General features: G+C 52.0%; 64 protein-coding genes and 3 tRNA genes. 46 read left to right on the forward strand and 21 right to left on the reverse strand.

The window, feature by feature from the left end; translation table 11 throughout:
* Both KJA68_RS07910 and KJA68_RS07915 read right to left on the reverse strand, forming a co-directional pair.
* A partial coding sequence (locus KJA68_RS07910; protein ID WP_213036400.1) for a hypothetical protein occupies positions 1 to 971 on the reverse strand: 971 nt, incomplete at its 3' end.
* A 27-nt stretch (positions 972 to 998) separates the two neighbouring features.
* Complete coding sequence (locus KJA68_RS07915) at positions 999 to 1,520, reverse strand: hypothetical protein (RefSeq protein ID WP_213036401.1); 522 nt, start codon at positions 1,518 to 1,520, stop codon at positions 999 to 1,001.
* Positions 1,521 to 1,692: 172 nt separating this feature from the next.
* Here KJA68_RS07915 and gloA point away from each other — a divergent pair, with 172 nt between their 5' ends.
* Both gloA and KJA68_RS07925 read left to right on the forward strand, forming a co-directional pair.
* Positions 1,693 to 2,079, forward strand: coding sequence for a lactoylglutathione lyase (gene gloA, locus KJA68_RS07920; RefSeq protein WP_213036402.1), 387 nt, complete (start codon positions 1,693 to 1,695; stop codon positions 2,077 to 2,079).
* A gap of 75 nt (positions 2,080 to 2,154) precedes the next feature.
* The gene (locus KJA68_RS07925; protein WP_213036403.1) at positions 2,155 to 4,512 is read left to right on the forward strand and encodes a Tex family protein; all 2,358 of its coding nucleotides are present in this window, start codon (positions 2,155 to 2,157) and stop codon (positions 4,510 to 4,512) included.
* Between the two features lie 91 nt (positions 4,513 to 4,603).
* Here KJA68_RS07925 and KJA68_RS07930 read toward each other — a convergent pair whose 3' ends face one another.
* Complete coding sequence (locus tag KJA68_RS07930) at positions 4,604 to 4,849, reverse strand: hypothetical protein (protein WP_213036404.1); 246 nt, start codon at positions 4,847 to 4,849, stop codon at positions 4,604 to 4,606.
* A 59-nt stretch (positions 4,850 to 4,908) separates the two neighbouring features.
* Between KJA68_RS07930 and KJA68_RS07935 the strand changes: the two genes are divergently transcribed.
* The 10 genes from KJA68_RS07935 (at position 4,909) to KJA68_RS07980 (ending at position 20,038) form a co-directional block, all read left to right on the forward strand.
* Positions 4,909 to 7,395, forward strand: a complete 2,487-nt coding sequence (locus tag KJA68_RS07935) for an acyl-CoA dehydrogenase (RefSeq protein WP_213036405.1) — start codon at positions 4,909 to 4,911, stop codon at positions 7,393 to 7,395.
* A complete protein-coding gene (locus KJA68_RS07940; RefSeq protein ID WP_213036406.1) occupies positions 7,371 to 9,176 on the forward strand; it encodes an AMP-dependent synthetase/ligase in 1,806 nt (601 codons plus the stop codon). The genes KJA68_RS07935 and KJA68_RS07940 overlap by 25 nt, the downstream gene beginning before the upstream one ends.
* Positions 9,177 to 9,263: 87 nt before the next feature.
* Entirely contained in the window at positions 9,264 to 11,750 is a 2,487-nt protein-coding gene (locus tag KJA68_RS07945) for a 3-hydroxyacyl-CoA dehydrogenase/enoyl-CoA hydratase family protein (RefSeq protein ID WP_213036407.1), read from the forward strand.
* Positions 11,751 to 11,830: 80 nt separating this feature from the next.
* The gene (locus tag KJA68_RS07950) at positions 11,831 to 13,030 is read left to right on the forward strand and encodes an acetyl-CoA C-acyltransferase (RefSeq protein WP_213036408.1); all 1,200 of its coding nucleotides are present in this window, start codon (positions 11,831 to 11,833) and stop codon (positions 13,028 to 13,030) included.
* A gap of 117 nt (positions 13,031 to 13,147) precedes the next feature.
* Positions 13,148 to 14,389, forward strand: a complete 1,242-nt coding sequence (locus tag KJA68_RS07955) for an ATP-grasp domain-containing protein (RefSeq protein ID WP_213036409.1) — start codon at positions 13,148 to 13,150, stop codon at positions 14,387 to 14,389.
* A gap of 9 nt (positions 14,390 to 14,398) precedes the next feature.
* Positions 14,399 to 14,785, forward strand: a complete 387-nt coding sequence (gene crcB, locus KJA68_RS07960) for a fluoride efflux transporter CrcB (RefSeq protein ID WP_213036410.1) — start codon at positions 14,399 to 14,401, stop codon at positions 14,783 to 14,785.
* Between the two features lie 286 nt (positions 14,786 to 15,071).
* Positions 15,072 to 16,490 (forward strand): FAD-linked oxidase C-terminal domain-containing protein, encoded by a 1,419-nt coding sequence (locus tag KJA68_RS07965; protein WP_420887642.1) that lies wholly within the window; start codon positions 15,072 to 15,074, stop codon positions 16,488 to 16,490.
* Positions 16,490 to 17,554, forward strand: coding sequence for a glycolate oxidase subunit GlcE (gene glcE / locus KJA68_RS07970; RefSeq protein ID WP_213036412.1), 1,065 nt, complete (start codon positions 16,490 to 16,492; stop codon positions 17,552 to 17,554). Before KJA68_RS07965 ends, glcE begins: the two co-directional genes overlap by 1 nt.
* Before the next feature lie 9 nt (positions 17,555 to 17,563).
* On the forward strand, positions 17,564 to 18,781 hold the full coding sequence (gene glcF / locus KJA68_RS07975) for a glycolate oxidase subunit GlcF (RefSeq protein WP_213036413.1): 1,218 nt from the start codon (positions 17,564 to 17,566) through the stop codon (positions 18,779 to 18,781).
* Between the two features lie 75 nt (positions 18,782 to 18,856).
* On the forward strand, positions 18,857 to 20,038 hold the full coding sequence (locus tag KJA68_RS07980) for a pyridoxal-phosphate-dependent aminotransferase family protein (protein ID WP_213036414.1): 1,182 nt from the start codon (positions 18,857 to 18,859) through the stop codon (positions 20,036 to 20,038).
* A 394-nt stretch (positions 20,039 to 20,432) separates the two neighbouring features.
* On the opposite strand, the gene KJA68_RS07985 is transcribed toward KJA68_RS07980, so the two are convergent.
* Positions 20,433 to 20,879, reverse strand: a complete 447-nt coding sequence (locus KJA68_RS07985) for an Mth938-like domain-containing protein (protein WP_246487111.1) — start codon at positions 20,877 to 20,879, stop codon at positions 20,433 to 20,435.
* A 124-nt stretch (positions 20,880 to 21,003) separates the two neighbouring features.
* On the opposite strand from KJA68_RS07985, the gene KJA68_RS07990 reads away from it, so the two are divergent.
* The 21 genes from KJA68_RS07990 (at position 21,004) to KJA68_RS08090 (ending at position 45,745) form a co-directional block, all read left to right on the forward strand.
* Positions 21,004 to 22,233, forward strand: coding sequence for a pyridoxal phosphate-dependent aminotransferase (locus KJA68_RS07990; RefSeq protein WP_213036454.1), 1,230 nt, complete (start codon positions 21,004 to 21,006; stop codon positions 22,231 to 22,233).
* 189 nt (positions 22,234 to 22,422) lie between these two features.
* Positions 22,423 to 23,736: a homoserine dehydrogenase gene (locus tag KJA68_RS07995; protein ID WP_213036415.1), complete on the forward strand. Its 1,314-nt coding sequence runs from the start codon at positions 22,423 to 22,425 to the stop codon at positions 23,734 to 23,736.
* Between the two features lie 93 nt (positions 23,737 to 23,829).
* The gene (gene thrC / locus KJA68_RS08000; protein ID WP_213036416.1) at positions 23,830 to 25,266 is read left to right on the forward strand and encodes a threonine synthase; all 1,437 of its coding nucleotides are present in this window, start codon (positions 23,830 to 23,832) and stop codon (positions 25,264 to 25,266) included.
* A 248-nt stretch (positions 25,267 to 25,514) separates the two neighbouring features.
* On the forward strand, positions 25,515 to 25,889 hold the full coding sequence (gene sdhC / locus KJA68_RS08005) for a succinate dehydrogenase, cytochrome b556 subunit (protein WP_213036417.1): 375 nt from the start codon (positions 25,515 to 25,517) through the stop codon (positions 25,887 to 25,889).
* Positions 25,877 to 26,257: a succinate dehydrogenase, hydrophobic membrane anchor protein gene (sdhD, locus tag KJA68_RS08010; protein ID WP_246487112.1), complete on the forward strand. Its 381-nt coding sequence runs from the start codon at positions 25,877 to 25,879 to the stop codon at positions 26,255 to 26,257. The genes sdhC and sdhD overlap by 13 nt, the downstream gene beginning before the upstream one ends.
* Positions 26,257 to 28,020 (forward strand): succinate dehydrogenase flavoprotein subunit, encoded by a 1,764-nt coding sequence (gene sdhA / locus KJA68_RS08015; RefSeq protein ID WP_213036419.1) that lies wholly within the window; start codon positions 26,257 to 26,259, stop codon positions 28,018 to 28,020. The genes sdhD and sdhA overlap by 1 nt, the downstream gene beginning before the upstream one ends.
* 357 nt (positions 28,021 to 28,377) lie before the next feature.
* Positions 28,378 to 29,073 (forward strand): succinate dehydrogenase iron-sulfur subunit, encoded by a 696-nt coding sequence (locus KJA68_RS08020; RefSeq protein WP_213036420.1) that lies wholly within the window; start codon positions 28,378 to 28,380, stop codon positions 29,071 to 29,073.
* Positions 29,070 to 29,306 carry an FAD assembly factor SdhE gene (locus KJA68_RS08025; protein ID WP_213036421.1) on the forward strand — a complete coding sequence of 79 codons (237 nt, stop codon included), beginning with the start codon at positions 29,070 to 29,072 and terminating at the stop codon, positions 29,304 to 29,306. Before KJA68_RS08020 ends, KJA68_RS08025 begins: the two co-directional genes overlap by 4 nt.
* Positions 29,307 to 29,363: 57 nt before the next feature.
* Positions 29,364 to 30,653, forward strand: a complete 1,290-nt coding sequence (gene gltA, locus KJA68_RS08030; protein WP_213036455.1) for a citrate synthase — start codon at positions 29,364 to 29,366, stop codon at positions 30,651 to 30,653.
* A gap of 157 nt (positions 30,654 to 30,810) precedes the next feature.
* Complete coding sequence (locus KJA68_RS08035; protein ID WP_420887643.1) at positions 30,811 to 33,675, forward strand: 2-oxoglutarate dehydrogenase E1 component; 2,865 nt, start codon at positions 30,811 to 30,813, stop codon at positions 33,673 to 33,675.
* 17 nt (positions 33,676 to 33,692) lie between these two features.
* Positions 33,693 to 34,853, forward strand: a complete 1,161-nt coding sequence (gene odhB, locus KJA68_RS08040) for a 2-oxoglutarate dehydrogenase complex dihydrolipoyllysine-residue succinyltransferase (protein WP_213036422.1) — start codon at positions 33,693 to 33,695, stop codon at positions 34,851 to 34,853.
* A gap of 131 nt (positions 34,854 to 34,984) precedes the next feature.
* Positions 34,985 to 36,406, forward strand: a complete 1,422-nt coding sequence (gene lpdA, locus KJA68_RS08045) for a dihydrolipoyl dehydrogenase (RefSeq protein ID WP_213036457.1) — start codon at positions 34,985 to 34,987, stop codon at positions 36,404 to 36,406.
* A 414-nt stretch (positions 36,407 to 36,820) separates the two neighbouring features.
* Positions 36,821 to 36,905: transfer RNA gene (locus KJA68_RS08050), tRNA-Leu, on the forward strand.
* A 36-nt stretch (positions 36,906 to 36,941) separates the two neighbouring features.
* Positions 36,942 to 38,252, forward strand: coding sequence for a trigger factor (gene tig / locus KJA68_RS08055; protein ID WP_213036423.1), 1,311 nt, complete (start codon positions 36,942 to 36,944; stop codon positions 38,250 to 38,252).
* Entirely contained in the window at positions 38,252 to 38,878 is a 627-nt protein-coding gene (clpP, locus tag KJA68_RS08060; protein ID WP_213036424.1) for an ATP-dependent Clp endopeptidase proteolytic subunit ClpP, read from the forward strand. The genes tig and clpP overlap by 1 nt, the downstream gene beginning before the upstream one ends.
* Before the next feature lie 62 nt (positions 38,879 to 38,940).
* Entirely contained in the window at positions 38,941 to 40,197 is a 1,257-nt protein-coding gene (gene clpX / locus KJA68_RS08065) for an ATP-dependent Clp protease ATP-binding subunit ClpX (protein WP_213036425.1), read from the forward strand.
* A gap of 113 nt (positions 40,198 to 40,310) precedes the next feature.
* Entirely contained in the window at positions 40,311 to 42,722 is a 2,412-nt protein-coding gene (gene lon, locus KJA68_RS08070) for an endopeptidase La (protein ID WP_213036426.1), read from the forward strand.
* 291 nt (positions 42,723 to 43,013) lie between these two features.
* Positions 43,014 to 43,089: transfer RNA gene (locus KJA68_RS08075), tRNA-Val, on the forward strand.
* A gap of 11 nt (positions 43,090 to 43,100) precedes the next feature.
* Positions 43,101 to 43,177, forward strand: a tRNA-Asp gene (locus KJA68_RS08080).
* 71 nt (positions 43,178 to 43,248) lie between these two features.
* Positions 43,249 to 45,135, forward strand: a complete 1,887-nt coding sequence (locus tag KJA68_RS08085; RefSeq protein WP_213036427.1) for a SurA N-terminal domain-containing protein — start codon at positions 43,249 to 43,251, stop codon at positions 45,133 to 45,135.
* 148 nt (positions 45,136 to 45,283) lie between these two features.
* Positions 45,284 to 45,745 carry a pilin gene (locus KJA68_RS08090; RefSeq protein WP_213036428.1) on the forward strand — a complete coding sequence of 154 codons (462 nt, stop codon included), beginning with the start codon at positions 45,284 to 45,286 and terminating at the stop codon, positions 45,743 to 45,745.
* A 111-nt stretch (positions 45,746 to 45,856) separates the two neighbouring features.
* Here the strand turns inward: KJA68_RS08090 and KJA68_RS08095 are convergent, their stop codons facing one another.
* Positions 45,857 to 47,281, reverse strand: a complete 1,425-nt coding sequence (locus tag KJA68_RS08095; protein ID WP_213036429.1) for a beta-barrel assembly-enhancing protease — start codon at positions 47,279 to 47,281, stop codon at positions 45,857 to 45,859.
* 355 nt (positions 47,282 to 47,636) lie between these two features.
* Here KJA68_RS08095 and KJA68_RS08100 point away from each other — a divergent pair, with 355 nt between their 5' ends.
* Positions 47,637 to 47,870: a sulfurtransferase TusA family protein gene (locus tag KJA68_RS08100; RefSeq protein ID WP_213036458.1), complete on the forward strand. Its 234-nt coding sequence runs from the start codon at positions 47,637 to 47,639 to the stop codon at positions 47,868 to 47,870.
* Here KJA68_RS08100 and KJA68_RS08105 read toward each other — a convergent pair.
* The 3 genes from KJA68_RS08105 to KJA68_RS08115 all read right to left on the reverse strand — a co-directional run bounded on the left by KJA68_RS08105 (position 47,867) and on the right by KJA68_RS08115 (position 53,203).
* Entirely contained in the window at positions 47,867 to 50,635 is a 2,769-nt protein-coding gene (locus KJA68_RS08105) for a valine--tRNA ligase (RefSeq protein ID WP_213036459.1), read from the reverse strand. The two genes, KJA68_RS08100 and KJA68_RS08105, sit on opposite strands and share 4 nt — an antisense overlap.
* A gap of 469 nt (positions 50,636 to 51,104) precedes the next feature.
* The gene (locus KJA68_RS08110) at positions 51,105 to 51,623 is read right to left on the reverse strand and encodes a DNA polymerase III subunit chi (RefSeq protein WP_246487113.1); all 519 of its coding nucleotides are present in this window, start codon (positions 51,621 to 51,623) and stop codon (positions 51,105 to 51,107) included.
* 71 nt (positions 51,624 to 51,694) lie between these two features.
* Positions 51,695 to 53,203 carry a leucyl aminopeptidase gene (locus tag KJA68_RS08115; RefSeq protein ID WP_213036430.1) on the reverse strand — a complete coding sequence of 503 codons (1,509 nt, stop codon included), beginning with the start codon at positions 53,201 to 53,203 and terminating at the stop codon, positions 51,695 to 51,697.
* Between KJA68_RS08115 and lptF the strand changes: the two genes are divergently transcribed.
* The 4 genes from lptF to KJA68_RS08135 all read left to right on the forward strand — a co-directional run bounded on the left by lptF (position 53,190) and on the right by KJA68_RS08135 (position 58,016).
* On the forward strand, positions 53,190 to 54,386 hold the full coding sequence (lptF, locus tag KJA68_RS08120) for an LPS export ABC transporter permease LptF (protein ID WP_246487114.1): 1,197 nt from the start codon (positions 53,190 to 53,192) through the stop codon (positions 54,384 to 54,386). The genes KJA68_RS08115 and lptF overlap by 14 nt on opposite strands.
* A complete protein-coding gene (gene lptG, locus KJA68_RS08125; protein ID WP_213036431.1) occupies positions 54,383 to 55,456 on the forward strand; it encodes an LPS export ABC transporter permease LptG in 1,074 nt (357 codons plus the stop codon). The genes lptF and lptG overlap by 4 nt, the downstream gene beginning before the upstream one ends.
* Before the next feature lie 468 nt (positions 55,457 to 55,924).
* Positions 55,925 to 57,661, forward strand: a complete 1,737-nt coding sequence (locus tag KJA68_RS08130) for a P-loop NTPase fold protein (protein ID WP_213036432.1) — start codon at positions 55,925 to 55,927, stop codon at positions 57,659 to 57,661.
* A 61-nt stretch (positions 57,662 to 57,722) separates the two neighbouring features.
* Positions 57,723 to 58,016, forward strand: coding sequence for a hypothetical protein (locus tag KJA68_RS08135; protein ID WP_213036433.1), 294 nt, complete (start codon positions 57,723 to 57,725; stop codon positions 58,014 to 58,016).
* A 100-nt stretch (positions 58,017 to 58,116) separates the two neighbouring features.
* Here the strand turns inward: KJA68_RS08135 and KJA68_RS08140 are convergent, their stop codons facing one another.
* The 9 genes from KJA68_RS08140 to KJA68_RS08180 form a co-directional block, all read right to left on the reverse strand.
* Complete coding sequence (locus KJA68_RS08140) at positions 58,117 to 60,429, reverse strand: hypothetical protein (protein ID WP_213036434.1); 2,313 nt, start codon at positions 60,427 to 60,429, stop codon at positions 58,117 to 58,119.
* A 284-nt stretch (positions 60,430 to 60,713) separates the two neighbouring features.
* Positions 60,714 to 61,640, reverse strand: coding sequence for a hypothetical protein (locus KJA68_RS08145; RefSeq protein WP_213036435.1), 927 nt, complete (start codon positions 61,638 to 61,640; stop codon positions 60,714 to 60,716).
* Positions 61,613 to 62,548 carry a hypothetical protein gene (locus KJA68_RS08150; protein WP_213036436.1) on the reverse strand — a complete coding sequence of 312 codons (936 nt, stop codon included), beginning with the start codon at positions 62,546 to 62,548 and terminating at the stop codon, positions 61,613 to 61,615. Before KJA68_RS08150 ends, KJA68_RS08145 begins: the two co-directional genes overlap by 28 nt.
* Positions 62,549 to 62,553: 5 nt before the next feature.
* Complete coding sequence (locus KJA68_RS08155) at positions 62,554 to 65,607, reverse strand: hypothetical protein (protein ID WP_213036437.1); 3,054 nt, start codon at positions 65,605 to 65,607, stop codon at positions 62,554 to 62,556.
* 35 nt (positions 65,608 to 65,642) lie between these two features.
* Positions 65,643 to 67,925 carry a hypothetical protein gene (locus KJA68_RS08160; RefSeq protein WP_213036438.1) on the reverse strand — a complete coding sequence of 761 codons (2,283 nt, stop codon included), beginning with the start codon at positions 67,923 to 67,925 and terminating at the stop codon, positions 65,643 to 65,645.
* Between the two features lie 24 nt (positions 67,926 to 67,949).
* Entirely contained in the window at positions 67,950 to 70,136 is a 2,187-nt protein-coding gene (locus KJA68_RS08165) for a hypothetical protein (protein ID WP_213036439.1), read from the reverse strand.
* Between the two features lie 38 nt (positions 70,137 to 70,174).
* Entirely contained in the window at positions 70,175 to 70,828 is a 654-nt protein-coding gene (locus KJA68_RS08170) for a hypothetical protein (RefSeq protein ID WP_213036440.1), read from the reverse strand.
* Positions 70,825 to 72,636, reverse strand: coding sequence for a hypothetical protein (locus KJA68_RS08175; RefSeq protein WP_213036441.1), 1,812 nt, complete (start codon positions 72,634 to 72,636; stop codon positions 70,825 to 70,827). The genes KJA68_RS08170 and KJA68_RS08175 overlap by 4 nt, the downstream gene beginning before the upstream one ends.
* A 7-nt stretch (positions 72,637 to 72,643) precedes the next feature.
* Entirely contained in the window at positions 72,644 to 74,641 is a 1,998-nt protein-coding gene (locus tag KJA68_RS08180; RefSeq protein WP_213036442.1) for a hypothetical protein, read from the reverse strand.
* Between KJA68_RS08180 and KJA68_RS08185 the strand changes: the two genes are divergently transcribed.
* The gene (locus KJA68_RS08185; protein WP_213036443.1) at positions 74,622 to 74,930 is read left to right on the forward strand and encodes a hypothetical protein; all 309 of its coding nucleotides are present in this window, start codon (positions 74,622 to 74,624) and stop codon (positions 74,928 to 74,930) included. The genes KJA68_RS08180 and KJA68_RS08185 overlap by 20 nt on opposite strands.
* A 441-nt stretch (positions 74,931 to 75,371) precedes the next feature.
* Here KJA68_RS08185 and KJA68_RS08190 read toward each other — a convergent pair whose 3' ends face one another.
* Positions 75,372 to 77,243, reverse strand: coding sequence for a hypothetical protein (locus tag KJA68_RS08190; protein WP_213036444.1), 1,872 nt, complete (start codon positions 77,241 to 77,243; stop codon positions 75,372 to 75,374).
* A gap of 916 nt (positions 77,244 to 78,159) precedes the next feature.
* Here KJA68_RS08190 and KJA68_RS10905 point away from each other — a divergent pair.
* The 3 genes from KJA68_RS10905 (at position 78,160) to KJA68_RS08200 (ending at position 79,434) form a co-directional block, all read left to right on the forward strand.
* Complete coding sequence (locus KJA68_RS10905; protein ID WP_246487115.1) at positions 78,160 to 78,384, forward strand: hypothetical protein; 225 nt, start codon at positions 78,160 to 78,162, stop codon at positions 78,382 to 78,384.
* 40 nt (positions 78,385 to 78,424) lie between these two features.
* Entirely contained in the window at positions 78,425 to 78,571 is a 147-nt protein-coding gene (locus KJA68_RS10915; RefSeq protein WP_246487120.1) for a hypothetical protein, read from the forward strand.
* 197 nt (positions 78,572 to 78,768) lie between these two features.
* A complete protein-coding gene (locus tag KJA68_RS08200; protein ID WP_213036445.1) occupies positions 78,769 to 79,434 on the forward strand; it encodes an MBL fold metallo-hydrolase in 666 nt (221 codons plus the stop codon).
* A gap of 309 nt (positions 79,435 to 79,743) precedes the next feature.
* On the opposite strand, the gene KJA68_RS08205 is transcribed toward KJA68_RS08200, so the two are convergent.
* Positions 79,744 to 80,682, reverse strand: coding sequence for a helix-turn-helix transcriptional regulator (locus KJA68_RS08205; protein ID WP_246487116.1), 939 nt, complete (start codon positions 80,680 to 80,682; stop codon positions 79,744 to 79,746).
* A 450-nt stretch (positions 80,683 to 81,132) separates the two neighbouring features.
* On the opposite strand from KJA68_RS08205, the gene KJA68_RS08210 reads away from it, so the two are divergent.
* The 4 genes from KJA68_RS08210 to recX all read left to right on the forward strand — a co-directional run bounded on the left by KJA68_RS08210 (position 81,133) and on the right by recX (position 84,599).
* Positions 81,133 to 82,326, forward strand: a complete 1,194-nt coding sequence (locus KJA68_RS08210; RefSeq protein ID WP_213036447.1) for an O-succinylhomoserine sulfhydrylase — start codon at positions 81,133 to 81,135, stop codon at positions 82,324 to 82,326.
* Positions 82,327 to 82,433: 107 nt separating this feature from the next.
* Positions 82,434 to 82,943 (forward strand): nicotinamide-nucleotide amidase, encoded by a 510-nt coding sequence (gene pncC, locus KJA68_RS08215; RefSeq protein WP_213036448.1) that lies wholly within the window; start codon positions 82,434 to 82,436, stop codon positions 82,941 to 82,943.
* A 197-nt stretch (positions 82,944 to 83,140) separates the two neighbouring features.
* Positions 83,141 to 84,172 (forward strand): recombinase RecA, encoded by a 1,032-nt coding sequence (recA, locus tag KJA68_RS08220; RefSeq protein WP_213036449.1) that lies wholly within the window; start codon positions 83,141 to 83,143, stop codon positions 84,170 to 84,172.
* Positions 84,156 to 84,599, forward strand: a complete 444-nt coding sequence (recX, locus tag KJA68_RS08225) for a recombination regulator RecX (protein ID WP_213036450.1) — start codon at positions 84,156 to 84,158, stop codon at positions 84,597 to 84,599. The genes recA and recX overlap by 17 nt, the downstream gene beginning before the upstream one ends.
* Positions 84,600 to 84,764: 165 nt before the next feature.
* Here the strand turns inward: recX and KJA68_RS08230 are convergent, their stop codons facing one another.
* Positions 84,765 to 85,355, reverse strand: coding sequence for an SCO family protein (locus tag KJA68_RS08230; protein WP_213036451.1), 591 nt, complete (start codon positions 85,353 to 85,355; stop codon positions 84,765 to 84,767).
* A 200-nt stretch (positions 85,356 to 85,555) separates the two neighbouring features.
* The gene (fnr, locus tag KJA68_RS08235; RefSeq protein WP_213036452.1) at positions 85,556 to 86,284 is read right to left on the reverse strand and encodes a fumarate/nitrate reduction transcriptional regulator Fnr; all 729 of its coding nucleotides are present in this window, start codon (positions 86,282 to 86,284) and stop codon (positions 85,556 to 85,558) included.
* Between the last annotated feature and the right edge of the window lie 435 nt (positions 86,285 to 86,719).

Below are 86,719 nucleotides of genomic sequence, written 5' to 3' on the forward strand. Positions count from 1 at the left end.
CAGATGAGGACCTCGTCAGCGAATTCCATCAGGGCCAGCAGGCTGTCCGTCTGCACAAACAGGCCGGATATAAGACTGCGACCATACCCGAAACCAACATGTAAAATCACTTGATCTCCGGGAGGCGTCCATATAAGAATTTCCCTATGCCAGGCAGCCTCGGGTGTCGGGATCAGCGGGGCCCAGCTGTTTGCCTGCTGCAAGTCCACGAACGGCAGGATGACGTCCAGCGAATAGGCCAGCGGGCTGAATCCGGAATATTCCTCAGGCAGTTTTCCGCATATATACCAGTTGCCGCCGGGCGGCTGGCAGTCCGCATAGGCCGGATTCTGGAACACCAGCGGGCTGGATGGCCCGAATACGCCTTCCAGCGCTGCGCACCAGAAAAAAAGAGCACAGACCAGCCACATTCCCAACATCCAGGCCAAAAGCCGCAATGGGCGGTAGCCGTAGCCGGTGAGCAACCCGAACAGGTAGTGTCCTGCCCGGCAGATTTTCTGGTAGATTCCGGTGCGTAGCGTGTCCCAGGATGCAGGAGCCTTGCCGATCCATCCGGCTTGGCGCAGACGGTGCTCGAAGGCGATGGACACCTGTCGCGCATCTTCTGCATGGCCCATTTCGCGCAGCACTTTGGCCAGCTGCTTCCATGGTTGGGGCTTGAAGTCGGCGCCCTCCCCACTGCGCCCGGCATGCTCCGGTGACTGCTTGTTTAGCCAGGCAAGGCGGGTGGTTGCGTCCGTGGGTGCATCGCCGGTTATGCCGCCATAGGTCAATCCGTCCAGGATAATGCAATTAGCCCAGCTGTTGGCATCGTCCAGCAACCTGCCAACATGCACCCCGGCGAGCGAGATTCTGCCGGAACTCGATGTATTTCTGAAAAAAAATGCATTGTTTATGGTCATTCCATCTGCCAACAGGGCATTGCCCACCTTGTAGTCGAATGTCGTGTCAATACATGCGAGGTCACCCAAGATCTTGGCACCCGGTAGACGCACTGTTCAGGTGGCACGGGTATTTTTCAGGAATACGGTTCCCTTGATTATCGCGCGATCCGCAGCCAAGGCTATGCCCTTTTTGCCGTAGAAAGTCGCGCCAGTGCAAACTAGGTTACCGCTCACAGTCATTCCCATCCCTGTAAAGCTCGGAAATCGGGAGCCGGTGAAGTCGAGTGTCCCGGCGATGTCTGTGCCGGTAAAAAGAGGCGTTTCGCTGAACTGGCAATGTACCATGCTCAAACCGGAAGGAACGCTCGCGGAGGTCAGGTCCAGCGTTCCTTTGATCCATGCGCCCTGAAGCTGTACGCCCCGTTCATGCACCGGAGCCTGTTCGTCCCCGCCCAGCGCCAGAAAGCGTAGGAAGGCGGCGCGCACGGTGTTATTCTCATGCGCCGCTTCGGGGCGGGAATCGGCAAAGCACGCAGTTGCCCCCTTCCAGCAGGCATCCAGCAGCAATTTTTCTGCGGGCTGGAGCTGTTCGAATTCGGCGAGGGTGCGGCCTTTGGGTTTTCGGGCTGGGGTCATGGCAGGGGAGAAGGTCAGGGCGGGTTGCAGGATTTTCGCTGTCCGGGTCGAATGGTGAATGGATTGGAAATATAATACCGGAATCCGGCTTTTTGCCGCAGGCTGTTTGATTCCGATCGCGGCGACGTGTCCGGCATCGTTATTTTGTGATTATTCTAGCGGGAGATCCCTGATGCGAATTCTTCATACCATGCTCCGGGTTGGCAACCTGGAGCGTTCGATTGCGTTCTATACCGAGGTGCTGGGGATGAAGTTGCTGCGTCGGACGGATTATCCGGACGGGAAGTTTACCCTGGCGTTCGTCGGCTACCAGGACGAGCAGGACGGGGCGGTGATCGAGCTGACCCACAACTGGGGCGTGGAGCAATACGACCTGGGAACCGGTTTTGGCCATATCGCGGTGGAAGTGGATCACGCTGCCGAAGCCTGCGAGTTAGTGAGGCAGAAGGGCGGCAGCGTGATCCGCGAGGCCGGGCCGATGAAGCACGGCACCACGGTGATCGCCTTCGTGTCCGACCCGGATGGGTACAAGATCGAGTTTATTCAAAAGAAGCATTGAACCGCCGCTTTTCAGCCAGGACCGCGCACGTTGCGCGCGCCGCCATGGCTCTCATTCATTACGGTACATTGACTTATGCTTCCTTCCATTGAACAACGGCTTGCGACCGAGATTGCCGCCAGGCCTGCACAGATCGCCGCCGCCATCCGCCTGCTGGATGAGGGGGCCACGGTTCCCTTTATTTCCCGTTACCGCAAGGAGGCGACCGGCGGGCTGGATGATGCCCAGTTGCGCCTGCTGGAAGAGCGCCTGCGCTACCTGCGCGAACTGGAAGAACGTCGCGGCACGATCATCGCTTCGATCACCGAACAGGGCAGGATGACGCCGGAACTGCTGGAAACCATTACCCATGCCGCAGACAAGACGCATCTGGAAGATTTGTATTTGCCCTATAAACCCAAACGGCGCACCAGGGCACAAATTGCGATCGAGGCCGGGCTGGGCGAGCTGGCCGATGCGCTGCTGGCTGCCCCGACGCGGCATCCGGAGCAGGAGGCTGCCCGGTATCTGAAGGCTCCTTTTACCGGCACGCAAGGCGAAAACCCAGGCGTACCGGACGCGAAGGCGGCTCTGGACGGGGCAAGGCAGATCCTGATGGAACGCTTTGCCGAAGATGCCGCCCTGCTGCAATCGCTGCGCGACTATGTGCAGGAACACGGCATGCTGGAATCCAGGGTGGTTGAAGGCAAAGAGGAGCTGGCGGCAAAATATGCCGATTATTTCGATTACAGCGAGTCTGTGCGCAGCATTCCCTCGCATCGCACGCTGGCCATACTGCGTGGCAGCCGCGAGGAAATGCTGCAAGTGCGGCTGCGGCTGGACAGCGAGCCGGACCGCCCGGCCTGGAGCGCGCCGCATAATCCCTGTGAGATGCGCATCGCCACCCGGTTCGGCATTTCGCAGCAGAGCCGGCCCGCCGACGGCTGGTTGCTGGATACCGTGCGCTGGACCTGGCGCGTGAAATGCTTCCTGCACCTGGAAACGGAGATGCTGAGCATGTTGCGGATGCGTGCGGAACAACAGGCCATCGGAGTGTTCGCGCGCAACCTGAAGGATCTGCTGCTGGCAGCTCCGGCCGGCCCGCGCGCGACAATGGGGCTGGACCCGGGAATCCGCACCGGGGTGAAGGTGGCGGTCGTGGACGAGACCGGAAAAGTGGTCGATACCGCCGTGATCTATCCGCATGCGCCCCGGAATGACTGGGAAGGCTCCCTGCATGTGCTGGCCAAGCTGGCAGAAAAGCATCGCGTGGCGATGATTGCGATTGGCAATGGCACGGCCTCGCGCGAGACCGACCGGCTGGCCGGCGAGCTGGTGCAGCGCCACCCTGAGCTGAAGCTGACCCGTGTCGTGGTTTCCGAAGCGGGGGCATCGGTCTATTCGGCTTCCGAAATTGCCTCGCGCGAACTGCCGGGGCTGGATGTTTCCCTGCGCGGTGCGGTGTCGATCGCACGGCGTCTGCAGGACCCGCTGGCGGAGCTGGTGAAAATCGATCCGAAGTCGATCGGAGTGGGGCAATACCAGCACGATGTCGGGCAGATCCGGCTGGCGCGCTCGCTCGACGCGGTGGTGGAGGATTGCGTCAATGCCGTGGGCGTGGATGTGAACACCGCGTCGGTTCCGCTGCTGGCGCGGGTATCCGGGCTGAGTGGCGGCGTGGCCCAGGGCATCGTGAGTTACCGCGAGCAGAAGGGGAAATTCGCGTCCCGGGCGCAGTTGCGCGAGGTTCCGCGTCTCGGTGAAAAAACCTTCGAGCAGGCTGCGGGTTTCCTGCGCATCATGGATGGCGAGAACCCGCTGGATGCCTCCGCCGTCCATCCGGAATCCTATCCGCTGGTGCAGCGCATCCTGGCCGGGGTCGGGCAGGACATCCGCTCGGTCATCGGCAATGGCACGCTCCTGCAGTCGATCCAGCCAGGCCGTTTCGCTGACGAGAAATTCGGGCTGCCGACGATACGCGACATCCTGAAAGAACTGGAGAAACCGGGCCGGGATCCGCGTCCCGAGTTCAGCACCGCCAGTTTTCGGGAAGGCATCGAGCAGTTGTCCGACCTGAAGCCGGGGATGATACTGGAAGGGGTGGTGACCAATGTCGCAGCGTTTGGCGCCTTCGTGGATATCGGGGTTCACCAGGACGGGCTGGTGCATGTTTCGGCGCTCTCCGACCAGTTTGTGAAAGATCCGCATGCGGTTGTCCGGGCCGGACAGGTGGTCAGGGTAAAAGTACTGGGCGTGGATGAGAAGCGCAGGCGCATCGCGCTTACCCTGCGCCTGGAAGATTCCGTCCTGCCGGCAGGCGGCGATTTACGGGAACGGGATCCGGCGGGGCAGCAGAAGGGTCTGCGCCGTCCCGGAAACGCCGGCAGGCCGCGCGAGCCTGCGCCGACAGCATCCGGCGCGATGGCAGCCGCGTTTTCAAAAATCCGAACCTGACCGCCCGGGAGCGGGTTTCCGGCGGAGGTTGTGCCAGTTCTGTGCAGTGAAAAAATGACCCTGCCTGACCAGAGCAACAGAGAGGAAGGATTTACTGGAATTCGGACGGTTTGCACCGGTGTTGCATTTTTGTTGAAAAAACCAATTGCGGAAGATTGCCGACGGCCAGCTCCGGCTCCTGTCCAAACCGGCAGGGTGTTCTTTTATCGGCTTTTTCCATGGCAGGCACGATGGCATCCACCGCGGCGCCTGTGGAACAGGTCGTTGTCAGCAGGGTGCACTGGCGGTACAGTTCGTCACGTGCAGTCTTGAAGGGACTTTCATGCAGGCCGGTCACCCCGTTTCCGGAGAGGGCCGGGCAGCCGGGGATATCCCGGGGAAAGGGAAAGGACGGTAATGCTGATAGTGACTTTACTGGGGATGCTGGCGTGCATGGTTCTGCTGGCGCTCTTCCGGTCTTCCATATGGGGATGGCTGCTGGCGATAGGGGTGTTTGTTTTCATCCTGGCCATCCAGAGCAAGCTTTCTGCCGATCTGTTCCAGGTGCTGGCTGTTTTTCTGGCCGCTGTGGTTGCGGTGACCGGCATCCCTTTCCTGCGGCGCCGCCTGCTGAGCCGCCCCATCCTGAATGCCTTCCGCAAGGTGCTGCCCCATGTTTCGGAAACGGAGCAGGTGGCGCTGGATGCCGGCACGGTCTGGTGGGATGGCGAGCTTTTCAGCGGGCACCCGGACTGGAAGAAGCTGCTGCATTACCCCAGGCCGGCGCTGAACGCCGAAGAGCAATCTTTCCTCGATCACGAAACAGAGACCCTGTGCGCGATGCTCGATGACTGGGAGATTACCCATGTCCGCCAGGATTTACCCCCGCAGGCTTGGCAGTTTATCCGCGACAAGGGGTTTTTCGGCATGATCATTCCGAAGGAATACGGCGGGCTGGGATTTTCCGCTCTGGCACATTCCGCTGTGGTGGCCAAGCTTGCTTCGCGCAGCATTACTGCCGCAGTCAGCGTGATGGTTCCCAATTCGCTGGGGCCGGCAGAATTATTGATTCGCTACGGCACCGCGGAACAAAAGGAGCAATACCTGCGCAGGCTGGCGCAGGGCAAGGAAGTCCCCTGCTTTGCACTGACCGGCCCATCCGCCGGATCGGACGCCAGTTCGATTCCGGACCGCGGCATCGTCTGCTACGGCGAGCATGACGGGCAGAGTGGAGTGCTGGGGATACGGGTTACCTGGGAGAAGAGGTACATCACCCTGGCGCCGGTCGCGACGCTGATCGGGCTTGCGTTCAAGCTGTACGATCCGGACCGGCTGCTTGGGGAACCGGCCAGGTCTGGGATTACGATTGCGCTGATTCCTGCCGCGACTCCCGGCGTGCAGCTGGGGCGCCGCCATTTCCCGCTGAATTCCGCGTTCCAGAATGGCCCGACTTCGGGCCAGGATGTGTTCATCCCGATGGAGTATGTGATAGGCGGGAAGGATTATGTCGGCCAGGGCTGGCGCATGCTGATGGAGTGTCTGGCAGCGGGGCGGGCGATTTCCCTGCCAGCCTGTGCTACCGGCGGGATCAAGCTGGCGGTGCGAACCTGTGGCGCCTACTGCCGGGTGCGCAAACAGTTCAACCTGCCCGTGGGGAAATTTGAAGGCGTGGAAGAAGCGCTGGCAAGGATCGGCGGGAATGCCTATCTGGTCGACGCGGCACGCGTGCTGACCGCAGCAGCGGTGGACATGGGAGAAAAACCTTCGGTGATTTCCGCCATCGTCAAATATCATTGCACCGAGCGCTCGCGCATGGTGGTGAACGACGCGATGGATCTGCACGGTGGCAAGGGAATCTGCCTCGGGCCGAGCAATTATCTGGGGCGCGCCCATCAGCAGAATCCGATAGCCATTACCGTGGAAGGTGCGAATATCCTGACGCGCAGCCTGCTGATCTTCGGGCAGGGGGCGATCCGTTCACATCCTTACGTGCTCAGGGAAATCCGGGCTGCGCAGGAAAGTGACGCCAAAAAGGCGATTCATGATTTTGATGCAGCCCTGTGCGGTCACTTCAGCCTGGCGCTGAGCAATGCCGTGCGTTCCTTCCTGTTCGGCCTGACAGGCGGGCGTGGCATTCCGGTCCCCGGATGCAGCAAGACCCGGCGCTATTACCAGCAATTGACGCGCTATTCCTCAGCATTTGCGCTGGCAACGGATGTGTCCATGCTGGTTCTGGGCGGCAATCTGAAGCGGTCCGAGAGAATTTCGGCGCGGCTGGGTGATGTCCTGAGCCAGCTGTACCTGTGCTCGGCCACGCTCAAGCGCTTCGAGGACGATGGCCGGCCTTCCGGAGACGGGTCATTGCTGGACTGGGCGATACAGGATGCCCTGTACCGGATGCAGGAGGCTCTGGACGGGTTGTTGCATAATTTTCCCAGCCGCCCTGCAGCCTTGCTGATGCGCTGGCTGATCTTTCCGAAGGGGAAGCACATGGCTCCTCCTTCGGATGCGCTGGGCCATCAGGTTGCCGCGCTGCTGATGAAACCTGGCGCTGTACGTGACCGCCTGACGGCAGGCATGTATCTGCCCGGTGACGAGAAGGATGCGGTGGGCGCGCTGGATGCTGCGCTGCTCAGCATGCTCCAGTGCGAGCCGCTGCAGGCGAAAGTGGATGTGGCGCGCAGGGACGGCTGGGTCACCGCCACGGGGGAGCAGGCTTCCCTGATGGAGGCCTGCCAGAAGGGATTCATTGACGCCGGGGAGGCACAGTTGCTGGAGAAGGATCATGCGCTTCGGCGCAGGGTGATCATGGTGGATGATTTTGCACCGGAACAGCTGGCGCAGGCCAGTAGCCATAATGAAAAAGATGGGGAACCAACATGCCGGACCGCCATGACCACCTGATCCGGCAGGATCAGGCGGTAACGCTGCACGGATTGTTTATCGAGCGCGTGAAGCGCACACCGGAGGCAACAGCCTACCGCTATTTTGATGCGGATGCGAATGCCTGGCTTTCGATGAGCTGGGCGCAGGCGCGCGACCAGGTGGCGCGCTGGCAGGCAGCGCTGATGCGTGAAGGGCTGGCTGCGGGAGACCGCGTCGGCATCATGTTGCGCAATTGTCCGCAGTGGGTGTTGTTCGACCAGGCGGCACTGTCACTCGGCCTGGTCGTGGTTCCGCTGTATGCGGAGGACCGGCAGGATAATCTTGCCTATGTCATTCTGGATGCAGGCATCAAGGTATTGCTGTTCGAGAATGCGCAGCAGTGGGCCGGGTTGCGTGGCGTGTGCCTACAGCTTGTCTGTGTGCAGCGCATGATCAGTCTTGACCGGATAGCAGGGCAGGCGGAAAACCGGCTGCTGAGCGTGGATGACTGGCTTCCCGCAGCGGGAGAGCTGGCTGGGGAGGGAGTGCGCGATTCCGGTGCGCTGGCCACGATCATGTATACCTCGGGTACGCGCGGCCGCCCCAAGGGGGTCATGCTGTCCCACCGCAACATTCTGTTTGATGCCGATGCAGCCCTGCAGACCTGTCCGGTGTTCGGGACGGACACCATGCTGTCATTCCTGCCCCTGTCCCATGCTTTTGAGCGCACGGTGGGATATTACGTCAGCATGATGGCCGGAAGCGCAGTCGCTTTTGCGCGCTCCGTGCCCCAGTTGTCGGAGGACTTGCAGGCCATTCGTCCGACCATCCTGGTTTCGGTGCCGCGCATTTACGAGCGCATATACGCAGCGATCGGCTCCAGGCTGGAAGAGGCGCCCCCGTTGCGTCGCAGGCTGTTTGCGCTGGCTGTGAATGCTGGCTGGCGCCGTTTCGAACATGCGCAGGGCCGTGCCGGCTGGCATCCGGCTATATTGCTGTGGCCGCTGCTCCGGCGTCTGGTGGCCGACAAGGTCATGGCGCGTCTCGGCGGCCGGCTGCGCATGACGATATGCGGCGGGGCGCCCTTGCAGCCAAGAATATCGCGGCTGTTTGTCGCACTGGGTCTGCCGATCCTTCAGGGGTATGGCCTGACCGAGACCAGTCCGATCGTTTGCGCCAATCGTCTGGACAATAATTTTCCGGCCAGCGTCGGACTCCCCCTGCCGGGGGTGCAGGTACGCATCAGCAAGGAGGGCGTGCTGCAGGTGAAAGGGCAGAATGTGATGCTGGGGTACTGGAATAATGAAGGGGCGACCCGCGCCATGATCGACGCGGATGGCTGGCTGGATACCGGTGATCTGGCCATGATCGATCCGACAGGGCATATCACGATAACCGGGCACCAGAAGGAAATTATCGTGCTGTCCAATGGCGAAAAGGTTCCCCCGGCAGATATGGAGCAGGCGATCCTGCGCGATAATCTGTTTGACATGGCGATGGTGCATGGTGAAGGACGGCCCTATCTGGTGGCGCTGGTAGTCATGAATCCTGGTGGCTGGGAAAATCTTGCCCGGGAGGCAGGGGTGCAGCCGGACGCACCGGAGTCGTTGCTGGACCCGCGCATCCAGCGCCAGGTATTGCAGCGCATTGCAGAGCAGACCAGGGAGTTTCCGGGTTATGCGCGGGTGCGCCGGGTATTGCCGCTGCTCGAGCCATGGAGTTTTGCGAACGGGCTGCTGACTTCCACCCTGAAGGTCAGGCGCGGACCGGTGGTGGAACGCTTTGCCGTGGAAATCGGGCGGTTGTACCAGGGACACTGAAGGATGGACAAAAGCAAGGTTTCTTGCCGTCACGTTGAGCTTGCGGGGAGAGCGAGGGATTTTTCTGTCGGCTCGCGGAGAGAGAATATGTCAAAAAATTTTATGATACGCAAGGTTGCGGTGCTGGGGGCAGGGGTAATGGGCGCCCGGATTGCCGCGCATATGGTAAATGCCAGTGTGGAAACTCTGCTGTTCGATCTGCCCGACGGAGAAGGAGATCCGAATGGAAAAGTTGTCCGCGCGCTGGAGGGGTTGAAGAAGGCCGAACCCGGCCCGCTCTCTTCCCCTGGCAGGCTGGGGAGCATCCAGCCTGCCAACTATGGGCAGCATCTTGAGCGGCTGCGGGAATGCGACCTTGTGATCGAGGCGATTGCCGAGCGCATGGATTGGAAAACGGATCTGTACCGTACAGTTATCCCCTGGCTGGGCGAAGAATGTATCTTTGCCAGCAATACTTCCGGCCTTTCCATTAATGGGCTGGCGCAGACATTTCCAGAAAACCTGCGCCAGCGTTTTTGCGGGATTCATTTTTTCAATCCCCCGCGCTACATGCATCTGGTTGAACTGATTCCCTGCACCGAAACCTTGCCGGAACGGATGGATCATCTGGAAGAGTTTCTTGTTTCGACGTTGGGCAAGGGTGTGGTGCGGGCCAGGGATACGCCTGGCTTCATCGCGAACCGCATCGGGATGTTTTCTCTGCTATCCACGCTGCACCATGCGCAGCGCATGGCACTGGATTTTGATACGGTGGACGCACTGACCGGGAGTGATCTGGGGCGTCCAAAGAGCGCCACTTTCCGTACCCTGGATGTGGTTGGGCTGGATGTGTTTGCCAGTGTGGCGGATACCATGCGTATGCATTTGCCGGACGATCCCTGGCATTCCTGTTTCGACGTGCCGGACTGGTTGGGCAGGCTGGTTAAGGAAGGTGCGCTCGGGCAGAAAACCGGGCGTGGCGTATACCAGAAACTGGGAAACCAGATCCATGTCTTTGATCCCGGGTTGCAAAATTATCGCCTGTCGGAAGGCAAGGTCGATGCGGCGCTGAAAGAGACCCTGCGCCAACGTGACTGGGCGAAGAAAATGGAAGCGCTGCGATCAGACCAGGGTACGCAGGCGCAATTTCTATGGGCAGTGTTCCGGGATTTGTTCCATTATTGTGCAGTGCACATGGAAGAGATTGCGGATAGCGCCCGCGACCTTGATTTTGCCATGCGCTGGGGTTTTGGCTGGAGCCACGGTCCGCTGGAAATCTGGCAGGCTGCTGGCTGGCAAAAGATAGCCGGCTGGCTGAACGAGGATATTTCTGCGGGAAAAACCTTGTCCCCCGCACCTCTTCCGGGCTGGGTGACGGATCCAGCACGCAGAGGTGTCCACGAAGTGCAAGGCTCGTATTCGGCCGGCAGTAACCGGTACCAGCCCCGTTCCACGTTGTCGGTGTATCGCCGACAGCTGTTTCCGGACCGGTTGCTGGGCGAGGCAGAGGAATACGGTGAAACGATTTTCGATACCAGTGCGGCACGCATGTGGCATAACGGCCAGGATATTGCTGTCCTGAGCTTTAAAACCAAAATGCATACGATCAGCAGCGAACTGCTGGACGATATGCTGCGCGCGCTGGATGAAGCCGAGGAAAACTGGCGTGCGCTCATTATCTGGCAGGCTGACCGTCCATTTTCTGCCGGTGCCGATTTGCTGCAACTGATGCAGGGTGTGCAGACAGCAGGCGACCAGCCGGCAGAAGGTTTTGCAGGCAGATTCAAGGGGGCATTGCAGCGCGTAAAGTATACCGTGGCAGGGGGGGGCGGACTGGGCGAGATCGTGAATGCGGCGGTAGGCAATGTGTTGCGCGTTGAGGACGTAATTGCCAGGTTCCAGCAGGTTTCGCAGCGCCTGAAATATGCGCAGATTCCTACAGTCGCGGCGATCGATGGCCTTGTTCTGGGGGGCGGCTGCGAACTTTCGATCCATTGCACGCGAATAGTGGCCACGATGGAAAGTTATATCGGGCTGGTGGAGACCGGGGTGGGCCTGCTGCCATCAGGGGGGGGGTGCAAGGAAATGGCGCAACGCGCCGCAGCAGAAGCAAGGGGAGGGGATATATTTCCTCATCTGCGCCGGTATTTTCAGAATATTGCCATGGGTGAAGTTTCCAGGAGTGCTGAGCTAGCTCGAGAGATGGGATATTTGCGTGCATCAGACCGGATCGTGATGAACCGCTTTGAGTTGCTGCATGTGGCGATACAGGAGGCGATGGCGCTTGCGGCCACGGCTTATCGCCCGCCGCTGGTACCCCGTCAGATTCCTGTGGCAGGCCGCGGGGGGATTGCCTCCCTGAAGGCGGCCATGGTGAATATGCTGCAGGGAGGATTCATTTCGGAGCATGACTATGCGGTGGGATGCCGTGTGGCCGAGGTGATGTGTGGCGGGGACGTTGATACCGGAAGCCAGGTCGACGAGCAGTGGCTTCTTGACCTGGAACGGCGCAATTTTCTTGATCTCCTTGCGATGAGCAAGACGCAGGAGCGTATCGAATACATGCTGAGAAACAGCAAGCCGTTAAGGAACTGATAATTTCTGCCTGGATCCGCTGGCTTACGGATTGCGGGCGGATCATGGGAAAAAACAGGGCAGTTAGAAAGGAGCCGTAGATGTCCAGACGTATCCAGGAAGCATATATCGTTGCCGCCAGCCGCACCCCGGTGGGCAAGGCTCCGCGCGGCATGTTCCGTAACACTCGCCCTGATGATCTGCTGGCGCATGTGCTGAAACAGGTAATGGGGCAGTGCCCTTCGCTTGATCCGGCTGCAGTGGGCGATGTCATTGCCGGTTGCGCCATGCCGGAGGCCGAGCAGGGCATGAACGTGGCGCGCATTGCCCTGCTGCTGGCAGGCCTGCCGGATACCGTGCCAGGCATGACCGTGAACCGGTTTTGCTCTTCCGGACTGCAGGCGGTGGCTATTGCGGCGGACCGGATTCGCCTGGGCGAAGCGGACGTGATGATTGCATCGGGTACCGAGAGCATGAGCAAGGTTCCGATGACGGGGAATAAAATTGCATTCAACCCGGAGATATTTGCACGTGACGAAAATATTGCGATCGCGTATGGAATGGGGCTGACTGCAGAAAAAGTGGCGGAACGCTGGCAGATAAGCCGGGAAGTCCAGGACACCTTTGCCTGTGAAAGCCATCGCCGCGCACTGGTTGCCTTGGCGAATGGTGAATTCATGGAAGAAATTGCTCCGTATTCTGTTGAGAACCGCGAGCCGGATCTGATCACCCGGAAAACCGAGGTTCGTGCCCGTATGGCGATGCAGGATGAAGGCCCACGTGCCGATACGTCGATGGAAGCGCTGGCCAGGCTTAAGGCTGTGTTTGCACGGAATGGAACCGTTACCGCGGGTAACAGCTCGCAGATGTCCGATGGAGCGGGCGCAGTACTGCTGGCCAGCGAGACTGCGCTCAAGCGTTACAACCTTACGCCCTTGGGAAAGTTTCTCGGGTATGCGGTGGCCGGGGTGCCGCCCGAAATCATGGGCATCGGCCCGAAGGAGGCCATTCCGCGTGCATTGCGCCAGGCCGGTTTGCAGCTGGAAGACATCGGCTGGATTGAACTCAACGAGGCATTTGCTGCGCAAACGCTGGCAGTCATGCAGGAACTGGACATGAATCCTGCCAGAGTCAACCCGCTGGGTGGAGCCATCGCCCTGGGACACCCTCTGGGGGCCACCGGTGCGATTCGCACAGCGACCTTGCTGCACGGGATGCGCAGGCATAAGAAGAAATTCGGCATGGTAACCATGTGCATCGGTACCGGCATGGGCGCAGCCGGGATTTTTGAGGCCTGCTAGCCCTGAAGCGGGTAATTCCGCTTTTTTTCCAGGAAGAAAGCGTGCCATCGGGTAGAATTTCCTGCAACTTTCGTGTCCTTTATGGACACCATTGCTGGGGAAAAGGAACAGGATTTCATGAATTTTGAAGCTGTCAATATATTGAACCATGATTGGCGCTGCGGGGCCGTGGACCGCGGTGCGCTGGAACGGATTCTGCATGAGCAGGGGGAAGCCTGGCAGCGACTGGTTCATGAACGTTGCCCGCATTTGTTTGCTGCTGCCTCTTTGTTTGTTTCTGGTACGGAAATGGAACAGATGCAGGAAATTATCCGTGCGGTGCAGCAGGTTGTGGAGCGGCCTGCATGGGGCGAGGCAGCGCTAGAATATGCCCCAGCTTCCGCCCGTTATGTGCCGCGTGCCAGAGGGGTATTTTTCGGCTACGATTTTCATCTGAATTCTGAAGGCGTTCACCTCATTGAGATCAATACCAACTCCGGCGGCGCGCTGTTGAATGCACTGGAGCTTGGCAGCCAGCGTGAGGTGGCAGCGCCGGGCAGGCCTGCTGCTGTAGATTGCCTGGAGCCGGCTTTTCTGAGCATGTTTCGCAATGAATGGCGTCTGGAAAGAGGGGATGCGCCGCTTGGGACGATTGCCATCGTGGATGACCGGCCTCTCGAGCAATATTTTTATCCTGAATTTGTTCTGGTGCAGCAATTATTTGAGCGCGCTGGTATTGTCGCCTTGATCCTGGATCCGGCCGAGCTGGATGTGCGTGATGGTGGCGTGTATGCGGAAGGGCGCAGGGTTGACCTGATCTACAACCGCATGACGGATTTTTCCCTGCAAAATGTTCCGGCGATACGCAATGCCTATCTGGATAACCAGGTTGTGCTGACCCCGCATCCGCATGCACATGCACGGTATGCGGACAAACGCAATCTAGTGCCGCTCACCTCGCCTCATATCCTGCGCGCGATGGGGGTGGAGGAAACGACCATAGCCACGTTACTCGCCGGCATACCCGAGACCAGGCTGGTTGGTATTCAAGAGCAGGAGTTCTGGCGCCAGCAGCGCAAGCAGTGGTTTTTTAAACCGGCCACCGGGTTCGGCGGCAGGGGCACTTACCGTGGCGCCAATATGACCAGCCGTGTGTTTGCCCAGGTCATGGAAGGAGGATATATTGCCCAGCGCATGGCCATCCCCGGTGAAAGGTCAGTCTGTCTGGATGGCGTGGAGCCCGTCATGATGAAATCGGATGTGCGTTGTTATGTGTATGGGGAAGAAATACAGCTTGTCGCTGCGCGACTGTACCAGGGGCAAACTACCAATTTCCGCACGCCCGGCGGAGGGTTTGCTCCTGTTCGCGTAGTCGGCTAGGAAGCAGATATGACATTCTATCCTTTGATCGCAATCGGTCTGGGCGCGGTGATCGGCTCCTGGCTGCGCTGGGGGTTAAGCTTGTGGTTGAACTCCGCGCTGCCGGAAGTGCCCATGGGTACGCTTGTTGCCAATCTGGTAGGAGGTTATCTCATTGGCCTCGCAGTCGCTTTTTTTACGCAGTACCCAGGCCTGGCACCGGAATGGCGTCTGTTCATCATTACCGGTTTCCTTGGAGGGCTCACGACCTTTTCCACTTTTTCTGCGGAAACGGTCACGCTGCTGGCACGCGGGCAGTATGCATGGGCTGGAGCCATTGTTACCGCGCATCTCGGTGGCTCATTGTTGATGACCCTACTGGGCATGCTGACTTTCAGGTGGCTGCATTCGCAATAGGCCCGCCATTTCTGACGATGCCTGGAGTGCTAACGGGAAGCGGGGAAAGAACCGGACGGCCTGTAGTGTCGGCCGCTGAAAATCCGGCCTGCCCGGTTATAAAGCCTGCTGTCAGCAGGGTTTTCCTGCGGCCAGAAAATCATTTCACCGGTTGCATTTCGGGTCAAACTCTGATGAAATCCGAAGTCCCGCTTTTCTCTTTTTTCAAGTTTTCATGCCAGCATCAGAACAGGAAATGTCATGCGGACGAGGCCCGCATGAAGATTTAATCCGTAGCCTGAAGCAAATGCTTCCGCCAGAATCCTTGCTCACCGATGCGGAAGATATGCGTCCTTTCGAGTGTGACGGGCTGTCGGTTTACCGTCGTCTTCCCATGGTGGTAGTCTTGCCGGATACCGTTGACCAAATACAGTCCATCCTGCGCCTTTGCCATACCTTACAGGTACCGGTTGTGGCTCGCGGTGCGGGCACCGGTCTGTCCGGTGGCGCCTTGCCGCTGTCCAACGGCGTGCTGCTGAGCCTGGCAAAATTTAAACGTATCCTGAATATTGATCCTGAAAATGCCATGGCTACCTTACAGCCGGGGGTGCGGAATCTGGCTATTTCCGATGCGGTCGCCAAATATGGACTTTATTATGCCCCGGATCCTTCTTCGCAGATTGCCTGTACGATCGGGGGCAATGTTGCAGAAAATTCCGGCGGAGTGCACTGCTTGAAATATGGCCTGACGGTTCACAATATTCTGATGCTGAAAGTGGTGACGATGGAAGGCGAGTTGCTGACGATCGGTGCGGAAACGCTAGATGCTCCCGGATATGATCTGCTGGCGTTGATGTCTGGATCGGAGGGAATGCTGGCGGTGATAGTTGAGGTGACGGTGAAGCTGCTGCCCAGGCCGGAGCGCGCGCAGGTTTTGTTGGCAGCCTTTGACGATGTCTATAAAGCCGGGGAAGGAGTGGGTGCCGTGATTGCCGCCGGTATTATCCCTGCTGGTCTTGAGATGATGGACAAGCTGGCTATCCAGGCTGCGGAAGACTTTGCTCATGCAGGATATCCACGGGATGCGGAAGCCATTTTGTTGTGCGAGCTGGATGGAACCAATGCCGAGGTATCCGAGCATATTCTGGCGGTGCGTAAAATATTGCAGCAAAGCGGCGCGACCGAGGTGCGTACCGCCGCCAGCGAAGCGGAGCGGCAGCTATTCTGGAAGGGACGTAAATCGGCCTTTCCGGCAGTCGGGCGTATTTCACCGGACTATTATTGCATGGACGGGACCATTCCCCGTCGCCAGTTGCCGCGCGTATTGCGTCAAATCAGTCTCTGGGCGGAAGAATATGGCCTGCCGGTGGCAAATGTTTTCCATGCCGGGGATGGGAATCTGCACCCTCTGATTCTGTTTGATGCGAACAGGGACGGCGAGCTGGCTCGCACCGAGGAATTTGGCCAGCGTATTCTGGAACTGTGCGTTGAGGTGGGCGGTTCGATCACTGGGGAGCATGGAGTCGGTGTGGAAAAAATTAACCAGATGTGCACCCAGTTCAAGGCAGACGAGCTGGAACAGTTTCATTCGGTGAAATCGGCGTTTGATCCCGACTGGCTGCTTAATCCGGGTAAAGCGGTTCCCACTTTGCAGCGTTGCGCGGAATTCGGGGCCATGCACGTTCATCATGGACAATTGCCTCATCCTGAATTGGAACGATTCTGATGCTGCATTGCGATATCAGTGCCACTCTGCAACAGCAGGTGCGCCGTGCGATAGAGTGCGGGGTGCCGCTCCGAATCGAAGGAGGGAATAGTAAATCCTTTCTGGGAAGGGAAACCCACGGTGAAATCCTGGATGTCAGTGCTCACCGCGGAATTGTGGAATATGACCCACGGGAACTTGTGCTGACTGCACGCAGCGGTACACCGCTCAGGGAGGTTGAAACCGCGCTGGCGGAAGCCGGGCAAATGCTGGCTTTCGAACCGCCGCATTTCGGGGATCATGCTACGCTGGGTGGTACGATTGCCTGCGGCCTGTCCGGGCCGCGCCGTCCGTTTTGCGGTTCGGCACGTGATTTTGTACTGGGCTGCAAGCTGATCAATGGCAAGGGAGAGATATTGCGTTTTGGCGGCCAGGTGATCAAGAATGTGGCGGGCTACGATGTTTCCCGCCTGATGGTTGGGGCATACGGCACGCTGGGCGTGTTGCTGGAAATCAGCTTGAAAGTGCTGCCACGGCCAGCGGCGAGCCTGACCATAGTGCAGGAATGCGCCACGGCGGAAGCCATTGGGAAAATGAGCAGACTGTTGTCACAGTCGATGCCTGTGGATGGAGCCTGCTATCATGCGGGACATTTTTACCTGCGCCTGTCCGGGAGTGAACAGGCGGTCCAGCATAGCTATGCACACTGGGGCGGAGAGGTAATGGCAAACCCAGAATCTTTCTGGCATGACCTGCGTGAGCATCTGCTGCCATTCTTTGGTTCGGGAAAGCCATTGTATCGCGTATCCGTTAAACCAGCGATCCCCCCTCTGGAAATCAGCGGAGAATGGCTTCTGGACTGGGGGGGTGCCCAGCGCTGGTTGTTGAGTGATGAACCCGTTGCCTCAATCCGCGAGCGTGTAGAAGGCTCAGGCGGCCATGTTACCCAGTTCCGGGGTGGAGATCGGGATAACGACAGGTTTCAGCAGCTTGCCGCGCCCCTTCTGGTGTTGCATCAACGCCTGAAATCGAGTTTTGATCCTTGCCGGATTTTTAATCCGGGGCGAATATACGAAAGCCTGTAGGGTATATATATGCAGACCACTATTTCTTCCGAGTTCCACCATCACGCAGAAATCGCCGAGGCTGAAGCTATCCTGCGTTCCTGTGTGCACTGTGGATTCTGCAATGCGACCTGCCCGACTTATCAACTGGCCGGGAACGAGCTGGATGGCCCCCGTGGGCGTATTTATTTAATCAAGGAAATGCTGGAAGGCAATTCTCCCACTGACAAAACCCAGTCGCACCTGGACCGGTGTCTGACATGCCGTGCCTGCGAAACCACCTGTCCATCCGGAGTGCAGTATGGGCGTCTGGTTGATATCGGGCGTCAGGAAATTGAAAAGCGCGTGCCGCGCCCCGTGTGGCAAAAAATCGTGCGGCGCGGTCTTCTGGCCGTGCTGCCATACCCCAGGCGTTTTGCGTTTGTTCTTGGTCTGGGACGCATGGTTCGGCCATTATTGCCGTTATCGCTGCAGCGTAAAATACCGGCTCGGCAAATACGGTATCCGGCCAATTCTCCTTCGTGCCATCCGCGCAAAATGCTGGTACTGGACGGGTGCGTGCAACCCTTGACTGCGCCGAACATCAACCGGGCTGCGGCAGAGGTGCTGGACAGGCTGGGCATTACTCTGATCACAGCCCCTAGAGCCGGTTGCTGTGGAGCGCTGAATCAGCATCTGGCCGACCCGGGTGGGGCGCATGACATGATGCGACGCAACATTGATGCCTGGTGGCCATATATTGAGCAGGGGGTGGAGGCGATTGTGATGACAGCCAGCGGATGCGGAGTGATGGTCAAGGAATATGGGACAATCCTTAAACACGACCCGGAGTATGCCGCGAAGGCGGCACGCATCAGTGGGCTTTGCCGCGATCTGGGAGAAATCCTGCGCCACGAAGATCTGGGTGTCTTTTCCGGAATCGGGGAAGGTATCCGTGTAGCCTATCAATCATCCTGCACCTCCCAGCATGGACAAAAGCTGTCTGGAGTGGTTGAAGCCATTCTGAAGAATTGTGGTTATACCTTGACCCGGGTTGCGGACACGCATTTGTGCTGCGGAGCGGCGGGTACCTATACCCTGTTGCAGCCCGAGTGGTCGCAGAAACTGCTGGATAATAAACTGGATGCGCTGCAACAGGATGCAGCCGAATTCATCGCAACCGCCAACATTGGCTGCAAGCTCCACCTGGAAAGTGCGGCACGTTTGCCAGTGAAGCACTGGATTGAACTATTGCACCCTTCTCCCTAACAAGGGGCGACTGGAAGTGGTGAAAAAAGTTAAAATGTCGTTATTATTTAATCGCAACCCGCAAGGAGTATAGCCATGGCAATAAAATCGTTCCATCCCCCGCAACGTATTCTGATGGGTCCCGGACCTTCAGATGTAAGCCCACGTGTACTGGAGGCAATGTCCCGCCCTACTCTTGGCCATCTTGATCCAGTCTTTGTGAGCATGATGGACGAAATGAAAGAGCTGCTGAAATATGCGTTCCAGACCAAAAATGAGCTGACTATGCCTGTTTCCGCTCCAGGCTCGGCTGGAATGGAAACGTGTTTTGTCAACCTGGTGGAGCCGGGTGACAAGGTCATTGTTTGCCAGAACGGCGTGTTTGGTGGCCGCATGAAAGAAAATGTGGAACGCTGCGGCGGGATTGCAGTCATGGTACAGGATGATTGGGGACGTGCAGTGGATCTGCAAAAGGTGGAAGACGCCCTCAAGGCTAATCCTGATACCAAAGTGGTGGCATTCGTGCACGCCGAAACTTCGACCGGTGCGCAGTCCGACGCAAAAAATCTGGTGGCGCTTGCACACAAACATGGCTGTCTGACTATTGTGGATGCCGTTACTTCATTGGCTGGATCGCCACTCAAGGTGGACGAATGGGCAATTGATGCCATATATTCCGGGACGCAAAAGTGTCTGTCCTGCACCCCGGGGCTTTCGCCGGTCAGTTTCGGTGAGCGCGCACTGGAAAAAATCAAAAATCGCAAGAATAAAGTACAAAGCTGGTTCCTGGATCTGAATCTGGTCATGAGCTACTGGGGCGGTTCAACCAAGCGCGCCTATCATCACACTGCACCCATCAACTCGTTGTATGGCCTGCATGAGGCACTGGTTATCCTGCAGGAAGAAGGACTGGAAAACTCATGGGCCCGTCATCAAAAAAATCACCTTGCCCTGCGCGCCGGACTGGAAGCCATGGGGTTAAATTTTGTGGTTCCGGAATCGGAACGCCTGCCTCAGCTGAATGCTCTGACCATTCCGGAGGGAGTGGATGATGCTCTGGTGCGAGCCACTCTTCTGAATGATTACCAGTTGGAAATTGGAGCAGGCCTGGGAGTAATGGCCGGAAAGGTGTGGCGTATAGGGTTGATGGGCCATGCCAGCAACAAGCGTAATATTCTGGTGTGTCTCGGTGCGCTGGATGATGTGCTGGGCAGGGTGAAAGCACCTGTTCAGCTTGGCGTGGCTGTGGCTGCAGCGCAGAAAGTGCTGGAAAACTGATAGTTGTTTTGTATCGGCAGGAAGGGTGCATGGGCCGGTCATAGTACCGAATGGGCATCATGGATCAGACAGCGCAGCCATCTGTAAAATGGTTGCGCTGTTTTTTTGGAGCGGAAGCCAGAATGATAAGCTGCACCCCATCCCGGAATGGGGGTAACTGTCAGATAGTGTTTTTTTGTGCATGAATAAATCCCGCTTCACACAGACAATGCAGGCTGGATGATTTTCAGCCCTGGGATGTCAATATTTGTCGCAGCTATTCAGAACGGTCGAATTAGCGTCCGTCTTTTTGGTGTGGTTGTAGTACACGGCTTGATGGTATGCATTCCTTTGCCGGCTATGGATTTACAAACCTGACTGGAAGACTGGGGTTACTGTAATGAGAAACAATTAGCTAAAGGAGAATTGCTGCCGCAACCTTGCGATCTTCGCTCATCAGGATGTTGTAAGTACGGCAGGCTGCCGGGGTGTCCATGCTCTCCACACCGATTCCGGCCGCTGTCAATTGATGGTACAGACGGGGGTGCGGGAATCGTTGTCTGGGGCCGGTTCCAAGCAGTATGATTTCTGGCCGGATTGTCAGAAGATAGGCAAAATGGATTTCAGTCAATGCATCGAAGTCTTGCGGGTTCCAGTCATTGAATACCTGCTCTGGTGTAACCACTATGGACTGATTGAAACATTGTCCGTTGACCGTGACATAACCAGCACCGCAGGCGGTAAAAATATTCTGGTTTATGCTGGTATTGAGATGAAGCTTCACGCGGGTTCTCCGTTTGCTGGATTTGCTGACCGGGGTGTGCTCGGTTAGAATCACGCCCTTTGCAATCAGTAATTTCAAGGGTGGCGAGTGCATACATGGCGCTTTTTGAAATTCTACCATCAGGCCGGATCATAGTCACAGTTCAGGTGCAACAGATTGAGAGAACGAATTGATACAAATTGAAAATGCAGGCATGGAAACGGTGCTTCCTGTCCTGAAATCCAATAAACTGGCCAGTGTTTGTTATGACATCCGCGGTCCTGTCATGGCGCGTGCCAAGCAAATGGAAGAAGATGGCCACCGGATCATGAAGCTGAATATCGGCAATCTGGCATCGTTTGGTTTTGAAGCACCGGAAGAAATTCAGCAAGACGTAATACACAACCTGCCCAACGCTTCGGGCTATTCTGATTCAAAAGGGCTTTTTGCCGCACGCAAAGCCATCATGCACTACGCACAGCAAAAAAATATCGCCGGTGTGGGGATGGAGGATATTTTCATTGGTAATGGTGCGTCCGAATTGATCGTGATGTCCATGCAGGGGTTGCTGAATACTGGCGATGAGGTGCTGGTGCCGGCTCCAGATTATCCGTTGTGGACGGCAGCGGTTACCCTGGCGGGCGGCAAGCCGCGCCATTATTTGTGCGATGAACAAAGTGACTGGCTGCCAGACCTGGCGGATATCAGAAAAAAAATTACTCCCAACACGCGCGCCATTGTGTTGATCAACCCGAATAATCCGACGGGTGCGATTTATTCAGATTCGTTGCTGCAGGAGATTATTGAGATTGCGCGAAATAGCAATCTGATCATTTTTTCCGATGAGATTTATGACAAGGTCCTTTATGACGGCCTGAGTCATACATCCATTGCTTCCATGGCAGATGATGTGCTGTTTGTCACGTTTAATGGCCTGTCGAAAAATTACAGGGCTTGTGGGTATCGTGCCGGCTGGATGATTGTTTCCGGGAAGAAGAAGCATGCGCAGGATTATATCGATGGATTGGGTATTCTTGCTTCGATGCGGTTGTGTTCAAACGTACCCGGACAGTTTGCCATTCAGACCGCACTTGGGGGATATCAGAGTATTAATGATCTGGTTGCTCCTTCCGGACGGTTATGCAAACAGCGGGACCTCGCATATCAGTTGCTGACGGATATTCCCGGTGTTACCTGCGTCAAGCCGAAAGCTGCGCTGTACCTTTTTCCGCGTCTGGATCCCAGTCTGTATCCGATCAAGGATGATCAGAAATTTATTCTGGAATTGCTGGAAACAGAGAAAGTCCTCGTCGTTCAGGGAACGGGATTTAACTGGCCGGATCCCGATCATTTCAGGGTAGTGTTTTTGCCGAATGCGGATGATCTGGTTGAGGCGATTGGTCGGATTGCCCGCTTTCTCGAGTATTACCGAAGAAGATATGGGAAAAAATAACTAGCACTCGTGTGGTTTTGTGCCGGTGGAATTTCAGGATGATTAATTATTAAGAATCATGTTTGGAAGGATTTTGGAAGGATTCTGGGCGGCCCAGGTATCCTGGATACTGCTTGCCAGTGGATCCTTCTGTCGCCAGAAGAGATATGGCGGGATGAAAAAATGAATTGTACTTTGGAGCGATAGAATATGAAACCAATGAATATTGGCCTGTTGGGTCTGGGTACCGTAGGTGCAGGCACATATACTGTATTGTCGCGAAATGCAGAAGAAATAACCCGTCGTGCGGGTCGCCCCATCCGGATTGTGGTGGTGGCGGAAAAGAATTTGGTACGCGCGAATGAAATTGTAAAGGGAACCTGCCGTGTGGTGGACGATGCATTTGCCGTAGTGAATGACCCGGAAGTGGATGTGGTAATTGAGTTGATTGGTGGCTATGGCGTGGCCAGGGAACTGGTGCTGAAGGCAATCGCCAATGGCAAGCACGTGGTGACTGCCAATAAGGCATTGTTGGCCATGCATGGCAATGAAATATTCGCTGAAGCCCAGAAAAAAGGGGTGATGGTTGCTTTTGAAGCGGCAGTGGCAGGCGGAATCCCAATTATCAAGGCGGTACGGGAGGGATTGAGCGCTAATCGCATTGAGTGGATTGCCGGGATTATTAACGGAACAACCAATTTCATTTTGAGCGAAATGCGCGAAAAAGGACTGAGTTTTGATTCCGTACTGAAAGAAGCCCAGCGCCTGGGTTATGCAGAGGCCGATCCGACCTTTGATATTGAAGGGGTGGATGCCGGCCATAAAATCACTATTCTTTCTTCGATCGCCTTTGGCATCCCGATGCAATTCGACAAAGCATATGTTGAGGGCATTTCGAAACTGGATGGCAAGGATATAAGATATGCTGAGGAGATGGGTTATCGCATCAAGCTTCTCGGCATTACCAAACGGAGCAATGCAGGTGTTGAGTTGCGCGTGCATCCAACCCTGATTCCTGCAAAACGCCTGATTGCCAATGTGGAAGGCGCGATGAATGCGGTAGTGGTTCAGGGAGACGCAGTTGGGCCGACATTGTATTACGGCAAGGGAGCTGGCGCTGAACCGACGGCTAGTGCGGTGATAGCTGATTTGGTTGATGTGACGCGGTTACATACTGCCGACCCGGAACATCGTGTTCCACATTTGGCATTCCAGCCGGATCAAATGGTTGACCTGCCCATTCTTCCGATTGCAGAGGTGCAAAGTTGCTATTATCTTCGTCTGCGTGTACAGGATGAGCCCGGCGTACTTGCCGATATTACCCGCGTGCTGGCAGATGAGAAAATTTCAATTGATGCCGTAATCCAGAAGGAACCGGGTGAAGGAGAAAAGGAGGCGGACTTGATTCTGCTTACCCACTTGATCTCTGAAAAATGGATGAACGGAGCGATCTCGAAACTGGAAAAATTGCCGGTGGTTGTGGGTAAGGTGACGCGTATTCGTATGGAGGAGCTGGGCAAATAGATATCCCGGCTTCAGCGGGGCAGGATGGCTGGGAAAGGTTTTTTCTTGACTCTACATTTCAAGTAACAGGCGTGCAGCGAAGCGAACAAAAACATGAAATATATCTCCACGCGGGGGGAAGCACCCGCAAAAAAATTCACTGAAATCCTTCTGGGAGGACTTGCACCGGATGGTGGTCTTTATCTGCCGGAAAAATATCCGCAGGTTACCCGGGCAGAGCTGGATGACTGGCGTAACCTGTCTTATGCGGATCTTGCATTTGCAGTGCTGTCCAAGTTTATGACGGATATTCCAGCCGCCGACCTGAAGCAGATTGTTCACAGGACATATGCTTCCGGGAATTACCGGAACGGTCGTGCCGATTCTGACATCCAGCAGATTGTTCCACTGCGCACGCTTGAGCCTGGGTTGCACATTCTAGAGTTATCCAATGGTCCAACTTTGTCCTTTAAGGACATGGCGATGCAACTGTTGGGGAATTTGTTTGAGTATGTTCTGGAAAAACAGGGAGAAGAGCTTAATATTCTTGGCGCAACTTCCGGGGATACCGGATCTGCAGCTGAATACGCCATGCGTGGCAAACGTGGCATCCGCGTGTTCATGTTGTCCCCTTATGGCAAGATGTCGGCTTTTCAGCGTGCACAGATGTATTCGCTGCAGGATCCGAATATTTTCAATATTGCCATTCGTGGCGTGTTTGATGATGCACAGGATTTGGTCAAAGGCGTATCAAATGATCATGAGTTCAAGGCCAGATATAAGATAGGCACGGTAAACTCGATCAACTGGGCGCGCGTGTCCGCGCAGATTGTCTATTATTTCAAGGGCTACTTTGCCGCAACGCAGTCGAGCGATGAAAGTGTTGCCTTTTCGGTTCCTTCCGGAAATTTTGGTAATATTTGTGCAGGGCATATTGCGCGCATGATGGGCTTGCCCATCGGACAGCTCATTCTGGCCACGAACGAAAATGATGTTTTGGATGAGTTTTTCAGGACAGGCGTGTATGTTCCACGCGCAGCGAACCGTACCTATCATACCAGCAGTCCGTCGATGGATATCTCAAAAGCATCCAACTTTGAGCGTTTCATATTTGACCTGGTTGGGCGCGATGCAACCACGGTGTGCGAATTATGGACTAAGGTGGATGCAGGAGGGGCATTTGATATCAAGGGGATGCCTTGCTGGCATGATCTGCCAGGGTTCTGTTTTGCATCAGGGAAAAGCAGTCACCTTGACCGTATGAAGATCATCCGCGAAATATGGCAGAATTTCGGGGTGATGGTTGATACGCATACTGCGGATGGAATTAAAGTCGGCCTTGAGCAGCGTCGCCCTAATTTACCGCTGATCTGCCTGGAAACAGCCCTTCCAGCCAAATTTGAAGAATCCATCATTGAAGCACTGGGGCGCAATCCAGAACGTCCGGCAGGGCTGGAGTGTATTGAAAAATTGCCGCAACGGGTGGAGTTGATGGATGCAAATCTGGAAATGCTCAAGGCATATATCAGCGCCCATGCCATGACTTATTGAATTGGATTCATGTCCTGATTGGGTTTTTGTCCGCAATTTTCTTAATCCTGTTGCACCCGGAAAATGAATTGACTCTCTGAACGCTCCATTGAATTGGCGAGCCACATTTTAATATAAATCAATTGCCCAGGTTTCGTTTCATGGCCTGGTGCTGATGCATCCTTTGCGCATCTGTTGTTCGGTTTGCTATCCATCGGGTGTAGAATGACCATTATTGGTTGATTATCTATCCTGCCCTGTGTGTGCTGATGAATAGAAAACGTCCCATACATCTTGATTTGTTCCGGATCAGACTACCTTTGCCGGGTCTGGTTTCTATACTTCATCGCATTAGTGGGCTGTTGCTGTTTCTGGCATTGCCGTTGTTGCTGTTGTTGCTGCAATATAGCCTGCTTTCCATTGAAACTTATACCCAACTAGTAGCAGTACTGCAACTCCCTGTTGTCAAAGTGTCATTGATTATCCTGGTGTGGGCATTGTTACACCATTTTTTTGCAGGGATACGCTTTCTCGTGATTGATATGCATATTGGCGTAGGGTTACCTCAGGCACGAGCAAGCAGTAAATATGTTTTGTTCCTGAGCGTGGGCTTGACCTTGCTGGCAGGAGTGTGGCTTTGGTAGATCGAATTGTCACCGGGGCGCATTACGGGTTGCGGGGCTGGCTGGTGCAGCGCATCAGCGCAGTCATCATGGCGGTTTATGTTTTTTTTGTTGCTGGCTATATTGTGCTGAATTCGCACTTCGGGGATCATTTGGGGCGCGGCGGGCTGGATTATTATAAATGGGTGATGTTATTTTCAAATCCCCTAATGCGTTCCTTTACCCTGCTGTTTCTGATTGCTCTGTTTTATCATGCATGGATCGGGTTGCGGGATATAGTGATGGATTATGTCCGGTCTGCAAAGGTACGCCTGCTGATTTATGTATTGCTGACAGTATTACTTTTACTGTATTCGATTTGGGCGGTACAAATTTTGTGGGGAATCTGATGGCGGTTGCGAAACGTACATTTGACGTGGTAATCGTAGGGGCAGGTGGCTCCGGGATGCGTGCAGCCTTGGCATTGTCCGAGGCAGGTTTGAAAGTGGCGGTGCTGTCCAAGGTTTTTCCCACGCGTTCGCATACGGTAGCAGCTCAGGGAGGCATAGCTGCATCGCTGGGGAATATCAGCGAAGACAATTGGCATTGGCATATGTATGACACCGTGAAAGGATCGGATTATCTGGGTGATCAGGATGCCATTGAGTTTATGTGTCGTGCCGCGCCGGAAGTAGTGTATGAACTGGAGCATTTTGGCATGCCGTTTGATCGGCTGGACAACGGTAAAATTTATCAGCGTCCATTTGGCGGACACATGCAGGATTATGGCAAGACTCCGGTGCAGCGTGCGTGTGCTGCGGCGGACCGTACCGGTCATGCATTGCTGCATACGTTATATCAAAAAAACATGCAGGCCAATACAATTTTCTTCGTGGAATGGATGGCCCTGGATTTAATTCGCGATGAAGATGGCGATGTGCTCGGGGTCGTAGCGATGGAAATAGAAACGAGCGATCTGATGATTTTTCAGGCGCGTGCTACGTTATTTGCAACTGGCGGTGCAGCGAGGATTTTTCAGGCAAGCACCAATGCATATATTAATACGGGTGACGGCTTGGGGATGGCGGCGCGTGCAGGGATTCCGCTGGAGGATATGGAGTTTTTCCAGTTCCATCCGACGGGTGTATATGGTGCGGGAGTTCTGATTTCCGAAGGGGTGCGTGGGGAGGGAGGCTACCTGATCAATAAGGAAGGGGAGCGTTTCATGTCTCGCTACGCTGTCAATGCGAAAGATCTGGCCAGTCGAGATGTGGTTTCCCGCGCCATTGCCACCGAGATCAGGGAGGGACGGGGATGCGGGAAACATGGGGACCATGTTTTATTGAAGGTAGACCATATCGGCGATGCCGTTATTCGCCAACGTTTGCCGGGTATTCGCGATATTTCCATGAGATTTGCCCATGTTGATCCTGCGCGGGAACCTATACCAGTGGTTCCCACCGCGCACTATATGATGGGCGGGATTCCAACCAATTATCATGGCCAGGTTGTGGCGCCATACAGGACAGGGCCGGAAGAGATCGTGCAAGGATTTTATGCGGTAGGCGAGTGCGCATGTGTTTCGGTCCATGGCGCTAACCGGCTGGGTTGCAATTCATTGCTGGATTTGCTGGTATTTGGGCGTGAAGTGGCGAGGCAGATTATTGAGGACCTGCAGCGCAGTCCGCACCCCAAATCCTTGCCTAAAGGGGCTACCGAGCTCCCGCTTGCCCGTCTTGCAAGGTTAAAATCACAGAAAGATGGCGAGAGCGTTGCGGAAGTCGGCGCGGAAATGCGGAGCGTGATGCAAAAACATTGTGGCGTGTTCCGTTTCCCGGATCTTTTGTCTGCAGGCATGCAGAAGATTCGTAAAGTGGCAGAACGGGCTGGCAATACCATGATTCATGATCAGAGTAGAGTTTTTAATATTGCATGCATTGAAGCACTGGAACTGGATAATCTGATTGAGGTAGCCCAGGCGACCATGTATTCAGCCGCCGCACGGAAAGAAAGCCGTGGTGGCCATGCAAGGGATGATTTTCCAGAACGCGATGATGACCACTGGCTGAAACATACGCTGTATTTCAGTGATGGCAAAAAACTGGACTACAAGCCTGTCCGTTTAAAACCGCTGACCGTGGAATCCTTTCCGCTCAGGGCGCGGATATACTGAACAGCGAAAATGTAAAATAAAATCCGGCGAATAGGCTGGGTCAGTTGCGGACCGCAATGGTGATGCGGTTTTTGCAGGTTGTGCGGGTGGGGCATGGTTTATGGTCAGTCCGGTATGGGATTATGGAAATCAGCAATAACAAGACTGTTCCCGGGATTGGGCTATCAAGGAACACGGGTCTTATCCTGGACAATGAGTCCTATGGATTATTTTGCTGTGCAATGTTACTGCGGATAAACGGATCAGGAAGTGCGACAGCGGACATCCCGGCAGCACCACTGTCAGCGCCGGTCGACTGACTATGATACGGATGTGAGTAAGACAGCTGTTCTGAAATGACTGGCAGAGGGATGAATCTTGAAATTTAAAATTTACCGCTATAACCCTGAAACCGATGAGCAGCCGTATATGCGCAATTATGAGCTGGATATGGAAGCGGGCGACATGATGCTGCTGGATGCGCTACTTCTTATCCGGGAGCAGGATGATAGCCTGAGTCTGCGTAAATCCTGCCGTGAAGGGGTTTGTGGCTCGGATGCCATGAATATTAATGGTCGCAATGGGTTGGCTTGCATTACCAAGCTGTCGACTTTAAAGCAGCCGATTGAATTACGCCCACTGCCGGGCTTGCCCGTGATCCGCGATTTGATCGTGGATATGACGCAATTCTTCAAACAATATCATTCAATTAAGCCTTATCTGGTGAATAATGACCCTCCTCCAGAAACGGAACGCTTGCAATCACCATTGCAGCGCGCGGAGCTGGATGGTCTTTATGAATGTATTCTCTGTGCCTGCTGCACTACGGCTTGTCCGTCTTTCTGGTGGAATCCGGATAAGTTTGTAGGGCCTGCCGGTTTGTTGCAGGCTTACCGGTTCATCGTTGATAGCCGGGATCAGGCAACGAGCGAGCGGCTGGATAACCTGGAAGATCCATACCGTTTATTTCGGTGTCACAGCATTATGAATTGTGTAGATGTTTGTCCAAAGGGTCTGAACCCTACTGCTGCCATAGGAAAAATAAAAACCCTGATGGTGAAGCGCACAGTATGAAAGAGCTTGAGCGTTTAAGCTGGCGGTGTCGAAGAGGGATGCTGGAACTGGATATTGTGCTGGGCAGATTTGTGCAGTTGCATTATGCAGATCTGGATGACATTCAGAAAACGGCATTTGATGTTTTGCTGGACATGCCCGACCAGATGCTCTGGGATAGGATTGCCAGATCAGGTCCTTCTCTGCAGAAGGGCGAACAGTGTGCGGTGTTGGAGTTGCTTCGGACAGTTTAATGTTTGGCAGCCGAAAATTTTCGGGATAGCGAAGATGCAAATAAATTGGGAGGCATGATGAGGGAAGAAAAACGTGTTGCAACATTGACTCTGGGGGATGGCAGGAGTATTGAATTGCCAATACTCTCTGGCACACTGGGGCCAGATGTAATCGACATTCGCGGGCTGGGAAAACTTAATATGTTTACCTATGATCCGGCTTTCGTCTCCACTGCAAGCTGTTCGTCCAGTATAACTTTTATTGATGGGGAAGCAGGGTTGCTTTATTACCGTGGCTATCCTATTGAACAGCTTGCGGAAAATTCTGATTTTCTCGAGGTGTGCTATTTGCTGCTGCATGGTGAGCTGCCAAACGCGGAGCGAAAACATGATTTTAATAAGAAGGTGATGCAGCACACCATGGTGCACGATCAGCTTGCGCGTTTTTTTAATGGTTTCCGACGTGATGCGCACCCAATGGCGGTAATGGTAGGAGTGGTGGGAGCGCTTTCAGCTTTTTATCATGATTCGCTTGACATCAACAATCCGGAACATCGCGAAATTTCTGCATTGCGTTTGTTAGCTAAGGTGCCGACCATTGCTGCCATGACTTATAAGTATTTCACCGGTTTCCCGTTCATGTACCCGAGGAACGAGTTCAATTTCGTCGAAAATTTCATGTATATGATGTTTGCGACCCCGGCTGAAACTTATATACCCAACCAGAAGCTGGTACGGGCGATGGAACGGATTTTGATTCTGCACGCAGACCATGAGCAAAACGCATCGACTTCGACAGTGCGGCTGGCAGGATCCAGCGGGGCCAATCCATTTGCCTGCGTATCATCAGGCATTGCAGCGCTATGGGGGCCTGCGCACGGTGGCGCGAATGAAGCTGTGCTTAAGATGCTGGAGGAGATTGGAGATGTGTCGCGTGTCGCGGATTTCATGAAGGGTGTGAAGGAAAAAAAATATCGTCTGATGGGCTTTGGGCACCGGGTTTACAAGAACATGGATCCGCGCGCGGAAGTGATGCGGGCTACGTGTTATGAGGTACTCAAAGAGCTGAAGCTGGAAAATGACCCGTTGTTCTTAATGGCCCTGGAGTTGGAACAGATTGCGCTAAAGGACGAATACTTTATAGAGAGAAAGCTGTATCCCAATGTGGATTTTTATTCCGGGATTGTGTTGCGTGCTCTGGGGATTCCTCCCAACATGTTCACAGTAATTTTTGCTGTGGCCCGTACCATAGGCTGGGTGTCACAGTGGAATGAAATGATTTCTGACAGCGAACGCAAGATCGGCCGTCCACGGCAGTTGTACCAAGGGGCAAGGCAACGTGATTTTGTGCCGATTTCCGCCCGTTAGTGCGAAGCACTGGGGAAGCTGACGTTGCGGAATAGTTGTGCGTCCCTTTATTTGATTGCTTCGCAATCCATCCGGGTTCGGCTTGCCATGAGCATATCCTGAGTCAGGTGGCGGAATGGAAGGACATGACAGCATCGTAAAAAATGGATCATCACTTATGACGGCAGACATGCATGCCATGCTGGGCAACTCGATGCTGTATGGTGCCAATATGGCTTATATTGAAAATCTGTATGAGACATATCTGGCTGCGCCAGGATCTGTTTCTGACCAATGGCGTGTTTATTTCGATACCTTGCAGGGCGGGTCGCTTGCGCAGCCACGGGATATGGCGCATGGCCCGGTAATCCGGGCGTTTGCTGAATTGCCTTTTGCTTCTTGCGAGCATGGGGAACATCAGGGGATGGATCTGGCCCGCAAGCAGGTGGCAGTATTGCAACTGATCAATGCGTATCGTTTTCTTGGGGTGCGTCAAGCCAGCCTTGATCCGCTGGGTCGGCATCCCAAGCCTGAAGCTCCTGAGCTGGATCCGGTTTTTCATGGGCTTGCTGAAGTAGATATGGATGTAACATTCAATACCGGTTCGCTGGCGGGTCCACCACGCTTAACATTGCGCGAAATTTTGCAGTTGTTACGCCAGACCTATTGCGGCAGTATAGGTGTGGAATATATGTTCATCAGTGATGTGGCACAAAAACGCTGGATTCAGAATCGCCTGGAAAATGTTCGCAGCATGCCAAGCTACAGTGCTGATATAAAGCGGCGTATTCTTGAGCGATTAACGGCGGCCGAAACCCTGGAGCGATACCTGCATACCAAATATGTCGGACAGAAAAGATTTTCCCTGGAAGGCGGTGAATCGCTGATTCCGATGCTGGATCATGTCTTGCAACACGCAGGTGCACAGGGTGTGCGCGAAACGGTTATCGGGATGGCACACCGTGGACGATTGAATGTGGCTGTGAATACCCTAGGCAAACTGCCCCGGGATTTATTCGCGGAATTTGAAGGCAAGCACAGTGAAAATCTGACTTCCGGTGACGTGAAATATCATCAAGGATTTTCGTCGGACATTTCCACTCCGGGTGGGGCGATGCATTTGGCGCTGGCGTTTAACCCTTCTCATCTTGAAATCGTCAATCCGGTGGTAGAAGGTTCGGTGCGCGCCCGTCAGGACCGGCGCGGTGACAGGGAAGGACGGGAGGTCATGCCGCTTTTGTTGCACGGTGATGCGGCTTTCGCCGGACAGGGCGTGATCATGGAAACGTTCAGTTTGTCACAGACGCGCGGCTATCGCACGGGAGGAACCGTGCATATCATCATAAACAATCAGATCGGATTTACTACTTCGGATACCCGTGATACCCGTTCTTCCTTGTATTGTTCTGATGTGGCGAAGATGATCGAAGCGCCGGTTTTTCATGTGAATGGAGACGACCCAGAAGCGTTGTTGCTGGTAGCTGAAATTGCGCTTGATTATCGCATGACCTTTAAAAGGGATGTGGTGATTGATATGGTGTGCTTCCGCAAGCTTGGCCATAACGAGCAGGATGAGCCGATGGTCACGCAGCCTTTCATGTACAGTTACATCAATAAGCATCCAGGAACGCGTGAACTGTATGCCAGGCGCCTTGTAGAACAGAATGTGATAGACGAAAAAGACGCAGGGGCGATGATTGCTGCTTACCGTCGGGCGATGGATGAAGGCATTAATCCGGTTCAACTTATAATCAGTAACTTCAATAAAGAATATGCAGTAAATTGGTCTAAATACAAAAGCGATGTGTGCTGGGATGTTGCGGTGGATACAACCGTGCCGCTGGAAAAATTGAAGAAATTTTCCCAACGGCTGACAGAGGTTCCGGAAAAGTTCAAGCTGCAGTCGCGTGTGGAAAAAATCATTGCAGATCGCCGCGCAATGGGCAAAGGTGAGCAACCACTTGATTGGGGGATGGCAGAGAACCTTGCTTATGCTAGCCTGGTGGCGGAGGGGATCCCGGTGCGCTTGTCCGGGGAGGACAGTGCACGCGGTACTTTTTTCCATCGCCATGCCGTCTTGCATGATCAGAATCGCGTAGAGTGGGACAAGGGGTATCATGTTCCCCTGCGAAATATCGCACCTGATCAGGCTGATTTTACCGTAATTGATTCCATTCTTTCAGAAGAGGCCGTGCTGGCGTTTGAGTATGGTTATGCGAGCGCAGAGCCCAATACTCTGGTGATATGGGAAGCACAGTTTGGAGACTTTGCAAATGGCGCCCAAGTGGTAATCGATCAATTTATTTCATCGGGAGAAGCCAAGTGGGGGCGCATGTGCGGGCTGGTTATGTTCCTGCCCCATGGCTATGAAGGGCAGGGACCTGAGCATTCTTCCGGTCGTATGGAGCGGTATTTGCAGTTATGTGCTGACTACAATATTCAAGTGTGTGTTCCCTCAACTTCAGCCCAAATATTTCATTTGTTGCGTCGCCAGATGTTGCGTCCAATACGTAAACCCCTTGTCGTATTTACGCCTAAAAGCATGTTACGCAGCAGGGATGCTTTTTCACCCTTGGATGAATTAGCTCAAGGTTCATTTCAGCCAGTGATTGGGGAAAAGGGAGTGTTGCGTGCAGAAAGGGTGCGCCGCATTATCGTGTGCAGTGGAAAGATATACCATGAACTGATGTCTGCCCGGAACAAAAGAGGTTTTGAAGCGGTAGAGGCGGGTGCTTTGTCTTCGGAAGAGGTAGCGATTATCCGGCTGGAGCAACTTTATCCATTTCCGCATGATGCTTTCAAGGCCCAGATTGCCAGTTTTCCCAACGCTACAGAATTGCTTTGGTGTCAGGAGGAGCCGAGAAATCAGGGGGCATGGCATCGCATCCAGCATTATCTGATGCGTCACCTGCGTGACAACATGCGACTTGTCTCTGCGGCGCGGCCTTCCGCAGCATCACCTGCGGCTGGATATCTTGCGGTGCATAATGAGCAACAGAAGGCAGTGATTCATGCCGCATTTGGTTGTAATCTGGATCAATAAATCGGGAGCAAGACATCATGCAGATCGAAGTGAAAGTGCCGCAGCTTTCGGAATCGGTTCCGGAAGCCACATTGGTATCCTGGTATAAGCAGGAGGGCGAAGCTGTGGCTGAGGGGGAAAATCTGATCGATATTGAAACCGATAAGGTGGTATTGGAGTTGCCGGCGATCAAGGCGGGGGTACTGGCCAGAATTCTCAAACAAAATGGTGAAAAAGTTACCAGTAATGAGGTAATTGCACTTCTTGATACAGAAGCTAGTCCTGTTGAAAAAAGTACGATCGAATCAGACCATGCGGTCAATGAACAGGCTTTCGTAATGCCTGCAGCAAAGAAAATTGCTGCTGAAAATCAGATCGATACCAGCGCAATCAGCGGAAGCGGTCGCGGTGGCCGGGTTACCAAGGAAGATGTGCTTATTGCTGTGCAGGAAAAAACTGCAGCTCCGGTGGGTGCTGTTCTGCAACCCCCGGCGGGTGGGCGGAAGGAACAGCGCGTGACTATGACCCGGATTCGCCAGCGCATTGCAGAGCGCCTCCTTCAGTCGCAAAGGAATGCTGCAATTCTTACAACATTTAATGAAGTAAATATGTTGCCTGTAGTTGAATTGCGTAATCGGTATAAGGACGATTTTGAAAAGAAACATGGTGTCAAGCTTGGCTTCATGTCATTTTTCATTAAGGCAGCATTGCTTGCGTTGCACAAATTTCCAGTGGTGAATGCGTCTGTGGATGGCACAGATATTGTTTACCACGGTTATTATGATATTGGGGTGGCAATTGGCAGTGAGCGCGGTCTGGTGGTGCCTGTTATCCGTGATGCGGACAAATTGTCGTTGGCCGATATTGAAAGGCTAATTATTGACTTCGGTGCGCGAGCCAGGGACGGCAGAATTACCCTTGAAGAATTGACTGGGGGAACATTTTCCATTTCGAATGGCGGGGTGTTTGGCTCCATGCTATCCACTCCCATCATTAATCCACCACAAAGCGCAATTCTTGGTATCCATGCTACAAAAGACAGGCCGGTGGCTGAAAATGGTCAAGTCGTGATCCGTCCGATGAACTATCTCGCACTTTCCTATGACCATAGAATTATTGATGGACGGGATGCGGTATTATTTCTTGCGACCATAAAAGAAGCATTGGAATTCCCTGGGCGGGTGTTACTGGACTTGTAGTAATTATATTGCCGTGGGGTTGTTACGGTACTCGCATTTGTGACCCTGGTGAGACGGGAAGAACAGAGCGGCCTTAAAGAGCCAAGAGTAAACGGGTGAAAATATTTTTAGTGGCTGGGTGATAGGTAATGATGTCAAACTTATTCGATGTTGTGGTAATTGGGGCCGGGCCAGGAGGATATGTGGCGGCGATTCGTTGTTCCCAGCTTGGACTGCATACTGCTTGTATTGATGATTTAAAAGGCGAGAATGGCAAGCCGAGTCTCGGTGGAACCTGTCTAAATTTTGGCTGTATTCCATCCAAGGCATTGCTGGAGTCTTCTGAGAATTTTGAGCGGCTCAAGCATGATTTTGGTTCTCATGGCATCGGTGCAGAAAATGTGAGCATGGATGTGCAGAAAATGCTGCTGCGCAAGGGCAAGATTGTTTCTGACTTTACCATGGGTATTGCTCAGCTATTCAAGAAAAACAAGGTCGTATCCATTCATGGTTCCGCCAGCTTGCTAGGTCGGGATGGTGATCTTTGGCGTATTGGTATTTCGGGTAGTGAGGAAATCTGTTCCAAAAATGTAATCATTGCCACTGGTTCGAAGTCACGTAACCTCCAGCAGGTCCAAACTGATGGTGTGCAGGTCGTGGATAATGTAGGCGCGCTGAATTTTAGCGATGTGCCCAGGCGGCTGGTTATTGTTGGTGCGGGAGTGATCGGGTTGGAGCTTGGCAGTGTGTGGAGGAGACTTGGGTCTGAAGTGACGGTTCTGGAAAGTTCTCCGTTGTTTTTGTCTGCAGCAGATGAGCAGGTTGCCAAAGAAGCATTGCGGGTGTTTACTAAACAAAAATTGTCCATTCATTTCGGGGCACAGATCGGTACAGTTACGCAGACCCCTGAGGAAGTAACCATCAGCTGGCGGAACAGCCAGGGCGAAGATCAGGAACTGAATACTGAAAAATTGATTGTAGCAATCGGGCGAATTCCCAATACGCAGGGTCTGGGTGCTGATTCAGTCGGGCTTAAACTCGATAGTGCTGGCCGTATTGAGGTGGATGAATATTGCCGAACTAATTTGCCATGTATGTTTGCCGTAGGCGATGTGGTTCGTGGCCCGATGCTGGCGCATAAGGCATCGGAAGAAGGGGTGATGGTGGCGGAATTGATCGCCGGTCAGGTGGGATGTGGCGACCTGAGTTTTGTGCCGAATGTGATATACACTGCCCCTGAAATCGCCTGGGTAGGCAAAACTGAACAGCAGGTCAGGACAGATGGTATAGCCTATAAGACTGGGAAATTTCCTTTTCTGGCGAATGGGCGTGCTCGAGCCATGGGGGATACGGGAGGATTTGTAAAAATCGTTGCCGATGCGGAAACGGATCGTATTCTTGGAGTGCACATAATAGGCCCGATGGCATCCGAGCTGATCCAGCTTGGTGTGCAAGCGATGGCGTTTGCTGCGAGCAGTGAAGATTTGGCGCGCATGGTATATGCGCATCCTTCACTTGCGGAGGTGATGCATGAAGCCGCACTGGCGGTTGACAGTCGTACAATTCATATATGACGTGGATGGTCCACGCCATGTGAATGGTTAGTCAGTGCATTGGCAATGTTCATTTTTATGCAATATATTTATGGATAGGGCAAGTTATAAAAGCGTTGGCGCACCCAAATATGTTCGGTCAGCATCGGTCCAGTCGGGTTGTATGCCGGATCAGACCCTGGAGAAATGAAATTGAGATGCGGAATGAGACCGCCGCACCTTGTAGCGGTATTGCATGTTCTGAACCGGATTGGTGGAGGTGTATTTATTAAATCGTTTGATGCTTGTGGGTTATATTAATGTGAGCTGGAAACGGGAATATTCTTGAAGAATCGTTTGGGGGAACGGGGTACAGACAGTGCAGCCAAAATAGCTGTAATTTCCGTTTATTCCTGCATTCTTTCCTATGCTACAATTATTAATTGATCTGAACCGGCGAAAGTGGCGGAATTGGTAGACGCACTGGATTTAGGTTCCAGCGCCGCAAGGCGTGAGAGTTCGAGTCTCTCCTTTCGCACCAACTAAAAATTCACTTATTAACCTAAGGAAAGTTAGCATGTCGAGTATAGAAATCGTGAGCGGGTTGGAGCGCCGTCTGAAGGCAGCCATCCCTGTGCAACTGGTTAGCAGTGAGATGGAAGCACGCCTGAAGAAAATTGCACGTACCGCAGAGGTGCCTGGGTTCAGGCCGGGAAAAGTTCCGTTCAAGATTTTGGAAAAAAAACACGGTCCTAGAGTGCAGCAGGAAGTGATTCAGGATGCCTTGAGGCAATCCTTTGCCAAAGAGGCGCAGGAAGGTAATTTAAAAATTGTGGGGTATCCGGAATTCGAGGTAAAAGAGATTGAACCGGATGCATTGTGGATTGAATATAGCGCGATCTTTGAGGTTTATCCCGAAGTCGTTCTGGGTGATATCGCTTCTGAAAATGTGGAAAAGGCAGTTTATACATTAAACGATGCCGATGTGGATACAACGCTGACCACTCTCCGTAAGCAGCATGCTACGTACGAACCAGTGGATCGTGCAGCGCAAAATGAAGATAGAGTGATTATTGATTTTAGTGGTCTGATGGATGGAAGAATATTTGAAGGGGGCGAAGCCAGGGATTTGCCGGTATTGCTGGGTGTCGGGCAATTGCTGCCGGACTTTGAGAATGCCATCATCGGCATGAAGGCAGGGGAAGAAAAATCCTTTGACATGAATTTCCCGGTCGACTATCACGCCAAGCAAGTGGCTGGCAGACCGGCGACGTTCACTCTTACCCTGAAAAAGGTAGAAGAGGCTCGTTTGCCTGAGTTAGATGAAAAATTTGCCAGATTGTTGGGTGTGGAAGACGGGAATTTGGATCGGCTGAGGGTGGAAGTCCGGGAAAATCTTGATCGGGAAATAAGGCGTCGCCTGATGTTGCGCAACAAAGACAGTGCGATGTCTGCTTTGTTGCGCGTTACTGAAATGGAGTTGCCCAAATCACTGGTTGAGGCTGAAGCCAAGAGCCTGATGCAGCAAACCATGAACGATATGAAAAAACGTAATATGGCGCTGCCGAAAGGCCAGGATACTTTGCCACTTGAAATGTTCAACGAGCGTGCAGAAAGGCGGGTCAAGCTAAGCCTGATCATTACGGATCTGGTGGAGAAGCATGGGTTACATGCCAAGCCTGAACAGGTTAAATCTCTCGTTGAAGAGTATGCGCAAAGTTATGACAATCCTGAAGAGGTGGTCCAGTGGCACTACAATGATCCTACCCGGTTGCAAGAAGCAGAAAATCTGGTTCTGGAAGATAATGTAGTAACCTGGGTAATGGATACTGCCAAGGTGACGGAGAAGGTGGTGGAATTTAATGAGTTGATGGGGAATCCTGCGTGATGACTTGTGAAAAGCCACAAAACGGTTACGATCCCCAAAGCATCGGCATGATACCGATGGTGATTGAAACCAGCGGGCGCGGAGAGCGTGCGTTTGACATCTATTCCAGATTGCTCAAGGAGCGCGTAATATTTCTGGTGGGTAACGTCAACGATATGACCGCAAATCTTGTGGTGGCCCAGTTATTATTTCTGGAGTCTGAAAATCCAGATAAGGATATTCATCTTTATATCAACTCGCCGGGTGGTTCCATTTCTGCAGGAATGGCTATTTATGACACCATGCAGTTTATCAAACCTGAAGTGTCCACTTTATGTATCGGTATGGCAGCGTCCATGGGGGCTTTTTTGTTGCAGGCCGGTGCAAAGGGAAAGCGGTTTGTCCTGCCAAACTCTTCGGTGATGATTCACCAGCCTTTGGGTGGGTTTCAAGGGCAGGCATCTGACATTGAAATTCATGCCAGATATATTCTAAGCCTGCGGGAACGGCTCTATGCTTTGATGGCACAGCATACTGGTCGGAATATTGAGGAAATCGCACGCGACAGTGAACGCGATAAATTCCTGACTGCGACTGAAGCGGTTGAATATGGTCTGGTGGATCAGGTTTTGGACAAGCGGGTTTGAACACAGTTATCGGCCTGATTGAATGAAATGAATACAGGCAATAGATAAAACAGGGGGTAGGAATGGCGCTGGATAAAAGCACGGGCGACAAATTATTGTACTGTTCGTTTTGCGGAAAAAGCCAGCATGAGGTTCGCAAGCTGATTGCAGGGCCTTCTGTGTTTGTATGCGACGAATGTGTTGAGCTGTGTAACGATATCATCCGCGAGGAAAACAATCATTCAGTGTCCGGGAAGCCGGATACGGACAAGCTTCCGGTGCCGCATGAGATTCGTGCGCGGCTTGATGAGTATGTGATCGGTCAAGAACCTGCCAAGAAGATTTTATCGGTCGCTGTTTATAATCATTACAAGCGTTTGAAAAGCAACATTAATGACGGCGTGGAGCTGTCTAAAAGCAATATTTTGCTAATTGGCCCGACCGGTTCCGGAAAAACCCTGCTGGCACAAACTCTGGCGCGGTTGCTTAATGTACCTTTTGTAATGGCTGATGCGACTACCCTGACTGAAGCTGGTTATGTTGGGGAGGATGTCGAAAATATCATTCAGAAGTTATTACAGGTTTGCGATTACGATGTGGAGCGTGCCCAGCGTGGAATTATCTATATCGATGAAATTGATAAGATTTCGCGCAAATCGGACAACCCTTCCATTACTCGTGATGTTTCCGGAGAAGGAGTGCAGCAGGCATTGCTCAAGCTGATCGAGGGGACCAAAGCTTCCGTTCCTCCGCAGGGCGGCCGCAAACATCCGAATACCGAATTTTTGCATGTCGATACCACCAATATTCTGTTTATATGTGGCGGCGCGTTTGATGGCATGGAAAAGGTCATACTAAACAGAACACAAAAAGCAGGAATAGGTTTTGGTGCAAGCTTGCCTGATTCCGCCGGCGCAAAAAATGCAGGATCCGTTCTGCGTAATGTAGAGCCGGAGGACTTGATCAAGTTCGGACTGATTCCGGAATTTGTCGGGCGTTTGCCAGTGGTTGCATCTCTGGAAGAACTGGACGAGGCTGCGCTGATCCAGATTTTAACCGAGCCTAAAAATGCTCTGACCAAACAATATCATAAGCTTTTTGCCATGGAAGGCGTAGAGATAGAATTTCAGGAAGGAGTGTTGCAGGCAATTGCAAAAAAAGCGCTGGAACGTAAGACTGGGGCGCGTGGTTTGCGCTCTATTTTGGAGCATGCCCTGTTGGATATTATGTATGACTTGCCTTCGATGGAAAATGTCAGCAAAGTGGTGTTGGAAGCAAATAGTACGGATGGGGAAATCAAACCGATCGTGGTTTACGCAGATGCATCCAGGGCAGCTTAGGCAATTCCTGGCTTCCTGAATTTAGCCGGAGTGTTGTAATTCGTATTTTTACTTGAATTATTTCACTTCGCCCCCATCTAACAGCCAAGTTAATCCAAATAGGAGTTCCTGCCATGTCAGAGCAAGATACCAATATACCCGTTTCCAGTTTTTTTCCATTGCTCCCCTTGAGGGACGTGGTGGTTTTTCCTCACATGGTAATTCCACTATTCGTCGGGCGTGCAAAGTCGATTAAGGCGTTAGAGTCTGCCATGGAGTCAGGCAAAAGCATTGTCTTAGTGGCACAAAAAGCTGCTGCCAAAGATGAGCCCGTAGCTGAAGACCTGTATCGCGTAGGTAGTATTGCCAATATTTTGCAAATGCTCAAATTGCCTGATGGTACTGTGAAAGTACTTGTTGAGGGCACGCAGCGCGCAAAAATATTGCAAGTTCTGGACGAGAAAAGCCACTTTGATGCAGATATTGATCCAGTTCCTGTTGATCAAAATCTGGGGAATGAAGCAGAGGCAATGCGCCGTGCGTTAATTGATCAGTTCGATCAATATGTCAAGATTAATAAAAGAATCCCGCCAGAAACGTTAACGTCCTTGGCTGGCCTGGACGATTCCGGACGTCTTGCCGATACAATTGCTGCCCATCTACCGCTTAAACTGGAGCAGAAGCAGGCGATTCTGGAGATTTTCGATGTGCGGAAGCGCCTGGAGCACCTGTTGGGTCTTCTGGAATCAGAGCTGGATATTCTGCAAGTGGAAAAGCGAATTCGCGGACGCGTAAAAAGGCAGATGGAAAAGAGCCAGCGTGAGTACTATCTGAACGAGCAGGTGAAGGCAATACAGAAAGAGTTGGGTGAAGGGGAGGATGGCGCAGATTTTGAGGAGTTGGCAAAGAAAATCAAGGCAGCCCATTTGCCGAAGGAAGCCCGTGCCAAGGCAGAAGCCGAATTGAAAAAATTGCGCCTGATGTCGCCCATGTCCGCCGAAGCAACGGTTGTGCGGAACTATATGGATGTTCTGACTGGTTTGCCATGGAAAAAGAAAACTAAGATCAATACGAATCTGAAGGCTGCTGAGGATGTATTGGAAGCCGATCATTATGGGTTGGAAAAAGTTAAGGAACGCATCGTAGAATACCTTGCGGTGCAGCAACGTGTTGACAAAATGAAAGCGCCTATTTTATGCCTGGTCGGTCCTCCTGGTGTAGGCAAGACTTCGCTTGGACAGTCTATTGCGCGTGCTACGGGACGCAAATTTGTACGTATGGCACTGGGTGGAGTGCGCGATGAATCGGAAATTCGCGGTCATCGGCGCACCTATATAGGGTCCATGCCTGGGAAAATTTTGCAGAACATGTCGAAGGTCGGCGTGAAAAACCCGCTGTTCCTGCTGGATGAAGTGGATAAGATGGGTATGGATTTTCGCGGTGATCCATCTTCAGCTTTGCTTGAGGTTCTCGATCCGGAGCAGAATCACACATTTGTGGATCATTACGTTGAGGTCGAATATGACTTGTCTGATGTCATGTTCGTTGCAACTGCAAATACCATGAATATTCCGGCTCCTCTTCTGGACCGTATGGAAATTATTCACGTATCAAGCTATACGGAAGATGAAAAGGTAAATATTGCAACGCATTACTTGATTCCGAAGTCCATTAAAAATAACGGACTAAAAAATGAGGAAATCAGTATTTCCGAAAGCGCGATTCGGGATATCCTGCGTTACTACACGCGTGAAGCCGGAGTGCGCAGTCTGGAGCGCGAGCTTTCCAAGATATGCCGTAAGGTAGTGAAAGCCTTGCTGGTCAAAGGGCGCGATACCAAGGTTACGGTAAATTCACGCAATTTGGATAAATATCTTGGGGTGCGGCGCTATAGCTATGGAATCGCGGATAAAAACAACCAGGTCGGACAGGTGACAGGCTTGGCGTGGACAGAGGTTGGCGGAGAATTGTTGACAATTGAGACTGCAGTTTTGCCCGGAAAAGGAAACATTACTCCAACAGGGAAACTGGGCGATGTCATGAAGGAATCCATTCAGGCCGCCTTGAGTGTAGTGCGTAGCCGTGCCCGTAATCTGGGGATTGAGGACGACTTCTATCAGAAGACAGATTTGCATATCCATTTGCCAGAAGGAGCGACTCCAAAAGATGGGCCAAGTGCGGGTATTGGAATCTGCACCTCTATGGTGTCTGCGTTAACCGGCATCCCGGTACGTGCAGATGTTGCAATGACAGGTGAAATTACTTTGCGTGGCGAGGTTTTGCCGATTGGTGGTTTAAAAGAAAAGTTGCTGGCGGCACAACGTGGTGGCATAAAAGTTGTGCTTATTCCGCAGGATAATACCAAAGATTTGGTGGATATTCCGGATAATGTCAAGAACAAGCTGGATATTCATCCGGTTAAATGGATAGAGCAGGTGCTGGAAATGGCGCTGGAGCGCAAGCCTGAATCATTGCCTGAGACAGAGCCAGTTACAAAGCCGATCATGGTGGCAGAAGAAAATCGTGCAACGGTTATTAAGCATTAACCGGTAATAAAGCGCAATGAACCGGGATGGGTGCAAGAGATGCCCTGAAGTTACAGGGTGAAATAGAAAATCTTGTGCATGCTATTCCCGGTCTAATTTTGGTTCGTCTGTGGATGTTAGCCGGAATGGACGGTAGATAGCTTTAGTTTGCTGGCGGAAACTTTAAGGCTGGATTGTTTGTGTACAGCATAGATAATGGATGCAGTCGGCTGCATGTCAAACTGGACGCGAGGTAGAAAGCTGAATTCTGTGCTGGTAAATATTTTGGAAATGTATTATAATTTTAAAATTGGGTGCTTAGCTCAGCTGGTAGAGCGTCGCCCTTACAAGGCGAATGTCGGGGGTTCGAACCCCTCAGCACCCACCAGTTTGAGTATTGGAGTGGTAGTTCAGTTGGTTAGAATACCGGCCTGTCACGCCGGGGGTCGCGGGTTCGAGTCCCGTCCACTCCGCCATTACAAGGCGAACGAAAGTTCGCCTTTTTTTATTTTTTCTGCAATAAAACCAATTAACCGGGCGATCGTAAATGTTTGATTTTGTACAGAATAATAAACGGTTTGTGCAAATTGTATTGTTGCTGATTGTTCTCACGTTTACATTTTGGGGTGTGGATAATTACAACAAGTCATCGGATAGCGAAGCGTTAGCTACGGTGAATGGAGATAAGATATATCAGGTTGAGTTCGACCAGGCTATGGCACAGCAGCAGGAAAGAATGCGCCAGGTGATGGGAAGCAGCTTCGATCCGGCCATGTTTGAAAATCCAGAAATCAAGCGTTCGGTTCTGGAGAGTCTGATCAGTCAGCATCTGTTAATGAAGGAAGCGCGTTCGATCGGGTTGACGGTCAGTGAGAAATTGCTAGCAGAGAGCATTGCAGGCATTGATGCATTCCATAAAAATGGAAAATTTGATAAGGAGCAGTACGAAGCCGTGTTGCGTCGTGAAAATATGACTCCCCAGGTATTTGAAGACAGGGTTGCGCGGGAACTATATATGCGCCAGATGATTGGTGGGTATATGCAGAATGGGTATGCATCCCGCACAACTGCGGATAATTTGATCCGCCTGAATGAACAGCAGCGTGTCGTTGCAGTGGCAAGAATTCCTGTCGAACCATATCTGGCTCAGGCGAAAGTAGATGATGCATCGGTGAAGAGTTATTACGATGCGAATCTGAAGGAGTTTGAAACGGATGAGCAGGTGCGTGTGGAGTATCTCACATTTTCAGCTGGAAGCTTGCAGCCGCAAGTCGTGGTGGATGAGGCTGAAATCAAGAAATATTATGATGAGCATCAGAGCGAATTTGGTACCCCGGAGCAACGTCGGGCTGCGCATATCCTGATTTCAATCAATGCAAAGGCATCCGATGCAGATAAGCTGGCTGCCAAGACTAAGGCGGAGCAAATATTGAAGCAGGTTCAGTCTTCCCCCGGCAAATTTCCTGATCTCGCTAAGCAATACTCACAGGATCCAGGTTCCGCTGCAAACGGCGGGGATTTGGGGGAATTTGGCCCCGGGATGATGGTCAAGCCATTTGAAGACGCGGTATACAAATTGAAAGCAGGTGAAATTAGCGGATTAGTGCAAACGGATTTTGGATATCACATTATCAAGCTGCTTGGGGTGACTTCCGCAAAGCTTAAGTCCGTGGACGAAGTAAAGGCGGATATTACCCAAAAGCTTAAAATGCAGAAGTCAAGCGAACTGTTTGCCGGATTGGCAGAAAAGTTTAGCAATATCGTATATGAGCAAAGCGATACGCTCAAACCTGCAGCAGAACTGGTAAAAGTGCCTTTGCAGCAAAGTGAGTGGCTGAGTAAAAAGCAGAGTGGACCCATGCCCTGGACCAGCAAGGCCATGCAGGCTGTGTTTTCTGAAGATGTGTTGAAGAAGAAGCGTAATAGCGCAGCTGTGGAGATTGCACCGGATACCCTGTTTGCGGCACGTTTGCTGGAATACAAACCTGCCAGTACAAAACCGCTTAAGGAGGTCAGCGAAGGCATCCGTCAGAAGCTGTTGAGAAAGCAAGGCCTGGAGCTGGCGATCAAAGAGGGGCAGAAAGTGCTGGCCCAGTTGCAGCGGGGGGAGAAAGTGGATGTGAAATGGACAGCACCGGCCTCAATCACGCGTGTACAGCATGCCGAGTTACAAAATAGTCTGGCTCGCCTCGCTTTCCAGATGGATGCATCTAAGCTTCCCGCGTATGCAGGGGTGGAAAATGAACAGAACGGTTATATCCTGCTGCGCGTGGATGCGGTCAAAGAAGTTGCTGCTGTAGACGACACCAAGCATGTACGCTACATGCATGAACTGCGCCAGATTACGGGTGAAGAAATGTTCCAGGCATTCCTTGCAGACACCAGGAAAGGGGCGGATGTTACCGTTAAGGCTTTTGCTGCTAGCCAAAAATAGGGAATTTGCTTCAGAAGGAAAAGAGCATAGGTAACGCAGGCTTCAGGCAGTCATATACCTTATTCATGCCTGGATTTCAGACTATTTCGATCAATGGGCAAGGTCGAGGGAATGTGCCAAATGGTGCACTCATAAAGGAGTTGTGATAATGCAACAAATTCAAAAAGGGATTACCCTGATTGAATTGATGATCGTACTGGCGATTATCGGAATTCTGGCTGCTGTGGCAATACCTGCTTTTCAGGACAATGAAGTTAAGACCAAACTGTCGCAAGTCCGGTCTGCGCTTGATCCGGTTAAATTGAATCTGTCACAGTATTACCAGAAAAACGGAACCTTTGCAGGTGTGTACTGGAAAGCAACAAATTTGCCCGAAGGAGTGTCAATGCCGGATGAAGTGGAACCAACGGCATTTGCTGTGGACGGCAGGGCTGGAAGCTCGGTAACGATCACCTTTAAAATGCGTGAGGTCAGAGCCGATACCATCGATGGAAAATCAATCACGATAACAGGGTCCGGTAATGACAAAACCAAGAGCGTCACCTGGGCATGTCTTGCGACTCCGCCGGGGTTGGATGCAATTGCCCAGAAGCATTTTGGTTGCCCGTGATTTCTTATGCGGGTATTCTGTTAATAGCCTACCGGTGCGACTTTCAAAAAGTTTGTGTTTCTACAGGTCATGGCTTGATTTCTGCTTCTGGAAGTATGCAAGCATTCAAATTTAATAAGGCTTTTTAGCTTTAGCTGAAGCAATTTCTTTAAATTCCTTTAATTCTTTTTCAATGATCGACAGTTCGCGGAAATCATTACCAGCTTCCTTGGCTAATTCCAGCTGTTCGATTGCACCATGCACATTACCGCGCAGAATGTAGACATGGGCCAATGCGTGATGCTGTTCCTGTCTTTTCCCCAAAGAGGCGTAGATGCGTGCGCTACGTTCATATAGCCGTACATCATTAGGGTAACTGATGACCTGGTCATTGAGAATTCTGATCGCATCATTCAACCGGTTCGATTCCACCAGTAAATCAATGTAATCATAATAGAGCGCCCGGTGCTGTGGGAAATTTTGCGTAGCATTCTGGTAATATTCAATTCCCCCGGTCATTTCTTTTGCCATCCGTCTGATTTTCCCTCCGAGTGTCGCAATCATGGGATTTTGTGAAGTGAGTTCCTGCAGCGGAATAAATTCCTGAGAGGCATTTTCTACTTGACCGGTCCGCAGTAAAGCCAGTACAAGACCATATCGCTGGGCTGTCTGGTTACCATGTTTTTGTTCGCCGATTGCATTCCGGAAGAAACGAATGGCTTCCTGCGGTTGATTCTGCATGGCCCGTAGTTTGGAGCGTACCAGCTGAAAATTCATACTGTCCGGAACCAGCCGGTAAGGGATGGGCTGTACCCGGTTTGCGACATCGGCGATCCGTTCGCTGGTGACTGGGTGGGTGCGCAGATAGGAAGGAATGTTGTTATCCAGCAGGCGCGTGGATTTCTGCAGGCGTTCGAAGAAGATCGGCATGGCGTGTGGGTCAAAGCCGGCCTTTTGAAGCGTGTCAAGGCCGATGCGGTCGGCTTCCCTTTCATGAATGCGGGTAAAGTTCAATTGCCTCTGGATAGCGCCGGCCTGCATTCCTATCATGGCAGCCTGAGACGCTTGAGGATTGCTGCGTGCAGCCAGAATCGCCACGGCAAGAGCCGCCATGGCGGTCAATGTATCCACCTTTTGACCGGCCACCATTCTTGCAATGTGATGCTGGGTTACGTGGGCAATTTCGTGGCCTAGTACCGAGGCAAGCTCAGATTCGCTTTGTGCCATGAGTATCAGACCGGTGTTTACTCCGATAAACCCTCCCGGCAGCGCGAAAGCGTTGATCGAGTTGTCGTTGATGGTAAAAAATTCAAACTCCTGCCCGGGCTCATTACTATGAGAAACAAGCTGGTATCCAATCTGGTTCAGGTAGTCGTTAACTTCGGCATCATCCAGGTAGTCTTTATCCGAGCGTATTTCAAACATGCTCTGTTCACCAATTTTTCTTTCCTGCTGGGGCGACATCACCTCCTGGGAGGTATCTCCCAGATCGGGTAGCCCTTCTGCCTGACATGACAGTGACCATGCAAACATCAACGTGTAAAGCCATTTTTTCATGATGAATTGGATACCTGCTGGTTCCGGTGGTTCCAAAATCTGCTGTTCAGGAGGTAATCATTAGCATGTGGCTTGTATTCTATTTGCCTGAACAGTATTACCGGGCTATGAAAAGGAAGTAATGCTAACTAATCCGCGGATGCAAAGTAGTTTTATGTTCGTATTGAATACTTAAATATTATAAAATAATTTGTATTTAAAAAATTTGGTTGGTCCTATGAATACCAAAGTGCGGAAAGAATGGTTTTACCTTTGTGGCAAGCAGCGTGTATGCCGAAGCTCCTTCCGCGGTTTGGTATGATGGCAGGATACAAAATTAACGATTGTGCATGCAGATATAGTGAATATGAACACCATGGAATTTGATGTCGAACTGGACGCACGTAAACTGAGTTGTCCCTTGCCCATTCTGCGCACCAAAAAGATGCTAGCGCAAATGGAGGGTGGGCAGGTGCTGAAAGTCGTTGCAACGGACAGCAAGTCACCTGACGACTTTGCAGATTTTTGCAAACAGACTGGTAATGTTTTACTGTCCGCTTCGAGTCAGGGGGAAGAATTCATATTTTACCTGCGCCGCAGACAGACTTAACCAAGCTTGTCGAGTTGCGTCTGCAACTGGGTCAGGGTAATGGTGAAACTGTCCATGCGTTTGCGTTCCTGTTCCACCACATGTGGTGGAGCGCGTAAAACAAAATTTTCATTCTCCAGTTTGCCTTTCGCCTTGTGGATTTCATCATTCAGGCGGTCAATCTCCTTGCGCAGACGATCACGCTCGGCATCCACGTCAATTTCGATTTCGAGCATCAGTTTAAAGTTACCGACAACTGCAACAGGAGCATCTGTGTCCGGTAGGTCGTCCAGCAGACTAACGTTGCTTAATTTTCCGAGCGTCTGTAGATAGGGTGAGAAATTTCGGAGGATATCTACGTCACCACTTGCGATGAGCGGTATTCTCTGTGCAGGAGACAGGTTCATCTCACTGCGCAGTTTCCGGCAGGCTGTAACCATTTCCTGAAGCAGGCCGATTTGCTGCAATGCAACCGTGTCAATCTGTTCCTGTACTGCTTGTGAATAAGGCTGCAGCATGATGCTGTCGCCCTGCTTTCCTGCCAGTGGCGCAATTTTCTGCCACAACTCTTCGGTAATGAACGGAATGATAGGGTGTGCCAGACGAAGTATGGTTTCCAGTACGCGCACCAGGGTGTATCGTGTGGCGCGTTGCACCTCATGCGTTCCTGAATGTTCTGGAGAAACGGTGCAGTAATCTGGGCTGAGCTGCACCTTTGCCATTTCCACGTACCAGTCACAGTAGGTGTCCCATACCAGTTCATACAGTGTGCGCGCCGCCATGTCGAAGCGATAATGGTCAAAATGATCTGCCATCTCTGATTCTGCCTGCTGCAGGCGGCTTATCATCCACCTGTCCGCAACATTAAGCTTGACCGGCAGGGATTGATCCAGTCCGATGTCCTGCTCTTTAGAATTCATTAATACGAAACGCGTGGCATTCCACAGTTTATTGCAGAAGTTGCGATATCCTTCGCAACGCTGCAGATCAAATTTGATGTCGCGTCCGTGCGAAGCCAGGCTTGCGAATGTGAAGCGTATTGCGTCCGTCCCGAAGGCAGGGATTCCATTCGGGAAATGTTTGCGTGTCTGTTTCTCTATATTCTCTGCCTGTTTGGGGTTCATCAGATTTTGGGTACGCTTGACTACCAGATCATCCAGCGAAATACCGTCGATGAGGTCCAGCGGATCCAGGACGTTACCCCTGGATTTGCTCATCTTGTGACCCTCGGCATCGCGGATCAGGCCATGTACATATACCTGGCGAAATGGCACCTTGCCGGTGAAGTGCAATGACATCATTACCATGCGTGCCACCCAGAAAAAGATGATGTCAAAACCGGTTACCAGAACAGAGGTCGGCAGAAAGGTTCTCAGTTCTTTGGTGTCGTGCGGCCAGCCCAGCGTGGAGAATGGCCATAATGCAGAGGAGAACCATGTATCAAGCACGTCTTCATCCTGGCGGAGTTCTTTATTGCCGGCCTGCTTGCGCGCTTCTTCCTCGGTACGGGCGACAAACAGGTTACCCTGCTCGTCATGCCATGCAGGGATACGATGCCCCCACCATAGCTGGCGTGAGATGCACCAGTCCTGGATATTGGTCAGCCATTGATTGTATGTATTGGACCAGTTCTCCGGCACAAATTGGATTTCACCCTCTGCAACTGCTTGCAGGCCGCGCTGGGCCAGGCTTTCCATTCTTACAAACCACTGGTCGGTGAGCATGGGTTCAATGATCGTATGGCTGCGGTCTCCGCGTGGCACCATCAGTTTGTGCGGCCTGCTTTCGACCAGCAGGTTTTGCGCAGACAAATCAGCAAGAATTTGTTTGCGTGCATCGAACCGGTCTTGTCCCCGATAAGCGGCAGGCGCATTTTCATTAATTTTTGCATCCAGTGTAAATATATTGACCGGTGTGAGTCCGTGTCGCTGTCCTACGAGATAGTCGTTGAAATCGTGCGCAGGGGTGATTTTTACGCAGCCGGTGCCAAAAGCCGGGTCAACATACTCGTCAGCAATGATGGGAATGGTGCGATTACACAGCGGCAGCTGCAGTCGTCTTCCGATCAAGTGCCGGTAGCGTGCATCTTCAGGATGCACGGCCACTGCAACATCCCCGAGTAGTGTTTCAGGGCGAGTGGTGGCAACGATTAAAGTTCCTTCCCCAATTTCCAGGGGATAGGAGATATGCCACATGAAACCGTCTTCTTCCTGGGAAACAACTTCCAGATCCGAAACAGCCGTGCCCAGCACAGGATCCCAGTTTACCAATCGTTTTCCACGATAGATCAGGCCCTGCTCATAAAGCCTGACAAATACCTCGGTGACCGCTTCGGACAATCCTTCGTCCATGGTAAAGCGTTCGCGTGACCAGTCACACGAAGCACCGAGGCGTCGCATCTGGTGAGTAATCGTGGAACCTGATTCCTCCTTCCATTTCCATACCCGCTCGATGAAATTTTCGCGTCCGATATCCTGGCGTTTAATATTCTGGAAATCCAGCTGGCGCTCTACCACAATCTGTGTGGCGATTCCCGCGTGATCGGTCCCGGGTTGCCATAGTGTATTGTCACCCCGCATGCGGTGGTAGCGGATCAGCGCATCCATCAGGGTATCCTGGAACGCATGCCCCATGTGCAGTGTTCCGGTTACATTGGGTGGAGGCAGCATGATGGCATAAGCGGTTTTTTCGTTTTCCAGTTTTGCCTGGAAATAACCTGCCTCTTCCCATAATGAATACCAGTGGGTTTCGATTTTTTGCGGTTCAAAACTTTTTGCGAGTTCCATTTTGTCGGTGCGTGAATTGTTTCTGTCGTGGGTATTGATATCAGGTGGGATTATACCGGATGAAAAAGGTGGGGGCTGGCAGGAAATCTGCGCCCGAATAAATTCAGGCAGGTCCGTTTTAACGTCGCCCCATGCTTTCTGCCATAGTGCATCAAAATGTGAGGATAGTTTTGCACGAAGCAGGGACTCCAGTTTTGGCGCGATCTGTGCTGCCAGCTGCTGGCATTGCGCTTCAGAGAGATTGGGAAATTCTGCGTGCCCGAGCAGGGGGGGGGAATATTCTTCGGTGATGACATCGGTTAGGGTTGGTATTTCCGGTGAATTTACATCGGGTTCGCTGGAGCATTCGTTTATCCTGCTGGAACGATCTGGCTGTTCGGGTGGATGGCTCATGGCTGCCTATGAAAAAATTACAGAAATTTTTTGGGGGGTGTCGCTCGTTGGAGGTAAATTCACCGGCGGATGGATGTCATGTGGAGTTCTTTGAACTTCTGCTCAGATCAACATGACGTATGGTATAGCCGTGATCCCGGTAAAAGCAAAAGCGAATCCGGCCCAGGCGTGCATCCTCTGTGTCCTGGCTGACTATTTCGATTACTCGTTTGAAGCGGCTGAAGAACGGTAAACATGTCGAATGCAGGCTGATCAATACTTCATGGTGTGGAAAAATTTCATCCTGATGGCTGAGTATAATGGGCATCCTGGAGGAATTTTCAGTATTGTTTCGGCAATGTGGCAAGAAAGAAGTGGCCGGATAGGTCCATAGAAGTTCGTCCAGCGCTTCCAAGGTCGATTCATGTGGCGTATGCACAAGTACACGCAGCCCGTTTTGCACGGCTTTTTGGCTAAGGTTGCAGACGGTGTGCAGTTTGTCATTCACGCCGGTGTAAAAATCCACCTGAGTCATAATGTTAGCGGACGCATGGGTTTGATCTGGATGATAGCCTGCAAGTCGAATTTTCAGGCACCGGGTTGTGCGGACTTGCATGAAGCCTTCTCCATAGGAGGCTTCATACCGTCCGCTACCGGTAAGGATTAATTTTTAAGTGTTGACGTGGGTCACTCCGGTGAATGGCTCTTATGGGCGTAATTGACCAAAAATTGCACCAGTAGCGGAACTGGACGTCCGGTTGCTCCCTTTTCTTTTCCGGATTTCCATGCTGTGCCAGCTATATCCAGATGTGCCCACCGATAGCTTCGGGTGAAACGTGCAAGAAAGCAGGCAGCCGTGATACTTCCGCCCGCCCGTCCGCCGATGTTTTGCATGTCTGCAAAATTGCTATCCAGTTGCGGCTGGTAATCCTCCCACAATGGCATATGCCAGGCACGATCACAGGTCTGTTCGCCTGCCGCCAGCAGTTCCTGGGCCAGCGTATCCTGATTACTATATAGCCCGCTGGCAACATGGCCCAGTGCAATAACGCAGGCCCCGGTAAGAGTGGCGATATCGATGACGGTAGCTGGTTCGAATTTGGCAGCATAGGTAAGAGCATCGCACAGGATAAGACGCCCCTCAGCATCGGTATTCAGAATTTCGATCGTCTGGCCGGACATGCTGGTAACGATGTCGCCGGGTTTGGTGGCGGAGCCGCTGGGCATATTTTCACAGGATGGAATAATGCCTACAACATTCATTTTCAGACCGATTTCAGCTATAGCCTGCAGCGTACCCAGCACGCTCGCTGCCCCGCACATATCATATTTCATCTCGTCCATCTCCGCACCTGGCTTTAACGAGATGCCGCCCGTGTCGAATGTGATGCCCTTGCCAACCAGGGCAACGGGTTTTTGCTTCTTGTCAGCACCGCGATATTCCAGGACGATCAGCTTCGGTGGTTCATCACTGCCTTGCGTAACAGACAATAACGATCCCATTCCAAGTTTCTGCATATCCTTTTCTTCCAGCACGGAGACCTTAAGTGTCTTGTGCGTCTTGGATAGTGCCTGTGCCTGTTTTGCAAGATGGCTGGGGGTGCATATATTTCCCGGCAAATTGCCCAGATCCTTTGTTAGCTTCATGCCGTGCCCGATTGCAGTGGCATTGGCCAGTGCCTGAAGCTGTCGGTTGTTCGGTTTGCCGGTGATGATCCCAAAGCGAATGTGGCATGAGGCTGGTTTGTTCTTTTCTGCTTTGCTCTTAAGCTGATCAAAGCGATATGTCGCATGAAATGCGGCAAGCACCGCCTGGCTAATGCACCAGGCGCCGTCTCGGCCTACCGGAGGATGGTCCGCCAGATAAAGGACCGCATCCTTGGCGCCTGTAGAAAAAAGAACTCGCATTGCAGCACCGATACTTTCCAGATATTGGCGTGCCGATAATTCATTCTGTTTCCCCAGTCCGACCAGTAATACCCGTTCGCCTGGAATGTTGGGCAGATTATGCAGCAGAAGTGTAGTTGCGTTCCTGCCTGTCATATCGCCTCGTGCAATGATGTTACCGAGTGCGCTATTCGAGGCTTTGTTCAGAATCTGTGCAGCTTCTGACAGCTGGCCCCCTTCAAATACGCTTACAACCACGCAGCCGCTGCGCTGTTTTTCCGGGCTGCCCGGTTTTATGCTAAATTCCACACATCTCTCCTTAAAGATTTTTGTTCCACACGCAATGTCGGATTATCCGCAGGTTCCAAGCAAAAAGTCAAAGTTGTTCCGCCCTGGGTTGTTGCGTAGTTCCATTTTTCATCGCGCGCTCATGCTCGAGTTTGCCAGCATGGGCATATTAATTTTTTTCGTCCTGCTCAGTATTCTTGCGTTTACCCAGCTGGTTCGTCTGTTGGGAAAATCTGCCAGTGGCGCATTTGCGGTGGACGGTGTCTGGGCAATCCTGGGTTTTGGCGCATTGAATTATCTGCCAACGGTACTCTCCATCAGCCTGTTCCTGTCTGTATTGCTGACGCTGACGCGCAGTTACCGAGACAACGAAATGGTGGTGTGGTTCTGCTCCGGTATTGGTCTGACGCGCTGGATACGTCCCGTATTGTGTTATGCGCTACCCGTAATCGGGCTGATTGCACTGTTAAGCCTGGTGTTGTCACCCTGGGCGGTTACCAAGGTAGAAGAATTAAAGCGCAGGCTGGAGAGCCGTGATGATGTGTCCGCTGCGACTCCGGGAATTTTTCGTGAGTCCAAGCATGCAGACCGAGTGTTTTTTATTGAGAACGTGGATCTGGGAAAAAACCGGGTCGGTAATATTTTTGTGCAAACCTTGCAGCATGAAAAAGTGGGTACGATGGTAGCCAAGGAGGGTTTGCAGGAAACTGCGGCAAACGGAGACCGGTTTCTGGTGTTGCTGAACGGTACGCGCTATGAGGGAGTACCCGGGCAGCTTGATTTCAGGATTGTTGAGTTTGAGCGTTACGCGATCCGCATCAAGGCTGTGGAAGCAAAGAAACGACCGGCTCCGCTCAATTCTCTTGCAACCACGTATTTGCTGAGCAATCTGACCCTGGGGAATTTGTCCGAACTGGAGCGGCGGCTCAGTTTGCCGGTCAGTGCACTGATTTTAACTTTGCTGGCGATACCATTGAGCTTTGTTAATCCCCGTGCTGGTCGTTCTCTGAACCTGATCGTGGCGATTTTTATTTATATGATTTATAACAATATGATTAGCGTGGTTAATTCTCTGGTTGGGCAGGGCAAGATCGACCCTGGGGTTGGTTTTTGGGGGATTCATGGATTGATGCTCATGCTGCTGGTGTTGCTGTTTTATCGCCGTATGACCATTTTTTCCCTGAGACGGATCGTGAAGCGATGAAACTGCTGACCCGGTCGCTGGGACGCGAAATCTACTTCAGCATAGCTTTGGTGTTTGCTGCCCTGTTAATGTTGTTTGCTTTTTTTGATTTGATACATGAACTGAATATACTGGGCAGTGGATATCATCTGGGCTACGCAGCGCTATTTGTGCTTTTATCGGTACCCGGCAGAATGTATGAGTTGTTTCCAGTTGCTGTCCTGATTGGGGCGATCATTGCCCTGACGCACATGGCCATGAACTCTGAACTGACGGTGTACCGGGCTTCCGGGGTTTCTCTGCGGCAAATGATTGTGGCCTTGCTTAAGACAGGTCTGCCTCTCGTACTGTTGAGCTTTTTGTGTGGGGAGCTGATCGCGCCACTAAGCGAGCAAATGGCGAAAGAGCTGCGGCTTAAGGCGCAGAACGCAGAGATCAGACTTAAGGAGTTCCGTTCTGGAGTATGGGCTAAAGATGAGCGCAGTTTTGTCAATATAAAAAATGTGCTCCCTGACACAACCTTACTGAATATCAGTATTTATGAATTTGATGAAATATTCCACCTGCGTTCCATTATTTCCGCTAAACGCGCTGTTTTTGTCGAGAAAAACCATTGGACACTGGAAGGTGTGACCCAGACGATCTTTACCAGGCAAGGAACCGCCATCAATCATCAGGACAGAATGGAATGGCGCTCGGCGCTCAATCTGGGTATTTTGAGGGCCCTGCTGGCAGGTCCGGATCAGATGTCGGTGGTGAATCTGTATCAGTATATCCAGCATTTGCGTGATAATCGTCAGAAGACGGTTTCTTACGAAATCGCGCTGTGGAACAAGCTGGTATATCCAGCCACCGTACTGGTAATGCTGCTGCTGGCCTTGCCATTTGCTGCGCAGCAAAGGCGCGAAGGCGGCATTAGCGCGAAGATTTTTACAGGAATCTTGCTGGGGTTGACCTTCCACTTTGTGGACAAGCTGTTCTCAAATCTGGGGGCGATCAATGAATGGCAGCCCGTGCTGATTGCGACAGCAATGCCCGCACTGTTTTTGATGCTTGCTTCATGGATGTTGTGGAAGACCGAAAAACGTTAAAGGTGTTTTTATTGTTCCTGAATGGTCTGTATCTGCCCAATTAATAAAGATATTTTCTGTTTTTGTTTCCTAGGGTTCCTGAATGTTACCGTGAAATCTACCAACAAATGTGGGTTTTATTGTTGGTATGTTGAAATATCATAACCACACGGTAAGTTGGCATTGATCGAACAACAAATAAAGAATTTGAGGGCAAAGCATGAATGCCTTTCTGCGCGAGCAGGGGGATGGGTTGGGGCGGGTTTGAAGGGGGCATAGAGGGCGAGGCAACTCTTTGGAGGATTGAAGTTTTTTAGCCGAATGGGTTTCGGCAGGATGTACATGGCAAGAATTCGCCTGATCCAATTGTCAGGTTGGATTTATTGGTGAAAGACTAAAGCGTCCCCTGTGTAACAATTATCCTGCATACAATCAACGAAGTATGTTAAAAACCCAAAGGGCATAAAATTAAAATAAATTGTAAACATCATGAACACATATGAACGAGTCAAAGAAAAATTAGAAATATTGCTTAGCGATACAGACAGAAAGGTAATTGCTTTAACGGGCTTGTGGGGAATAGGGAAAACCTACTTATGGGAAGACTTGCGTAAAACTGCAGATAAAAAATTCAAATCAGCAACTTATATTTCCATATTTGGAGCAAAAAATATTGAAGAAGTAAAAACTAGAATTCTAAAAAATGTATATTTTGATGATACGCGTGACTCCAAAAATCTAATAGCTAAATGTAAGGTTTGGGGAAATACAATAAAGTCCTTTGTAACAAAATCAAAATTGGGAAAAATTGCGAATTCGGCTGCCATAAAATTTTCTGGGATATCGCTAGCAGAAGCGTCTTTAATATTATTACCCACATTGGTAAAGAATAAATTAATAGTAATTGATGATATTGAGAGGTGTGGGAAGACATTAAAGGTCGGAGAACTAATGGGATTTCTTAATGAATATTCAGAGTCATACCAAAATCAATTTTTAATCCTTTTAAATACAGATAAGTTACATGAACCTGGAAAATGGAAAGAGTTACATGAGAAAGTAATTGATGCAGAGGTTGTGTTAAATCCAACATCAAAAGAATGTTTTGAGAAAGCCAAGGGCCATGCCAATTTCGTGCAAGAAAAAGCAGTCATTGATGCAATTGAGATATTAGAGATTCAAAATATTCGAGTAATAAAAAGAATTATTACACATGTAAAAGAGATTGCAGATAAATTTGATGTACAAAATTTGCCAACACAGTGTTGGGTTCCAAGTATTGTTTTATTGACAGCCATATCATTTCGCGCAGTTGAAAATCTTCCAACAATTGAATATGTACGTTCATATTCTCGGGTAAGAAATTTAATGGTGCCATCAAATTCAGCCGAAACAAATAATCCGAATGGAATTAAATGGAGCATGTTATTAAGCAGGCTAGAATTAAGCTATGCGGGAGATTTTGAAATAATTTTTGCAGATTACCTCGAAACAGGATTGCTTGAAGAGGATAAATTAAAAAACTTTTTCGCAATTCAAAATGATGAAGCTAAAAATAAAGCTGCTATTAACAAAAAGAATGACTTTTTAAATTCAGTACAATGGGACTCCCATACCTCAGATTCCGAATTATTGGAAACCGCAAAAAGCTTAATGGAATTCATTCCTGATATGACTCTTAAATCTAATCACCAAATATATGAAGCTATTATGGATTTAGGGGGTATTGATTTGGCAGATGATTATATTTCCCAATGGGAAGAACATCTTGGTTCGCCTGCATTCAAAATGAAAGAAGTTCCTGTGTCTGGTTTAGATAATCTGCCTCCAAAAATAAGTCAAAAAATAATGAAATTACGCGAAGATGCATTTCCGCCCTTGGACTTATACGAAGCAATACGCCAGATAGAATTTGGGGATATTTCTTCTAATAGAGTACAAAAGACTTTGGCACAATCGACCAAGTGTCAATATATAGAAAAACTAAAAATTCTTGATAAAAATCAACTAAGATCTTTTTTTAAAGTTCATTTTGATTTGATGCGAACAAATTCTTTGATCCAAGATTTTGAAGCTGGCATAAATAATTTTAGAGACGCTTGTTCAGATATTGTTAAATTTGAAAAAGATAGTCGTCTTGCCAAGATTATAACCAAAGCCTTTGATGACAATGGCCTTAATTTGGACAGTTTATTGGGGGGCATAGAGGCATCGGAGCGGTGTTAATTATTGCCAGGAAGTGATCCGAACCTGTATTGTATAGACAGGCACCAGTTAGGGGATAGCTTTGACAAGATTGATTGTAGCGGGACTGGTAGTTCTGGCCGGGTGTGCAGGATGGAATGAACCGGCATCTTCCGGATCCACGCTGACGCCGGAACAGCAGGCGAAGGCGCATGAAAAATTTGACCAGGATGAAAAGCGGTGCCGGAGGGAAGCATTACAATCCAGCGTCAGCGCGCAGCAGGGTTATTCAATTGAAACCATGATGATTAATGATGGTGCAGGCACATATGGTGAATTCAGGGCCATGAAGCTCTGTATGAAGGAGAGGGGGCATCCCCGGTATCCGCAACGTTAGTCCGGTCAGTATGCCCGTGCTGCTTTTACCGGCTCCGGCGGATTGCTCCGCAGGGCCAGGTTTTAGTGAGGTTGCCCAGCCCGGGTGTGAACAATGGCCACTATTGGAGTTTCCGGTCTGGCTGGATGCTGGACGGGTGCAGGCTGATGTAATGGAGTCGGGTTTTTTCTACTCCGGCATGAAACTGGATGGTAATGCGTATTTTTTCTGGCTGGATATTTCCGTTCCAGGCGAGAGGCAGATGGATTCCCAGTGTGTCATGCACAAGCGAGGGGTCTTCAACGGTTGTTAGCCGGACGTAGGATTGATTGGCGCTATCCGCAACCTCAACGGTAATGGCCATTATTTTTTCTGGCTGCTGCAATCCCAGTACCAGCTGGTTGTGATATCTGGGATCGATCTGTGATTCCAGGTGTGCGGACAGGATCGCCTTGCCGGATGCAGGTACCAGCAGGGCAGTGTCTCCTTCCCAGAGTATCTGGCTACCCTCCAGTGCTTCCCATCCGTCCGCATCCTTGTGGGCTGGCATGCCAAACCCCCAATAGCGCGCATGGCGAGGCAAATTTGCGTGGCTGACCATGAAATCACGGATGGCATCCTCCAGCGGAGTATTGCGTATCGCAGTATATGCCGTGAAACCCTTTTGCCCGGCGTATATCCCGTTTGAACCGTTCCATGCCATGGGTGAAACGAAACGGGCGCCATAATTGAACAAGTCTCTGAAACTGCGATATCCATTGGCAAGAATTGCCAGATCGGCAGGCGAACGAAAATCGCTGGTGTTATATTCAGTCACTGCCCAGTTTTCGTCAAAACGGCGGAATGTGGCAAACAGTGAATTGTTGCCTTCCATGCGTACTGCATTGACCGCGCTTGGCCCGTACAATATCGCGCCCAAATGCCCCTGATCCGGTTTGGCTCCTTCCATGGACATGCCACCGCTATCGAAATTCTTGACCGGACTGTCCAGTCTTACTGCGAAGGGCATGAGTTTATCCGAATGACCAGAAAAACCTTGTGAAGAATAAATACGGCTGACTGGAATCCCTGTTTCGGCCAGCCATTGCGAAAGTTCATCATAATGCAAATCGACCAGATGGCGGCGAAACAGCTCCCATTCGCGTACCCATGGATCTTTCCAGTATGGGCGGGGATATTTGGGGAAAACTCGCGGCGGCTGGACTTCGTTCCATTTTTTCCAGTTTTTCCCGGCGAGTTGATTCACTTCCATCAGGGAAAGCGGGCGTTTTTTCCGGTAATTGGTTAAGTCCGGTGTCCCATCAGCAGTTTTTCCATCGTACGGGCCGCTACTCCTTAGCCATTCCCGGAACTGGCGGATCGTATGGGGATTGTAGTCATACCACTGCCGGTCTGCGACAAAAGGATTGTTATATACATCCGGGTCCAGGCTGACCCCGACAAACAGATCCGGGTTGTCCCTGAAAAAATCCAGGAGCGCTCGCCCCGCGGCCTGCAGGTTGCGTTTTTTGTAGCGTCGCACCTCTGCTGCATAAACGTTCAGGGTCAGGCCACGGGATAATTCTGGTGAATCCAGCGAGCCTGGCAAAGTTTTCGAATAATGATCGGGCATAACCCGATCGTGTTCGTTCCACTGACAGTTCAATGGATTTTTTTCCAGCTGATCGTTGATATCCCAGTCCGGAACGTCGCAGGCTGCATCTGCCCATATTCCTCCGTTCAGTGTGAATAAAACCGGTAGCCGTTTTTCCGTGGCAAACCGGATCACGTCATTGAGCGAGTCATCGGCGATACGTCTGTTTCCGCATTGAATGGAAGGATCGAAGTCAGGATCAAATTCCCAGTCATGCAGGCGCCCTCTGGTTGTCCGCAGATACAGGATGGGTATGCGGAAGCCCGCTTTGACTGTAGAGCTGTTGTAGGACGTATACTGTTCCACGATATCTTCCGCGCCGCCGAAAGATACCCCGCTGGTTGCAAACAGGATGTAAAAAGTTTCTTCCGGGCCGGGGTGCGGATTTTCCAGCAAAGGCATCCAGAGGCTCATTTCATTTCCGGAGAAACGTGCCTTGTTCATGATCTCTGCCTTACGTTGCTTTCGTTCCGCCGCATCTGCCGGCTTATGAAGCTGCCCCGGCCCTGACGGAGGCACGTTGAGTGCCAGTTTGAATTCGGTTTCCTGTCCGTCAGGATAGGATGGATAGGCAGGCGCCAGGTTCTGGTATGGAATGCCAGGTTCTACAGGGACATGCCGATTGTCATCCGGAATTTCCGCAACCTTTTCAGTTCCATTCTGGTCAGGTTTCTTCGGGTTTATTATTAACAGGCTGGATTCAGGAATGCTTGTTTTTATGGAATTATCAGTAAAAATAACGGACGGGGAATTTTCATTCCGGCAACCACTGACAAGCGATAAGCCAGCTATCGTGATCACAACCAAAAAATTCCTGCCTGTCAGGGAGGGCCAGAAAAAAGAGTGTAGGTAGGGCATGGTGAATTATTTCTGCCTGGTTCTAACGCGGAGTGCAGGTTCAGGAATAAAACGCACTATTGGCGTGGCATAGGGAAATACCGGTATCGTGTTCCAGAGTTTTGCTAACCGGTCGCGCTGGGTTTCAGCACTGCAGCAGCCTGCTTGAACATGCAGTTTCAGATGCAGGTGATGATCCGGAAACATTTGCATCACCCGGTCAAACTCCGCAAATCAAATTATACCTGCTAGCAGGCATTTCTTACATGTAAAATACCATGCGAATGGCGGCGAACGTCATTCAGACTGGAAAGTAAAGCCGGTGGACAGCCTGCCGCCAGGCCGCCAATCTGCCTTGCCCAGCCTACTGCAGGGCTTTTCCAGCGTATCAGTCCATAAGGGCTGCCGCAGATCGTGGGCACTTCAGTGCAGGTTCGTTCTCTCAGTCTGCGCCACATTGGCGCGGCATGCATGGCCTGAAGGGCCGGGCGCAATTCCACAGCTCCGCAAGCCGCGGCGGCCTCGACGGCCAGCGTCAGTTCGCCGGGCTCGGGATAGAACGGCGACAGGCATGCAGCACGCTGCTCGTCGTTGTTTGCCCAGGAAATGGCTTCGAGGATCATGGAACAGCTTTCCGCATAGCCGGGAACATTTCTCAGGTTTGCCTTGGCCAGCAGGGCCACCACATTGGCATTGACCGTGCAGTCCGTCATATCCGGATCAAACCCAGATTTCATCCATGTTTTGAATACTCCGACGCGCTGCCAGGAAGGCCCTGGCTGAACTGTCGCGCGGGTCCGATGGCAAACCACCGTATGGCAGGCCATCTTTCGCAAGTCTGGCGTTGAAATCCGGTTTGCAGAGAAGAGCACCAGAGCCATGATCGCGGTGTCATCCGCATCATCCGGTAAACCGGGTGCCCATTGTGGATGCTTGTCCAATGGCCAGAAGCGAAAGCCTCCTGTTGCCGGATTCCGGCAGGAGAGCAGTGCATGGAGCGCAGCGTCGTGTACGGTAGCACCCAGTATTCTGCGTCCGGTCGCCCCGAGCGCGCGCAGCACCTGTGCCGTGGTAAAACCATTCAGGTCGTCCATGTCCATTCCATGTCCGGTGACATGGCTGGGAAATAGCCCGTCAGATGGAAGAGTTATGGCCGCAGGCCGACTTGCATCCATGGCTTGCTGTCCGCCGCGACGCCAAAACCAATCATTCCATGCCGACCTGGCTTGTTTTCCGGTGGGTCGCTACCCAGCATGGCATCGTAGATGTCCGTATTCCACCCGTGATGCCGGGCCAGTTCACGTATCCTGGTGGACACTGCATTCGTGTTGCCGATCAGCGGGCCGGAATGAACAAAGAAACCAGCCGCCAGCAGGAGTCCATCCCGGACAGTCAGGCTAATGCCTGCTGTGCCTGGCAACAGAAAATCATCACGCGGCCGTCCGGTGAGTCGTAAAGAAAAATCCATCACGGGATCTGGACTAAAACCGCAATGAACCATCAGGCGTTCCATTTCCCATACTTCTGGTTTGGCCAGTCGGCCGTACAGTTCGATGGTGGCTTGATTTGCATCCATGCCCAGCATGCGCCAGATGGTTCTTGATGGAACGGAATGCAGGACTCCGGGAGGTAGAAATTGTTTGGCAACGCTGTCATTGGCCGCATCCAGGTAAAGTTTGTAGCGATCATGTCTGCCATCATGGCGGCCGCCAATCCACGCACCAAAACGCAGCGGCTGGGAAGGCTGCGGCAACAGATGACTGAAGCAGCTGGAATGTCCTTCGAACCCATGCAGGATCTGGAGTGCCAACGCAATCTTCCCGTATCCGGAGACTTCCGGGCCGGCAACTTCCGCGACCCAGCGTACCGAGGCATCGCGTGAGGACCAGGAAAACTCCACCGGATAGCCTGTATTGGTGAGGCTGCTTGCCTGCCAGGCGATCTCAGGCCAGCTCGACTGGCATATTCCTGTAAGTACCGTTCCCAGTGCCCGGTCCGCCCGTTCGACTGCATCCGGCATAACCGGGCGTAACCGGGAAAGCAATCGGTCAAGCGGAATTGCTTCCGGGATCATGCTGGCCATGAGGGTCATAGCTGAATCGGAACGATTTCCTCATCGGATGTTTGCCAGGGAAGGCGGCGGAATGTGCCATTGCTTTCCACCACGGTGAAGCGGTAGCGGAATTGTCGTAGCGCAGGATTCAGCAGGGCGAGTCGCAGCTTCACGTTTCCGGTCTGATCGCCTTTGATCTCCAGGCGTTCGGTGCGACTATAGTTGCTTGCCGGGTCCTGGTAATCCACGTCGATAAAGACCTGGCGTATTGCTGATGCATTAAATAACGGGATAAATTCGATATTCAGCGCATCGTTGAAGGGGTCATGCACGACAAATGCGGATGCGTTTAATTCCACAGGTGGTGCATCGCGAACGGTGCCATCCTTCAGGTGATGCCGTAGGCCTGCGGTGATGGACCTGGCTTCAGGTGTCACTGGTTTGGGGGCGCGAAGTTTCCAGATCTGGACCGGCGAATCCGGCATGACGATAAAGGATTTTTTCAGGCTGAAAGTGCCGGGTCCTGTGGCCTGGAGATCAACCTCGATGGAGTCAACGATGCCGCGATCAATATCCCCGGGCGTGATGGATATTTCCAGGAAATCGAACACTTCATAGGGGTTGACGAACAGGGTACGGTCGGCGGTACGTGTGGCGGGCAGTTCAACGCTGAAACGGTCTGAATCCCAGCCAGAATCTGGGCTGAAGTGAAATTGCTGCTGCTGCAAATATTCTACATCATGGGTGGCATTCAGGAATACAGTGAACTCCTTCGGTCCCTTGTCGTCGCTGCGGAAGACAAAGTCGCCGTGCTTATGGTCCTGCGGGCTGGATGGATCGCCATAATCCAGAGCAACCTGGGCCGAAGAAAGGCCGATGCGCCCGTAATCAATGGGAGTTTCAGCCATCACCTTGAATTCGCGGAAGAATGGATCATCCAGATCCACCTTGGTGAAATAACTGTCCTTGTCGGCCAGATCATTTAGCAGCAAGCCAAAGAATCCCTGGGGTGCATAGGTTCTGCGCGTAGCTTCAGCCCGGTTGTAATGGAACGTCATTTTCTTCCGTTCCTCCTGACGTATGAATTTAAGCTTTAGGCTGACCACGCCGGGCATCGAGCTGGGCGCAGGCGCAGGTGTAGGTGTAGGTGTAGGTGTAGGTGTAGGTGTAGGTGTAGGTGTAGGTGTAGGTGTAGGTGTAGGTGTAGGTGTAGGTGTAGGTGTAGGTGTAGGTGTAGGTGTAGGTGTAGGTGATACCGATCTTGGCCGGGCAAGGGTACCCCGATAGGCAGAAGTCTGGCCACCTGCAACCTGCCCTTTGATTTTGACTACACGGTCATTAGGATCGCCGGTCGCCGGGTTGCCCGGGGTGCCGCGGGCATCCGTGTCGCCGTGAGACCGAGCCGCAGTCGACAGCGTGACGCCAGCCCTGGCAATCAGGGCCACTGCGACGTCGGATCGGCGCATGGACAGACGCATGTTGTGTGCGCTCTGCTCGCCCCCGGTCAGAGGTGTGCTGCCGCTTCCGGGCTGGGCCTGGGTTTCGAAGCTGGCATGGGCATCTACTTCAACCTGGCGGGGCGGAGCCAGCGTCGATAGCCAGCGAGCCAGGCGATCGCCACCCTTCTCCGATCCCGTCCATGGAGCTGCGCCGTCTCCCTGGGCAATACCGCTGTGATTCAGATAGCGGTCATCAACCGGCGGGTTGAGCGTGTTGTTTACATAGGCACGGTATTGGGCACTGGGCGGATTGGTGCTCCATCCTGTCTGAGCCGGCTTGTCAAAATCAAAGAACAGGTGAAAGATTTCTTCATGACTGGCGGCAGGCCAGTCGACCTCGATGGCTACCGAGCCTTCCGGCGCTACGTCGACGGTAAACTGGCCCTGTGGGTTCAATGCCTGGGTGATGCCGCCTGCTTTCACAATAGCTCCTGCACCCGTTACGGTGATAGTTTCACGTGTGCCGCTTGCAGCCGGGAGATGGGTGATGCTGCGTCCGGCAGGCAAAGGGGTAGGGGTCACGCTGGTTGTTGTCAGGGTTGCAGGTTGCCTGGTTGCCGGAGTACCCGTTCCGGTTGCTCCGGTTGCTCCGGTTGCTCCGGTTGCTCCGGTTGCTCCGGTTGCTCCGGTGGCTCCAGTGGCTCCAGTGGCTCCAGTGGCTCCAGTGGCTCCAGTGGCCCCCGGTGCAGCGGGCCTTTCTCCACGCAGGGTTTCTCGGGTGAATCTGGCAACCTCTGCAAGAGGGTCAGCCTGGGTCATGGGAGATGCCAGCTGGCCTGGCGTGAAAGTAGGCTCGAACCATTTTTGCAGTAACTCATCTTTGAAAAATGCGAGCGCCCAGTCTTCCTGGGTTTTTTCGTCGGCTTCCCCTGTAAAATTGATGATTTTGATCTTGATCGCACCGTTTTGCTTCAGGCTTTCGAAAGCAGCGTCAATGCCAGCGCGGATCCATTGGTATTGTGCTTCGAGGCTGGCGCTGAAATGGTTGAAAATCATTTCGAGGTCGGCTGTGATTTCTACTTCGAGAGCGGGTCGCATCCCGGTATAGGTGAAGCTGTAGAGCACGCCGATCGGTGCCAGTCCGTTTTCGAATGCTTGCTCCAGGATAGTGGAACCTTCCTGGGACAGCGTCAGACTGAATGCTGCGCGGTTTTCCGCATCCATGGAAGGAGTCGATGCCCCCAATATTTGCTGTGTGGCATTGAATGCTCCCGGAGGCGGCTCCACTGCCACTGTTCCGCCCGAACCTTGCAGGTTGAGTGCAATGCACTGAACGGTGCCCGATTCGAACAGCACAGGGGATAAGCGCGGCAAGGTGACTCCCGGTTCGGTCAGGAGCATGCCGCGGATGCGGTTTTCCTGGCTTTCGGACAGCTTGAGCGTGGTTTCGAACATGGCAAAGCCACCTCCCTTGATTCCTGCGCCGGCTACTGCAGGCTTGTACTGGATGAAGCTGAAAGCGGCCCGGTTGTTGTCCGGGTTGCGTGCAAGCCGGACCGGACCAGGCAGGTACCAGAACTGGTTGGGGTCGGCATGGTCACGAAACACGGCTATGCCGTCAATAGAAAAAGGTTTGTCGAGACTGAGCATGAGGGATCTCCCGGTATTCGTATGTGGCTATTGGTTCAGGGTGTCTTGAGCTGCAGCACGGAGGCGTCCGATGCCGTCCATTCGGAACTTTGTTCGAGGCCGCTCTGGAACAGGTAGATGGCACGTGCTTCATAGCGGTCCCGTGCTTCGTCGGCATAGTCGAATTCAAAATAACCGCGCGCACTGGCATCCTCGAATACGAAGCTGTCTGCGAAAGAGAAACCTGCCGTGAAATCCTCATAACGAATTTCAGCGGTAACGCGTTTCAGCTGGCGGGCAATAAAGTCTGTCGGAGGACGAACCTCGACGATGCGATGGCCTTTCATGTCCGGGCGCAAGATGATGCGGCGCTCCAGGGTAACCGACTCCGGTATTTCGGTCATGCGACCATCCTTGAACAGAAAGGTAACCTTGAAGAGGACTTGTTTCTTCTCGGGGTCCTGCATGTCCACCACGAATTTCTGCGGGGTACCTCCCATGCTGAAGTTGAAGGAATTTTCTTCAAGAATGTCATTTTCCTTGTCTTCGTAGCGCAGATCGACGAATACCTGGTCAATCTCTTTCCAGTCGACATTGGCTACCACGTCGAGAATGCGCTTGCGCGGAAACGGATCGCGGATGGCAATCTGTTCTTCGTCGGTGCCTTTCCATCCGGTATCCACGTCGCGGTTATCTGCGGCGCGGTAGATCAGCCGATAGGAAAAATCTCTCTTGTCCGGGTTCAGGATGAACATGCGCCAAGTGGCATCCTGCCTGTCCTTGGAAAGCTGAAAGATTTCACTTTCATCCAGGTTGTTGTCTGAATCCTGATAGCGGACATGGGCCTCGACCATGGGATATGCATCCCAGGGGAAATTGATTGCCACAATGGGGATGGAAGAAACGGAATAGAGCTCGCGTGGATCAATCTCGATGTTCTCGACCTCGGTTTCGAATGGTGCTGAAATCAACTTTCGCGGTCTTTCCGTGGTGTCCACCCCGGAAAAGTTCACTTCATATCGTAGCTGCACGCGACGGCGCATGATTCCGTTGTCGAGCAGGCTCATCCATTCGAACGTCCCGGCTGGCTGGCTCTTGCCGAGCAGGATATTTTTCGGTTCGTTACCGTACCCTGCCTGCACATTGATTGAACTGATTGCATCCATGTCGTAATCTGCGCGACTGACCACATTGAGGCGGCGTTTCTCGAACCAGGGATCGTCGAGATCCACATCGGTGATGAAACGACTGCGTGGCAGCGGGGTATCACGCAGCAATTTGAACATTCCGGCGAGGTGTCCCTGTGGGTGAATCGAGCGCTGGATGGTAACGCGTTCCGAGAAGTTGACGTTCAGTACTTTGCGATCGGTACGCTCATAGGTGGCTTTGGAATAGGAAAAGAAGGTGGTTGAGGCCATCGCCGCCCCCGGCCCGCCCGCAATGGCACCTGCCACGCCAGCTGCAATGCGCAGTGCCTTTGACCATTCTTCTTCCTTGCCCGGTTCGATAGGGGGAAGGGTCGGCTGAAAGAAGGCTTCGGTGATCATTGACCGGACCTGATTCAGCGCAGCATCGCGGCGGTCGGTGATGCTTTTGTTTTCGTCATCCTCGGTTACAAAGGTATCAGCTTCGAGCACGATCGCCCGGTTTTCCACCAATTCGTCGACGGTATTCGAGATGTCTACCGAAGAAAACAGGAAACCACCTGAATAGGTTTCGTCCATGTGCTTCTGTACCCGGTTCCAGTCAATGTTCAGTCGAACCGAGTAGGCTGGACGCAGGCCAAGATAATTCAGGGAATACACAACTGCGATGGGCAGAATCTCCCCTTCCAGCGATTTTTCTATGACGGTCACGCCGGCCGCATCCAGCCTGACCGAGAAGGCCGCCTGGTTGTTGCCATAAAGCGAGGGTGTGGCACTGTGGTCCATTTTGAGCACAAATTTAGGGCCCGATTCCGCACCGGTTTCAGCTGCGGGGGTATTTCCCGATTGCTGGCCCAGCATCAGCAGTTTGACCGTGCCGCTGATGGTGGTGACCGGGGCCAGGCGTGGCAGGTCACGAAGCCTTTCCTCGTTCTGGATCTGGCGCCTGATTTCGTCCAGGCGGTCACTGCCAATGCCGATATTGACGTCAAAATTCAGGAACCCGCCGGTCCCTGCCCGGCCGCGAAAGCGGATCAGCGAAAACTGGGGTACTGCCGCGTTGCCAGCTGCTGGATCCTGCACTGTAGTCAGGTGTGGCATCAGGGGTAGATAGTAGTACTGCATTGGGTCCGCGTGATCGGGAAAGACGGTTATGCCGTCAAATTCACGTTGTTTGCTGTCTAGCAAAAGCATGGTCGGTCTCCTTTGGCGGGGTGGTCAGACGGGAACTTCGAGAATGATCGTCTCGCCCTGACCGGGTTGCTCGGTTATTTCTCTGCGCGTGCCGTCGGCCATGAAGAAGCGTGCACTCCATTTGTATTCACGGGCATTTTTGTTCTTCAGGTCTACAACCCAGTTTTTTGCCTGCTCGCCCGCCTTGAAAATCAGGTCCTTGCGTTCATCCACCTGGTTCGCAGAATCGATGTAATGCAGGCTGACGTTGACCAGTTTTACCTTGGTGAAATCGACAAGGTCCGGGACTACCATGATCTCAAGCCGGTCTGCGACCATGTCGCCTAGCTGGATGGTGGAGCGCTTTGCCACCGTTTCCGGAATGTCCTGGGTCGTGCCGTCCATATACTGGATGGTGCCGGAGTATTTTACTTCACCAGCGTTTTCGTCGATTACCGGAAAGGTCCAGTCAAAGAAGGGTGTTGCCTTGGATAGCGCCATGGATTTGGTCTGGGTATAGTTATTGTTGGCAGTGTCCTTGTAGACCAGATCGACCATGATCGACTGTATCCTGGCATTCAGGTCTCCTACCGCACGCAGACCAACCGTTTTCATCGCGGAGAACGGGTCGTTTATGTAGATCTGAGGAGCATCCTGTTCCTTGTCCTTTACCTCGTATTCGCGGCCATCGGTCATGAAATATTTGACACTGTACCGGATGGGCTGGGTGCGTGCCTTGAAGATCACTTCGCGTATCTGGTAGCTATTTTTGTCCGGGGTCAGCGTGAATTGACGTTCGATGGGCGTGATGCCCTGGTCTTCGTAGCGCACGATCAGCTGGGCCTGCTTGACTTGGGTGAAATTGATGTCGCCGGGTGCGATGTCGACTACCAGGATGCCAAGATCGTCCACGTTTATGGTGAGCTGGGTGTCATCCGTCTCGGCTTCTTCGGAGCTGTATACCCGGCTGTCGCCCTTGTAGTTAACCTGATATACAAATTTGTACTTGCGGTTGTTATTGGTGACGAAGGTGCGGAATTTTCCGACATCATCCGGGCTGGAGAAGACATATTCCTGTACTGGTTTGTCTGGGCCGGAAGGGTAGGACAGTTTTGCCTCCACGTTGAAAATCGGCAGATTTGCGAAGTCGGCATTGACCCGAACCGATACTTCCAGGGTTTGGAAGAATGGATCGTTCAGGTCTACCTCAAGTGCGTAATCCTTCCAGTTGAATGCCTTGCCGTCCGGACCTTTCATTGTCGTGATGTTGGGCAGCAGGCCTTGGGGCACGATATTCCACTGAATGACCTGGCTTTCCTTGAAGGAAATGTTTACATCTGCCACCTGTGTTTTGGATACGGTACGCTTGATATCTTCGATATTCTGGTCTTCGCGCAGACTCTTGGTGTCTGGATCCGTTTTTTCTATTTCTTTCAGCATGTTGCGCTCTACCGCGTCTTCCAGCTGACGGGTGACGGCAGCACGGATTTCCTGCTCCATCTTGAGCTGGTCAGCCGCTGACAGAGCGGGATTGCCGATAAAGCTGAACTCGGTACCCATTACTTCGCGTTTGCGCAAAGTTTCGCGTATGCTTTCCTCGTAGGAATCTTCGCTCCAGAAATTTTCTTCGGTGTTGATTTCCTGAACGAAAGCATAGAACTGACTGGCATGCCACCAGCCGCGTGCGGTTACAGCCGGCAGTTTGGCCCAGATTTTCAGGTCGTAAACTACTGAAACGAATCCCCCTTGGCCCTGCAGGGCCTGTTCGAACACCGTGGCCCCTGCCTTGGTCAGTTCTACCCAGAAAGTGGCGACATTGTTCCCATAGAGTGAAGGTTTTCCGGCCCCGCGTACTTTTTCGACCAGCGTTCCTCCCTCTCCTATGTTGAGATTGGCCGTGCCGGCGGTATAGGTTAGCGGGCCGATGACAATCTGGGGTGGCTGCTGTCCGCGTTGCTGGTACCGGTTGTCCACGATTTTTTGTAGTTCTGCCTTTACTGCGGCCAGTTTGTCCGGTGCAACGACGAATTCGGTGTCGAAGGCACATACGCCACCGAATAGATCGTTTCCTTCCTTGCGCAGTTCGCGGTATTTGACGAACTTAAAAACCGGTTTTCCATCTTCCATGCGGAATCGTGGGGTTTGCGGTACAAGGTAGAATGTGAAATCGTTTTTGTCGTCGCCATATACGGTGACATCCTGAATCTGTTGAACTTTGTCGATCTGAAGCATGGCAATCTCCTTTTTTGGTTTTTTAATCGGTTAGTCCGCTAGCGAGCGGCATTCCAGTCTGCTGCGTCCAGCTGTGCATAGAATTGCATGATTTCTCCTGCAGCATCACCAGTCGTGCGGGTTTTGGTAAAACAGGATCCTGTGTCCCGGGTAACGCTGTTGCGGTTCAGTATTCGGATCCTGCTTGTCTCTAGCCATTCCGTAATGCTGGATATGGCTGGCGAAAGTCTGAAGCGGATGTCATAGCGAAAAGCGAGCAGGCCTCGCTTGCCGCTCAGAGCGTCACGGACAGTCTGGAGCTGCTCGGTGTTAAGCATGACGTTGAAGGCGGCATGGTAGGGCGGAACGCCGGACGATTTGCTTTGCTGCAGTACCGTAAAGCTGCCTGCCTCATCGCTTAGCAACAAGGCTGCTTCATGAACGGAGCAGGGCGCTGGCTGCAATTGGAGGATGTCTTCATTCAGTCCGGTCCTGGTTGCCAATTCTTTCCGTAAGACAGCAATCTCGTCATGGTTCAGCCCCCAGCTTCCAGTTAACTGCAAGAACGATACCGGCCCTGCAGTTAACAGGTTGAATTGCGGTTTCCCATCCGGGCCGGCTGCGATGGCAGGAATTTTGGGAACATAAAGGAATGCATCGGGATGGTTTGCATCCGGGATGACCGTGGCGTTGCTGAATTCCATTATATTCATTGGACTCCCTCCATTCGGGCGCTGCTTTTGAGGATGAAGGAACCGGCCCCGGGGTCGATGGAAGAAGACCAAGGCGCAGACGGCTCACCAGGCAGGCGGAACCAGCGCCAGCAAAAACCATCATTGAGCGGGTTTAAGACCAGCCAGCGCCATTCGCGGCTAGGATTGGCTGGGGTAAGGCGGATGAGGACGGTCGCTTCCGGGTTGTCGAGGCGGTCTTCTGGAGCACATTCGATGGCTACCAGTCCGGCTGCATCGTCGAAATTGCACGAGATGCTGATGATGGCCGGGCCTGCAGTCGGGAAACTGGACAGATCTAGCCAGCAATCTTCCAGCGCGATGGGACCAATCGAGCGCCGTCTCCCGCTGTTGCGGGCTGCTGCTTCCAGGGCCAGCGTACCGCCGGTAACGTCGCGGGGGACGGCAAAAGCAAGAGATGTGATCGTCTGGTCCAGTGTACCCACAGCATTCCAGGTTTTGTCATTGCGCAGACCGGTGCAGTGGATTTCCAGGGTGGCCGCTTCGAGCAATAGCTGGGTTGCTTCGACCCTTACAAATTGAACCGGAAAACTATCTGGCGGCAGGGTCAGGAGCAGACCCTGGTGGTGCAGTACCGGCCCGGTAAGTCGTTGCGTGCCTTCACCAGCCGAAATAAAGGCAAATGTCTGATAGTCATACGCGACCGGTTCGTTAGCGGACAAGCGGATAGGAATGGTTTTCACCATTTCGTTCTCGCGGAACAAAGCGGACCCAGTTACTGTCTGGGGCCGATCGGGCAGAAAAGGCGGCACCCTGATTTCGACGCCCATCATCAGTACGCCGATCCTTCTGGAAGGCAGATTGGGGTAAAGGCTCAGCAAGTGTAATCCGGTGAAAAACTGTATAACAGGTGCGTCACGGGTCAGGGTGAAGCCATGGGCTGCAGCCTGTTTTGCCGTTTCCAGAGGGTTTGCTGACAGAACCATGGCTCTTGGCACCAGGGTTTTGTCAGACAGGTCCCAGGTTACCTTGCCATTGGGCATGGTTTCCATTGCGATCATATAGGATGCGCCCAAAGATGGATCAACGGCAGGGGAAAGCCTGGCAAAGCGCCCGAGCAGGCGCTCGGCGCAGGCATTGGCCGCCGAGGTACGTTCCGCATCAGTGGTTACGCCAGTAACGGAAATGCTTTCGTTCTGCATGTGGTTTGCAAGCTGTGACGCAAGCTCTGTCTGAGTGATCCGTCCATCCGATATCGAAGCATTTAGCAGCGCAGCGAGTTCGGAAGGGTTAAATTCGGCGTGTGCCGGAAAACGGCTGGCGAGTCCCCATGCTTCCACTTCTGCCAGAGCCGTTACAGTGACCATTCCGTTAACCAGCGCATCATGCAGCATCATGGTTGCAGTCTGCCCCAGCTGGGCGGACAGGGTAAGTGAACCTGCGCCCGACCAGATTAAGGGGCGTGGTGCCAACAGTTCTTCAGGGATATCCAGCACGCCGGCGGCCTGGAAACGCACAAAGCCGCCGCGCGGCGCCAGCGGTTCAAGTTTGATCCCGGGATATTCTGCAAACAGCTCCTGTTGCCGTTCTGACAGCGCATACAGGCCAGAAAAACGGACTGCCAAAAGACCGAAGACCTGGGGCTCATGATTGCCGCCGATCATTCGAATCAATTCCAGGGATAGGGCAGGCGCCCCTCCTGGTTCCGGGGCAACGCCCAGTTCCAGAGGCAGTGCGTAGGCACGCCGGGGTTCTTCGTATGCAAGAAAGATTTCCCCGCCTCCAATGTGGAGTGGCTGGGACCAGTCGGGCATGTTCTTCAGTGACATTCTGTTTTTACAGCCCGGGAACGACGAGGATGCCGAAATCTGCCTCCCGCCAGGTCGTGTCTGCGGTCTGGGTACCATTGCGGCGGATGATCTGTTGACGGTAATGGTATTTCCCCTGTACGTCGCGGTTCAGTAACAGATCCATCAGTGGCAACCGGACCTGCACTATGCCGGAAAGCTGACTCCGGCTCAGTTTCAGGCTATTCCCGCCCTTGAATTCCACGTTGATCAGGATGATCGAGGCCGGGTCGTCCGCCTCGCCGAGGAGTTCCGGTACAGTCATGACTTCGATCTGCCGCTCATACTCTGCCGGAACAGATGTATCGCTGATCAGCGGAAGGATTTTTTCAGGATCGGGGCGTATTTTTACACTGGAAGTATCAAAAACTGCATCAAGCGTGCCATCACCGGGCAAGATGCCTTGTGGCCGCACGAAGAATCTAACCTCTGTGCCAGAATCCAGTTCCAGTGCTGGCACGAAAGTCAGGCCTTCAATGGTGGCGGGAACTTCGGTTTCTCCCCTGCGCACACTGACTGGCAGGGAATCGATGTGCAGTGGACTTTCGGTGCCGTTCAGCATCTTGACCGCGATGGTGTCACCGGAATCAAAGGGCTGTTCCTCAAAGGTTAGAATTTCTCCCTGGGTATCGGAGAAACGAATTCCCACATGGATGGATTCAGGCGTCGACAGGCCGGTTTCAACTTGCATTTCCCCTGAAAAAAGGCTGGTGGCATCGCTGCTGTAAGCAGCTGCATAAAGCTGACGGAAGCTGTCGAGCGGAAGTGTCAGACTATGTACGAAGCCATTTGCCAGATCAACGGTTACGTCTTTTTGTTCAACCAGTGCCGCCCCTCCAGGGCCGGGCAGCCACATTCTGAGCGATGCCTTTGCCTGCAGGGGACGCAATTCTGCATTAGACTGACGGGCGGTGACCGGGATTTCGCTTTGTAGAGATAGGCCGGCGGCTTTCAGGCGCGCCGTGTTGAGCCAAGGTTCGGCCAGATAATCGATGGTGACCATGGTTTTTTCGATCTCTCCATCCGCCGTGTCGAGACGTACCACCATCTGGGGCAGGAAGGGTAGCTGCTCGCGTCTGGACAATTTGAACCGGTCGGGAAGATAGTAAAAAATCCACGGCTCAACCATGTCTTGCAGATATGTGTAAAAACGGGCGTCGGGTGTATCCTTGGGATATGTAAGTATGACTCTTCGGAATTCAGCTTCCCCGGAACGTCCGCCTGCTGCTGCGCTTTCATAAAGATAGGGATGGAGCAATGGATCAAGTACGAATGGTTCTGGATCCGTCATGTCATCGAGTGCGCGCTGAACAGTGCTATAACGGCCTGCAGGTTTGGGTTGCGGCTGTGGATTTGGCCGGATGCGAATGAATCTTGCCGCCAGAGCTGCATTCTGAGCCAGGGAACGGTGGTCGCGTACGCGCCCCGGCGCATTGGGCTGTGTGCCAGGGTTGGCAATGGGTATTGCCACCCTGATTGCCCTGCGCGTAACTAATGCGGGTAGGGCTGCCGGTGTTTGTAGCGCAAACAGCAGCGCATCACGTTCCGGAACGGTAAGAATGGCCGCGACCTTTAATCCTTTGTCGTCCTTGATGATTTCGCTGAAATTAACAGTCCTTCCGATTGTGTGTGATGGGCCGGCAGCGTAGCGGAAGAAGACGGCGATGTCATGCGGTAGTTCAAATGCTCCTTGAATGCCCAACCCCAGTTCAGGTGCAGGATAAGGTTCCAGACCAATGTTAAGCCGCCAGGTGCCCTCCGGCATGGCGTTAAATCCGATTTCATAGTGTCCGCTATGAATGCGCACACGGTATCTGGGAAGATAGTATTTTTTTGTCGGGTCAGCAGGGTCTTCAAAAATTGTCGTATCCGCTGGTTCTGCAATCGGAGAAATCGGAACTGCCAATTTGTCACGAGTATCGCCTTCCAATGCCGGAACAATCAGATCCAGGCTGGAAAACTGGATTTTGCCGATTTTTTTTGCCATGGCTGGATTTGAAAGTTCCAGTGGCACTGAAGGCTTAGTTTCCCTTTCTCTGGTTTTGATTGACAATACTCGCGCTGTTGGCGGGGCAGCGACGGCATGGAGCGTGTCTGCCGCTAATGTGGATCTGAGGGTAACCACGGGAGCCGGTTTGCCCGGCAGGGTGCGCTCGGTAGAAATTGCGGGGGTGAGACGCATGAATATAGGCGATTCAGGCATATACGATCCTTTCATGATGAACGGACGAAGTACAATCCCGTTCGAAAAAATCAGGGCTGACTGCAATATTTGACAGACGGCTTGCTGGCCGGGTGGGGCCACGATTCAGATTGTTACCCTTGCAGCAATGCTTGCAAGAACAGGCACATTATTAAACATTTTGTAAGCTTGCTGAAGTTTATACGAATAATAATGTAAATGGTTCTTCTTTGCAATATTTTTATTGAATAAATAGTACATTATTTTATTCTGCACAGTCTGTGCGGTACCGCACAGACATGGATTTTGTATACCCTGGGATACCATTTAGAATGGGGCGGTAATGAGATTATTTTATTTCCCGGCTCAAGTCGCTGGTGACCAGGAAAGGCGCAGCTGTCATTGCTCTGGGGTAGTAGAGGTGCAGGATTGGCTCTAGATGTTTATCCCTGTATAAATGATTAGCTGACATCCAGAACCGATCGTTTTAATGCCGGGTTCATGAATAAGGGTGGAAGGGATACACCCCGAAGCGTCAATCCGGAGCGCACATTACTACACCTTCGTTGATCCATCCGCGAGACGTGACCTCCAGAATGGCTTCCTGGCTGCTGGTAATGCGATGATTGGAGTCTATGCCCCTGGCAAACCCGTTGTTGTAGGCTCGGTAGACCGGCGTGGTGCCTGTGGGGCAGATCCCGCCAATTCCGCTTGTGGTCGGCAGGGTTGAATCAAAATCCAGGCTTTCAAAATTCCAGCGTTTCTCTGTATCCGGGGTATTGGCCTGTAATTGCTTGAGGAGTTCGCATTCCGGGCCGGCCAGGGTATAAAAATGCGCGTTGGGGCCGGGGGTCATACTGCCATAGAAGCGGCAGACAGGACTGCTGCCCCCTGATTTGAAACTATTTCCGGTGCGGATCCATCCAGGGCCGGCGCTTCCGTTCTCGATGGCAGTTGCCTCGGCTGCGTCGGCAGTAATGAAGTAGTGGTCAAGGTGGGCGTGGTAGAATTCAGCAACGGGAAGCCCATCCATGTTTTCCCCGCGGTAGCGCTCAATCAGGCCACCGGTATTTAAATCCGGCAATACTGACTGACTGACCATGATCCAGCGGTTTTTTTTATCGATTGAAAAATCCTTCAGGATATCTGTGGTTAGGCTGCTGTGTGCAATACCATTGATGCCAAATGCAGGGTCAGCCAGACCATCAGGGGACAGCTTGAGCAGTGTGGTACGGTATAGTTTCTGGTCTTCATGAGGATATTCCAGCCCGGCAGCAATAATGCCGTTGTTGCGTGTAAGGACAGAACCGACATATGTATATTGTTCGGCTAGCGGAAGAAACAAGGTGCCATCATGGCCATAGGAAGCGTCCAGCACGCCGTTGACGGAATAGCGTGCGGCGATTACTCCTGATTGATGGGGAGACTGTGTGGTTGAAATTCCACGTCCGATCGCAAGAATTTTTCCATCCGGCAGTGCGGCCAGAGAACGAAGTTCAACATTCAATCCGAAATGCGTAAACAACTGCCCGAGGTTGAACGTAAGGTCATGGCGGCCATCCGGGAGCAGACGCTCCATGCAAATGCCCGGATTTGCAAACGAATCCGCATAAAAAACCCCTTGATCTCCGCTAACGATGATGCTGCCATCCTGCTGTAGCAGCAGCGCATAACCCAGGGCGTCGCAGCGTGAAGAGACTGTTTGTCCGGCATTGAAGCTGGCATCACGCGTGCCGTCCGTATTAAATCGTGCAAGTTTCCAGTTGAAGATGCGTGCACGTGTAATGCTGGTCGTACCCAGCAGAAGCATCTTGCCGTCCGGCTGCACTGCAATGGCGTAGCCGCCATAGAAATCACCTGCCTCGACAAAACCTTTGCCGTCAAGCGTGGTGTCCAGTGTACCGTCCGTATTTAACCGGGCAAGGGCGCTGACCTGTACCGAGGGCTGGCCGCTGCCGCTGATGCACGCCGGAGGAAAGTACATGACGTTTGTGCAGGGCTCCTGTGCCGATAATGCAAGCAGAATTTTGCCATCAGGCTGCAGGGCAACCATGTTGATCGCGTCATTGCCGCGTACTGAAAAACGGGATTCTCCGTGTACGCCAAAATCGGTATCCGGTGATCCATTTTCATTAAAGCGGCGTACAGACAGTTCAGTGCCGGTCAGGCCACCTATTTGTACGAAACGCGTTCCCGTTACAATCATTTTGCCATCGGGTTGCACTGCTGAACGACCGATCTGCGCTTGTTGCTGTCCGGTATGGAACGTGATACGACCATCCCCATCGAAATTTATGTCTGGATCCAAAGGTGCTGCGCTGATTTTTATTGTGACAAGGGATAAAATACAGGTCAGTGCAATAAAACCGGTCAGCCATTTTGATTGGCATGCTATGTCGTTATTCATTGCATCTCCCGTGTATGATCGTCTTGTAAAAACAGAAAGAATGATTGGTTATTTAATAAATAATATTGTTGATTGTAAATAGAGATTTTCAGTAGGTCAATGAAGTTTTTCTTTGGGGTTGCTCATGTTCGGATCAGGCTGGAAGAGTGATTTTTAATCTGAAATTTCTGGCCAGTGGTCATTTTGCGTTTCGATTTTTGTAACATAAAATATGATTATAATGATGTATATTAATAAGTAATGTGCATGTTCGGAATATGTTTTGGTAGTTTAATGATTTAGGAAAGTGGATGGTTAAAAGGTTGTCCAATCCTTTTGATTTGCTTGTGTTGTGTATTTTATTCTTTATGCGTTTTTGCTAAATCAGGACTTTCAGTTTCAATCCGGTGGTAGCGCAAGCAGAGATAACGTGAATTACATTTAGTCTGAGACGGAACAAAGCGGTGGATGTGCCTGATGTGATCAGAGGCGGAATTCAGTCGAATGTGTCCGCAAATCCATTTGTTTACAAAACATGGCAATCGAAGCACAGGGCCAGATTGAAAATCACGCCAACCATTCTCAATGGGTGAATTCCGCTAGTGTCTCCCGATCAGTAGGAGCAGGGAAATAGAGTAGCACAGCAGGTTTCGCCGCTGGCTACCATTATTTCCAGTTTATATTTGCGACCGGAAGATATGAAATACCGGTTTTTCTGCCGCAAATATCTTGTCTGTAATTAAGGAAAGCAGGTTTACTCACAAGAGAAGAAGACCGATATAATTCAGTATCGGGAATAGAACATGAATGAACGCTTTTTAGGCTTGCAGGTCAGGAATATCATGGGGCCAAGACGTGGTTTTCCAGGATTCTGTGCTATTTTTCTGTCCAAAAAATCAAAAAATTGAGCCAAAGAGTTTCCATATACCAGAAATTTTTGAAAAATGTTTTGAAGCCACGCTCCGGGATGGTGTTTTATGTTTGTGTCCACGGTTTGGCGTATATGGTCGCTGTTATTGTGAATTTTTATATGGCCACGGTGGATGTGGTGTATCTTGTTAACCATGTGCTGCATTATGCGGATTCTGGTCTATCCGGAGAGTCGCGCAAGCTGCTTCATGAGCAGACCATCTTGCATGAGGTGAAAGTGGCGGATAGCTAACTGCTTGCCATGTTCATGCTGATTTTTTCTCTTGGAAGGTATGAAATGTTTGTTAGCGACATTAATGAGATGCACGGCAGCAAGTTTCCAGCAAAATTCTGTGATTACGAATCTGGTCGGCCTTAAGGTATGGCTGGCCAAGGTAATCCTGATGATATTGATGGTTACTTTTTTTGAAGAGGTTTAAGCATGGATGTGTCGTCCCTCGCTTGATCTTCTTGGTCTCGGCTGCGCTGTTGTCGCTCTCACCGGTGCTTCCCTGATTCTGAAGCACAAGTCTGAAGACCATGGGAAAGGTAGTCATGGTTTTTTACAGTCAAATAGTAATCTGACGATGGTGCGGATGCACGGTTTTTAACCCATTTTTTATATATGGCAGTGTTCATGAAATTCCGTATTATTCCTGTTACTCCGTTTATGCAAAACTGCAGCGTGCTCTGGTGCGAAGAAACCGGTCACGGTGCGGTAGTGGACCCAGGTGGCGACATTTCAAGCATTCTTTCAGTTGCTGAAGAATGCGGGGTAACCCTGGAGAAAATTCTGGTGACGCATGGACATATTGATCATGCCGGTGCTGTGGTGGAACTGGCTGAAAGGCTTGGGCTTCCGGTCGAGGGGCCGCAACGTGAAGACCGGTTCTGGATCGACGGCATGCCGGAGCAAAGCAGCAAGTTCGGATTTCCCGCGGCACGGCCATTTACTCCGGATCGCTGGCTGGAACAGGGGGATGTCGTGCAATTTGGCAACGTAAAAATGAATGTGCTGCACTGCCCTGGGCATACGCCGGGCCATGTCGTGTTCTTCCACGAGCCGAGTCGCCTGGCCATTGTCGGCGACGTGCTGTTTAAAGGATCAATCGGCCGGACCGATTTCCCCAGAGGAGATTTCAATACGCTGATCGCTTCCATACGTGGCCGACTCTGGCCACTGGGTGATGATGTCGCTTTCATTCCTGGCCACGGGCCGATGTCGACACTTGGCAATGAACGGCGTAGCAATCCTTATTGCGGGGACAGATGTGCTCCAGTTTTACAGGATGATCGCGGCTGATCAGTGGGTGTACGACCACGGCACAGAGGTAGTGGCGGTTCTGCCGGAAAAACCAACATACATCCGCCGTGCGTGTGCGCAGATTAACACGTACACGCAGTACAACGTATGATAAAGTGATCTGATCTTTAGGCTAGCACAATGGTGATGGCTAATATTATGCCACCAAACATGCACCCGAAAAATACGATGCGGTCTGGATTGATTTTGGCCGCTCTTTCCATGAATTTCTCCTTTTAAATTGCATGTGCAGGATGAAATCATGATACGGATGGTACTGGGTCATGAGATGAGCTAGTTTCGTGCTTCTCAGGTTATATATTGCGCGAGGGCAGATTCCAGCATTTTTTGGACAGCTTCTCTTAATGTCGCAGGTGCGATTACTTTTACTTCGGGACCGTGCCTCAGAATATCCATCAAAAGTTCCCGTGGATCGGAATAGGGAATTTCCAGAAAATAATTTCCATCCTTTTCAAATCCTGAGCGCTGTTCTGGATGCCATTGCTCTGTGGAAACCCAGCGTGCCCGTTCAGGGGTAAAGCGGAGCCTGGCCCAGTTTATCCCTGAACCGGAAAATATCCCATAACCTTTTTCAAGATGTTCTTTCAGATCCTGTTGTGATAGTTCAATGGCAGACACTTCCATCATCCGTGCACAACGGATCGCATCAATGGAAAAACTGCGTACATCTTCCCTAAGATGACACCATGCATCGACATACCAGTTATCCCGGTAATACAAGAGCTGCTGCGGGGAAATGGTGCGGGTATATTCCTGTCCGGTCTGGCGGTTGAGGTGCGTGATTTGTAATTGCTTACGCTGTAACGTTGCTGTGGCGACCGTTTCGAAACTGTGCAGTGGCAGGATGCGCCGATTGGCGGGCGCTAGTTTTATGCGAGTCTCAATTTCTTCTGCACGATACTCGGCACTGCCGAGCAAGGCTTTCAGGCGCGTCTGCAACGGAGCGATATGATTGCCCAGCAGTCCATTTCCTAGACTGGCGAGCAAGTGCTGCATGGTCAGCAAGGCATGTATTTCGGATGAATTGAACCAGAGCCCGGGCAATGCGGAAGATCGGGCACCGGAATGGTCTATGGCATATCGGTATCCTCCCGCATTCCGGTCCCATTCGATAGGCATATTCATGCGGTCGCGCAGATACTCAAGATCACGCTTGAATGTGGCCAGGGAAATTTCCAGTTCATTCAAAAAGGAAGATACTGGAACGACCCGGCGTGAATGCAGCATTTGTTCTATTTTATAAAAACGTTCAGTCCGGTCCATATGCAAACAATTTAAAGTTTTCCACGATACAATGATAGCTCACTCAGTGAGCGATATGTGCATAATAATGTTTGCAGGTATGGCCGAGATGCGTATCGATGCTGCCGACAGATTGCCGGGAAATGCTAAGAATGAAAAAAGTGTTGTTGCGGGAATGCTGGTTCGTGGCAGGGCAGCAACGGCTGGAAGGATATTGTGAAGAGTGGGGTGGTTTGTTTTTCTGGCTGTATGGATAGTATAAACTGAAGTGCGTCATGGTAAAGATTGACAGTGGAGAGTGGGTGATGTTAAGTTTGCAAATTAGCGCCGATTTGAGATACAGCTTGCGGGCGCTTTATAAATCCAGCTAAAGCGGGGAAAACCCGGTTTAGCCAAAGCTATCCGGGTTTTTTGTTTTGAACGGAGGAGCATGTTATGTCAGACCAATCTAATCAGGTAGAATATTTCTGCCAGCCTGAAACACTTGCCGTGCATGCAGGCATAAAGCGCAGCCAATTCAATGAGCATAGCGAAGCCATGTATCTGACTTCCAGCTTCGTGTTCGATAGCGCGGCACAAGCTGCTGCACGTTTTATCGGCGAAGAACCGGGCAACATTTATTCGCGTTTTACCAACCCGACGGTTAGCATGTTTGAAGAGCGTCTGGCCGAGCTGGAAGGTGCAGAGCAGTGTGTAGCAACCGCATCAGGGATGTCAGCGATTCTGGCATGCTGCATGGGTTGGCTAAAATCCGGGGATCATATTGTCGCTTCCCGCAGCATATTCGGTTCGACCGTAAACTTGTTTGGCACCATACTCAAACGCTTTGGCGTGGATACTACGTTTGTTTCTGCTACTGATGTAAGCGAATGGGAAACCGCGGTGTGTTCCGCGACCCGGTTGTTTTTCCTGGAGACTCCATCCAATCCCCTTACTGAAATATCCGATATCGCAGGCATTGCTGCTGTTGCGAAGCGACACAGTGTGTTGCTGGTGGTGGACAATTGCTTTTGCACCCCCATACTGCAGCTTCCGCTAAAGCTGGGGGCTGACATTGTGATTCACTCCGCAACCAAATATCTGGATGGACAAGGGCGCGTACTGGGAGGGGCGGTACTGGGCAGCAGGAAGCTGATGGAGCCCGTGTACCATTTTTTGCGAACGGCGGGACCGACCATGAGCGCATTCAATGCATGGATATTCCTGAAAGGCATGGAAACACTGAAGATACGCATGGATGCGCACAGCGCCAATGCGCTGTCCGTGGCACAATGGCTGGAGAAGCAGCCCAATGTGTTGCGGGTGTACTATCCTGGCCTTGCCTCGCATCCGCAGCATGAACTGGCGATGAGACAGCAAAAAACTGGCGGCGGAATTGTTTCGTTTGCAGTAAAGGGTGGCAGAGAGGAAGCATGGCGTGTGATCGATAGCACGCGCATCGTTTCGATTACGGCTAATCTGGGGGATACCAAAACCACGCTAACACACCCGGCTACCACAACTCATGCTCGAATAACACAAGAGGCCCGGGATGCCGCAGGCATTACTGAGAATTTGCTGCGTATTGCAGTCGGGCTGGAAGCGCCATGTGACATCCAGGCCGATCTTGCGCGCGGTTTACAGGCATAAGAGGTTTTCATTCGCACGGTCAGAGGGGATGATGTTTCCGGGCAAGGCGGGGTTGCCCCACAGAAGGTGGCATTCGCCCGGTCATGGAGAGATTTTTCAGGTCAATTATGTTTGGAAACGGCAGGAATGAAAATCTGGCAATGCAGGTTGGTAACACACTGGATTCATATGGCTGGATGCTGGCTATAGCTGAATCATGCACGGGTGGGGCAGTGGCCTGTGCGGTTACGGATATCGCAGGGAGTTCCGGATGGTTTGAACGCGGTTTTGTAACTTATTCAAACGACGCCAAGCATGAAATGCTGGACGTAAGCCAAGATACGCTGGCCCGCTGGGGTGCTGTAAGCGAGGCGGTAGTGCGTGAAATGGTGGCGGGAGCGCTGAACCATAGCCATGCTCAAGTGGCGCTGGCTGTCAGTGGTATTGCCGGCCCGGGGGGCGGCACGCCGGACAAGCCTGTGGGCACAGTATGGTTTGCCTGGGGAACTGGGGAGGGGCAACTTGTTACCCGTCTTTGTCATTTTTCCGGGGATCGTGCAGAGGTCCGTACGCAGTCGGTAGGCGTTGCGTTGCAGGGGGTTCTGGAGTTGCTGAACCAAGTGATCAGGGTGGCGTAAAGTCGTACCGGTACGGGAAGCCGCGATGACCCCAGGTTCTCTTCGGTTGGCTTCTGCAGGAAGGATATGGAAAACGATATAATTGCAATAATGCTACAAAATAACATTGTCCATCAGGAAATGGGCCTTTCGGTCTGGCTTTATGGTCTGTAGCCAGAATTATTATATAATGTATTTATTGAACATGGGATAACTGTATGGATGATAATAAAAATAAGGCGTTGGCCGCAGCATTGAGCCAGATTGAAAAACAGTTTGGCAAGGGCTCGATCATGCGTCTGGGTGAGCATGAGATTGCACGTGATATCCAGGTCGTATCCACTGGATCGTTAGGGCTGGATATTGCGCTGGGCGTGGGTGGTTTGCCGCGTGGCCGCGTAATAGAAATTTATGGGCCCGAATCTTCGGGGAAAACCACGCTTACGTTGCAAGTAATTGCTGAAATGCAGAAGTTGGGAGGCACCGCTGCATTTATTGATGCCGAGCATGCGCTTGATCCGCAGTATGCGCAAAAACTGGGTGTCAATGTAGGCGATCTTCTGATTTCGCAACCGGACAATGGCGAGCAGGCGCTGGAAATCGCTGATATGCTCGTACGCTCTTCCGCCGTGGACGTGGTGGTGATTGACTCCGTAGCGGCATTGACTCCCAAAGCAGAAATCGAAGGGGATATGGGTGATGCGCAGATGGGACTGCAGGCGAGATTGATGTCGCAGGCATTGCGCAAACTGACCGCCAATATCAAACGTTCCAATGTGACAGTGATTTTTATCAACCAGATCCGCATGAAAATCGGAGTAATGTTTGGTAGCCCGGAAACCACGACCGGCGGCAATGCCCTGAAGTTCTATGCATCGGTTCGGCTGGATATTCGCCGTATCGGGTCGATCAAAAAAGGCGAGGAAGTGATTGGTTCAGAAACTCGTGTCAAAGTGGTCAAGAATAAGGTGGCGCCGCCTTTCAAACAGGCAGAATTTGACATTCTGTATGGCGAAGGCATATCCCGTGAAGGCGAAATCGTAGAGCTTGGGGTAATGCACAAATTGATCGAAAAAGCGGGTGCCTGGTATAGCTACAAAGGTGAAAAAATTGGCCAGGGGAAAGATAATGCACGTGAATATCTGAAAGAGCACCCTGAAATGGCTGCTGAAATCGAGAGCAAGATTCGTGCTGCGTCTGGTGTGGTTGCGCTCAACAGCAGAATGGAAAGCAGTGCCGAAGAGGCCTGAACTAAATTTGTATGCCCGCGCGATTCAATGTCTGGCAAAGCGTGAGTACAGCCGCGCAGAACTTCGTGCCAGGCTTTTGACCCAGGTCGAGTCTGGCAGCAATGTGGATGAGGTTCTGGATGAGTTGGAAAATCGCGGCCGGCTTTCTGATTCTCGTGTGGTCGAGCAAACATTGCGTATCCGGCGTAGCCGATTTGGCATGCAGCGTATCGCTTTTGAACTGCGTCAAAAAGGCATAGACGAGAAACTGGTCTGTGAGGCGATGCCTGAACTGAAAGATTCAGAACTGGAAGTGGCTCGTGGTGTCTGGCAAAAAAAATTCGGTGTGTTTCCGGAGGACGACAGAGAGAAGGCAAGACAGATACGTTTCCTGCAGTCCCGCGGGTTTGCACAAGATGTGATTTTCAAAGTGCTACGGGGTATATGAGGATGGCTGTCAGACTGCTTAGCAACCGCGGAAGCGGAATCAATCCGAACAAAAGAGGGTACATGCAGGAAGTATCTGCAAGCGAGATAGTAAAAATCATGCCATCTCATCATAAAATAAAATACTGTTTGATGAGTATACTGTTAATATTAGAATAGCAGGGGATCAGTTTCCTTTCTGCAGAAGCAGTTTGATATCCTGTACGATGAATTCAACCCGCTGGTTGTATGGAGATAGCAGTACGGGCTTGCCGCCAGTGCCAATCAGGTAGGTGCCATCTGAATGATCCAGCAGGTAGCCATTTTTTTCGGCATGTTTCTCATAGCTGATTGCAAATGTATCGGCTGCCTTTGCAATAGCTTGGGCATCGCCGTACAGGCCGAGGAAAGATGGATGAAAAAATGGAACATATTTTCCCAGAACCTGGGGTGTATCGCGCTCCGGATCAAGAGTAACAAAAAGTACTTGCACTCTATCTGCATCCTTGCCTAGCAATCGCATTGCCTGTGCAAGGTCGGCCAGCGTAGTCGGACAAATTTCCGGGCAGTGGGTATAGCCAAAAAATAATACGACTACCTTGTCCTTGAAATCGGATAACTTCAGCACTTTGCCACTGGGTTCGGTGAGACGGAAATCCGCTGGTTTTTCATCATATCGCCAGCTGACATCGATTGCCTGGAATGGTGAAGGGGGAGGGGCTGGTCTTTCGCATCCTGTCAGTAGTAGTGCGATCAGTAGCGGAATCAGGCTGCGCATTGGTTTCCCTGTACGAAAATCAGTAATTATTTTTCCGATGAATGATTTTAAGGCTATCGAAATACGGTATAAAAAAGTATAAATATACGAATAGCATTCTGGATGGGCAGGTGGCAGTGGATTGCATGCAGGTGCGCACATTTTGTGCATGCTGGAATGAAATTCCAGGGGTGTCATAATTTAATTTTTCGAGATGTCCGTCAGCGTGCACGTTTCCCTATGCAGGCCTGGAGCCCTGACATGCAAAGTATTTCCAGGGACCGGTTGCGCATATGGATCAATTTACTATCCTGCAGGTGGGACAGTGCCCGGCTGACCGTTTCCAGCCGCAGACCGAGATAGCTGCCGATTTCCTGGCGGGTCATGCGCAACTGGAAGGAGGTGGGCGAGTAGCCTCCCTCTGCAAAACGCTGTGAGAGATTGAGCAGAAATGTTGCAAGGCGCTCTTCTGCGCGCATTGAACCGAGAAGCAGCATAATGTTCTGGTCGCGCACAATTTCCCGGCTGAGGATACGGTGCAGGTGCCGCTGCAGAGAGGGGAGTTCGCGGCTGAGATCTTCCAGTTTGCTGAACGGGATTTCGCATACTTCGCTATCTTCCAGCGCGACGGCATCACAAGTGTGTGCATCGCTGTTGATTCCGTCCAGACCGATGATTTCTCCCGCCATCTGAAAGCCGGTTGCCTGTTCGCGTCCATCTTCATTGAGTATCTGAGTTTTGAAAAAACCGGTTCGGATTGCATACAGTGCCTGGAATTTATCTCCGCTACGGTACAGGATGCTACCTTGGCGGTACACGCCCTTGCGAGAAATCAAATTGTCCAGTCGGGTTATTTCAACACTGTTCAGGTTGACGGGGAGACATAGTTTGCGCAAATTGCAAGTTGAACATGCTGGTTTTAAAGAATTTCCCGGAACAGGCTTGTGCATAGTCAGAACCCGTGAATTAAAGTATTAGGGTATGCTGCATTGTCAATGTGTGAAAAATTATAGGCACATTTTGACATATATCAAGACGTAAATGAGAAATTTATAGTTATTACCTGCATTGTTGTGGTTTTTTAATTTCCGTGAACCATGTTGGTAAAATAATTTATTGTTTTTAATGGTGTTTTTAAGGATGGTCGTAACTGAAAAAAGGCGAGATTGACTAAAGAGGCTGCGAGGTATGCCGTGCTGTGACTGCCGGTTAACTGATGCCTGTAGCAGGAACCGTGAAGCATGGCTTGGTTGCATTTGATTTTGAATCCTGGGAACCGGAGTCAGGGCGGTGGGCATGTAGAGATGGAATTAAGCAGAAAAGCGGCTGTATCCGGCCCCTTCCTGATGCATAGGTAATGATTACCCGAAGCGACCAGTGATGTA

The organism is Candidatus Nitrotoga fabula (assembly GCF_905221025.1).
Taxonomy (GTDB): Bacteria; Pseudomonadota; Gammaproteobacteria; order Burkholderiales; family Gallionellaceae; genus Nitrotoga; species Nitrotoga fabula.

What these genes read in the sequence shown, in the direction of transcription:
- KJA68_RS07915 (WP_213036401.1), bottom strand. Translation starts at nt 1,520, where the DNA reads ATGACCCCAGCCCGAAAACCCAAAGGCCGCACCCTCGCCGAATTCGAA.
- gloA (WP_213036402.1), top strand. Translation starts at nt 1,693, where the DNA reads ATGCGAATTCTTCATACCATGCTCCGGGTTGGCAACCTGGAGCGTTCG.
- KJA68_RS07925 (WP_213036403.1), top strand. Translation starts at nt 2,155, where the DNA reads ATGCTTCCTTCCATTGAACAACGGCTTGCGACCGAGATTGCCGCCAGG.
- KJA68_RS07935 (WP_213036405.1), top strand. Translation starts at nt 4,909, where the DNA reads ATGCTGATAGTGACTTTACTGGGGATGCTGGCGTGCATGGTTCTGCTG.
- KJA68_RS07940 (WP_213036406.1), top strand. Translation starts at nt 7,371, where the DNA reads ATGCCGGACCGCCATGACCACCTGATCCGGCAGGATCAGGCGGTAACG.
- KJA68_RS07945 (WP_213036407.1), top strand. Translation starts at nt 9,264, where the DNA reads ATGTCAAAAAATTTTATGATACGCAAGGTTGCGGTGCTGGGGGCAGGG.
- KJA68_RS07950 (WP_213036408.1), top strand. Translation starts at nt 11,831, where the DNA reads ATGTCCAGACGTATCCAGGAAGCATATATCGTTGCCGCCAGCCGCACC.
- KJA68_RS07955 (WP_213036409.1), top strand. Translation starts at nt 13,148, where the DNA reads ATGAATTTTGAAGCTGTCAATATATTGAACCATGATTGGCGCTGCGGG.
- crcB (WP_213036410.1), top strand. Translation starts at nt 14,399, where the DNA reads ATGACATTCTATCCTTTGATCGCAATCGGTCTGGGCGCGGTGATCGGC.
- KJA68_RS07965 (WP_420887642.1), top strand. Translation starts at nt 15,072, where the DNA reads ATGCTTCCGCCAGAATCCTTGCTCACCGATGCGGAAGATATGCGTCCT.
- glcE (WP_213036412.1), top strand. Translation starts at nt 16,490, where the DNA reads ATGCTGCATTGCGATATCAGTGCCACTCTGCAACAGCAGGTGCGCCGT.
- glcF (WP_213036413.1), top strand. Translation starts at nt 17,564, where the DNA reads ATGCAGACCACTATTTCTTCCGAGTTCCACCATCACGCAGAAATCGCC.
- KJA68_RS07980 (WP_213036414.1), top strand. Translation starts at nt 18,857, where the DNA reads ATGGCAATAAAATCGTTCCATCCCCCGCAACGTATTCTGATGGGTCCC.
- KJA68_RS07995 (WP_213036415.1), top strand. Translation starts at nt 22,423, where the DNA reads ATGAAACCAATGAATATTGGCCTGTTGGGTCTGGGTACCGTAGGTGCA.
- thrC (WP_213036416.1), top strand. Translation starts at nt 23,830, where the DNA reads ATGAAATATATCTCCACGCGGGGGGAAGCACCCGCAAAAAAATTCACT.
- sdhC (WP_213036417.1), top strand. Translation starts at nt 25,515, where the DNA reads ATGAATAGAAAACGTCCCATACATCTTGATTTGTTCCGGATCAGACTA.
- sdhA (WP_213036419.1), top strand. Translation starts at nt 26,257, where the DNA reads ATGGCGGTTGCGAAACGTACATTTGACGTGGTAATCGTAGGGGCAGGT.
- KJA68_RS08025 (WP_213036421.1), top strand. Translation starts at nt 29,070, where the DNA reads ATGAAAGAGCTTGAGCGTTTAAGCTGGCGGTGTCGAAGAGGGATGCTG.
- gltA (WP_213036455.1), top strand. Translation starts at nt 29,364, where the DNA reads ATGAGGGAAGAAAAACGTGTTGCAACATTGACTCTGGGGGATGGCAGG.
- KJA68_RS08035 (WP_420887643.1), top strand. Translation starts at nt 30,811, where the DNA reads ATGACGGCAGACATGCATGCCATGCTGGGCAACTCGATGCTGTATGGT.
- odhB (WP_213036422.1), top strand. Translation starts at nt 33,693, where the DNA reads ATGCAGATCGAAGTGAAAGTGCCGCAGCTTTCGGAATCGGTTCCGGAA.
- lpdA (WP_213036457.1), top strand. Translation starts at nt 34,985, where the DNA reads ATGTCAAACTTATTCGATGTTGTGGTAATTGGGGCCGGGCCAGGAGGA.
- tig (WP_213036423.1), top strand. Translation starts at nt 36,942, where the DNA reads ATGTCGAGTATAGAAATCGTGAGCGGGTTGGAGCGCCGTCTGAAGGCA.
- clpP (WP_213036424.1), top strand. Translation starts at nt 38,252, where the DNA reads ATGACTTGTGAAAAGCCACAAAACGGTTACGATCCCCAAAGCATCGGC.
- clpX (WP_213036425.1), top strand. Translation starts at nt 38,941, where the DNA reads ATGGCGCTGGATAAAAGCACGGGCGACAAATTATTGTACTGTTCGTTT.
- lon (WP_213036426.1), top strand. Translation starts at nt 40,311, where the DNA reads ATGTCAGAGCAAGATACCAATATACCCGTTTCCAGTTTTTTTCCATTG.
- KJA68_RS08085 (WP_213036427.1), top strand. Translation starts at nt 43,249, where the DNA reads ATGTTTGATTTTGTACAGAATAATAAACGGTTTGTGCAAATTGTATTG.
- KJA68_RS08090 (WP_213036428.1), top strand. Translation starts at nt 45,284, where the DNA reads ATGCAACAAATTCAAAAAGGGATTACCCTGATTGAATTGATGATCGTA.
- KJA68_RS08095 (WP_213036429.1), bottom strand. Translation starts at nt 47,281, where the DNA reads ATGAAAAAATGGCTTTACACGTTGATGTTTGCATGGTCACTGTCATGT.
- KJA68_RS08100 (WP_213036458.1), top strand. Translation starts at nt 47,637, where the DNA reads ATGGAATTTGATGTCGAACTGGACGCACGTAAACTGAGTTGTCCCTTG.
- KJA68_RS08105 (WP_213036459.1), bottom strand. Translation starts at nt 50,635, where the DNA reads ATGGAACTCGCAAAAAGTTTTGAACCGCAAAAAATCGAAACCCACTGG.
- KJA68_RS08110 (WP_246487113.1), bottom strand. Translation starts at nt 51,623, where the DNA reads ATGCAAGTCCGCACAACCCGGTGCCTGAAAATTCGACTTGCAGGCTAT.
- lptF (WP_246487114.1), top strand. Translation starts at nt 53,190, where the DNA reads ATGCTAAATTCCACACATCTCTCCTTAAAGATTTTTGTTCCACACGCA.
- lptG (WP_213036431.1), top strand. Translation starts at nt 54,383, where the DNA reads ATGAAACTGCTGACCCGGTCGCTGGGACGCGAAATCTACTTCAGCATA.
- KJA68_RS08130 (WP_213036432.1), top strand. Translation starts at nt 55,925, where the DNA reads ATGAACACATATGAACGAGTCAAAGAAAAATTAGAAATATTGCTTAGC.
- KJA68_RS08145 (WP_213036435.1), bottom strand. Translation starts at nt 61,640, where the DNA reads ATGGATGCAAGTCGGCCTGCGGCCATAACTCTTCCATCTGACGGGCTA.
- KJA68_RS08150 (WP_213036436.1), bottom strand. Translation starts at nt 62,548, where the DNA reads ATGGCCAGCATGATCCCGGAAGCAATTCCGCTTGACCGATTGCTTTCC.
- KJA68_RS08155 (WP_213036437.1), bottom strand. Translation starts at nt 65,607, where the DNA reads ATGCTCAGTCTCGACAAACCTTTTTCTATTGACGGCATAGCCGTGTTT.
- KJA68_RS08160 (WP_213036438.1), bottom strand. Translation starts at nt 67,925, where the DNA reads ATGCTTTTGCTAGACAGCAAACAACGTGAATTTGACGGCATAACCGTC.
- KJA68_RS08165 (WP_213036439.1), bottom strand. Translation starts at nt 70,136, where the DNA reads ATGCTTCAGATCGACAAAGTTCAACAGATTCAGGATGTCACCGTATAT.
- KJA68_RS08170 (WP_213036440.1), bottom strand. Translation starts at nt 70,828, where the DNA reads ATGAATATAATGGAATTCAGCAACGCCACGGTCATCCCGGATGCAAAC.
- KJA68_RS08175 (WP_213036441.1), bottom strand. Translation starts at nt 72,636, where the DNA reads ATGTCACTGAAGAACATGCCCGACTGGTCCCAGCCACTCCACATTGGA.
- KJA68_RS08180 (WP_213036442.1), bottom strand. Translation starts at nt 74,641, where the DNA reads ATGGCAAAAAAAATCGGCAAAATCCAGTTTTCCAGCCTGGATCTGATT.
- KJA68_RS08190 (WP_213036444.1), bottom strand. Translation starts at nt 77,243, where the DNA reads ATGAATAACGACATAGCATGCCAATCAAAATGGCTGACCGGTTTTATT.
- KJA68_RS10915 (WP_246487120.1), top strand. Translation starts at nt 78,425, where the DNA reads ATGAAATGTTTGTTAGCGACATTAATGAGATGCACGGCAGCAAGTTTC.
- KJA68_RS08200 (WP_213036445.1), top strand. Translation starts at nt 78,769, where the DNA reads ATGAAATTCCGTATTATTCCTGTTACTCCGTTTATGCAAAACTGCAGC.
- KJA68_RS08205 (WP_246487116.1), bottom strand. Translation starts at nt 80,682, where the DNA reads ATGCTGCATTCACGCCGGGTCGTTCCAGTATCTTCCTTTTTGAATGAA.
- KJA68_RS08210 (WP_213036447.1), top strand. Translation starts at nt 81,133, where the DNA reads ATGTCAGACCAATCTAATCAGGTAGAATATTTCTGCCAGCCTGAAACA.
- pncC (WP_213036448.1), top strand. Translation starts at nt 82,434, where the DNA reads ATGTTTGGAAACGGCAGGAATGAAAATCTGGCAATGCAGGTTGGTAAC.
- recA (WP_213036449.1), top strand. Translation starts at nt 83,141, where the DNA reads ATGGATGATAATAAAAATAAGGCGTTGGCCGCAGCATTGAGCCAGATT.
- KJA68_RS08230 (WP_213036451.1), bottom strand. Translation starts at nt 85,355, where the DNA reads ATGCGCAGCCTGATTCCGCTACTGATCGCACTACTACTGACAGGATGC.
- fnr (WP_213036452.1), bottom strand. Translation starts at nt 86,284, where the DNA reads ATGCACAAGCCTGTTCCGGGAAATTCTTTAAAACCAGCATGTTCAACT.